This window comes from uncultured Ramlibacter sp. (genome assembly GCF_936925435.1).
GTDB lineage: Bacteria > Pseudomonadota > Gammaproteobacteria > Burkholderiales > Burkholderiaceae_C > Ramlibacter.
This window is the reverse complement of record NZ_CAKZHQ010000004.1, coordinates 1-110,946: the sequence shown is the minus strand read 5'-3', so window position 1 is coordinate 110,946 and position 110,946 is coordinate 1. Positions and strand designations below refer to the sequence as shown.

The following is a 110,946-nucleotide window of genomic DNA, read 5'->3' as shown; positions in this document are numbered from 1 at the left end:
CATATCTGGGGCACGGGCGGCATGAGCCACCAGTTGCAGGGCCCGCGCGCCGGCCTGATCAACAAGGAATTCGACAACGGCTTCCTGGACCGCATGATCGCCGACCCCGAAGGCCAGGCCGCCGTGCCGCACATCGACTATGTGCGCGAGGCCGGCAGCGAAGGCATCGAGCTGGTGATGTGGCTGATCGCGCGCGGCGCCATGAGCGACCTGGCCGGCGGCCCAGCCCCCAAGGTCAAGCACCGCTTCTACCATGTGCCCGCGTCGAACACCGCTGTGGGTCACCTGATTCTGGAAAATAGCTAAGCAACTTTGCGGGACAGACCAAGAGCCGCAGCGCGGCGGGCTTGCTCTGTCCCCAACTGACTGGAAGGAAATGAAATGATCAAAGTAGCCCTCGCCGGCGCCGGCGCCTTCGGCATCAAGCACCTGGACGGCATCAAGCTGATCGACGGCGTGGAAGTCGTCTCGCTCATCAGCCGCGACATCGACAAGACCAAAGAGGTCGCCGCCAAATACGGCATCGGCCACGTCACCACGGATCTGGCCGACAGCCTGGCCCTGAAGGAAGTGGACGCCGTCATCCTGTGCACGCCCACGCAGATGCATGCCGCCCAGGCCATCGCGTGCATGCAGGCCGGCAAGCACGTGCAAGTCGAGATCCCGCTGGCCGACAGCCTCAAGGATGCGCAGGCCGTCGTCGAGCTGCAGAAGAAGACCGGCCTGGTCGCCATGTGCGGCCACACCCGCCGCTTCAACCCCAGCCACCAGTACGTCCACAAGGAAATCCAGGCTGGCAAGTTCAACATCCAGCAGATGGATGTGCAGACGTATTTCTTCCGCCGCACCAACATGAACGCGCTGGGCCAGGCGCGCAGCTGGACCGACCACCTGCTGTGGCACCATGCGGCTCATACGGTGGATCTGTTCGCCTACCAGTGCGGCAGCCCCATCGTCAAAGCCAACGCCGTGCAAGGCCCCATCCATCCCACGCTGGGCATCGCCATGGACATGAGCATCCAGCTCAAGGCCGCCAATGGCGCGATCTGCACGCTGTCGCTGTCGTTCAACAACGACGGCCCGCTGGGCACCTTCTTTCGCTACATCGGCGACAGCGGGACCTACCTGGCCCGCTACGACGACCTGTTCAACGGCAAGGACGAGAAAATCGACGTGTCCAAGGTGGACGTCTCGATGAACGGCATCGAGCTGCAGGACCGCGAGTTCTTCGCCGCGATCCGCGAAGGCCGCGAGCCCAATTCCAGTGTCGCCAAGGTCCTGCCCTGCTACCAGGTGCTGCATGACCTGGAGCAGCAGCTGGCCTGAGCTTGCTGCGTTTTCAATAGCGGCCCGAGCCCATTTCACGGGGGCTACGGGCCTTTTTCACTAGATTCCCATGCGCGATGCACCGGACCTGAAGCAGCGCCTGGCCCGTTTGCGCCGCCGGCTGCTGGCGACGCTGCGGCGGCCCATGTTCCGCGCCGGCATGCGCGACTGCCTGCCATTGGCCATCGGCATCGCTGCCTGGGGCATGGTGGCCGGCGTGGCCATGGGCAAGAGCGGCATGGGCGTGCCGCTGGCCGTGCTGATGTCCTTCCTGGTGTCGGCCGGTTCCTCGCAGATCGCGGCGCTGCCCCTGATCGCCGGTGATGCGCCGATGTGGGTGGTCTGGGCCACGGTGGCCTGCGTGAACCTGCGCTTCCTGGTCTTCAGCTACCAGTACCGCCCGTACTTCGGCCATCTGCCGCGCCGCAATCGCGTCATACTCAGCTATTTCATGGGTGACACGCTGTTCGCCATCTTCCTGCGCCGCTTTCCGCAGGAGCGGCGAGAGCCCGGCCAGGTGGACTATTTCTGGGGCGCCACCGTGGTCAACTGGGGGGCCTGGCAGGCCTCGGTGGTCACCGGCATCGTCGCCGGCCACGCCATCCCCACCGAGTGGGGCGTCGGCTTCGCCGGCACCATGGCGCTGCTGGCACTGGCCTGCAGCCAGCTGCGCAGCCGCTCGACCTGGATCGCCGCGCTGGTGGCCGGCTGCGCTGCCGTGGCCGCCTATGCGCTGCCGCTGCGCCTGAACATCGTTGTCGCCATCGCAGCCGCGGTGGCGGTGGGTGCCCTCGCGCAACGGGCGCGCCCTGTGGAGGCTGCATGAGCCAGTGGGAGGTCTTCTTCACCATCCTGGGCATGGCCGTTGTCACCCTGCTGTGCCGCGCATTCTTCCTGTTGCCCGAACGCGAGCTGCCGATGCCGCGTTGGCTGCGCGACGGCCTGCGCTACGCCCCGGTTGCCGCGCTGACGGCGGTGGTCGCGCCCGAGATCGTGATGACCCAGGGCCACCTGGTCCAGACCTGGCAGGACGCGCGCCTGTTCGGCGCGGCGGCGGGCCTGGGCTTTTACGTCTGGCGCCAGAGCCTGTTGGGCACCATCGTGTGCGGCACGGCGGTGATGCTGGTGCTGCGTTTTGCTCTGGGCTGGTGAGGCAGCCTGGCTTAAGCTCGTACCCATGAAACAACGAACCATAGGCCCCTTCACCGTCAGCGCCATCGGCCTGGGCTGCATGAACCTCAGCCACGCCTACGGAACGCCGCCGCCGCCCGAGCAGGCCGGCCGCGTGCTGCTGGCCGCGCTGGACGCCGGCGTCACGCTGTTCGACACGGCTGCGCTCTATGGCTTTGGCGCCAACGAGTCCATCCTGGGCCGCGTGCTCAAGCCGCACCGCAACAAGTTCACCCTGGCCAGCAAGGGCGGCATGGCGGGCGTGCAGTTCGACGGCGGCGTCAAGCGCGTCATCGACGGCCGGCCCGAGGCCATCCGCCGCAATTGCGAGGACAGCCTCCAGCGCCTGCAGACCGACGTGATCGATCTGTACTACCTGCACCGCTGGGACAAGAAGGTGCCCGTCGAGGACAGCGTCGGTGCGATGAGCGACCTGGTGCGCGCCGGCAAGGTGCGGGCCCTCGGCCTGTCGGAAGTTTCTGCAGCCACCATCCGCAAGGCCCAGGCCGTCCATCCCATCAGCGCGGTGCAGACCGAGTACTCGCTGTGGACGCGCAACCCCGAGATCGCCGTGCTGGACGCCTGTCGCGAGATCGGTGCGGCCTTCGTGCCTTTCAGCCCTGTGGCCCGCGGCTTCTTGTGCGATGCCGTGCATGACGTTTCGGCCTTCGACGCCAAGGACATCCGCCGCAGCATGCCGCGCTTCACGCCGGAGAATTACGCGGCCAACCTCAAGCTGCTGCCGGCCTACAAGGCGCTGGCCCAGGAGGCCGGCTGCACGCCGGCCCAGCTGGCCCTGGCCTGGCTGCTGCACAAGGCGCCGCACATCGTTCCCATCCCAGGCACCACCAGCGTGGCCCACCTGGAGGAGGACCTGGGCGCGCAGGCGGTGCAGCTGGCGCCGGACCTGCTGGCCCGGCTGGAGGCCCTGGTCAACCAGGACTCGGTCAGCGGCCACCGCTACAGCGCGCAAAGCCGCACCGAGGTGGACACCGAGGAGTTCACGGCCTAGAACCATGCGCAGCCATCTTGTGGCCATCCTGCTGGCCTTCTGCGCGGTTGCGGCCGCCCAGCAGCCGCCCCGGGTCGAGCCCGAGATCGTGCGCCTGCCGCTGGTGATCGAGGGCAAGACCACCGAGGTCGTGGCCCACATCTACAAGCCGGCTGGCGCCGGTCCCTTTCCCCTGGTGATCCATTCGCATGGCCGGGCCGGCACGGCCGTGGACCGCGCCAAACTGGAGTACCCGGTGCCGGTGGGCCATGGCAATTACTGGCTGCGCAAGGGCGTGGCTGTGGTCGCTCCGGTGCGCCCCGGCTACGGCGCCACCGGCGGCGCCGACGTGGAAAACTCCGGCGTGCGCTGGCGCGAAGCCGAGTGCTACACCGACCCCGACTTCACCAGCGTCGCCGTCCACGCCCGCCGCACCGTGGTCGCCACCTACCACTGGGCGCTGCAGCAGCCCTGGGTGCGCAAGGACCGCATCCTGGTGCAGGGACAGTCGGTGGGCGGCCTGACCACGGTGGGCGTGGCCGCGCTGAACCTGCCCGGCGTGGTGGGCACGGTCAATTTCGCCGGCGGCTCCGGCGGCTATCCCGAGGTTTCGCCAGGCAAGAGTTGCAAGCCCGAGCGCCTGACGCTGACCTACCGTGAGTTCGGCCGCCTGGCCAAGGCGCCCAGCCTCTGGCTGTACGCGCAGAACGACAACTACTGGGGGCCGGACATGCCCAAGGCCTGGCACCAGGCCTACGCCGAGGGTGGCAGCGACACCCGTGCAGTCTTCACTGGCCCGGTGCCCGAGCACGACGGCCACCAGCTGCTGCTGCACGGCGGCCGCATGTGGTCGATGCCGCTGGACGAGTTCGTGAAGAAGGTCGGCCTGACGGCGCGCTAAAAGCCCGGCCTCAGTCGGTCGCCGCGTCCAACGCCGCCCGCGCGCGCGAACGCTCGCCGTGCAGAACATAGAGTCCGGCGCCCAGCAGCAGGGCAATGCCGCACCAGGCCAGCAGGTTGGGCACGTCGCCCCACACCGCATAGCCCAGCACCAGGGCGAACAGCAGGCCGGCATAGCGGAAGGGCGCGATCACGCTCATCTCGCCCTCGCGCATGGCGATGATCAGCAGGTAGTAGCCGGCGCTGAGGAAGACGCTGGCCGTGGCCAGCAGGCCCAGTTGCTGCCACTGCATGGGCTTCCATCCCTGCAGCAGGCTCCAGGCCCCGGTCAGCAGGGTGACGGACAGTGCGGTGCTCAAGGTGATGAGAATGGATGGCACTCTGCGGTCGATCACCCGGGTCAGCAGGTCGCGGGTCGCATGCAGCACGGTGCCGCCCAGGCACAGCAGGCCGTAGGCATTGAAGGCCGCGCCTGTGGGCTGGACAACCAGCAGCACGCCGCAAAAACCAGTGACGATGGCCAGCCAGCGCGCTGCACCCACCCGCTCGCCGAAGGCCAGCACTGCGAACAGCGTGATGAACAGCGGCGTTGCCATGTTGATGGCGGTGGCGTTGCCCAGTGGCAGATGGAACAGTGAGCTGAGATAGGTGACGGTGGCAAAAGCGTCGAAGGCCGCGCGCAGCAGCACCGGGCGCTGCAGCAGGCCGCGCATGTGGCGGGTGGCACCCATCGCATGGGCCACGGCCAGCAGCAAGGCGGTGGCGCACACCCCGCGCAGGAAGATCAGCTGGGCGGGTGGCAGCGACTGGCTGACGTACTTGACCAGACTGTCGTTGGCCACGAAGCTGGCCATGCCCAGGGCCATGGCGGCGATGCCGCGGCGGTTGGCGGCGGCGCCGGAAAGCGGAGAACTCATGTGTCTGCGATTGTGCGTGCTTGCGCGCCCCTGCGCGCCCATGGGGTCATGCACGCATCAGTTGAAGGTTTTGCGCACACGCTGCCGCTCGCCAGCCGCGCGACCTGCGCCGCGTGCGGCTTTGGCCTTCGCCTTGGCCTTGGACCGGGCCTGGGGTTTGGGCGGCTCCCAGCCCGGCTCGATCCAGCGGCGGATGCGCTCGGCATCGGCTGAGCGGGCGCCGGCGTCGCCCGCATCGAGCAGCACCAAGGCCAGGTCACGGCCGGCAATGCGGGTGCGCAGCACCATGCAGTGGCCGGCCTCGATGATGTAGCCGGTCTTTTGCAGGCTGATGTCCCAGCCGCCGTTGCGCACCAGCCGGTTGGAGTTGTTGTACAGCAGGTCCCTGGGCTCGGCCTGCAGGCGGTGCTGCGCGCTGGTGGAGTACTCGCGCAGCAGTTCGTGACGCGAGGCCGCCACGGCCAGCACACTGAGGTCGCGCGCGCTGGAGCGGTTGCCGCGCGACAGGCCGGTGGGGTCCACATAGCTGGTGTTGGTCATGCCCAGCTGCGTCGCTTTCGCGTTCATCGCCGCCACGAAGGCCACCATGCCCTGCGGCCAGGTGCGCCCCAGGGCATGGGCCGCGCGGTTCTCGCTGGACATCAGGGCCAGCTGCAGCGCCTGGCCGCGGGTCAGCACGGTGCCGACCCTCAGGCGCGAGCGGCTGTGCAGTTCGTTGTCGACGTCGTCCTCGGTGATGGCCAGCGTGGCGTCCAGTGGCAAGCCCGACTCCGCGATCACCAGGCCGGTCATGAGCTTGGTGATGGAGGCCATGGGCAGCACCGCTTCCTGGTTCTTGGCGAACAGGACCTGGCGCGTGCGGGCGTCGATGACCATGGCCGCGCTGGAAGCCAGGCGCAGCGGGTCGACGGTCTTGTGCAGGCCGGCTGCATGGCCTGCGGAGCGGCGCGGCAGCACCTTGTCCTGCACAGGCTCGGTGTCTCCGGTCTCCACTTCCTCGAGCGCACTGGAGGGGGAAGGCAAGGAGGCAGAGGGTGTGAGTGCGACCGCGTCCACGCGCGCCGTCGCGCCCAAGGGTTGCAGCGACGGCAAGGCGGGCGTGACGGGACCGGCCGCGACCGGTGGCTGGGTAGGCGGCCCGTCCATCGCGGGCAGGCGCCAGAGCGTCACACCCGTGACGGCGGCAAGGAGGAGGGCAAGTGCGGCAGTTCTTGTTCGCATTGGAGGTCGCGCTGGCATGCTCAATATCGCCCAGGGCGCGGGCCGGTCTTGACGGCCAAGCGAGGTGATTGCTGTAGTCGCAGTCCGATGGGCAGGCAAAAAAAAGCGCCCCGGCCTGGAGACCGGGGCGCTGTGGCTCGGCAGGCTGTTACAGCGTGTCGATGAAGCTGCGCAGCTTGTCGCTGCGGCTGGGGTGCTTGAGTTTGCGCAGGGCCTTGGCCTCGATCTGGCGGATGCGCTCGCGCGTCACGTCGAACTGCTTGCCCACTTCTTCGAGCGTGTGGTCCGTGCTCATCTCGATACCGAAGCGCATGCGCAGCACCTTGGCTTCACGCGGCGTCAGCGAGTCCAGGATGTCCTTGACCACGTCGCGCAGGCCGGCCTGCATGGCGGCCTCGATGGGCGCCGTGTTGGTGCTGTCCTCGATGAAGTCGCCCAGATGGGAATCGTCGTCGTCACCGATGGGCGTTTCCATGGAGATCGGCTCCTTGGCGATCTTCATGATCTTGCGGATCTTGTCTTCCGGGATCTCCATCTTGGCCGCCAGGATGCTGGCGTCAGGCTCGAAGCCGAACTCCTGCAGGTGCTGGCGCGAGATGCGGTTCATCTTGTTGATGGTCTCGATCATGTGCACCGGGATGCGGATGGTGCGCGCCTGGTCGGCGATCGAGCGCGTGATGGCCTGGCGGATCCACCACGTCGCGTAGGTCGAGAACTTGTAGCCACGGCGGTATTCGAACTTGTCCACCGCCTTCATCAGGCCGATGTTGCCTTCCTGGATCAGGTCGAGGAACTGCAGGCCGCGGTTGGTGTACTTCTTGGCAATGGAGATCACCAGGCGCAGGTTGGCCTCGATCATCTCCTTCTTGGCGTCGCGCGAGGACGACTCGCCCTCGTTCATGCGCTTGTTGATGCCCTTGAGCTCGGCCAGCGGCACCACGACGCGCGACTGCAGGTCGGTCAGCTTTTGCTGCAGTTCCTGGATCGGCGGGATGTTGCGGGCGATGACGACCGACCAGGGCTTGCCGGCGGCGGCCTGTTTCTCGACCCACTTGAGGTTCAGCAGGTTGGGCGGGAAGTCCTTGACGAAGGTTTCCTGCGGCATGCCGCACTTGTCGACGATGATGCGGCGCAGCTCGCGCTCCTTCTTGCGCACGTCGTCGACCTGGCCGCGCACCATGTCGCACAGCTTCTCGATGGTCTTGGCGGTGAAGCGGATGGTCATCAGCTCTTCCGACAGGGAGGTCTGAGCCTTCACGTAGGCCGGCGTGCCGTAGCCTTCCTTGTCGTAGATCTTGTGGACCTTCTCGAACAGGCCGGCCATGCGGTCGAAGCGATCCAGCGCATCGCGCTTGAGTTCCTCGAGCTTCTTGGTCAGGGCCTTGGAGCCGCCGTTGCCGTCGTCGTCGTCGTCGGCGTCGAACTCGTCGAAGTCTTCCTCGGCCACGTAGTCGTCGGCCTCGTTGGGATTGGAGAAGCCGTCCACCACGGTGGAGATGACGATCTTGCCTTCACGGATCTCGGCGCCCAGGCGCAGGATTTCGGCGATGGTGGCAGGCGAGGCCGAGATGGCCTCCATCATGGCCATCAGGCCGCCCTCGATGCGCTTGGCGATCTCGATTTCGCCTTCGCGGGTGAGCAGTTCCACCGTGCCCATTTCACGCATGTACATGCGCACAGGGTCGGTGGTGCGGCCGAACTCGCTGTCCACGGTGGACAGGGCGGCTTCGGCTTCTTCTTCCGCTTCTTCCACCGTCGACGCCGTCGGCGTGGTGTTGTTCAGCAGCAGCATCTCGGCGTCGGGCGTCTGCTCGTACACCGCCACGCCCAGGTCGTTGAGCATGGTGACCACGACTTCCATGGTCTCGGCGTCGACCAGCTTGTCGGGCAGGTGGTCGGAGATTTCGCCTTGCGTCAGGTAGCCGCGGGTCTTGCCCAGCGTGATCAGGGTCTTCAGGCGCTGGCGGCGCTTGGCCATGTCCTCTTCGGACAACACGGTCTCGTCCAGGCCGAACTCTTTCATCAAGGCCCGTTCCTTGGCCTTGCTGATCTTCATGCGCAGTGGCTTGACCTTCTCGGTCGTGGCCTCGACCACAGGCTCGCCGGCCAGGTCGTCCTCGATGTCCGACATGTCCATGTCCTCGCCTGGGCCCTTGCCTTCGGCGCTCTTGGGCTTGCGGCCGCGCTTGGCGCCGGTCTTGGCGGGCGTGGCGGTGCCGTCAGCGGAGGCAGCCTTGGGCGGGCGGCCGGGCTTTTTCTTGACGACTTCGGTGGCAGCAGGTGCGGCGGCCTTGACGGGGCTCTTGGCCTCTTCCTTGGCGACGGCTTTCTCGGCGGGCTTGGCGGCAGGGGACTTCGATGCGGGCACTGGCTTGGCTTTCGTTGCTGGCGTGGCAGCGGCTTTGGCCATGGGCTTGGCGGAGGTCTTGACGACCTTGAGCGGGGCCTTGGCCGGCTTGGCTGCCGGTTTGATCACTTTTTTGGCGACAGGTTTCGCGGTGGGCTTCGAAAGCTTCGCGGACTTATGAACGGGCATGGATACCTCGGGTCATCAGAAACGGCAGAAACACAAAAAGCGCCACAACTACCCGGCGCTGGGAAGGGGGAGGCTGGACTGGGAACCTCGGAAAGAGGAACTCAGCCTGTCACCAGGGGGCGAGATGGATGGGCGAACATTTGGAGTGCAGTCCTTGCGGGGAGATGGCGGGTCGGGAGCTGTGTCCGCGGTTGGCCTGGTCCGGAGGTGCTGCTGTCGCTCTCGCGCTGGCAAGCCTTACATTATACCGGCAGGTCCGGATTTCAAGCTTTGGGCGTTGTTTTTTGCCCGTCCAGCAGCTGCTTGAGGCGCTCGTAGGCGGCCGGATCGCTGGCCGCCCGCGCCGCCAGTTCGCGCATCTCCTCGTCGCGGCTGCGGTCGCGCTCGCGCTGAAGGATCTGCTGCAGCTCGGCTGGATCGGCCTCGATGGCCGCCGGCATGCGGCCCACCAGGCCGATGGCATAGGCGCCGTGCTCGTGGCTGCTCAGGGCCTCGCGCAGGGCCGGCCAGGCCTGGGGGCCGTGGTCCAGCACCTGGCCGTCCAGCCAGGCGAACAGCGGCCCGTGCGGCGGGGCCAGTTCGCACAGCAGATGGTGATCGTCATGGCTGAGGTTGATCCAGGTGCCGTCGTCGGCCAGCACGATCTGCAGGGCCCGGTCCGCCCGGCCCGGCGGCAAGGTGCGCCCGCGCGGCCGCGGCGGCGGCGCCGGCCGGCGTGCTTCGTGGCGGCGGGCGGGCCGCGGCGCCTCCGGGCCGGCACCGGCCTTGTCGCCCCACAGGCCGGCCAGCTCACGCGTGTCCAACTGCACCTTGTCGGCGATCTCGCCCAACAGCTGGCGCTTGAGCGCGCCTTCAGGCAGCAGGGACCACAGCGGCCGGGCATTGGCCGCAATGTGGGCCCGGCCCTCGGCCGTCGTGAGGTCGCAGCCTGCGCCCGCCGCCTCGAGCAGGAAGCGCGACAGCGGCGTGGCCTCGCCCACGTATCTGGCGAAGGCGTCCTTGCCGAACTCGCGGATGTAGCTGTCGGGGTCGTGCTCGGCCGGCAGGAACAGGAACTTCACCGAGCGCACGTCGGTGGCATAGGGCAGCGCGCCGTCCAGTGCCTTGCGGGCGGCGCGTCGGCCGGCGGCGTCGCCGTCGAAGCTGAAGACCACGCTGTCGGTGAAACGGAACAGTTTTTGCACATGCTCGGTGGTGCAGGCCGTGCCCAGCGTGGCCACCGCGTTGGGAAAGCCCAGCTGGGCCAGGGCCACCACGTCCATGTAGCCCTCGGTCACCAGCACATAGCCCTGCTCGCGCAGGGCCTGGCGCGCCTCGAACAGGCCGTAGAGCTCGCGCCCCTTGCTGAACACCGGCGTTTCCGGCGAGTTCAGGTATTTGGGTTTCTCGTCGCCCAGCACCCGGCCGCCAAAGCCTATGCACTCGCCCTTGACGTTGCGGATCGGGAACATGACGCGATCGCGGAAGCGGTCGTAGCGCTTGTCATCCTCCTCGTTGACGATGACCAGGCCGCTCTCGGCCAGCAGCGGGTCGTCATATTCGGGGAAGACGCTGGCCAGGCTGCGCCAGCCTTCGGGTGCATAGCCCAGGCCGAACTGCTTTGCGACTTCGCCGGACAGGCCGCGGCCCTTGAGGTAGTCGACCGCCCTGGGCGAGATCTTGAGCTGCTTGCGGTAGGCCTCGCCGGCTTTTTCCAGCACGTCGCTGAGCGTGGCCTGCTTCTGGCGTTGCTGGGCGGCGCGCTCGCGCTCCTGCGGCGAGACGTCCTCTTCCGGCACCTGCATGCCGTATTGGCCCGCCAGGTCCTTGACCGCCTCCATGAAGCTCATGCCCGCATGTTCCTGCAGGAACTTGATGGCGTCGCCGCTCTTGCCGCAGCCAAAGCAGTGGAAGAACTGCTTGCTCGGGCTGACGGTGAAGGAAGGCGACTTCTCGCTGTGGAAGGGGCACAGGCCGCTGAAATTGGCCCCGGTCTTCTTCAGCTGCACGTAGCGCCCGACGATCTCCACCACGTCGGCGCGCGCGATCAGTTCCTGGATGAAGCTCTGGGGGATGGCCATGGACCCGGTATTCTGACCGAGGCCGCCGGCGCCGCCGGGGCGTCAGGTCTTCATCGCCAGCCCGAGCCGCTCGATCAGCAGCTTTTCCTTGACGTATTGCTCGGTGATGAACCTGGCGTAGTCTGCCGAGTTCATGTAGATCACCGACTGGTCGTACTTCTCGAAGGTGGCCAGCACGGCCGGGTCCTCGATGGCTTTCTTGAAGGCGTCGTGCAGCTTTTGCGTGACGGCCGGCTCCATGCCTCGGGGCCCGCCGATGCCGAAGGGCGAATCGGAGATGGTGTCGAAGCCCAGCTCGTTGAGGGTGGGCACGGCGGGCCATTTCTTGGTGCGCTTGGAGCCGTAGGTCGCCAGCAGCCTGGCCGTGCCCGCATCGACCTGCGACGCCCAGCCGGTGGAATCGCTCTGCGACATGACGTGGCCGCCCAGCACGGCCTGCATGCCGTCGGCAAAGCCCTTGAAGGGCACGTGCTGCAGCTTGATGCCGGCTTTGAAGGCGAATTCCTCCACCGCCAGGTGGGGCGTTGTGCCCTGGCCGGGCGAGGCGTAGGTGAACTGGCCCGGGTTGGCCTTGGCGTAGTCGACGAGGTCTTTGAGCGACTTGATCGGCGAATCGGCCTTGACCACCAGGCCGAAGGTGTAGCCGGTCAGGCAGGCCACGTAGCTGAAGTCCTTGAGCGGGTCGAACTGCATCTTCTGCATGTGCGGCAGCCGCGCCACGCCGATGGTCAGCTGCGACAGGGTGTAGCCGTCGGGTTTGGCCGTGACCAGCTCGTTGGGACCCAGCATGCCGCTGGCGCCGGCCTTGTTGTCCACCACCATCTGGCCGCCCAGGGTCTTGCCCGCGCTCTCGCCCAGGGCGCGCATCACCGCGTCGGTGGCGCCGCCCGCCGGCCAGGGGCAGATCAGGCGGATCGGCCGGGCCGGAAAGGCCTGGGCGAAACCGGGCAGGGCCAGGGCCGCGCCGGAAGCGGCGAGCGACCGCAGGACGGCACGGCGGTTCGGTGCAGGACGACGCATGCTGATGCTCCAGGAGTGGTGCGCCAGCCTAGGGCCGCGCGCGCCGGCTTGCATCGGGAAAAGCCTGAGGCGCATTTCTGCACAGCGGGTCGCCCCCGCGCCGGGCGCACCGGCGGCATACTGGCCCGCATGCATGTCCTCAGCCCCGCCATGGCCCATGTGGCCAGCCATCCCGGCGCCTTCGCCCTGCGCGTGCTGCGCGGCTTCGGCCGCAACCAGGGCCTGCTGCTGGCCGGGGCAGTGGCCTACTACGCCCTGCTGTCAGTGGTGCCAATGCTGATCCTGACGGTGATCGCCCTGTCGCACTGGGTCGATGCTGACGAGTTGTTGCGGGCCCTGGGCCGCTCCCTGGAGTGGCTGACCCCGGGCCAGTCCAGTGCCATCGTCGACGAACTGGCCAACTTCCTGACCCACCGCGACGTCATCGGCTGGGTGCTGCTGGGCACCATGCTGTTCTTCAGCTCGCTGGCCTTCACCGTGCTGGAAAAAGCCATGTCGGTGATCTTCCTGCACCGCTTCGCCGTCAAGCGCCGCCACTTCCTGGTGTCGGCCCTGCTGCCCTACATGTACATCCTGTGCCTGGGCTTCGGCCTGCTGGTGGTGACCCTGGTGTCGGGCGGCCTGCGCGCCATGGGCGAGGAGAGCATCAGTGTGCTGGGCCGCGAGTGGTCGCTGCTGGGCGTGTCCGGTCTGCTGCTGTACCTGCTGGGCCTGGCTGGCGAGATCTTCCTGCTGACCTCGGTCTACATGGTGATGCCGGTGGGCATCCTTTCCTGGCGCCACGCCCTGATCGGCGGCGCGACGGCGGCCCTGCTGTGGGAGCTGACCCGTCATGTGCTGGTCTGGTACTTCAGCACCCTGTCCCAGGTCACCGTGGTCTATGGCTCGCTGACCACCGCCATCGTCGTGCTGCTGAGTCTGGAGATCGCGGCGACCCTGTTGCTGTTGGGCGCCCAGGTGATCTCGGAGTACGAGCGCATCGGCCAGCCCGGTGCCGCCGTGCCGCCAGCGCCGCTGGCGACCGAGGAGGCCTGAGCGCTCAGTGCGCGAGGATCTTGGAGAGGAAGTCGCGGCCGCGCTCGGTCTGCGGCGCGCTGAAGAACTGCGCCGGCGGGCTGTCCTCCATCACCTGGCCCTCGTCCATGAAGACCACGCGGTCGGCGACGGCGCGGGCAAAGCCCATCTCGTGCGTCACCACCAGCAAGGTCATGCCCTGGCCCGCCAGTTCGACGATCACGTCCAGCACCTCCTGGATCATTTCAGGGTCCAGCGCCGAGGTCGGCTCGTCGAACAGCATGATCTTCGGCTGCAGGCACAGCGCACGGGCGATGGCCACGCGTTGCTGCTGGCCGCCCGACAGCTGCAGCGGGTACTTGTGGGCCTGGCCGGCGATGCGCACCCGCTCCAGCTGCGCCATCGCGCGCTCCACCGCTTCCTTCCTGGGCAGGCCGGTGACCCAGGTCGGCGCCAGGGTCAGGTTCTCCAGCACGCTCAGATGGGGAAAGAGGTTGAACTGCTGGAACACCATGCCGACCTCGCGCCGCACCGCCTCGATGGCCTTGACGTCGTCGCCCAGCAGGGTGCCGGCCACCGTCAGCGCGCCCTCCTGGTAGTCCTCCAGCGCGTTGACGCAACGGATCAGCGTGGACTTGCCCGAACCCGAGGGGCCGCAGATGACGATGCGCTCGCCCGGCTGCACCGCCAGATCGATGTCGCGCAGCACATGGAAGCTGTCGGCGTACCACTTGTTGAGCTTGTCGAAGTGGATGATGGGTTCGCTCATTCGGTCGTCCTTGGGCGTTCAGCGAGCCTGGCTGCGCGCCAGGCGTTTCTCGATGCGCAGGCTGTAGCGCGACATGGCGTAGCAGCAGGCGAAGTAGATCGCCGCGATGAAGATGTAGGCTTCGATCTTGAAGGGTCGCCAGTTCGGATCCGACCCCAGGGCCAGCGACAGCGAACCGGTCAGCTCGTAGAGCGAGACGATGGTCACCAGCGAGGTGTCCTTGAACAGCGAGATGAAGTTGTTGACGATGCTGGGCACGACCGTGGCCAGGGCCTGCGGCAGGATGATCTTGCGCTGGGCCTGCCAGTAGCCCAGGCCGATGCTGGCGGCCGCCTCGGCCTGGCCGCGGCCCACGGTCTGCAGGCCGCCACGCACGATCTCGGCCATGTAGGCGGCGGCGAACAGCGTCAGGCCCACGACCACGCGCACCAGCACGTCGGGCGACTTGCCCACCGGCATGAACAGCGGGAACATGAAGGAGGCCATGAACAGCACCGAGATCAGGGGCACGCCGCGCACCAGCTCGATGTAGACGATGCACAGGGACCGGATGGCCGGCATGTCCGAGCGCCGCCCCAGGGCCACCAGCACGGCGATCGGAAAGGCCAGGGCCAGGGATATCACGCTGAGCATCACCGTCAGCGGCAAGCCGCCCCACTGGTCGGTGGGCACCTGGCGCAGGCCGCCGACGCCGCCGCCCATCAGCACGAAGAAGGCCGCCAGGCCGGCGGCCCAGACCAGCACCAGCCAGGGCTTCCACAGGCGCGGGCTGCAGCTGGCCAGCACCGGCGCCAGCAGGGCGAAGGTGGCCAGCATGGGCCGCCACTGCTCGATCTGCGGATAGCGTCCCAGCAGGATGAAGCGGGCCTTTTCCTGGATCACGCCCCAGCAGGCGCCCAGGCCGCGGGCCGCCTGGCATTTGTCGGCGTCGGACACGAAGACGGCTTGCAGCACGCCCCAGCGCAGGCCCCTGGCCGCCAGCCACAGGACCAGCGCCAGCAGCGCCAGCGTGGCCAGGGTGTTGGGGAGGCTGGAGAACAGGTTGCGCCGCAGCCAGGCCGGGACGCCTGCGCTCCTGACGGGCGCCGGCCGCGGCGGAATGTGCGGATCATTGGATGTCATCGCCTCAGCGCTCCTTGATGGCGGCGCGCCGGTTGAACCAGTTCATCCCGGCCGAGGTCGACAGCGACATCGTCAGGTAGACCAGCATGATGATGGCGATGCACTCCACGGCGCGGCCCGACTGGTTGAGCGAGGTGTTGGCGATGGAGACCACGTCGGGATAGCCCACGGCCACCGCCAGCGAGGAGTTCTTGGTGAGGTTGAGGTACTGGTTGGTCAGCGGCGGGATGATCAGGCGCAGAGCCTGGGGCAACACCACCAGGCGCATCGTGCGGCCGCGCGGCAGGCCGATGGAGGCGGCGGCCTCGTGCTGGCCGCGCGGCACGGAGGCGATGCCGGCGCGCACCACCTCGGCGATGAAGGCCGCGGTGTAGAGCACCAGGCCCAGCAGCACCGCCATGTACTCGGGGCTGAGCGCGCTGCCGCCCTCGACCTGCAGTTCGCCGGCTTCCGGGAAGTGGAACTGCGCCGGCGCGCCGCCCGCCAGCCAGCCGCCCCAGCTCAAACCCAGGACCAGGAGCACGGCCGCGGCGGCCACCGGCCAGGGCTTGCCGCTGCGTTCGAAGGCGGCGCGCGCCACGCGCGCATAGGCGAAGGCAGCAATGCAGCCGGCCGCCAGCCCGCCCAGCGCCCACCAGTGGCCGCTCTCCCAGACCAGCGCCGGAAAGGAGATGCCGTTCTTGCTCAGGAACAGCGCATGGCCGGCGCGCCAGGCCTCGTCGGGCGGGGGCAGGTATTCGGTGAACAGCAGGTACCACATCAGCAACTGCAGCAGCACCGGGATGTTGCGGAACAACTCGACGTAGCCATAGCAGATGCCGCGCACCAGGGCATTGCGCGAGAAGCGGCCGATGCCCAGCAAGGTGCCCAGCAGGGTGGCCAGGAGGCAGCCGATGACGGCGACGCGCAGCGTGTTGACCACGCCGACCAGGAAGGCGCGCCAGTAGGGGTTGACCGAGTCGTAGGGGACCCAGCCCTCGCCGATGTCAAAGCCCGCCGGCTGCAGCAGGAAGTCGAAGCCGCTCTGGATGCCGCGCAGCCGCATATTGGCCAGGGTGCTGGACACCAGCAGCCAGCCGAGGAAGCCAATGACGGCCACCGCCAGCAGCTGGTAGGCCAGGGCGCGCACCCGGCGGCTGCGCCACGAGAACCGCCCCCGCCGCGCCGCTGGGGCACGGCGTGCCGCGACCGGCCCGGGCATCAGCGAACCGGCGGTGCGTAGATCAGGCCGCCCTTGGACCAGAGGTTGTTGCTGCCGCGCGGCAGGGCCAGCGGGCTCTTGGGACCGACGTTGCGCTCGAAGATTTCACCGTAGTTGCCGGTGGTCTTGATGGCGCGCACCAGCCAGTCCTTGTCCAGGCCCAGCAGCTTGCCCGTGTCCTCGGTCGTGCCCAGCAGGCGTCCGACCACCGGGTCCTTGCTGTCCTTGGCCATGGCATCGACGTTGGCCTGGGTGACGCCATATTCCTCGGCCTCGATCAGGCCGTACACCACCCACTTGGCGATGGCGAAGAACTCGTCGTCGCCGCGGCGCACGGCCGGGCCCAGCGGCTCCTTGGAGATCAGCTCGGGCAGGATGGTGTGTTCGGCCGGGTTCTTGGCTTCCTTGTTGCGGATCGAGGCCAGGCCCGAGGCGTCGGTGGTGTAGGCCTGGCAGCGGCCGGAGAAGTAGGCGGCGTTGGTGGCCTCCAGCTTCTCGAACACCACGGGCTTGATGCCCAGGTTGTTGGCCTTGGAGTAATCGGTCAGGTTCTTCTCGGTGGTGGTGCCGGACTGCACGCAGACCGTCGCGCCCTTGAGCTGCTTGGCGCTCTTGATCTTGTTCTTCACCGGCACCATGAAGCCCTGGCCGTCGTAGTAGGTGACGCCGGTGAAGTTCAGACCCAGGGAGGCGTCGCGCGTCAGCGTCCAGGTGGTGTTGCGCGAGAGGATGTCGACCTCGCCCGACTGCAGGGCGGCGAAGCGCTGCTGCGCCACCAGCGGCACCCACTTGACCTTGGTCGCGTCGCCCAGCAGGCTGGCGGCGATGGCCTTGCAGAAGTCCACGTCCAGGCCCGACCAGTTGCCGGCGCTGTCGGCCTGCGAGAAGCCAGCCAGCCCGGTGTTGACGCCGCAGACCAGCTGGCCGCGCGCCTTGATGGCATCGATGGTCTTGCCGGCATGGGCCGGCGCGGCGGCCAGGGCCAGTGCGCCCAGGGTGGTGGCGGCAGCCAGCGCGCGCAAGTCAAGCAGTTTCTTCATTGCAGCTCCAAAGGTGATGGGGTGGTCTCGTCGCAAAAGCGCGGGCCATGGTCGCACAGGAACACTGGCAAGAAAAGTGCCAACTTCCCTGAGCCGCAGGACTCAGTCACCCAGCACGATGCCTTCACGCCGCGGGTCGGCGCCGCTGAACAAGCCGCCCGGAACAGCGGCGATGCCTTGCAGGCCGCTGGTCAAAGGCACTTCCTGCACGCTGTGCCCGTTCGCGCGCAGGCCTTGCAATGTGGCGGTGGGAAATCGCTTGTCTTCCAGCAGCAGCGGGCCTTCCATCTGGCCGAAATTGGGCAGGTCGATCGCGCGCTGCATGTCCAGGCCCCACTGCAGGTTGCCGACCAGGGCCTTGGCCGCGTAGTGGATGATCATCGCGCCGCCGGGGCTGCCCAGGCTCATGAGCAAGCGTCCCGAACCGCGCTCGAAGACCAGGGTGGGCGCCATCGAGGAGCGTGGCCGCTTGCCCGGCTCGACGCGGTTGGCCACCGGCTTGCCGTCCGCGGCCTCAGGCACGAAGCTGAAGTCGCTCAGCTCGTTGTTCAGCAGGAAGCCGCCGGCAAGGCCTTTGCCGCGGTTGACCATCTGGCGCGCGCCGAAGGCGTCCTCGATGGTGCTGGTCATGGCCAGAGCGTGGCCCCGCGCATCCACCACCGAGATGTGGGAGGTGCCTTGTTCGGGCTGCTCAGGCATGGGCGCATAGGCCAGGGCTGTGCCACCGGGCCGGCCTGCGGGCATCTGCGGCGCGCGCTGCGGGCCGACCAATGAAGCCCGCTGTGCCAGGTAGTCCGGGCTCAGCAGGCCGGCCCATCCACCGGCAGGGGGCTGGACGAAAGCCGGGTCCGCCACGTACTGGGCGCGGTCGGCATAGGCCAGGCGCGAGGCCTCGGCATACAGATGCAGCCAGGGCGCACCGGGCAGGCCGTCCTGCAAAGGCAGGGAGGAGGCTGGCGTGCGCGCCAGCACACCCAGGATCTGGCCGATCGCGATGGTGGCCGAGCCCGGCGGTGGCATGCCGCAGATGCGCAGGGCCTGGGCCGCGGGCTGCCAGTCGAAGCACAGCGGCTCGCGCTGCAAGGCCCGGTAGCTCGCCAGGTCGGCCAGGCTGAGGTGCCCGGGGTTGCTGGAATGGCCACGCACCTTGGCGACGATGGCCTGGGCCACCTCGCCTTCGTGCAAGGCTTGCGAGCCTTCGGTGGCGATGCGGCGCAGAACGGCCGCCAGCTCGGGATTCTTCAGCACATGGCCGACCGGCCAGGGCTTGCCTTGGGCGTCGTAGAAATAGGCCGCGGCCACCGGGTCTTGCGCCAGCTGCTGTTCGGCCCGCAGCAGGCCGTGCAGGCGCGGGCTGACCGGAAAACCGGCTTCAGCCAGCGCGATGGCGGGCGCGAACAGCCGGGCCCAGGGCAGCCTGCCGTGCGCGCGCTGCGCCATCTCCAGCATGCGCACCGCGCCCGGCGTGCCGACGGCGCGGCCGCCGGCGATGGCGGCGCGAAAAGCCAGGGGTTTGCCATCGGCGTCCAGGAAGAGCCGGCTGTCGGCGGCGGCGGGCGCGGTCTCGCGGCCGTCGTAGGCCTGGGTGGTCTTGCCGTCGAAGTGCAGCAGGAAGGCGCCGCCGCCCAGGCCGCTGGACTGCGGCTCGACCAGGGCCAGCACCATCTGCACGGCCACGGCGGCGTCGATGGCGGAGCCGCCCTCTTGCAGCATCGTCCAGCCGGCCTGGGTGGCCAGCGGATTGGCGGCGGCGACGGCGGAGTGTCTGGTCGCCCAGCCCGGTTTGGCGGTCCAGCCGGTGGCTGCTTCAGGCTGGCGCGGGACGCTGGGGGCCGCGCAGCCGCCCAGCACGGCTGCCAGCAGCACAAAAAACAGTGTTTTCATGCTTTAGCCCCCGCCGATTGGGCGTCGATTGCTACGGATTCGATAGCAATTGGCTCAGCGCGGCGCCAGACGGATCGCGCCGTCCAGGCGGATCACCTCGCCATTGAGCATGTCGTTCTCGAAGATGTGCTTGGCCAGCTTGGCGTAGTCTTCGGGCGTGCCCAGGCGCGAGGGGAAGGGCACGCTGGCGGCCAGCGAGTCCTGCACCTCTTTGGGCATGCCGAACATCATCGGCGTGCCGAAGATGCCGGGGGCGATGGTCATGTTGCGGATGCCGTTGCGCGCCAGGTCGCGGGCGATCGGCAGGGTCATGCCGACCACGCCTCCCTTGGAGGCGCTGTAGGCGGCCTGGCCGATCTGGCCGTCATAGGCTGCGACCGAGGCGGTGGAGATCATCACGCCGCGCTCGCCCGTGGCTTCCGGCTCGTTCTTGGCCATCGCTTCTGCCGCCAGGCGGATCATGTTGAAGCTGCCGATCAGGTTGACCGTGATGGTCTTGGCGAACACGCCGAAGCTGTGGGCGCCGTTCTTGCCCACGGTCTTTTCGGCCGGCGCGATGCCGGCGCAGTTGACCAGGCCCATCAGCTTGCCCAGGGACACGGCCTTGGCGACCACGGCCTGGCCGTCGGCTTCCTGGCTGACGTCGCATTGGACGAAGGCGCCGCCGATCTCCTTGGCGATGGCTTGGCCCTTGTCGGCCTGCATGTCGGCGATGACCACGGTGCCGCCGTTGGCCGCCAGCATGCGCGCCGTGCCTTCACCCAGGCCCGAAGCGCCGCCGGTGACGATGAAAACCTTGCCCTTGATGTCCATGAATCTGCTCCTGCTGAGGGGATGACGTTGACGTAAACGTCAAATTATCGGGCACCGCAAGCCGTGCGGGAAAATGGCGGTACATGATCCATCGCAAATTCCGCGCCCTGGCCGCCTGCGCCCTGGCGCTGCTGCTGGCGGCCTGCGCTTCCACGCCCCCGCCGCCCGCCGATCCTCCCCCCGTCCCGCCAGCGCCGGTCGCCAAGCGAGCGCCCAGGATTGGCCTGGCCCTGGGCGGTGGCGCGGCGCGCGGCTTCGCCCATGTGGGCGTGATCCAGGTGCTGGAAGAGGCCGGCCTGCGGCCCGACCTGGTGGCCGGCACCTCGGCCGGCAGCCTGGTGGCGGCCCTGTATGCGGCAGGGCGCAACGGCCAGCAACTGCAGCAGGTGGCCGAGGCCATGGACGAGGCGGCTTTCACCGACTGGACATTGCCCATCTTCAGCCGCGGCATGCTGCGCGGCGAAGCCCTGGCCCGCTACGTCAACGCCCAGGTCGGCAACAAGCTGATCGAGAACATGGCCATGCCGCTGGGCATCCTGGCGACCAACCTGGCCACCGGCGAGGGCGTGCTGTTCCAGCGCGGCGACACCGGCACGGCGGTGCGTGCATCGAGTGCGGTGCCGGCAGTGTTCTTTCCGGTGAAGATCGGCGCGGCGGAGTACGTGGACGGCGGCCTGGTGGCGCCGGTGCCGGTGCGCTATGCCCTGCAGATGGGGGCCGAACTGGTGATCGCGGTGGACATCTCCAGCGCGCCCGAAGGCAATGCCTCGGGCGACCAGTTGCAGATCCTGCTGCAGACCTTTGCCATCATGGGCAAGCGCATCAATGCCCATGAGCTCCCGGCCGCCGACGTGGTGGTGCGCCCGGCCCTGGTGGGCGTGGGCAGCGCCGATTTCAGCGCCCGCCGCCGCGCCATCGAGGCCGGCCGCGCCGCCATGCTCAGGCAACTGCCCCAGCTGCGCGCGGCGATCGAGGCGAAGACCAAATAAAAAAAGCCCCAATCTTGCGATTGGGGCGAGCGTCGCTGCGCTCCCTCGCCCGAGGGGCGCCCATAAAAAAACCCCAGCCTTGCAGCTGGGGTTGAAGGGATCCTGAACCTTGGAGGTGTCGAAGGACCCGAGGAGACAACCTGAAGAACTCCCGTTCTCACGAGAGCTCTGGGTAGAGGCGCCGGAACTCCGGGAGTTCCGGCGCGTGATTCAGCGCTTGGCCTTGGTGGTGGTCTTGGCGGCGTTCACGGCCGTGCTTGCGACGGCGTTGAAGTTGGCTTCGGCCACGTCAGAGGCCTGCTTGACGGCCTTCTGCACGGATTCCAGGGCGTTGTTGCCGGCGGCGACAGCGCTCTTGAACACGGCGACGGCGGTTTCGGAACCGGCGGGGGCGTTCTTGGCGGCGTTATCGACCACGGCCAGGAACTTCTTCTGGGTTTCGGCAGCTTGCGCTTCGAAAGCACGGCCGAATTCGGCGCCGGTGCCCGAGGCGATGTCGTACAGGTGGCGGCTGTAGGCGGCGGTCTTCTCGGCCAGGGGCTGGAAGAGGCCGGCTTGCAGGGCCAGCAGTTCCTGGGCGTCCTTGACGCTCAGCACGGATTGGGTGGTGCCGGCGGCTTCGGACAGGGCGGCCTTGGAAGCGGTCATGTTCAGCTCGACGAGCTTCTCAACGCCTTCGAAAGCCTTGCTGGTCAGGCCAAACAGGGTTTCAACGGCGGCTTTTTGCGAGGCCAGGATTTGTTCAGCGGTCAACATATTCATCTCCAGTTCAAAGTTTGGGACAGGACGCTTGTTGGCTGCGCTCAACCGGCCGGGGCCTTCTCATGTTGCGGTGCAGCATGGTTCAAAGTATAGGGGCGGGTGCGCCGATTGCAAAGGGGTGTTTTGTTGCAATGCAGCATTCTAGAAGCGGGCACCTAAAAAGTCCGCTCAACAGCCACGTCACAGAGCGAAACAAATGCAGGTTTTCTATGCCACCCAGTTCGTCCTGCCCTTGCCGGCCGGGCACCGCTTTCCCATGGCCAAGTACCAGTTGCTGCGCGACCGGCTGGCCGCCGAGCAGCCCGGCGTCCGGCTGCTGCAGGCCGAGGCTGCCAGTGACGGCGAACTGGCCCTGGCCCACACGCCGGCTTACATCCAGGGCATCAGTGACGGCTCGGTGGACCCGGCCATCTTGCGCGAGATCGGCTTCCCCTGGAGCCAGGCCATGGCCGACAGGGCCCGTCGCTCGGTCGGCGCCACCATCACCGCCTGCCGCGCGGCGCTGGCCGAGGGCATCGCCGCCAACATCGCCGGCGGCACCCACCATGCCTACGCCCACAAGGGCGGCGGCTTTTGCGTCTTCAACGACGCCGCCGTGGCGGCGCGGCTGCTGCAGGCCGAGTGGGCGCGCCGCCATGCCAGGCCGCTGCAGGTGGCAGTGATCGACCTCGATGTGCACCAGGGCAACGGCACGGCCAGCATCTTCGCCTCCGACCCCAGCGTCTTCACCCTCTCGCTGCATGGGCAGAAGAACTTCCCCTTTCGCAAGGAGGCCAGTGACCTGGACGTGGGCCTGCCCGATGGCTGCGGCGACGCGGACTATCTGCACGCGCTGGAACATGCGCTGGACGAACTCGAGGGCCGTTTTGCGCCCGGGCTGGTGATCTACCTGGCCGGCTCCGACCCGCACGAGGGCGACCGCCTGGGCCGGCTCAAGCTCACATGGGACGGGCTGGAGGCGCGCGACCGCCGCGTCTTCAACTGGGCCTGGCAACGCCGCATCCCGCTGGCGTTTGCGATGGCCGGTGGCTACGGCAGGCGCATCGAGGACACGGTGCAGGCCCAGGTCAACACCTTTGGCGTGGCAATGGAGTACCACCGCCGCCACGCGGCGGTGCTGGCGGCCAGCGCCTGAGGGCCCGTGCCCTTCATGCCTGCTTGAAGGGCTGGCCAATGGCAGCGGGCATGCGCGCACCGCGGCCCAGGCCAGCCAGCACCAGCAGAGCCGCCAGATACGGCGTCATCTGGATGACGTAGGAGGACACCGGCAGGCTGAAGGCCTGGGCGCGCAGCGACAAGGCCTCGGCCGCGCCGAACAACAGGCAGGCCAGCAGCGCGCCGCCGGGCATCCAGCGCCCGACGATGATGGCCGCCAGCGCCAGATAGCCGCGTCCGCCCGTCATGCCGTCGGTGAAGGTGCCGACCTGCTGCAGCGACAGCACGGCGCCGGCCAGGCCGGCCAGGGCGCCGCCGGCCAGCAGGGCGCAGGTGCGCACGCGGTCGGGGCTGGCGCCGGCGGCAAACGCCGCCATCGGGTTCTCGCCCACCGCGCGCAGGGTCAGGCCGGCGCGGCTGCGCAGCAGGAAGAACCCGACCGGCAGCACCAGCGCAAAGGCCAGGTAGGTCAGGGGCGGCTGGCGAAACAGCAGCGGTCCCAGCACCGGCAGGGAGGCCAGGCCGGGCAGGGACCAGGCTTCGAGCAGGGGCACGCGAATCACCGGCGCGCCGCCGCCGCCGCTGGCCATGGCGCGCAGCAGGAAGCTGGTCAGGCCCAGGGCCAGGATGTTGGAGGCCAGGCCGGTCACCATGTGCTCGGTCTGGAAGCGCACCGTGGCGATCGCGACCACCAGTGCCAGCAGCATGCCGCCCAGGGCGCTGGCCAGCAGTCCGGCGCCGGCGTTCGCCGCGAAATGGGTGGCGACCACGCCGAAGAAGGCGCCGACCAGCATCTGGCCTTCCAGGCCGACCGCGAATGTGCCGCTGCGCTCGCACAGGATGCCGCCCAGCGCGGCCAGCAGCAACGGTGTGGCGATGCGCAGGCTGGCCGCGAGGAAGTCGAGCAGGATGGGCAGGTCCATGGCGTTCAGACCTTGTCGCCGCCGGAGCGGCCGATGGCACACAGGACGAAGAGCATGGTCAGACCTTGCACCACCAGCACCAGGGAGGAGGGCACGCCGACCTGGCGCTGCATGGCCAGTGCGCCGGTTTCCAGGAAACCGAAGAACAGTGCCGAGGGCAGCACATACAGGGGGTTGAGCGCACCCATCAGCGCGATGGCCACCGCGTTGAAACCAAAGCCCGCCGAGAAGCCCTCGATCAGCCGGTAGTGCACGCCCAGGCACTCGATGGCGCCGGCCAGTCCGGCCAGGGCGCCGGCGCTGCACATCAGGCTGAACATCGAACGGCCGGGCGACATGCCTGCGTAGCGCGCCGCCGGCAGGCTGGCGCCGACCACGCGCCAGCGAAAGCCCAGCGTCGTGCGCCACAGCAGGAAGTTTGCGCCCAGCGCGGCGGCCACGGCCAGCGCGATGCCCCAGTGCAGGTCCGTGCCCGGCACCAGCTTGGGCAGCCAGGCCGTGGCTTCGAACAGCGGCGACTGCGGAAAGCCAGCGCCTTCCTCGCCCATGCGGCCGTGCAGCAGTTCCGCCACCAGCAGCAGGGCGACGAAGTTCAGCAGCAGCGTGACCAGCACCTCGTGCACGCCGCGGAACACGCGGATCGAAGCCGCCACCCCGGCCCAGGCTGCGCCGCCGGCCGCGCCCGCCAGCAGGCACAGCGGCAGCAGCAGCCAGGCCGGCCAGCCGCCCGCCCCCAGGGCGAGCGCCGACGCGGCGGCGCCGCCGATGGCCAGCTGGCCTTCGGCGCCGATGTTGATGACCTTGCCGCGAAAGCACAGGGCGATGCCCACGGCGCACAGCAGGTAGGGCGTGGTCTTGTTCAGGCCGACCACCACCCGGTCCCAGGAGCCGACCGCGCCCATCACCAGGTGGTAGTAGGCGTTGAATGGGTTCTTGCCGGCCAGAAGGATCAGCAAGGCGGTGATGGCGAAGGCCAGGCCGACCGAGGCCGCAGCCCGCCACAGCGGGCCGGCGCGGCGGGCGGTCGCCAGCGGGTCCAGCGCCGCGCCGGCGGCGGGAAGTTCGCGGGCCTGCGTGGTCAAGCGGCCTCCTGCTGCGCCATGGCGCCGGCCATGGCCAGACCGATGCGTTCCAGGTCAGCGTCGGTGCGGTCCGTCAGCAGCACGATGCGGCCGTCCGAGAGCACGCCCATGCGGTCGCCGATGGCCAGCACCTCTTCCAGTTCCGAAGAGATGTAGAGAATGGCCGCCCCCTCATCGCGCAGCTTGAGCAGGCTGTCGATGACGAAGCGCGTGGCGCCGGGGTCCAGGCCCCAGGTGGGCTGGAAGGCGATCACCACGTCCGGCCCGCGCCCAAGTTCGCGCGCCAGCGCCACCTTCTGCTGGTTGCCGCCCGACAGGGTGCGGGCCGGCGCATCCGGCGAGGCGGCGCGCACGTCGAAATCTTGCATGCGTTGCAGCGCCATGCGCCGGGCCGCCGCGCGGTCGATGCGCCCGCCACTGGAGTAAGGCGCTCGGGCGATGTCGCGCAGCAGCAGGTTGTCCTCGATGGACATGCCCTGGACCAGGCTGGTCCCGGCGCGGTCGGCCGGGATGTAGGCGATGCCGGCGGCCAGCCGCTGCGCCGCCCGACCTTGCGTGATGTCCACGCCATCGAGCAGGATGCGGCCGCCCGAAGGCGCGCCCAGCCCGGCCAGGGTGTCGGCCAGCTCGCCCTGGCCGTTGCCGTCGATGCCGGCCAGTGCCAGCACCTCACCGGCGCGCAACTCGAAGCTGGCGTCCTTGAGCCGCAGTGCACCGCCGGCGTCGCGCGCCGCCAGCGATTGCACCTGCAGGCGCACCTTGCCGGCCGCGGCGTTGCCGCGCACCTGGGGCGCCGCTGTCTCGCGCCCGACCATCATGCGGGCCAGCGACTCGCGCGTGGCGCCGGCCGCCGGTGCCGTGCCGGCCACCTGGCCGTCGCGCAGCACGACCACCTCGTCGGCCACGGCCAGCACCTCGCCCAGCTTGTGGGTGATGAAGACCACCGAATGGCCATCGGCGCGGAAGCGCCGCAGGAACTCCAGCAGACGTTCAATCTCCGGCGGCGACAGGATGGAGGTGGGCTCGTCCAGGATCAGCAGGTGGGCGCCGCGCAGGATGGCCTTGAGGATCTCGACCCGCTGCTTCTCGCCCAGCGCTAGCTGCTCGACCCGCGCCTCGGGATCGATTTCCAGCCCGTAGCGCGCCGCCGCATCGCGCACCTTGCGGGCCATCGCCGCGTGGTCCAGCCAGCGGCTGCCGCCCTCGCTCCAACCGAGCATGAGGTTCTCGCTGACCGTCATCGCATCGACCAGGGTCAGGTGCTGGTGGATCATGGCGATGCCGGCCTGCAGCGCCGCCCGCGGGCTGCCGGTGTCGAGTTCCCGGCCGTTGTAGACGATGCCGCCCTCGTCGGGGCGGACCATGCCGAACAGCACCTTCATCAGCGTGCTCTTGCCCGAACCGTTCTCGCCGAGCAGGCCGACGATCTGGCCGGGCTGCACCGTCAGATCGACGCGGCGGTTGGCCCGCACGCTGCCGTAGGACTTCGAGATGCCGCGCATCTCGAGCAGAGCCGGCATCAGAGGCCTCCGCGCGCGTCTTCCCTGGCAACGCTGAGCTTGAGCTGGCCGCTGGCGAACTTCTTCTTCAGGCCCTCGATCTCGGCGACGACTTCCTTGGGCACCACCGGCGAATAGCCCTTGTCGGCTGCGTACAGCAGGTCGGCGCCGGGGCCGCCCTTGGCCTCGTAGCCGTAGGTGATGAGCTCGGGCTTGAGTGTCGCCGCGCGCACCTCGCCGGCGGCTGCGACATACATGTCGTCCCACTTCTCGATGATGGAGGCCAGCACGTTCTGCGGCGCGGCCTCGGCATGGCCGAAGGAGCGGCCGCTGGTGAAGACATTCTTTTCCTTGGCGGCCTGGACGATGCCGTTGTGGCCGGCATTGAGCTTGCCGAAGACGAAGTCGGCGCCGCCGGAGATCAGGGCCAGCGCAGCCTCCTTGGCCATGGCCGCGTCCTCCATGTCCTTGATGTAGATCACCCGCACTTCGGCCGTGGGCTTGACGCTCTTGACGCCCTGGCGGAAACCACCGACCTGCTGGACCACGTTGGGCAGGCCTTCCAGGCCGTTGACCGAACCGATCTTGCCGCTCTTGGACATGCGCGCGGCCAGCACGCCCATCAGGTAGCCGACCTGGGCGTTGTCGTAGTCGATCGCGGTGACGTTCTTGCCGGCGCCGGCGCCGCCGGAGCCGACGATGAAGCTGGTCTTCTCGAACTCGGGGCCGACGCGCTGCGCCGCCGACAGGAAGCGGCCCGAATGGCCGATCACCGGGTTGAAGCCGCGGCGCGCGTAGTCCTTCATGGTCTCGATGTGGTCGGCCGGCGCGACGTTCTCGGAGTACATGGTTTCCGTGCCCTTGGCCTTCATCTTGGTGATGGCGCTGTAGCCGGCGGCGTTCCAGCTCTGGTCGTTGATGGATCCGGGCAGCAGCATGGCGACCTTGCCCTGGGCCAGCACGGCCGGTGCGGCGAAGACGGCGGCCGCGGCGAGCGCGAGCGAGGTGGCAATGCGGCTGAAGCGGGGCAGGGCGGTGGGGGTGGACATGTCAGACTCCTGTGAAGTTGGGTGGCTTTCGCAAGAAGCAGGCCATCAACCAGGGCTTGCCGCAGGTCTGCGCGCGTGCATCGCGTGGACCGCAGGTCGATTGGGGCGCCGCGCCGCTCGGCGCTTTTTTTTGCTGCACTCCGTTGCCGTATTGGCAACGCGCTCGGAAGCGTGCGCGCAGCGCGGCGGACGCACTGAGATGGTCACTTGCGTCCCGTCTTTGGGTCGCCCGCCAACTGCTCGGCGATGAACTCGGCGAACTGCGCCGCCGCCACCGGCAGCACCCGGCCGCGCAAGGCCAGCAGCACCAGGCGGGCCGGCGGAAGATTGCGTTCCTCGATGGGCACGGCCACCATGCCGGCGTCGGCGCCGATCTCGATCTGGAAGCTGACGCCGCCGGCTTCGCGCGCGAAGCCGCGCATCATCTCGAAGGAGTTGGACACCAGGCCTGCATCGGGCCGGACCGACGACTTCTCCAGCAGGTCGTCCAGCACGCTGCGGCCCGAGAGGCTGCCGTCGGGCAGGGCGACCGGGTATTGCAGGCAGTCTTTCAGGCGCACGCTGGGGCGGCGTGCCAGCGGGTGGCCCGGCGCGACGATCGCACAGGTGCGCTGCCGCGCCTGCGCCAGCACCCGCAGGCCGTGTGCTGCGGGCGGGTTGAAGACCAGGGCCAGGTCGACCTCGAAGTCGATCACCGACTGCACGGCCTTGTCGCGGTCCAGCACCTTGACGTCGAAGGTCACGGACGGGAAGCGGGCCTGGAAATCGACGACGGCGCGCGGCAGGAAGACCGGCGCCAGCGCCTGGCTGCCGGCCATGCTCACCTGGCCGCGGCGCAGGCCCCGCAGCGCCTCGATCTCCGAGCGCACGTGCTCCAGGTCGGCGGCGCGCCGGCGCGCATAGCCGACGAAGAGTTCGCCCGCCGCCGTCAGCCGCACGCCCCGTGGCAGGCGCTCGAAGATCGGCGTGCCCAACTCGCGCTCCAGGTCCTGCACGCGGCGGTTGACCGCCGACGCGGCGACCTGCAGTTGTTCGGCGGCGCCGCGCATGGAGCCGCAGCGGGCAACTGCATCGACATAGTCGAGGAATCTGTGGTGTTGCATGCCCGTGCCGGATGCAAGACCGATGCCGGATCGGCAGCGCAGTGCAGGCAAACCAGGGGCAAGCTGGAGCGATCACTGGCACGCCGCTTGCGTCGGCTGCGCCATCCACCGCTATCTCTCACTGCAAAGGCCTCCTGACCATGTACAGCGTCGACGTCGTTCGCATTCCCTGCCATGGCCCCGGTGACACGGCCGGCCTGGCGGACCTGATCGCCTCGGGCCGGATCGCCGCGGCCGACATCGTGGCGGTGATGGGCAAGACCGAGGGCAATGGCTGCGTCAATGACTACACCCGTGAGTACGCCACCGCGGCGCTGGCCGCCATGTTGGGCCGCCACCTGGATCTCGAGCCGGCCGATGTCGGACGCCGCATCGCCTTCGTGATGTCCGGCGGCACCGAGGGCGTGCTGTCGCCGCACATCACGGTGTTCACACGGCGCCGCTCGGCGCAGGGCGCGCCGGCCGGCCAGAAACGCCTGTCCATCGGCATCGCCTTCACGCGCGACTTCCTGCCCGAGGAGATGGGCCGGCGCGCGCAGATCGAGGAGACCGCCGCGGCCGTGCGCCAGGCCATGGCCGACGGCGGCATTGCCGCGGCCGGTGACGTGCATTTCGTCCAGGTCAAGTGCCCGTTGCTGACGCAGGCCAAGATCGAGGCGGCCCGTGCGCGCGGCCAGGAACCGGCGACGGCCGACACCTACGAGTCCATGGGCTATTCACGCGGCGCCTCGGCGTTGGGGGTGGCGCTGGCGCTGGGCGAGATCGGCGAGGCATTGCCGGGCGACGCTGCCGTGCTGCGCGACTGGGGCCTGTCCTCCGCTGTCGCATCGACGTCCGCCGGCATCGAGATCGAGCACAACGTGGTCATCGTGATGGGCATGAGCGCCCAGGCCGGCAGCCCGCTGGTGATCGCCCATGATGTGATGGCCGACGCCATCGACGCGGCCGCGGTGCGCCGGGCCATGGCGGTGCTGGGCATCACCGACGCCGACGCGGCCAGCCGCATCGTCAACGTCTTTGCCAAGGCCGAGGCCAGTCCCGACGGCAAGGTGCGCGGCATGCGCCACACCATGCTGGGCGACTCCGACATCAACGCCACCCGCCATGCCCGCGCCGCGGCCGGTGCGGTGATCGCCTCGGTGGCCGGCCACGGCATGGTCTATGTCTCGGGCGGTGCCGAGCACCAGGGGCCGGCCGGCGGCGGGCCGGTGGCGGTGATCGCCCGCTGCTAGGGCTGGCGCCGGCGCTGGCAGAATCTGGCGCAATGAGCGAGACAAGCAAACCCCAGCCCGAGCCGCGCAGCGCCTACCGGGCCTTTCGCACCATCGCCACGCGCTGGATGGACAACGACGCCTACGGCCACGTCAACAACGTCGTTTACTACAGCTGGTTCGACACCGTGGTCAATGCCCACCTGATCGAGCAGGGCGTGCTGGACATCCACCACGGCCAGACCATCGGCCTGGTGATCGAGACCCAGTGCAACTACTTCGCCCCGGTGCAGTTCCCGCAGACCATCGAGGCCGGTCTGCGCGTGGCCCGCATCGGCTCGTCCAGCGTGCGCTACGAGGTCGGCATCTTCGTCCAGGGTGAGCCCATGACGGCGGCCAAGGGCCACTTCATCCACGTCTATGTCGACAAGGCCAGCCGCCGGCCGACGGCGCTGCCAAGCAATTTGAAAACCGTTCTGGAAGCCCTGCAATGACCCAGCCGCAAGTGAGCACCGTGGTGGCCGATCCCGCCAGCGTCGACGCCGCCATCGAGAGCCGCTTCTCGGCGCGGGCCTTCCTGCCCACGCCTGTGCAACGCAGCACCATCGAGGACATTCTGCGGGTGGCCAGCCGCGCCGCCTCGGGCACCAACACCCAGCCCTGGAGGGTTTATGTGTTGCAGGGCGCCAGCCGCGACAGCCTGGTCGACAAGGTCTGCAGCGCGCATGAGGCGATCTACGCCGACCCGTCGCAGGCCGTGCAGTACCGCGAGGAATACGACTACTACCCGAGCCAGTGGGTCTCGCCCTACATCGACCGCCGGCGCGAGAACGGTTGGGGCTTGTACGGCCTGCTGGGCATCACCAAGGGCGACAAGGACAAGATGCACGCCCAGCACGGGCGCAACTACCGCTTCTTCGACGCGCCTGTGGGTCTGATGTTCACGCTGGACCGCGTCATGGGCCGCGGCTCGCTGGTGGACTACGGCATGTTCCTGCAAAGCATCATGGTGGCGGCAAGGGCGCGCGGCCTGCACACCTGCCCGCAGGCGGCCTGGAACGGCTTTGCCAAGATCATCCTGCCGCATATCGGCGCCGGGCCGGACGAGATGCTGGTCTGCGGCATGGCGCTGGGCCACGCCGACACAAAAGAAAAGGTGAACAGCTTCCACACGCCGCGCGAGGCGGTGGAGCAGTTCACCCACTGGCTGGAGTGAGCAGCGGCGCCTGCGCGCCGCGCTCCTGCCTTAGCCCTTGGAAGCGGCCTTGGTGGCCTTGATGTCGGCCTTGGCGCTGGTGTGGGCGGCCTTGGCGTCCTTCTTGCACACGTCCTTGGCGTTGCCGCTCTGGTCGTCGCACTTTTCCTTGGCCAGCTCGTAAGCGGCGTCGGCCTTGGCCAGCTTGGCCTTTTCATCGTGCTTGGGGCTGGGCTGGTACTGGGCTTCCAGGTCGGCCTTGGCGACGTCATAGGCGCCCTTGGTTTCCACCTTGCAGATGTCCTTGGCGTTGTCCTTGAGCGGCTCGCAGCGCTCCTTGGCGGCCTTGTAGTCGGCCGAGATCTTGTCCTTTTGCGCCTTGTGTTCTTCCTTGGTCATGGCGCCGGCGGCGCCGGCAAAGCCCAGGCAGGTGGCGAGGGTGAGGCTGATGAGGGTGCGGTTCATGGTGTGGTCCTTGTGGCGTTGGGGTTCAGTACTTTTCGAACATGACATCGGGGTTGCGGCCTTCCCAGGTCTTGACCTGCTTTTCCGCCTCGTCCTTGGCGATGCCGTGGCGCTCCTGGATGCGGCCCAGCAGCTGGTCGCGCTTGCCGGCGATGACGTCGAGGTCGTCGTCGGTCAGCTTGCCCCACTGCTCCTTGACCTTGCCCTTGACCTGTTTCCAATTGCCTTCAATACGGTCCTGGTTCATCTTCGCTCTCCTTGGGTTGTGTCGCGCAAGCCTCTGTGGCCCGCTGCATCCGCAACCTTATGGCGACACCCTGGCTGGACCGGTAGGACCGGCAGGACCACCTTCGTAGGCACTTGCCTACAGCTGAGGCGGCTAGGAGCGAAGCCGTATCATCAAAGCCTTCCACAACAATAACGATGCCGAGACATGGCCATTGCCGGTATTCCGCTTGATTTCCTGCTGTTCGCGCTGACCCTGCTCGGGGTCGCGCTGTTCCACAACCAGACCCTGTATGTCGCCTTGACCGGCGTGGTGGTGATCGCCGGCTACAAGCTCGCCTTGGGCGATTTCGCCGGCACGCCGGGCTGGACCGGCTTGGCCGGCCTGCTGGGCCATGAATGGGTGACGCTGGCCAACCTGCTGGGCCTGCTGCTGGGCTTCGCCTTGCTGGCCGACCACTTCGAGCAAAGCGGCCTGCCGGCGCTGCTGCCGCGCTTCCTGCCGGACGACTGGAAGGGCGGCCTGTGTCTGCTGCTGCTGGTCTTCGCCATCTCCAGCTTCCTGGACAACATCGCCGCCGCCATGATCGGCGGCTCCATGGCGGCCGTGCTCTACAAGCGCAAGGTCCACATCGGCTTCCTGGCTGGCATCGTTGCCGCCAGCAATGCCGGCGGCTCGGGCAGCGTGGTGGGCGACACCACCACCACCATGATGTGGATCGCCGGCGTGCCGGCCCTGCAGGTGGTCGATGCCTACGTCGCGGCGGTGGTGGCGACCCTGATCTTCGGCGTGATCGCGGCGCGCCAGCAGCATGCCTTGCAGCCCATCATGAAAGACGCGCCCGCCGGTGCGCGCTTCGAGGGCCCGCGCCTGGCCATCGTGGTCATCATCCTGGCCTGCGCCATCGGTTCCAACGTCTTTTTCAACCTCACCGACGCCTCGGTGCTGACACGCGTCCCGGTCATCGGCATCGCCGTCTGGCTGGCCATCCTGGCGACCGCGCCCTGGCGCCGTCCGGCCTGGAGCCTGCTGCCCGGCGCGCTGCGCGGCAGCATCTTCCTGCTGGCCCTGGTGATGTGCGCGGCCATGATGCCGGTGCAAAGCCTGCCGGCGGCCTCCTGGCAGACCGCCTTCGGCCTGGGCTTTGTCAGCGCGGTCTTCGACAACATCCCGCTGACCGCGCTGGCCTTGCGCCAGGGCGGCTACGACTGGGGCTTCCTGGCCTATGCCGTGGGCTTCGGCGGATCCATGCTGTGGTTCGGCTCCTCGGCCGGCGTGGCCCTGTCCAATATGTACCCCGAGGCCCGCTCGGTGGGGGCCTGGGTCAAGGGCGGCTGGCACGTCGCCCTGGCCTACGTGATCGGTTTCTTCGTCCTGCTGGCCGTTCTGGGCTGGCACCCCGACCGCCCGCAAGCCACTGCGGGCGCTACAGATTCGATAGCTATCCAAGCCCATTTCGCCGGGGCTACAACCTGAAAGTACGACCATGACCAAGCCCAGCATCCTGGTGTCGCGCGCCATCTTCCCGGAAATCATCAGCAAGCTCGAACAGCACTTCAGAGTCGAGCACAACCAGGACGACGCGACCTGGACCAAGCAGCAGCTGGCCGAGAAGCTCAAGGGCAAGGTCGGCGCCTTCACCACCGGCGGCGAGCGCATCGACGCCGAGACCCTGGCGGGCAACGCCAGCCTGAGGATCTGCGCCAACATGGCCGTGGGCTACAACAACTTCGACCTCGACGCCATGACCAGCGCCGGTGTGCTGGGCACGAACGCGCCCGACGTGCTGACCGAGACCACGGCCGACTTCGGCTTCGCCCTGCTGATGGCCACGGCCCGCCGCGTCACCGAGAGCGAGCATTACCTGCGCGCCGGCAAGTGGAACAAGTGGAGCTACGACATGTTCGCCGGCTCCGACGTGCACGGCAGCACCCTGGGCATCCTGGGCATGGGCCGCATCGGCCAGGGCATCGCCAGGCGCGGCGCCCATGGCTTTGGCATGAACGTGATCTACCACAACCGTTCGCGCCTGAGCCCCGAGCTGGAAGCGGCCTGCAAGGCCAGCTACGTCAGCAAGGAAGAACTGCTCAAGACCGCCGACCACCTGGTCCTGGTCCTGCCCTACACGCCCGCATCCCACCACACCATCGGAGCGGCCGAACTGGCGCTGATGAAGCCCACGGCCAACCTGATCAACCTGGCACGCGGCGGCATCGTCGACGACGGCGCCTTGGCTGCAGCCTTGCGCGACAAGCAGATCGCTGCCGCCGGCCTGGACGTGTTCGAGGGCGAGCCCAAGGTCCATCCCGATCTGCTGACCGTGCCCAACGTGGTGCTGACGCCCCACATCGCCAGCGCCACCGTGCCCACCCGCAAGGCCATGGCCAACCTGGCCGTCGGTAACCTGATCGGCTTCCTCATCCACGGCAAGCCGTTGACGCCGCTCAACCCCGAAGTGCTGGCCAAGAAGTAAGGACGTGTCTTGACCGAACTGTGGGTCCTGATCGCGCTGGCCCTGACCATCCTGCTGGCCGTCATCGTGCTGCTGGTGCGCAAGCCGGCAGCGCAGGACAACGGCCGCACCGAACTGCTGGCCGCCAATGAGCGGCTGGAGCGCGAGCTGCGGCGCGAGATCAGCGAATCCTCGCGCGGCGCCCGCCAGGAGCTGACGCACAGCCTGGCGACCTTCCAGGAAGCCCTGGTCAAGCAGGGCGCGCAAGCCACGCGCACGCAGAACACCCAGATCGACGCCTTCGGCCAGCAACTGGCCCTGCTGCAGAAGTCGCTGTCGGACACCTTGAACACCCAGTTGCAAGGCCTGTCCGAAGGCAATGCGCGCCGCCTGGGCGAGGTGCGGGCCACGCTGGAGGCGCAGCTGGCCATGCTGCAGCAAAGCAATGCCGCCAAGCTCGACGAGATGCGCAAGACGGTGGACGAAAAGCTGCAGACCACGCTGGAGACGCGCCTGGGCGAGAGCTTCAAGCAGGTGGCCGACCGCCTCGAGCAGGTCCACAAGGGCCTGGGCGAAATGCAGAGCCTGGCCCAGGGTGTGAGCGGCCTGCAGCGCGTGCTGACCAATGTGAAGACCCGCGGCATGTTCGGCGAGGTGCAGCTCGAGGCCTTGCTCGAGCAGGTGCTGACCACCGAGCAGTACGCCAAGCAGGTCGAGACCCGGCCGCGCAGCAACCAGCGGGTGGACTTCGCCATCCGCTTTCCCGGCCGCAACGAGGGCGAGCCGGTCTGGCTGCCGGTGGACGCCAAGTTCCCGCGCGACGACTACGAGCGCCTGCTCGATGCCCAGGACCGGGCCGACCCTGCGGCCGCCGACATCGCCGCGCGCGCCCTGGAGGCGCGCATCCGCACCGAGGCCAAGTCGATCGCCGAGAGCTACCTGTGCCCGCCGCAGACCACCGACTTCGCCATCCTGTTCCTGCCGATCGAAAGCCTGTATGCCGAGGTGCTGCGCCGGCCCGGCCTGATGGACAGCCTGCAGCGCGATTACCGCGTGACCCTGGCCGGGCCGACGACGCTGCTGGCCATGCTCAACAGCCTGCACATGGGCTTTCGCACCCTGGCGCTGGAGCGCCAGGCCTCCGAGGTCTGGAAGGTGCTGGGCGCGGTCAAGACCGAGTTCGAGCGCTACGGCAACTGGGTCGAGAAGATCCGCGAGCAGGTGCGCAAGGCCTCCGACACGCTGGACACAGCCCACACCCGCACCAACCAGATGCGCCGCGCGCTCAAGGTGGTCGAGGCCCTGCCCGAAGGCCAGGCCCAGGCCCTGTTGCCGCCGGCCGGCGACGACAAGAGCGACGACGGCGAGGCCTGAGACCTGGCCATGGGCACCGAACTGGCCAGGTTGATCGCAGGCCACATCTTTTTGCACGCCTGCATGGCTGGCACGCGCATGGCCGCGCCGCTGCTGGCGCTGCGCGAAGGCCATAGCGAGGCCTCGGTCGGCGTGCTGCTGGCCCTGTTTGCCCTGACCCAGGTCTTCCTGGCCCTGCCGGCGGGGCGCTACGCCGACCGCCACGGCCTCAAGCGTCCGGTGGGCTTTGCGGTGGTGGCTGCGACCACGGGCGCTGGGCTGGCGGTGGCCTTCCCGGTGTTCCCCGTGCTGTGCCTGGCGGCACTGCTGACCGGCGGCGCCACCGGCACGGCCTCGATCGCCTTGCAGCGCCATGTCGGGCGCGCCGCCACGACGCCGACCGAGCTCAAGAAGGTGTTCTCCTGGCTGGCCATCGGCCCGGCGGTCTCCAACTTTCTCGGCCCCTTCAGCGCAGGTCTGGTGATCGACCACGGGGGCTTTCGCCTGGCCTTCCTGCTGATGGCGGTGCTGCCTCTGCTGTCCTGGTTCTGGGTCCGGCCGACCAGTGAGTTGCCGCCGGTGATCCGGCCCGAAGGCGACAAGCCGGGCACGACCTGGGACATGGTGCGCGAGCCGGGCTTTCGCCGCCTGCTGCTGGTCAACTGGTTGCTCTCGTCCTGCTGGGACGTCCACACCTTCGTCGTGCCGGTGCTGGGCCATGAACTGGGCCTGTCGGCCTCGGTGATCGGCAGCTTGTTGGGCGCCTTTGCGGTGGCGGCAGCAGCGGTGCGGGTGGTGCTGCCCGTCCTGGCCGCGCGGCTGCAGGAGTGGGCGGTGGTCGCCGGTGCGATGGCGGCGACGGCCGTGCTGTTCGCACTCTATCCGCTGCTGCACACGCCGCTGGCCATGGGCGCCTGCTCGGTGGCGCTGGGCCTGGCCCTGGGCTCGGTCCAGCCCATGATCATGAGCATGCTGCACCAGATGACGCCCGAGCACCGCCACGGCGAGGCCGTGGCCCTGCGGATCATGGCCATCAACGCTTCCAGCGTCGCCATGCCCATGCTGTTCGGCCTGGCCGGCACCTTCATCGGCATTGCCGGCGTGTTCTGGGTGGTCGGCGCGCTGGTGGGCGGCGGCACCCGGCTGGCGTTCCAGCTGCGCGGTCCCGGTGAGGCCGCTCAGAGCCGGTAAAAACCCTTGACCAGTTCCCAGGCTGTCTCGGCGTCGTCGGCGTACTTGAACAGGCCCAGGTCGGCCTCGGAGATCACGCCTTCCTCGACCAGCACCTCGAAGTTGATCAGGCGCTTCCAGTAGTCGCTGCCGAACAGCACGATGGGCACCTGCTTGGACTTGCGGGTCTGCACCAGGGTGATCACCTCGAACAGCTCGTCGAGCGTGCCAAAGCCCCCGGGGAAGGCGACCAGGGCCTTGGCGCGCATCATGAAATGCATCTTGCGCAGCGCGAAGTAGTGGAACTTGAAGCTCAGCGCCGGCGTGACGTAGGGGTTGGCGGCTTCCTCCATGGGCAGGGCGATCGCCAGGCCCACGCTGATGCCGTCCGCTTCATATGCGCCGCGATTGGCCGCCTGCATGATGCCGGGGCCGCCGCCGGTGCAGATGAACAGCTGGTCGGTCGGGTCCTTGCCCTTGCTGTACTCGGCCACCAGGCGGCCGAAGGCGCGGGCCTTCTCGTAGTAGTGCGAGTTGCGCGCAAGGGCGCGGGCCCGGGCGATGGCTTGCGCATCGCCGCCGGCCTCGGCTTGCGCCACCAGGGCCGTGGCCTCTTCCTCGCTGCGAAAGCGCGCGCTGCCGAAGACGACGATGGTGTTCTCGATGCCGAGGGCCTGCTGCTCCAGGTCGGGCTTGAGCATTTCCAGCTGGAAGCGGATGCCGCGGGTTTCGCGGCGCAGCAGGAACTCGGGGTCGGCAAAGGCCAGCCGGCTGGCGTCGGGACCCATCTGCATGGCCGGGTCGGCATGGCTTTGCAGGGTGGCCCAGGCGTCGGACAGGCGCTTGTCGTGAATGTTGCGGGTGGAAGACATAAGCGCTATTTTGCGGCAACAAATCACACTTTCTCCGTTATCCTTCGGCCAAACAAATTCAGGGGACCGAGGGTGGAGCAGCCAGTCTTCTACGTGGCGTTGGAGGGGCGCACGGTGGGGCCGTACGACCGCCGCACCATCGTTGGCATGCGGATCAAAAAGACGCTGACCAGCGAGCATGTGCTCATCGACACCGGTGGCTTGCAGCTGACCGTGGCCGACCTGATCGGCCGGCGGCCGCGCAACAACGACTTCCATCCCAACCGCACCGGCGGCTTCTCCATCGTCCAGGCGACCTATCCCGGCAGCGTGCTGGAGGTGCAAGGCAAGGGCTTCGACATCCCGGCCTTCCGCGACGAGGTCGAGGTGCGGGTGCAGGCCGACGTGCTGCGCATCGCCGGGCGCTACCCCACCGGCCTGTTCGGCTGGCGCGAAGGCCGCATCAAGCTGCCGCTGCAGGACATCATCCACACCCGCCAGCGCGGTTCGCGCGTCGACCTGTGGTTGCGCACCGGCCAGGCGCAGATGCAGCGATTGGCGCTGGAGATGTTCACCCACGATACGGCGGCCGCGCTGGTGCAGTGGCTGCCCCTGGCCACGCCCTGGCCGGAGCCGACCGCCGAACTGGTGCCCGTGCATGCACCGCATGTTCCGGTGGCGGCGCCAGCCGCCCAGGTGCTGTGGGTCTCGCTGGCCAGCGTGGTGCTGGTGGTCGGCGTGGTGCTGACGGTGTTGATGATCCGCCGGGTCTATTAGAGCGCCAGTGCCAGTGCCAGGGGGATGAAGACCACGGCCAGCGCGTTGCCCAGCAGGATCATGGCCGCGACCTTCTCTGGCTCCTGCCGGTAGCGCTCGGCCAGCATGAACTGCATCACCGCCGGCGGCAGGGCGCCAAACAGCAGCAGCTGGCCGCGCGCCGCGCCTTCCAGGCCCAGGGCCCAGGCCAGCGGCAGGGCCAGCGCCAGTCCCACCAGCGGCCGGGCAAACGCCCCCAACAGGCCGCGTGGCACGTCCTCGCGGCGCAGCGCCGTCAGCCGCACACCCAGGGCGAACAGCATCAGCGGCAGCATGGCCTCGCCCATGATCTTCATGCCCGTGAAAAGCATGTCGGGCGGCCGCAGGCCGCTGGCGGCGCTGGCAAAGCCCAGCGCGGTGGCGACCATCAGGGGGCTGAGCAAGAGGTCGCGGGTGCGGGCATGGGCGCTGGTGATGCGCGCGCCCAGCGAGAAGTGCAGCAGATTGCTGACCGAGAACAGAGCCACCGCGGCGCCGAAGTAGTCCGGCCCGAAGGCCAGCAAGGCCAGCGGCAGGCCCATGTTGCCGCAGTTGTTGAACATCACCACCGGCACCAGGGTGCGCGGCTGGGTGCCGGTCAGCCGGGCCAAGGCCCAGCCCGCGGCGCCGCAGCCCAGGATCAACAGGGCGCCGCCGGCCAGCAGCACGCTGTGATCCTGCAGCCTGAACTCCTTGGCCGCCAGCGCGGTGTAGACCAGCACCGGCGACAGCACGTCCAGCACGATGCGGTTGAAGGTGGCCAGGTCGGGCCGGCTGCGCCGGCCGTAGAAGAAGCCCACGGCGACGATGAAGAACACAGGCACGATGACCTGGGCGATGCGGGCAATCAGGTCCATCACGGCATCCTGGTGCGCAGCCAGCGCAGCAGCAGGGGCTGGGTGGCGGCGAGGTTCTTGTAGGCCAGCACGGCATCGCTCATGGAGGCCAGGCTGTCGTGCAGGCGTTGCGCCTTGTACGGCGTGTCCACGGCATGCACAAGAGGTTCAAGCATCACGCGGATGGTGAAGACCGCCTGGCGCGTGCCGCGGCCCACCGGAAAGAAGGTCTGGCGCTCGGCGCGCAAAAAGCATTGGTCCGCAAAGGCCTGCGGGTCTTGCGTGGCGGGCCAGGGCGCGCGCGGGTGGCGATGGGGATGCTGGTCGTGGCGCGGCGAGGGGCTGATGGTCCAGACATGGCGTTCCCAGCAGTCGCCCGCCGTCACCAGCTGCACCAGTTGCTTCGATGCCGCCAGCAACGCAGCGTTGTCGGCCACCGGCGCGTGCAAAGCCATGAAGTCCAGGCCCAGCTTTTCTTCCGGCGCCCAGGACGAAGGCACGCAGACGCACAGCCAGGGAAGGGCACCGGTGGCGCCGTCGAGGACGGCAAAGTCCTGCTCGAACGCCAGCTCCAGCGGCAATTCGGAATCGAACGTGCCGCTAGCCCCCGTCAATTGGGCGTGTTGCGCTATGGATTCAATAGCGGGAGCAGGGTCGAAGCCGGCCAGGCAATGGCGCGAACGGCCCGCCTGCAGCACCAGCTGTTTCTCCTGCCAGAGCGCGCTGGCCGGCGCCAGCGACGTCAGCTGCGGCGTGCCGGGCGCCAGCCGGGTCAGGCCGGGCTGCATGCGGAAGGGAACGGCGATGTGCGAGAAATCGAAGTCCACGCTGCACCCAAGAAAAAGGCTCCTTGCGGAGCCTGCGGGAACGAAGCTACCAGCGGCGGCTTGCGCGGCTGGTCAGACGCGCTTCCTGTATTCGCCCGTGCGGGTGTCGATTTCCACCTTGTCGCCTTGGGCCACGAACAGCGGCACCGGCACTTCGAAGCCAGTGGCGATCTTGGCGGGCTTGAGCACCTTGCCCGAGGTGTCGCCCTTGACGGCCGGCTCGGTCCAGGTGATCTCGCGCTCGACGCTGGTGGGCAGTTCGACCGAGATGGCCTTGCCGTCGTAGAACACCACTTCGACAGCCATGCCGTCTTCCAGGTAGTTCAGGGCGTCGCCCATGTTCTCGGCCTCGACCTCGTACTGGTTGAAGTCGGTGTCCATGCACACGTACATCGGGTCGGCGAAGTACGAGTAGGTGCAGTCCTTCTTGTCCAGGATGATCTGGTCCATCTTGTCGTCGGCCTTGAAGACCACTTCGGTGTTGAAGTTGGCGATCAGGCTCTTGAGCTTCATGCGCACGGTGGCGGAGTTGCGGCCGCCCCGGCTGTATTCGGTCTTGAGGACGACCATCGGGTCCTTGCCGTGCATGATCACGTTGCCGGCGCGGATTTCTTGAGCGATTTTCATGGCGGTTTAGCGAAAGTTGGCCGCTGGCGTTGGGCGGGATGCAGGTGCCGCGGCGGGCGCGAGGCTTCCCGGAACGGGAGGCTGCGCAAAGCCGCTTATTTTAGCGCTTTTCCGCCAGGAAACCCCGCAGCTGGGCAGCCAGGTCCGGCTGGGCCATCAGACTTGCGCGCGCCGCCTCTGTGCAGGCGCTCCAGGATGCGGCCTGCGGCGCTGGCAGTGCTGCTGCAGCGCCACCGTTCCACACCGCATGAAATTCGCGCAGCGAGGCCGGCGCCTGCAGCCAGTCGAGGAAGGCCTGCAGCTTGGCCAGGTGGGCGCCGTCGTGCTGTGGATAGATGTTCCAGACAAAGGGCTTGCCCGCCCACAGCGCACGCACCAGCGAGTCTTCACCACGCACGAAGTTCAGGTCGCAGGCCCACAGCAGGCGGTCGTAATCGGTCTGTGCGAGCAGGGGGAGGTATGAAATTGATAGCGACCCAGGTCCATTGGACGGGGGATAGGGGCCAATTCCCCTCTCAAGCAGGGCCTGGACGGCGGTCTGGGCCCGGCCGGCCGTGACCAGCAGGCGGCTGGGCTGCGGCCCCTGGTCCAGTTGCTCCAGCAGCGCAGGCAGGGCCGCGGGCTCGTAGCAAAAGAGCGAGACCAGCCGCTCGCCGGCCCAGGGGATGCCGTTGCCCTGCAGCCAGGCCTGGCGGTCGAAAGCGGCGATGGCTTGCAGCAGGTCCGGCTCGCGCAGCAGGCCGCCCGTGCGTTCAGTGAAGCCGGGATAGAAGAAGTGTTTGGTCAGGCCGGCACCCGGGCCGCTGAGCACAGGGGAGGGCAGGCCATGGCTGCGCTCGGCAAAGCGCTCGGCCGTCAGGTACTCCAGGTTGATCCAGGCCGGCGCGCGGCCTGCGCGCGCGGCCTGCGCCATGGCGGCGACAAAGCTGTCATCGAGTTCGCAGCCAAAGGCCTCGACCACCACCTGGCCCGGCACGGCCCGGGCTGGCGCGGTCCAGGGCAGGACCTCGACGCCGGCCTGGCCGCCGGGCGCCATCCAGGCCAGGGCCGAAGCATCGTCCACCCACAGCCGTGCCTGCTCGCCGCGTTGTGCGAGCTGCGATGCCAGGCGCCAGCACACGCCGATGTCGCCGTGGTTGTCGATGACCTTGCAGAAGATGTCCCACATCATGCTGATGCTCATGGTGCCGGGATAATAGTGCCGATGTCCGAGCATTCCGAGCAATTGCTGGCCGAGGTCGCGGCGCTTCCCGCCCTGCCCGGTGTCTACCGTTATTTCGATGCCGAGGGCGGCGTGCTCTACGTGGGCAAGGCGCGCAACCTGAAAAAGCGCGTGGCCAGCTACTTCCAGAAGAACCACGGCGGCACGCGCATCGGCCACATGATCAGCAAGATCGTGCGCATGGAGACCACCGTGGTGCGCTCCGAGGCCGAGGCCTTGCTGCTCGAGAACAATCTGATCAAGGCGCTCAGTCCCCGCTACAACATCCTGTTTCGCGACGACAAGAGCTACCCCTACCTGAAGCTGGTGTCGCATGCCTTCCCGCGCATGGCCTATTACCGCGGCGCTGTCGACCGCAAGCACAGCTACTTCGGGCCTTATCCGAGCGCCTGGGCGGTCAAGGAGTCGATCCAGCTCCTGCAGAAGGTGTTTCGCCTGCGCACCTGCGAGGACACGGTGTTCGCCAACCGCACCCGGCCCTGCCTGCTCTACCAGATCAAGCGCTGCTCGGGCCCCTGCGTCAACCTGGTGGCGCCCGAGGACTACAAGCACGACGTCGCCAATGCCGAGGCCTTTCTGCGCGGCGACACCCAGACCGTGCTGCGCACGCTGGAGGCGCGCATGCTGCAGCATTCGGACAAGCTGGAGTTCGAGCAGGCGGCCGAACTGCGCAACCAGATGGCGGCGCTGTCGACGGTGCTGCACCAGCAGTCGGTGGAGACCACCGGCTCGGACAAGGACGTGGACATCCTGGTGGCGGTGGTGCAGGGCGGCAGGGCCTGCGTCAACCTGGCCATGGTGCGCGGCGGCCGCCACCTGGGCGACCGCGCCTACTTCCCGACCCACATCGAGGACGCCAGCGTGGTGCAGGACTTCGACAAGATGGCCGATGCGGACACCGACGTGGCGCCGGCGCAGCCGGTCGAGACCCAGGTGCTGGAAGCTTTCATCGCCCAGCACTACCTGCAGGTGCCGGTGCCGCCGGCGCTGATCACAAGCCAGGCGGTGGGCCGCGAACTGATCGAGGCCCTGTCCGAGCAGACCGGCGTGCGCATCAACGCCGTTCACAACCCGCGCGAGCAGCGCCGCCTGTGGCTGGAGATGGCGCAGAAGAACGCGTCCCTCCAACTGGCCCGCCTGCTGGCCGAAGAGGGCTCGCAGCAGGCCCGCACCCGGGCCCTGGCCGATGCGCTGCAGCTCGATCCCGACAACCTGGACGCGCTGCGCATCGAGTGCTTCGACATCTCGCACACGGCGGGCGAGGCGACCCAGGCCTCCTGCGTGGTGTTTCACCACCACAAGATGCAAAACAGCGAGTACCGCCGCTTCAACATCGAGGGCATCACGCCCGGCGACGACTACGCCGCCATGCGCCAGGTGCTGCTGCGCCGCTACGCCAAGCTGGCCGAGGCCGGCCGCGATCCGCCCGACGCGTCGCCGCCAGGCGAAGCGTCTCCTGATGCTGCCGTGCCGCCCGAAGCGTCTGCTGAGACTGCTTCGCCGACCGAAGGTGCCAAGGAGGCCCGGTCCACGCTGCGCCTGCCCGACCTGGTGCTGGTAGACGGCGGCAAGGGCCAGGTCAGCATGGCGCGCGAGGTGTTCGCCGAGCTGGGGCTGGACCTGGCGGTGATCGTCGGCGTGGAGAAGGGCGAGGGCCGCAAGGTCGGCCTGGAGGAACTGGTCTTTGCCGATGGCCGCGAGAAGATCTGGCTGGGCAAGGATTCGGCCGCCCTGATGCTGGTGGCGCAGATCCGCGACGAGGCGCACCGCTTCGCCATCACCGGCATGCGGGCGCGCCGCGCCAAGGTGCGGGTGGGCGGGAGCAAGCTCGAGGAGATTCCGGGCATAGGCGCCAAGAAGCGGGCCCGCCTGCTGCAGCGCTTCGGCGGCATCCGCGGCGTGGCGGCCGCCGGGGTCGACGACATCGCCACGGTGGAAGGGATTTCACGCGAGCTGGCCGAAGAGATTTACCGCGCCCTGCGCTGAGCACGCCGTTGGGGCGGGGCGCCGCATGCCAGAATCGGCCATGTTCTTCACCATCCCCACCATCCTGACCTGGACGCGCATCGTCGCCATCCCGCTGATCGTCGGGGTGTTCTACCTGGGGATGGAAGCCTCGCTGCAGAACCTGATCGCCACCGTGATGTTCGTGGTGTTCGCCCTGACCGACTGGCTGGACGGCTACCTGGCGCGCAAGCTGAACCAGACCTCGTCGTTCGGCGCCTTCCTCGATCCGGTGGCCGACAAGTTCCTGGACTTCCCCTCGCTGCTGTAGCTGGTCCATCTGCAGCGCGCCGACGTCTTCGTGGGGCTGATCATCATCGGCCGCGAGATCGCGATCTCCGCGCTGCGCGAATGGATGGCGCAGATCGGCGCCGCCAAGAGCGTGGCCGTCCACATGCTGGGCAAGCTCAAGACCACGGCGCAGATGGTGGCCATCCCCTTCCTGCTGTACGACGGCGTGCTGTTCGGCCTGGTCGACACCGGCGTCTGGGGTACCTGGCTGATCTGGATCTCCGCCATCCTGACGGTGTGGTCCATGGTCTATTACCTGCGCAAGGCGCTCCCAGAAATCCGCAAACGAGTGAAATAGCCCACCCCCGAAACGGCCTGCGGCCGTCTCCCCCTCAAGGGGGCGCCACCAGCGGCCCGGCAAAGCCGGATCCGCGGTGGCCCTGGAAAAATCCATGACTTCCACCCATTCACGATCGGCTGCGCTGGTGGCTTCCATGCCCATCGTCTTCGTGCTGATCTGGAGCACCGGCTTCATCGTCGCGCGCTACGGCATGCCGCATGCGCCGCCGCTCAAATTCCTGGCCCTGCGCTACCTGCTGTCGGTCGCCTGCTTCGCCGTCTGGGCCTGGCTGGCGCGGGCGGCCTGGCCTGTGGGGCGCGCGCAATACAAGCACCTGGCTGTCACCGGCATCCTGATGAACGCGGGCTACCTGGGCGGCGTCTGGGCGGCCGTCAAGCTGGGCATGGGCGCCGGCCTGGTGGCTTTGCTGGTCGGACTGCAGCCTGTGCTCACCGCTGTGTGGATCGCTTCGCGCGGCGGCAGCGTGAGCGCGCGCCAGTGGGGCGGGCTGGCGCTGGGCCTGGCCGGCCTGGCCCTGGTGGTCTGGCAAAAGCTCGGCCTGGGCGAGATCGATCCCTTGAACCTGCTGCTGGCGGCTGGCGCCTTGCTCAGCATCACGGCCGGCACGCTCTACCAGAAGCGCTTTGTCGCGCCCTGCGACGTGCGCACTGCCAATCTCGTGCAAATGGCCGCTGCCTTCGTGGTCACCGCACCGCTGGCCTTGTTCGAGGCTGAGTCCATGCACTGGGTGATCGAAGGTGGCCTGAACCGTGAGCTGATTGGATCCATGGCCTGGTCGGTGCTGGCGCTGACGCTGGGCGGCAGCTCGCTGCTTTACCTGTTGATCCAGCGCGGCGCGGCCACCGCCGTCACCAGTCTGCTGTACCTGGTGCCGCCCTGCACGGCGCTGATGGCCTGGCTGCTGTTCGGTGAACCCATCACCGTGCTGACCATCGCCGGCATGGCGCTGACGGCCGTGGGCGTCAGCCTGGTCGTGCGCGCCCCTGCAGTTGCAAAGGCCTAGCGCGTCACGCGCTTCCAGGGTTCGCCACGGAAGCGCTCGGCCAGGAAGTCCACCAGCAGGCGCACCCGCTTGGGCGTGCGGGCCTGTTGCGGCGCCAGCCAGTGCACATCGGCGTCCGGCATCGCATAGGCGGGCAGCACCCGCACCAGCTGGCCCGAGGCCAGTTGGGGTGCGATGTCCCACAGGCTGCGCAGCATGATGCCGCGGCCGGCCAGGCACCAGTCACGCACCAGTTCACCGGAGTTGCCCGACAGCGGCCCTTGCACGCGCACGCGGGTTTCCGTCTTGTCGCGTTCCTTTTGCAGCCGCCAGGTGTCGAAGCGCTGGTCGCTCTCATGCACCACCAGGCAGTCGTGTTCGGCCAGGGCAGCGGGCGTGGCCGGCGTGCCGCGCGCGCGCAGGTAGGCCGGCGCGGCCGCCAGCACACGCTGGTTGCGCGCCAGCCGCCGGCCCACCCATTCCGAGGCGCGCTGGCCGCGCACCGACCACAGCCAGACCGCGCCGTCGAAGCCATCGACGGCCAGGTCGGGCAACTGCTCGGTCAGCTGCACCTGCACCTGGATCAGCGGATGGCGGGTCTGGAAGTCGGCCAGGGCCGGGCCCAGCCAGAGCCGGCCGAAGCCGAAGGTGGCGGCCAGGCGGATCAGGCCCGAGGGCTCGCTGCGCCGCTCCTGCAGGTCGCTCTCCAGCGCGGCGAACTCCTGCAGCAGGCGGGTGGCGCGCTCGCACAGGGCCTCGCCCTCGGCCGTGGCGACAACGCGGCGGGTGGTGCGCTGGAACAGCTTGAAGCCCAGCCTGGCCTCCAGGGCGGCCAGCCGCTTGGTGACCACGGAGGGGACGACGCCGGCGGCGGCGGCGGTGGCGGCCAGGCTGCCGTGGGCGCGCACGGCCAGCAGCAGTTCCAGGTCATTGCGTTCGAGCAGGGATTTCAATTCATTCCTGATTGGAAACAATCGATTGCCGCATTATTGCTTGCGGCATCTTGCGCCGCAATGCCAGAATCGGCTGATGCTGCTGGATGGCTTCGAGACCCTGGACTTTGTGCGTGACGGCGTGCGGCTGCGCGGCCGCCGCGCCGGGCAGGGCGCGCCGCTGCTGCTGCTGCACGGCCATCCGCAGACCCATGCCATGTGGCACAGGGTGGCGCCGGCCCTGGCCCAGCGGTTCACCGTCGTCTTGATGGACCTGCGAGGCTATGGCGACTCCCAGCGCCCCGCGCCGGGCGAGGGCAGTGCCGCCTACGCCAAGCGCGAGATGGCGGCCGACGCGCTGGCATTGATGCAGGCCCAGGGCTTTGACCGCTTCCAGGTGCTGGCCCACGACCGCGGCGCGCGCGTCGCCCACCGGCTGGCGGCCGACCACGGCGATGCCGTGCAGCGCATGCTGTTGCTGGACATCGCGCCCACGCTGGCCATGTACGAACAGACCTCGCTGGCTTTTGCCACGGCGTACTGGCACTGGTTCTTTCTGGTCCAGCCGCCGCCCCTGCCCGAGGCGCTGATCGACGCCGACCCGGTGCGCTACCTGCGCAGCGTGATGGGCAAGCGCCACGCCGGCCTGGCGGCCTTCGACCCGCAGGCGCTGGCCGAGTACGAGCGCTGCGCCCGCCTGCCCGGCACGGCCACCGGCGTCTGCGGTGACTACCGCGCCAGCGCCGGCATCGACCTGGCGCACGACCGCGCCGATGTTCAGGCCGGCCGCAAGCTGGCCATGCCGCTGCGCGTGCTGTGGGGCGAGCACGGTGCGGTGGGAAGCAATTTCGACGTGCTGGCGCTGTGGCGCGAGCGCGCCAGCGAAGTCAGCGGCCGCAGCCTGCCTTGCGGCCATTACATCGCGGAGGAGGCCCCGGCCCTTCTGCTGGACGAATCCCTCAACTTCTTCGGAGACACACCATGAGCAAGAAACGCATCGCAGTCATCGCCGGCGACGGCATCGGCAAGGAGACCATGCCCGAGGGCGTGCGGGTGATGGAGGCCGCGGCCACCAAATTCGGCATCGACCTGCAGTTCGACCACTTCGACTTCTCCAGCTGGGACTACTTCGAGAAGCACGGCCAGATGATGCCGGACAACTGGAAGGACCTGGTGGGTGGCCACGACGCCATCTATTTCGGCGCCGTCGGCTGGCCCGAGAAGATCGCCGACCACACCTCGCTGTGGGGTTCGCTGCTGCTGTTTCGCCGCGAGTTCGACCAGTACGTGAACCTGCGGCCCGCGCGCCTGATGCCCGGCATCATCTGTCCGGTGGTGCGCAAGGACGGCAGCCCGCGCCAGCCCGGCGAGATCGACATGTACATCGTGCGCGAGAACACCGAGGGCGAGTACTCGGCCGTCGGCGGCCGCATGTATCCCGGGACCGAGCGCGAGATCGTGATGCAGGAAAGCATCTTCTCGCGCATCGGCACCGACCGCGTGCTCAAGTTCGCGTTCGAGCTGGCCAAGTCACGGCCCAAGAAGCACCTGACCAGCGCCACCAAGTCCAACGGCATCGCCATCACCATGCCCTACTGGGACGAGCGCGTGGCCGAGATGGCCAAGAACTATGGCGACGTGCGCCTGGACAAGTTCCACATCGACATCCTCACGGCCCACTTCGTGCAGCGCCCCGAGTTCTTCGACGTGGTGGTGTGCAGCAACCTGTTCGGCGACATCCTGAGCGACCTGGGACCGGCCTGCACCGGCACCATCGGCATCGCACCCAGCGCCAACCTCAACCCCGATCGCAAGTTTCCCTCGCTGTTCGAGCCGGTGCACGGTTCGGCGCCCGACATCGCCGGCAAAGGCATCGCCAACCCGATCGGCCAGATCTGGTGCGGTGCAATGATGCTGGAGTTCCTGGGCCACAAGGACGCGCACGATGCGGTGCTCGCAGCCATCGAGAAAGTGCTGCATCCCCAAAGCGGTGCGCCTCGCACGGCTGACATCGGCGGCACGGCGGGCACCTCGGACCTCGGCCGTGCGATCGCTTTGGCGCTGTAACGTTTTGCTTGCCGAGGGGCTCGTGAAAATTGCGCAGTGCCGCACAAAACGCCCCGCAGCCCGCATGGAACCTCGTCAAATCCGACTAGAATCCGCCTCCGCGCTGTTGTAAAGCTGCATGTCGTATTGACACGGTCCATTGCCGTGGCTTTAATCGACTCCAGTGGCGATCAGCCGCGAAAAAGTCTCCCGCTTCCTGCCAGCAGCCGCCCTAGCGGCGTCGCAGGGACCGGGAGACAAAAATTTTTTTGAAGAGACATTCCTGATCAACTCTATCTCTCTACGAGGGGCCCCTTGTGAACAAAACCGAACTGATTGAGCACATCGCAAAACATGCCGACATCTCCAAGGCTGCCGCCACGCGTGCGCTGGAGTCGATGATCGGCGCCGTCAAGACGACGCTGAAAAAAGGCGGCTCGGTTTCGCTGGTAGGTTTCGGCACTTTCGCAGTCGGCAAACGCGCTGCCCGCGCCGGCCGCAACCCCCGTACCGGCGCTGCGATTAAAATCAAGGCCGCCAAGGTGCCGAAGTTCCGTCCGGGCAAGGCGCTCAAGGATGCGCTCAACTGAGGACAGACTCTTGGGTGCTTAGCTCAGCTGGTAGAGCAGCGCCCTTACACGGCGTAGGTCGGCGGTTCGATCCCGTCAGCACCCACCACAGACAAAGGCGAACAAGGGTTCGCCTTTGTGCTTTTGGACAGCAGGTTTTTTTCTAGAGAGATGCGCAATGTTCGAGTTTGTCCGCAAGCACACCAAGATCATGATGGGCCTGATGTTCCTGCTCATCATCCCTTCCTTCGTGTTGTTCGGCCTGGAAGGCTACAACCGCTTCAATGAGAAGGGTGAGACCGTCGCCAAGGTCGATGGGCGCGAGATTCACCAGGGTGAATGGGACGCCGCCCACAAGGCTGAGGTCGACAAGCTGCGCCAGTCTATGCCCACGCTCGACGCCAAGCTGCTCGACTCGCCCGAGGCGCGCTACGCCACGCTGGAGCGGCTGGTGCGCGACAGGGTCGTGGCCGCCGCCGCCGCGCATTCCAAGCTGGCCACCAGCGACCAGCGCCTGGCCGAGGAACTGCAGCGCAACGAGGTGATCGCCTCGCTGCGTGGCCCCGACGGCAAGCTGGACATGGCGCGCTACCGCCAACTGGTGAGCGCGCAGGGCATGACGCCCGAGATGTTCGAGAACTCGGTGCGTGCCGACCTGGCGACGCGCCAGGTGCTGGCGGGCCTGGGGGCAACCGGCATCGCCACGCCGGCGCAGGCCCGCCTGTCGCTCGACGCCTATTTCGAGAAGCGCGAGATCCAGGTGGCGCGCTTCAACGCAGTGGACTACGCGGCCAAGATCACGCCCAGCGACGCCGAGCTGGATGCGTTCTACAAGGCCAATCCGCAGCTGTTCCAGGCGCCCGAGCAGGCCAGGATCGACTACCTGGTGCTGGATGTGGACAGCGTCAAGAAGGGCATCACGCTCAATGAGCAGGACCTCAAGACCTACTACGAGCAGAACGTGGCCCGCATGGCCGGCCAGGAAGAGCGGCGTGCCAGCCACATCCTGATCGCCTCGCCCCAAAGCGCGCCGGCCGCCGAGCGCGCCAAGGCCAAGGCCAGGGCCGAGGAGCTGGCGGCCGTGGTGCAAAAAGCCCCCGACAGCTTCGCCGACGTGGCCAAGAAAAATTCGCAGGACCCGGGCTCGGCACCCGGCGGCGGCGACCTGGACTTCTTCGCGCGCGGCGCCATGACCAAGGCCTTCGAGGATGCCGCCTTTGGCCTGAAGAAGGGTGAGGTCAGCGGCGTCGTCGAATCGGAGTTCGGCTACCACGTCATCAAGCTGACCGACATCAAGGCGCCCAAGCAGCGCAGCTTCGAGGAACTCAAGCCCGAGATGGAGGCCGATCTGAAGAAGCAGCAGGCCCAGCGCAAGTTCGCCGAGTCGGCCGACGCCTTCAGCAACGCCGTGTACGAGGCCGCCGACGGCCTCAAGTCTGTGGCCGAGCGCTTCAAGCTGGAAGTGCGCACCGCCACCGTCACGCGCACGCCGGCCCAGGGCGTCACCGGCGTGCTGGCCAACCCCAAGTTCCTGGCGTCCGTCTTCACGCCCGACAGCGTGGAGAAAAAGCGCAACACCGAGGCGGTGGAAGTTTCGGCTGGCCAGCTGGTTTCGGCCCGCATCGCCCAGTACACGCCGGCGCGCACCCTGCCGCTGGAAGAGGTGAAGGCGCAGGTGCGCTTGCGTGTGATCGCCGCGCGCGGCGCCGAGCAGGCCAGGAAAGAGGGCATGGACAAGCTCGCCGCCTTCCAGGCCAAGCCCGCGGCAGCCGAACTGCCGGCCGCCATCCTTGTCTCGCGCGACGATTCGCAAAAGCAGCCGGCCCAGGTGGTGGAAGCCGCATTGCGCGCCGACCCTGCGGCATTGCCGGCGCTGGTGGGCGTGGACCTGGGCGCCCAGGGCTATGCGGTGGTCAAGGTCCTCAAGGCCGTGCAGCGCGAAGCGCCGGCCGCGGACGTCGCCGTGCGGGAACGCCAGCAGTACAGCCAGTGGTGGACCGCGGGCGAGAGCCTGGCCTACTACAACCTGCTCAAGGACCGCTACAAGACGCAGATCAAGGTCGCCAAGCCCGCGCCCAAGACCGGCGACGAGGTCGTCCAGTAAACGCGTTGCGAGCGGGTATAATCTCGCCTCTACGGTGGCTGTAGCTCAGTTGGTAGAGTCCAGGATTGTGATTCCTGTTGTCGTGGGTTCGAGCCCCATCAGCCACCCCACCCCTCTTCTAAGTGCTTGTTTTTCCTGGAAACCCAGATAGTTCAAGGGTTTTCAGCTCTCGGTTGCTACACAGGTTGCTACGCAAACCTGAGGAGCAATAGACGATGAAACAAGCGCTTCCCCTGCACATCCATCGACGCGGCAAACGCGGCACCCTGTACCTGCGCCGGCGCATCCCTGCCGATGTCGCCTCAACCTACCCCGCGAACAAAAAAGAGCACTGGGTCAGCCTGGAAACCACTGACCTGAAGCTGGCGATGCCACGTCTCCATGCCGAACAGCACCGGCTGGACCAGGAGTTCGAAAGACGGCGAGCCCTCCTGCTGGCTCGCAGCGCGGAGCGTCTGCCGTCCCAGCGTACCTTCAAGACCTTGAGCGATGACCAGATCGCTGCGATTGGCCAGCAGTGGGTGCATCAGACGCTGTCGAGCGACGCCATGGAGCGTGAACACGGGCTGAGCGACGACTACTACGACCACCTAGCCGTCGAGCTTGTCGAGAATCGACGAGTCTTTGGCGACTGGCTGGCCAGAGGGCGCTCAGAACCGATGATCGAGCCCATGCGCGAATACCTGCAGATCATTCGCCTGGACGCCGAACTGTCGCCAGAGCAGGAGCGAAAGGTGGCTCACACCATGCTGAAGGCGATGGTCGCAGCTTTAGACCTTCGGATCGCCCGCCACCGGGGCGAAGTTGTCGAGACCAAAGACAAGGCGCCGGCGCCTCCTAAGCATCCCGCAGCGATGACAGGGGCAGACGGGCCCACATGGGAGGCCGTCTACCAGGCGTGGAATACACGGGCGGACAACCGGCCGCTGTCGACGCAAAAGCACTTCAAGTCCCACTGGACCATGCTCAAAACGTATGCAACGGCGCACGAGATGGCGGGGCCCAGCCGCCTCACGCCCAAGGGCATGAGTGATTGGGTCAACCATATGGCCGAAAGCGTTTCGGTCGTCACCGTCAACACCAGGTTGGCCAACGTGAAGACGATCTTCAAGAACGCTCTTGGGCGGCACGTCGTCGCAGAGAATCCCGCGCGCGACACCCTTCCTTTGGCCGTCGTGAAGCGTGACCAGGGGAAGAAGGCGCACTTCCCGTTCACTCAGGGTGAAGTCGAGAAAATCTTCGACTCGCCGATCTTCCGGCACCTGGAGCTGCCACGGGGTCGGACTGGGGAGTCGGCCTACTGGATGCCTCTGATCTTGAGCTACACGGGGGCCAGGGCTGAGGAGATCGCCGGCATGGCCGCCTCCGAGGTCGTCCACGACCCTGAGCACGGCTGGTTCCTGCTGGTTACAGACATCCCGGACGACAATACCGCGGCCCTCTATGACGACGACGGGAAGCGCAGCAAGCGAGGGCTAAAGACCCTCGTGTCGCGCCGGCGCGTGCCGGTCGCGCAAGAGCTGGTCGACCTCGGCCTGCTGCGGTACGTGCAACACCTCAAGGACCGCGGAGAAGCTCAGCTGTTTCCGGAGTTGACGCCTGGCAACGACGGCAAGTGGTCGACGGCCTTCGGCAAGTACTTCGGACGTTACCTGCGCAAGCAGGGCGTCACCGACCGCACGAAGGTGATGAACAGCTTCAGGCACCGCATGAAAGACCTGCTGGAAAGGGCCAGGGCGGACAGCAAGTACCTGAAGCGGATTCTTGGCCATGCCACTGGCGACGGCTCCATCACTGACGGCTATGGCGAGGATGACCTTCCCTTCGGCGAGATTGCGGCCGAATTCGCCAAGGTGAAGTTTCCAAAGGTCTCCGTCCAGCCTTGGCAGCCTTTGAAAAAGGCGTCGGGCTCCATGGCATCGTAGGCTGCGCGCCTCCCTCATCCCTCACCGCGGGTAGAGGACGGAACCCTCATCCGAAGGATGCCGCGACTGTGGCACCGACTTGCCCACCGCGGCGTGCGTTCGTCGCAAGCGACGCCCGCCACCGTGGACAAGTCTCGGGGCCCATCACGGGCATTTCGATAGGCCAAGGCCGGGGCCGCACTGGCATCCTGGCCCCGCCCTCCTGACGCTGTCAGGATTTCCTCCCGTAGGCCACCGTGGCCCGCTCGCCTTCCCGGCGGACGAGCAGGCAACCTGGACCTGGCCTCGGTCGGATCGCAATTGGCTCCCTATACCAGCCATTGCAACAACCCTGGAGTGGCTAGTGCCTACCCCTTTCCGCGCCCCTGTCGGGCCAGAGAAATCGACACACACCCCTGCAATCGCTGATTGCGGCCCCAACATCCAAAAAAGGCCAAGCGCCGAAGGCTTTTCGCTGACCACACGGCCGATCGGACCGGTCCACAAACGTGGGCACAGCCCCGAAATCGCCAAGAACGGCGCGGAAAAGTTGACCAAGAACAACCGCAGCCGCTTCATCAAGGTCCGCGTCTCGACCGACGAGCACTGGGAGCTGCAACGCCGGGCTGACAGCCATGGCCAGACGCTGTCCGACTACGTTCGTCACTCAGTCACAGCTGTCCACGAACGTCTGGACGTGGTCGCTGCCCTGGAAGATCTGCGCAAGCAAGTGCATGGAGCTGCCGACCCGGCGGCCTCCGCCACCAACGCGCCTCAGACCGCATCAACGGAGGTGCTGCTTATCCTTCGGGAGCTAGCCGCGTCCAGGGACCCGCAGATCCTGGCCAGAGTGCGGGCGAGGCTGGCCGCGCCTGACCTCTATGCCAGGCTGAAGGGAGGCCTCGCATGAAGACGCACGACGCCTTCCTGCGCCACCTGTCGGGCCTGCGTGATCGGGCCCTCGCCTGGTTCTCGCTCTCCATCGCCCTCACCGCCGCTACATGGAGCATTGCCTGGGACCGCGGCTTGCACCGTCCTGCGGTCGACGGATGGGTGCTGCTCGCCGCAGCATGGGCCGGGAGGACTGCGGATCGCACGGCACTTACGCTGCTTTCTCTGTGTGTCGCCGTCGGCATGCTCGGGGCAACTCTGATCTCAAGTTGGCTGTTTCGCCGCTGGCTCAGGCGCGCCCAGGTTGCGCCCATGCAGCTCCGTGGCTCACGGTGGGAGCAGGACCAGTGATGCTCAATCCGTGGAAGCGCCCCCCTTTGAAGGCCGGCGCAGGGGGCCCAGCGAGCCGTTCCTCCTCTGCACCGGTGACACTGGGTGGAAGGCCCTGGCCCATCGAACTCGAGACCCTGCACTTGCTCACCGCCGGATCGACTGGAGCCGGCAAGTCAACGCTGATCGAAGAAGTCCTGGACGGCGTCTTCAAAAGAGGTGAGCGCGCCATTGTTTGCGACCCCAACGGCGCGTACTTCAGCAAGTTCGGCACCGATGAGGACCGGCTTCTCAACCCGCTCGACGCCCGGTCTGAGCGCTGGTCTCTGTTCAACGAGCTTCGGTCGGATTTCGACGCCGACCGGCTAGCGTGCTCGGTCGTGCCGGCTGGGCATGGGGAGTCCGCACCCTGGCATCACTATGCGCAGGTTCTGCTGGCCGAGGTGCTCAGAGCACTCGTGCGTGCGGGGGAGACCAGTACAGATCGACTGCTGTACTGGTCAACTTGCGCGCCCGCTCGCGACCTGGAGGCCCTGCTCGTCGGGACGCCGGCTTCCGGACTGTTTGACGAGGGCGCGGACAAGGCCCTGGCCTCTACCCGCTTTCTGCTAACGGCGCACCTGGCTCCGCAGCGCTACTTGAGGCCTGGGGAATTCGGCCTGCGGGAGTGGCTGGAGAACGGCTCCGGAAGCCTCTTTCTGACGTGGCGGGCGGACATGCAAAGGGCGCTTGCGCCCTTGCTCGCCTGCTGGGTGGACATTGTCACCAACGCTGTCTTGACCTTGCCGCCAGATCCGAATCGGCGGATTTGGCTGGTATTGGACGAACTGGCCGCACTCGGCAAGCTCGATGGGCTGGAAGCGGCCTTGACCCTAGGCCGCAAGCACGGGCTGGCAATCATCGCCGGGGTCCAGAGCACCTCGCAGCTGGACCGGCTGTATGGGCGTGACAGTGCGACCGTCCTGCGTTCGTGCTTCCGCAATCTAGCTGTACTCGCAATCGCGAAAGGCGATCCCACCACTGCAGACGAACTTTCGCGGGCACTGGGCGAACGCGAGATCCTGCGCCGCGAGCGCAGCAGCAGCCTCGGGTCGTCTGGTCTGGGAGAGTCCGAGTCGTTGCGCCAAGTGCAGGAACGCCTTGTCCTGCCCAGCGAAATCGCCGGTCTGCGGAACTTGGAGGGCTACCTGGCGTTGGCCGGTGATGCGCCCGTAGCCCGATTCCGGCTGGCTCCCCAGGTTCGAGCGCAACGCCGCCCCCCTTTCATCCCGGAGGATGCATGCTGACCCTGGACAAAGTGACGTCCGCTGAGTCTGCGGCGACCTACTACGAAGGGGCAGATGACTACTACTCCGAGGACGGCCGCGCGCCCAGCAGCTGGTGGGGCGAAGGCGCGGTCGCGTTGGGCCTGGTAGGTTCAGTGCGCCCGGATGAATTTCGGCGCGTTCTGGAGGGCCGGCTGCCCGATGGGAGCACGCTTCACCATGGCGGTGAAGGCCCGCGCACGGCCGGGATCGACCTGACGTTCAGCGCTCCTAAGTCCCTGAGCCTGCAAGCAATGGTCGGAGGTGATCATCGGCTCTTGCAGGCTCACAGGGATGCAGTGACCGCCACCCTGAAGCACGTTGAATCGACCATCGCCGCCTATCGTGTCACGTTGGGCGGTGAGACCGTCTTGGTGCGCAGTGGCAACCTCGTAGTCGCTCGTTTTGACCACGAGCTGAGTCGCGATAAGGACCCGCAGCTCCACACCCACTGCGTGCTGGTGAACGCGACCCAACGGCAGGACGGTCAATGGCGCGCCCTGAGCGCGAACGACCTCTACGCGCAGCAAAAGCTCCTGGGGGTCCACTACCGCGCCGAGCTGGCGGCTGCCGTGCAGGCCCTGGGGTATGCCGTCCGCCGCACCCATGAGGACGGCCGGTTCGAGCTGGCTCACATCAATGATGCCCAGGTCTCTGCCTTCAGCACGCGGCGCCAGGCGATCGACGCCGCGTTGGCCGCCCGCGGCCGTAACCGCCAAAACGCGTCGGCACGGGAGCGGGAGATCGCCAGCCTGAACACCCGGCGCAGCAAAGACAAGCAAGTGGACCGGGCAGCCCTCGCACAGGCCTGGCAGTCAAAGGCAGCTGAATTCAGCATAGATTGGACCGCCATCCCTCCCAGCACTCTGGCGGTTGGTCAGCGCGAAACCTCAGCCAACGAAGCAGTCCACTTTGCCGTCGCGCACCTGACCGAGCGCAATGCGGTGGTCTCACGAACAACCCTGGTCCAGGTTGCCCTCGCGCATGGGACTGGATTGGCACTTTTCAGCGACATCGAGGGCGCAATCAACACCGCAATCGCCAAGGAAAGCCTGATTTCCTCACCAGATGGTCGGCTCCTCACGACAGCCCAGGCTCAGACGACGGAACGCGAAATGCTCGCCGTAGAACAACGTGGGCGAGGCCTCCTACCGCAGCCTATTCAGCAATCGCCAACCGCAAGAACACGCCTGGCCACGCAGAACCTGAGCCAAGGGCAGCGTTCCGCAGCAGAGTTGATCCTGAGTACGAAGCACCGCGTCGTAGGAGTCCAGGGCCTGGCCGGCACCGGCAAGACGACCATGCTGCGGCAGGTCAAGGCCAATTTGGGTAGCTTCAAAGCCCTGGGGCTTGCCCCGTCAGCGGCAGCCGCCCGGGAGCTGGAGGCGACCGGAATACCCTCCATGACCACGGCTGCGTTCCTGGCCCGCAACGCCCAAGGGCTGACCGCGAACACCCTGGTCGTCCTGGACGAGGCTGGGATGGTGAGTGCGCGAGACATGCACCTCGTGCTCCAGGCTGTGGAGAAGGCCGGAGCTCGGGCAGTCCTGGTCGGAGACACCAGGCAGCTAAAAGCAGTCGAGGCCGGTGCACCGTTCTCCCAGCTTCAGAGGGCCGGCATGGAGACCGCCCGCATGGCCGAAATTCAGCGCCAAGCCGAGGGCCCCCTGCGAGAGGCTGTTCTGGATGCCGCTGAGGGCAGGATCGCGGCGTCCGTCGCCAAGCTGAAATCGAGCATTGCCGAGGTCCCACACGCGACCGAGCGCTACGAACGGATCGCCCGGCACTACGCCTCCTTGCCCCCTGGCGAGCGGATGGAAACGCTGATGGTGGCGGGAACCAACGTGGCCCGAACACGCATCAACGAGCTCGTTCGGCACCGCCTGGCCCTCGCGGGCACGGGGTTGGTCGTTACCGCGCTGGAGCGGCGAGATCTGACGCGCGCCCAGGCTCAAAGCTCCCTGAGCTATTCACCAGGTGACCTCGTTCAGGCCGAACGGCACTACCAGAGCATCGGATTAATGCGCGGAGACCTAGCCCGGGTTGTCGCCGCGGAACCTGGCTGCGTGACGCTGGAGCGAGCGGACGGCGTGAAAGTCTATTGGCGACCGACGACCATGTCCAACGTCACCGCGTACGTTGAGGTGGAGCGGGAACTCGCTGTTGGCGACCTGGTGCGATTCACGAAGAACGACTACAGCCAGGGGATCGTCAACGGTCAGCGAGGCCAGGTGGAGTCGGTGGGATTCGAAACGCGCGAAATCCATGTCCGGACGGACGGAGGCGTCCTGGTGACGCTGGATGCCGCGGAGCCACTCCAGATCGACCATGGCTATTGCACGACCGTGCACGCGGCTCAAGGCCAGACGTGCCAGCGAGTGCTGGTGGATGCAGATGTCTCTTCTGCGATGGCCAACCAGGCCCTGTACTACGTCGCGATCAGCCGAGCCAGAAGCGAAGCGGTGCTGTACACGGATGATCGAGAGCTGCTGCCGGAAGCAATGTCCCGGCTCGACACCAAGCATGCCGCTTTGGACATCGACTTACGCACTCCGCGCGAACACGCCTTGTCCATCTAGCCTGGTCAAAAGAAGAGGCTCTGTCACTAATCTGTGTTGGTTGCCTTGGCGCGAATCGGCCACCGGCCAATGGCAGTGCGGGCGTTCGCCAGTTTCTCAGGCCGCGTGGGAGGCAGGTAAGCTCTATGACGGCACAATCGGGGCCCGCCATCGTGCTCATCACTAGACGTCAATGGGGGCGCTTCGCCCCTTACCACTGAGGACCAAGCCTTAATATGGAAATAATGCTGGAACACTTCGTACAACTCGCGCTGTCAGCCTTCGTGCCGCTGGTCCTTGTGGCCACGTTCATCTTCATCATCCGGACCAACCGCAAGCAGATGGCGGCCATGCAGGCCCAGAGCTTCGCCGCGTACAAGCAGGCGCATCCGGGCAGGGTGTCCCACGACGGTCACGTTCGCTGTAAGGAATGCGGGGGCGGCAACATCGGAATCGAGCGGGTGATGAACCGCACCTTCATGCGCCGGCACTTCTGTCGAACCGACGGCACCACGCTTTACTACTCCAAGGAGCAGACCTGATTGAACGCCGACCTGAAAGCAATCTCCGCCTGAAGGCTGGCGTCTCGCGCCATTGTGATTCCCCGAGCCTCGACCGACCTGGTCGGGGCTTTTTATTGGCTAGGCGTTGATGGCCGCACATCGCGGCCGTCACAGGTCTCGATGGAAAATCTCGGTTGCGAGGCCTTGGAATCAACACAGTCTGGTGACAGAGCCAAAGAAAAAGGGGCGCGACGCGTCGGCCCTTGTCGTGCTCAGAACCCTTCTTAGCGGGTAGCGCTGTCGAGGATTCCGCGATGGAGACCTTCGACCTCCTCCGAAGCACGCCGGCGAAGCGCATTCTTCGGGAGACAGCTAACTCAGCCGTAGAATGGAAAAAGCCCACCTTTCGGTGGGCCTTTTCTAACTATCGCGTACGTCCCTAGGGGGAGGCTTTCGCCCACGATCCTAGTGGCCAGTGCGTCGATTATACGAATATTGGGGCATGGCTGCAATTCCACCTGACCAGGCGATCAAAAACGCCCTTTCCGCGCCTAGAGTAGGCACCTACGAGGCCGCTACGGCGGCGATGCCCAATCTGCCCGGCGCCCTGGCCTTGTACGCCTGGAACGCTCAAATTTCAGCCGCGTTCATGGCCCCACTCCACCTATGCGAGGTGGTTCTCCGGAACGCAGTTAACGACGCCCTGACGGCAGTCTACGGCCCGCTCTGGCCTTGGGATCCGACTTTCGAGCTCAGCCTACCCAATCCGCAAGGTCCTCACTTCAACGCTCGCAGGGAGCTAGTTCGAGCCCGGACCAACCAGCCAACCTCAGGCAAAGTCATCGCTGAATTGAAGTTCAAGTTCTGGCAAACGATGTTCACGGGACGATTCGATACCCGGATCTGGAATCCTCATCTCAGAGCTGTTTTGCCGTTCTTGGATCAGCTGCTGTCGGTGCAACAACTACGCAAAGCGATCTTCAACGACCTGGAGCAGCTGAGGACTCTGCGCAACCGCATCGCCCATCACGAGCCAATTTTTGCCCGGTCTCTCGCCAGCGACTTTCAGCAGATTCAGACGCTGATCGGATTTCGCTGCCCCGATACCGCTGCATGGATGGTTCAACACCAACAGGCCCAGGCCTTGATCGGCGCCAAGCCTCCCTGATTGAAAATGCCTGCCGATACCGCTTTGTACCTTGCCTGTTGGGGGGCGTTCTTGTCGACGTTGCTTGGGCTAGTAAAGCTTGGGGAGGTCTGGCGCGATCGCTTTCGGCTGGACGTTAGCTACAACCTGACCGGCAGCGACGTCTTCGGCAGTGACATCCTCTTGAGAAATCTCACCAGCCGACCCGTGATCCTGACGTATTGGGAGTTGATGTACGGGGCCAGGGGCTGGCGCAAGCGAAACTACGAATCGATCGCAATCCCAGGTCACGATGCAGACGATACCCGTATTGACCCGCATTCAACGCTGAAGCTCAGCTTCGTTGGGGACCAGAATTTCGAGTGGGGCCACAAGGCGCTGCGGGGCCGCGCCATCTACATTCGACTCCACGTCGCCGGCCGCCGGTCTTTCGTGCGGAGAGTGTATCCAGAGCTTGCGCCCTGGCTGCGCCAAAGGCTATAGCTCCGTCTGCGCGTCGATTCACGGAGGCGACACCAACACCCGGACCTTGTCGATTAAGACCCTGTTAAATCAACGACTTAGAAGGCGTCCGGGGTACAAGCGCTTCGGGGAAGTGGACCCCCGAGGTGGCACCTCAGAGGCGAGGCGCGATTATGGGTGCAAGAGAGTCAACGTCGCAAGCGTCATCATTCCCCGGTCAAAGCTGCATGTCGCGCCAGTTGTTGGCGATGTCTTCTTCGATAGGCAAGGCGACGCGCGGAGCTTGGCGGGTGTTGGATAGCGCAATCAAACGCCTAACGCCTGCGGCCGGCCGGCGGCTTGCAGGCCGCCGCCCCGATCTTGTCCTTGAAGTCCGAGTTGTCGTGCAGGTCGCAGCCTTGAAAATAGCCTAGTCCCAAGGTGGCGCTCGTCTGATCCGTGTAGTAGCTCTGATCGACGGTGTGGAAATGCGGGAAGTCGCCAAATGCAGATCTGAAATCCGCATAGTTGGCCATCCGAACGCGTAGTAGTTCGGTTGTGCTTGTCTGTCCATCGTTAGGCAGGGTGTAGCACGATCCATCCTGGCTGACGCCACCTTTTGCCTGAGGCATGTTGCCGACCGTCATGAGCGGCAGGATGGAGTCCGGCAAGCCAAGCTTCAAGTAGACGATTGTGCTGACACTGCCATCCGGATGTGTGGCAGTCCCCGTCATAACGGACTGCTTCAGCCGCCATGGCGTCCACTGGAATTTCGTCGCTTGATCAGCTTCACCGACTGTCAGATTTACACCGTAGGCCACCAACCCCTTTTTGAGCTTCCGGTACGCGGCAAACCCATAGTAGCGATCCATTTCAGCGTCGACGATGATGATGTTCTTCACCTTGCGACGAATAAGGGCGAAGGCAGCCAGGTTTTCAACGTGCCCACCGTCGGAGAGTTCAAGGTATTCGTTTGTCCCGGTTGGACTCGGCACCTCAAATGGCTGGGCCAGGAACGGTGCGAGTGCCGCACCCGAAATCGCCACGGCTTTGACCACGGGCACAGGTTTCCCAGTGTTGGCTCTCCAATAACCCCTGGACTGGTTGCCTGTAACCAGCGGAGTGAACTCGAAAACGCCGTGGTGCAGACGATGCTCGGGGTCGGGCTTGTGAATCGCCGTGTTCACGATCCAGTAGGGAACTTGTTTGACAAGCGTCGCATTGGCGAGTTGGTCGATGGTGCGTTCCGCGGGATTTCTGCCAAAGCTCCTTCTGAGGCTCGCCTCGTACATCTCGATTGATGCCCGTGACGGGTGCCATGAGAAAGCGGCGTCCAGATATTCAAAGTTGGTGACGAAGTTGCCGGTGCCGATTAACTCGCACACGCTTCGGCGGAATTTGTCGTCCGACAGAATCGATTCACCCAGTGGTTTTCCAAGGTTCTTCATCTGCTCCTCAACCAACCAGAGAGCGGCGTACGAGCCGCCAGAAGCAGACGAGATGACCTTGATGTGTTGGAGGGCGCCTTGGTCATAAAGCGCTTTCATGACACCCATCGAATAGAGTGCGGATCGTAGGCCGCCGCCGGAAAGGGCAATGCCCCAGTCGTCGCCGCCGAGGATCTTCTCTTCTCCGTGCTTCAGTTCCGTTGAAAGCTCGTAGTGTTTGATCGGAGCCCGACTGGCACACCCGGTGAAGGTTGCGATTAGCGCCAGTGCCATCAACGTGGACGTAAGGACTTTACCCAGCATGTTCCCCCCTGTCTTGATGGAGCGCAATTAGGCAATGGAGAGTCCAGCTCGTCAAGATCGAGCCTGGAAATCCGGAACGTTGTTCTTTGATGGATAGTGCAGCGGCGGGCACACCCTCCGCCATCTCAGTGATGTACGTCACTGGATTCAAGTGCCTTTAGTCCAATTTGAAATCTGGTTCCCGGAGCTAAATTTTCACCTCTCCCAACGACGTCCTTTCGAGGACTTATAGTCCGGGTCTCTCATGGCCGCGAGGTAAGTCTTGATCCCCCGGAAAGACGAAACTCCTGCTACGTCAATGACTTAGCAGGAGTCTGGGTGTTGGTGGCGCTTCGTCGCAGGTATTGCACGACCGGGACGCCGGCCATGCTATCCGTGTCGGTCGATACCGTACATGTCGAGGGCCTGCTTTTGGGTTTCGGGCACCAAGGTTCGAGCTGCGAGCCGCACTGCGTAGTCAGGATCGCACTTGTCCCAGAGCCTAATTGCGTCCACAAGGCCAAGTTCCCTGTCGATTAGGTACCACTCATCCCAGCCGGTCCCGTAGTAGAGCCCGTCACTGCCGATCCCGAGCGCCCTGAGCTGACTTGACAGGGGGTCAACATCTGCCCTTGCCTCGAACTCGTTCTGCCCGCGTCCCTTCACAACGAGGGTCGCAAGCAGCCGTCCGTCAGCGTTTTGGATCTCGTAAAACTGACGCACCTGGAAGTAGGGCAGTGCCAGCTCGACGTCAGTCACCTTCAGTTTCCTCATGCTGCTGCTCCACTGAGGAGCACGCCTTGCTGAAGCGCGGCGGCCTCATCTGGTGTCAGGCGCCTCCAGGCATCCAAAGGGGTTTCATACCCCGGGGGCAGAAGCGCCGCGTCACACATCGCGATCGCGAGCAGGATGCGCTGCCCGGTGCTGAGGACCCCGGCAAGGTTCGGGTTCCTCTGGTACGAGCGAATGATTTGAGAGAGTTCAGGTGCCGTCACGATTGCTCCGTTGAAGGTTAGATGGATGGCCCCGGGGAGGGGCCGCCTAGGTTGAACACCTAGGTCCTCTGTCTAGCCAGCACGAGCGTGAGGTTCTTTTCGGTATACCGTGGCGTGGAGATTCTTGAGCACATCCTTTGTGGCGAGGGCCTCACAGCGGCCACAAAAAAAGGACCCTAAGGCCCTTTGCGATCTGATTGGCAAACTACTTGCAAACCGCAGCTAATGTGCGTGCACCCGTAGTGCCGGGCACAATCGGCTTCCATTGCTGCTCGGCAGGCATGGAGGACGATGTGCCGTTGCCCATCTGGCCTCTATACAAGACCATGTGCAACATTCTTCTTCGCTCACCGGAACAGTCGTACTCCACCTGGGCTTTCATAGAGCGGAAAGCATCACCGCCTGCTTCTAATGGCTTGCTCATGTCACTCATTTCCCAGAGTCTGGCAATGCCTTTGATCTGCTTTACGCTGCTCGGATCGTAATAGTCACTGCCGCCTTCGTCTTGCCCCACCCTTGTCCAGCCAGCGTGGGCTCCGCAACATATTGCAGCAACAAGCACCCCGCCAAAAATTCGTTTGAATCGCAATTGCCTTCCTCCAAAAAATGAGTCGCTTTTAGCTCGATGAGTACACTTCTCTCAGGCAACCGCAGCCGGAGTCGCTTGCCGCAACGCCCGGATCGCCTGGAGCGTACGCGTCCCGCAATAGAGCATGTATCCACCCGCCGCTCCGAACAAAGGCCCAAAAAGACTGACCTCGAAGACTAGCGAACCGAAACCGCCGAGGAAGAAAAGCGCGCCGAGGAAGGTGTTGGCCACCCAACCCTCATGCCCCTCAACTTGAGTACTCAGGTTTCGATACGCCCGGGCATTGAACAGGCCGCGTCGGTTATCGCCGGCTACCTCCACCTGGTCTCCCGCATGAATCATGGCCGGTTGCGTTGCCTTCAAACGAACTTGACGGGCACCGAGCCTAAACATAGCAATGTGCGTCGTGGTGACTTGCCCGTCGTTGCCTCCACCTTGCACCGAAACGCTGGACTGCAGTGCCGTGACCACTCCAGACAGGATCTCCATCTTCACTCCTCGAATTTTTATTTTCTGTTGTTGCCGGCCCATGCCGAAGGGTCTGGTGTCGGCTATTGGCTCGGTCGTCGGCGACTATACCGGAGTTGATCCGCAGTCACTTTGCGGCATCCAAATCACGAGTTGAGGGAGCTCTGTGAGAGAGGCAGTTTCATCTGGCAGCGCGCTCTTTCTTGAAGGAGACCCCATGGGGCGATTAGGCGCGCCAGACAGGGCAGCGCGCCCTGCCTCTGCCAGCTAAACGGCTCGAGCTGCTACACTGGTCGTCACACGGCTGTGTGTAGCAACCCGCCGTAAACCCGCATAAACACTGGGGCGGGGTAAGTGGCAGTGGACCCCCATCAGCCACCCCATCAACACCAAGTAAAAAGCCGGCAGTTCACACTGCCGGCTTTTTTATTGGCTGTGGCTTCTGGCGCTTCTGGCTCAGTTGACCATCACCAGCTTGCCCATCACGCCGCGCGAACCCATGTGGGCATAGGCGGCCTTCAGATCGGCCATGGGCATGGTGCGGTCGATCACCGGCTTGACCTTGCCTTGGGCATACCACTGGGCCAGCTCGCCCATCATGGCGGCGTTGGCCTTGGGTTCGCGCCGGGAGAAGTCGCCCCAGAACACGCCGACGATGGAGGCGCCCTTGAGCAGGGCCAGGTTCAGCGGCAGGGCCGGGATGGGGCCGGAGGCAAAGCCCACCACCAGGTAGCGGCCGCGCCAGGCGATGGAGCGGAAGGCCGGCTCGGCAAAGTCGCCGCCCACCGGGTCGTAAATGACGTCGGGGCCCTTGCCGCCGGTGGCCGCCTTGATGGCCTCGCGCAGGTCCTGCGTGCTGTAGTTGATGGTCGCGTCGGCGCCGATGGACTTGCACAGCGCGCATTTGGCGTCGGTGGAGGCCGCGGCGATGACCTTCGCCCCCATGGCCTTGGCGATCTGGATGGCGGCGGTGCCGACCCCGCCGGCCGCGCCCAGCACAAGCACGGTCTCGCCGGCCTTGAGCTGGGCCCGGTCCACCAGCGCGTGGTGCGAGGTGGCGTAGATCATGATGAAGGCGGCGGCGTCCACGTGCCCAAAGCCAGCCGGCAGCGGCATGCACAGGGCCGCCGGCGCGATGGTGTGGCTGCCGAAGCCGCCGGTGCCCGACAGGCAGGCCACGTTCTGGCCGACCTGCAGGTGGGTCACGCCTTCGCCCACGGCCGCCACCACGCCGGCGTACTCGGAGCCGGGCACGAAGGGCAGGGCGGGCTTCATCTGGTACTTGTTCTGCACGATCAGCAGGTCGGGAAAATTCAGGCTGGCGGCCTTGATCTCGACCAGCACTTCACCCGCCTTGGGCTGGGGCGTGGGCAGCTCCTTCCACTGCAGCGCGTCGACGCCGGTGGGGTTCTCGCAGAGCCAGGCATGCATGGAATTCTCCAGTGGGGACAAGCGCGCAATGATAGGCGCGGCAGGTGCGGGGCCCGTGTCCCAGCGGTGACCGCGCGCCCTACAATCGGACGCTTGTCCCCCGCCCCCATGAAAATCCTCATCTCCAACGACGATGGCTACCGCGCGCCCGGCCTGGCTGCGCTGCACGAAGCGCTCAAGGACCTGGCCGGCGTCGAGGTCGAAGTGGTCGCGCCGGAACACAACAACAGCGCCAAGTCCAACGCCCTCACGCTGCATTCACCGCTGTACGTGCAGGAGGGTGGCAACGGCTTTCGCTACGTCAACGGCACGCCGGCGGACTGCGTGCACGTGGCGTTGACCGGCCTGCTTGGCTACCGGCCCGACCTGGTGGTCAGCGGCATCAACAACGGCGCCAACATGGGCGACGACACCATCTATTCGGGTACCGTGGGCGCGGCGATGGAGGGCTATCTGTTCGGCATCCCGGCGATCGCCTTTTCGCAGACCGAGAAGGGCTGGTCGCACATCGATGCCGCAGCCCGCAAGGCGCGCGATCTGGTGCAGCATGTGATCGCGCAGCAGCTTGTGGGCGGCCCGCCCTTTCTGTTGAACGTGAACATCCCCAACCGCGCCTATGGCGAGCTGGGCGCGTTCGAGGTCTGCCGGCTGGGCCGGCGCCACGCGGCCGAGAAGGTGATCGCGCAGACCGATCCGCGCGGCGAGACCATGTACTGGATCGGCAGTGCCGGCGCGGCCAAGGACGGCGCCGACGGCACGGACTTCCACGCCACCGCGCAGGGCCGCGTCTCGGTCACGCCGCTGCAGGTGGACCTGACCGACCACGACGGCCTGCAGGCCTGGCGCCAGATCGCCGGGCGCCTGGCGCCAGCGGAGCGCGGATGACGCGCCGCCCGGCCTTTCCGGTCCGGCTCGACCTGCGCTCGGGCGCCCCGGTTGCTCCTAAAAACATAGCTAACCGGGTCCAGGGGACGGGGGCTGGCGGCCCATCGGACCAGAAAATCAGCGTGCAGGGCGGGCACGGCATGGATTCAGCTGCGGTGCGGGCCCGCATGGTGCAAAAGCTCGCGGCGCAAGGTGTTTCCGATCCGCGCGTGCTGTCCGCCATGGGCACGGTGCCGCGGCATCGCTTTGTCGACAGCGCCCTGGTCAACCAGGCCTACGAGGACACCAGCCTGCCGATTGGCCTGGGCCAGACCATCTCCAAGCCCAATGTGGTGGCGCGCATGGTCGAACTGCTGCTGGGGGGCCGTGTCGACGACCAGGGCCGTCTGGGCCGCGTGCTGGAGATCGGCACCGGCTGCGGCTACCAGGCCGCTGTTCTGGCATGCGTGGCCACCGAGGTCTACAGCATCGAGCGGCTGCGCGGCCTGCACGACAAGGCGCGCGACAACCTGCGGTCGCTGCGGCTGGCCAACCTGCACCTGCTGTTTGGCGACGGCATGGCCGGCTATGCCAAGGGCGCGCCTTACGCCGGCATCATCGCGGCAGCCGGCGGCGATGCCGTGCCACAGGCATGGATCGAACAGCTCGCCGTGGGCGGGCGCATCATCGCGCCCACGGTCATGCCCGATGGGGCCCAGGCCCTGGTGGTGCTGGAGAAAACAGCCCGGGAGATGAAACAAAGTGTGCTCGAGCCCGTGCACTTTGTCCCCCTAAAATCAGGCATCGCTTGAAGGAACACAGATGCTCGAGTTGTTGAGTCAGGGACGGAAATGGGCAATTGTGGCGGTGGCGGCAGTGCTGCTGGCGGGTTGCGCTTCCAGTTCGCGCCATCCCGCACCGGTCGAAGACCGCAACGCAGGCACGCGTGCGCAGCCGGCGGTGGTCGCCGACGCGAAGCCGCTGGCGGGCGCCGAGAACGCCGGCAAGGCGGGTTACTACACCGTGCGCCCCGGCGACACCCTGATCCGCATCGCGCTGGAGAACGGGCAGAACTGGCGCGACATCGTGCGCTGGAACAACATCGACAATCCGAACGTGATCGAGGTGGGCCAGGTGCTGCGGGTGATCGCCCCGGCCGGCACGCCGGCCACCGACATCGCCGTGGTGCGCCCGGTGGCGCCGGCCTCGGCAACGCCCGGGACCGTGCCGCCGGCCCAGGCCGCCAGTGCGCCGCGCCCGCCAGCCTCTGCGGCCGCGCCGGCCGCCACGCCGCAGGGGGCCACGCCATCGGCCGCCGCGGACGACGAGCCGGCCTGGAGCTGGCCAGTGGCCAGCGGTGCCGTGCTCACCGGCTTCGACGAGACCAAGAACAAGGGCCTGGACATCGCCGGTAAGGCAGGCGATGCGGTGATGGCCTCGGCCGACGGCCGTGTGGTCTATGCCGGTGCCGGCCTGCGCGGCTACGGCAATCTGATCATCCTCAAGCACAACAACACCTACCTCACGGCCTATGCCCACAACCAGCAGTTGCTGGTCAAGGAAGACCAGACGGTGAAGAAGGGCCAGAAGATCGCCGAGATGGGGTCCAGCGACGCCGACCGGGTCAAGCTGCACTTCGAGATCCGGCGGCAGGGCAAGCCTGTCGACCCGGCCAAGTACTTACCGGCGAGGTAGCGACATGGCCAGGCGCAACGGACACGACAAGTCGGCGGTTCGAAGCGCGAAGGAGGGTGCGGATGCCCGCCCTGAGGCCGAGATGCCCGACGAGGGAAGCGCCGCGCCGCGCGAGGTCCAGGCCGACGTGGCCGGTGAGTCCAGCGACACGCTGACGCTCTACCTGCGCGACGTGCGGCGCACCACGCTGTTCACCCCCGAGCAGGAATTCGAGGCCGCCACCCTCGCGCGCGCCGGCGACTTTGCGGCGCGCCAGTCCATGATCGAGCACAACCTGCGCCTGGTGGTGAGCATCGCCAAAGGCTACCTGGGGCGCGGCGTGCCGCTGTCGGACCTGATCGAAGAGGGCAACCTGGGCCTGATGCACGCCATCGACAAGTTCGAGCCCGAGCGGGGCTTTCGCTTTTCCACCTACGCCACCTGGTGGATCCGCCAGTCGGTCGAGCGCGCCGTGATGAACCAGGGCCGGGTGATTCGCCTGCCGGTGCACGTGGTGCGCGAGTTGCAGCAGGTGCTGCGCGCCCGCCGCACGCTGGAGAACGACCCGGCCTTCGCCGCCGCCCGCAACGGCTTCGAGGGCGAGGGCGTGCGGGTCGAAGACGTTGCCGCGCTGCTGGGTCGCGATGTGCAGCATGTGGCCGACCTGTTGGCCATGGCCGAGACGCCGCGCTCGCTGGACGCCGCCCTGGACCGCAGCGACGATGAACATACGCTGGGCGACTCCATGGCCGACGAGGACGCGGCCGATCCCACCGGCGTGACGCAGAACCACGAGGTCGAGCGCCTGCTGGCCAACTGGATCGACGCCCTGTCGCAGCGCGAGAAGGAAGTGCTGGAAGGGCGCTTTGGCCTGCACGACCGCGAGCCCGAAACCCTGGAGGTGCTCAGCGAGCGCCTGGGTCTGACACGCGAGCGGGTGCGCCAGATCCAGAACGAGGCCCTGGTCAAACTCAAACGCCATATGACGCGCAACGGCGTCTCGCGGGACGCCCTTTTCTGATTCCGCCTTGAGGTCGGCTCACGATGGGCACTGGTAAAGTGCTCATCATGAGCTGGCCTGTACTTGTTTTTGACATCGAATCCATCCCCGACGTTGCGGGCCTGCGGGCCTTGCGCGGTGCCTCCGCCGACGACAGCGATGCGCAGGTCTATGGCGCCTGGCTGCAGGAGCGCAAGGACAAGGGCCAGAGCGACTTCACGCCGCTGCACCTGCAGCGCATCCTGGTCATCAGCTGCGTCTTTCGCAATGCCGAAGGCATCAAGATCCACTCCTTCGTCGACCGCGACAACGCCAGCGAGGGCAAGGTCATCCAGACCTTCTTCAACACGCTGGAAAAGCATGTGCCCCAGCTGGTGAGCTGGAACGGCGGTGGCTTCGACCTGCCGGTGCTGCACTACCGCGGCCTGCGCCATGGCGTGGTGGCCGACAAGTACTGGGACCTGGGCGACGACGATCGCGAGTTCAAGTGGAACAACTACATCAGCCGCTACCACCTGCGGCACCTGGACCTGATGGACCTGCTGGCCATGTACCAGCCCAAGAACAACGCGCCGCTGGACGCCATGGCCAAGCTCTGCGGCTTCCCCGGCAAGCTGGGCATGGACGGTTCCCAGGTCTACCCGGCCTTCCTGGAAGGCAAGCTGGAGGACATCCGCCGCTACTGCGAGACCGACGTGATGAACACTTACCTGGTGTACTGCCGGTTCCAGAAGATGCGTGGCGGCCTGACCGAGACCGAGTACGAGCAGGAGATCGCCCTGGTCAAAAGCACGCTGGGCAATCTGGCGCCGGCCGAGGCGCATTGGCAGGAATACCTGGCGGCCTGGGGCTGAAGGGCTTTCAGTCCTTGGGGTCCAGCATCTCATCGTAGCCGCGGCCCCGGAACTCCAGCAAATCGAGGCCGTGGCCCCAGGGGTCGGCCAGGCTGGCCATGCGGCCCCAGCGCCGGTCCTGAATGGGCCGCTCCAAGAGGGCTCCCATGGCCATCAGGCGGGCTGCGGCGGCGTCGATGCCCGTCACCACGAAGTCCAGGTGCACCGGCGTCCAGTGCCGGCCGTAGTCGCGCCGCTGGGGCTGGGCCTGGCCCAGCGGGGCGCTGCCCTCGGGGTTGGCCAGCAGGTCGATGGCGCTGGTGGCGCCCAGCAGCTCGGCCCAATCGCTGTCCAGCCGCCGGCCCAGGCGCAGGCCCAGGCCCTGGGTGTAGAAGCGGATGGCGCGCTCCAGGTCGCTGACGTCGATGCAGACGCGGATTTCCAGGGGATGGCTGTCCATGGCTTGCCTCCAGTGCTGCGCAATGGTCAGTATGGCTCCTGAGACAATCGGAAGATGACAGCAGAGATTCAAACTGAAACTGAGAACAAGCCGCCCCTGCCCGAGGGCTGGCTGCATGTGGACGCGCTCGACATGGACGCCCAGGGCGTGGCCCGCCGGCCCGACGGCAAGGTGGTCTTCGTCGAGGGCGCGCTGCCGGGCGAGCTGGTGTCGGCCAAGGTCCTTCGCAAGAAGAACAACTGGGAGCAGGGTGTCCTGACCGAGCTGCACAGCGAGTCGTCGCAGCGTGTCACGCCGCGCTGCCCGCATTTCGGCCTGCATGACGGCGCCTGTGGCGGCTGCAAGATGCAGCACCTGCACGTCAGCGGCCAGGTGGCGGTCAAGCAGCGGGTGCTGGAGGACAACCTCTGGCACCTGAGCAAGGTCAAGGCCGACATGGTGCTGCGGCCGATCGAGGGGCCGTCCTGGGGCTACCGCTGGCGAGCGCGCTTCAGCGTGCGACACGTCCACAAGAAGGGCACGGTGCTGGTGGGCTTCCATGAGCGCAAGAGCCGCTACGTGGCCGACATGCGCGAGTGCCATGTGGTCCCGCCGCACGTCAATGCCCTGCTGCTGCCACTGCGCGCGCTGATCGGCTCCATGGACGCCATCGAGACCTGCCCGCAGATCGAGCTGGCCTGCGGCGACGCCGTCACCGCCCTGGTGCTGCGCCACCTGGAGCCCTTGAGCGAGGGCGACCTGGCCAGGCTGCGCGCCTTCGCGGCCGAACACGCCAGCGTGCAATGGTGGCTGCAGGCCAAGGGCCCGGACACCATCCGGCTGCTGGACGAGGGCGGACCGCAGCTGGCCTATGGCCTGCCGGAATTCGGCATCACCATGCCCTTCAAGCCCACCGACTTCACCCAGGTCAATCCGCACATCAACCGCGTGCTGGTGAACAAGGCGCTGAGCCTGCTGGACGTGCAAAAGGACGAGCGGGTGATCGACTGGTTCTGCGGCCTGGGCAACTTCACCTTGCCGTTGGCCACCCGTGCCGCCAGCGTGCTGGGCATCGAGGGCAGCGAGGCCCTGGTCGCCCGCTCACGCCAGAACTACAAGCTGAATCAGGCCGTGGCCCCCGGTAATACTGCATTAGCTGCTACTGAATTTGTAGCGCGCAACCTGTTCGAGATGACTCCGCAGCTGCTGATGGCCGACGGCGTGGCCGACAAATGGCTGGTCGACCCGCCGCGCGAAGGCGCCTTCGCCCTGGCCAAGGCCATGGCCGACCTGCACTCGGACAGCGAACTGCGTGGCGCCTGGACGCCGCCGCGGCGCATCGTCTATGTCAGCTGCAACCCCGCCACCCTGGCCCGCGACGCCGGCCTGCTGGTCAACCAGGCCGGCTACCGCTGCAGCGCCGCCGGGGTGGTCAACATGTTCCCCCACACGGCCCACGTGGAGAGCATCGCGGTGTTTGATCTGGAAACGTAAACCTCAAAAGGACAAGGGCCCCGACGGGGCCCTTGTTTTGTCCGGAACGTAGTGGTTACGTAGCGGTTTAGTCTCGCTCGCCGCCCACGATCCCCAGCAGCGCCAGCAGGCTCTGGAACACGTTGAAGGCGTCCAGGTACAAGGCCAGGGTGGCGCTGATGTAGTTGGTCTCTCCGCCGTCCAGGATCTGCTTGAGGTCGTACAGCATGTAGGCGCTGAAGACGCCGATGGCCATCACGCTGATCACCAGCATGCCGGTGCTCGAGCCGACGAAGACGTTGATGATGCCGCCGATCATGATGGCCAGGGCTCCGACAAACAGCCACTTGCCCATGCCCGAGATGTCGCGCTTGATCACGCTGGCCAGGCTGGCCATCACGAAGAACACGCCTGCCGTGCCGCCGAAGGCCGTCATCACCAGGCTGGGGCCGTTCTTGAAGCCCAGCACCATGGCGATCAGGCGCGACAGCATCAGGCCCATGAAGAAGGTGAAGGCCAGCAGCACCGGCACGCCGGCGGCCGAGTTCTTGGTCTTCTCGATGGCGAACATGAAGCCGAAGGCGCCGGCCAAGAAGACAATCAGGCCGACCCCGCCGGACAGGCTTTGGGTGATGCCGGTGGCCACGCCCAGCCAGGCGCCCAGCACCGTGGGCAGCAGGCTCAGGGCCAGCAGCCAGTAGGTGTTGCGCAGCACCTTGTTGCGCTGTTCGGCCGGGACGGCATAGCCGTCGTAGCCGGCGGTCTGTACTTGCTCGTTCATGGTGGGCTCCTTTGCCGTGTGGCAGTTAGATGGGCGCATTCTAGGAGGGTTCAATGCCCGTGGGTCAAAACAGCCCGCCATCCGGTCGGGGTAAGCCAGCCGTTATGCTTGGCGCTTCCTTCTCCAGCCACCGGATTGACCCCATGAAAACCAAGCCTTCCCTGGAACTTGCCGACCTCAAGGCCATCGCCGGCGCCGCCGAAGCCGAGGCTCTGAAGAACAACTGGGCGGTGAGCATCGCCATCGTCGACGATGGCGGCCACCTGCTGTGGCTGCAGCGCCTGGACGGCGCGGCGCCGATCTCGGCCCATATTGCGCCGGCCAAGGCCAACACGGCGGCTCTGGGCCGCCGCGAGAGCAAGGTCTACGAGGACATGGTCAATGGCGGCAGGGTGTCCTTCCTGTCCGCGCCCGACCTCAAGGGGCTGCTCGAAGGCGGTGTGCCGATCCTGAAGGACGGCCAGTGCCTGGGCGCCGTGGGCGTGAGCGGCGTGAAGTCCACGGAGGATGCGCAGATTGCGCGCGCCGGGATCGCCGCCATCGGCCTGTAAAGAAAAATCCGGGGAAAAAAAGCCTGGCTAACCGGGGCAGGGCCCCGCTGGCTGGCCAAAAAGCGACCTTGGAGGGTCTGAACCTCCGGATCGCCCCACGATGAAATTATTTGGTCAGGATCAGCTTGCCCAGCTTGGTGGCTTGCAGGCGGTAGACCGATCCGTTGTGGTGGATGTCGACGCTGCGACTGCCCTGGAGCAGCTCCGTGCTGGGCACAGGGCGCGCCGGCGCGCCACTGAGGCCCGCCTGGGCCGGCTGCGTTGCGGCCAGCGTGGCCGCCGAGGGAGACATGTTGGGCATGGCGAGGACTCCTTCTTGCATCAATTGGTCTTGGGCTCGGTGATGAAACCGATCTTGCGCAGGCCGGCCTGCTGGGCCTGCGCCATGGCCTGGGCGACGCGCTCGTAGCGCACGTCCTTGTCGCCGCGGATGTGCAGCTCCGGTTGCGGGTTCTTGGCCGCTTCCGTCTGCAGCATGCCCGGCAGGGTCTTGTCGTCGACCTTGTTCTCGTTCCACCAGTAGTCGCCCTTGGCGTCGACCGACAGGCGCACCGTCTCGGGCTTGGCCTCCTGCGGCTGGTTGGTGGCGCGGGGCAGGTCGATGTTGACCGCGTGCTTCATGACAGGGATGGTGATGATGAAGATGATCAGCAGCACCAGCATGACGTCGACCAGCGGCGTCATGTTGATCTCGTTCATGACGTCGTCGGTCTCGTCCTGGGTTCCGAAGGCCATCTCAGGCGCCCTTCTTCATGGAGACGACCTTGCCGGCAGCGCCGCCGGTCGACACGCGGGCACCGGTGACGAAGTACGAGTGCAGGTCGTGGCCGAAGCGGTTGAGCTTGCCCAGGATGGACTTGTTGCCGCGCACCAGGGCGTTGTAGCCCAGCACCGCAGGGATGGCGACGGCCAGGCCCAGCGCGGTCATGATCAGCGCCTCGCCGATCGGGCCGGCGACCTTGTCGATGGTCGCCTGGCCGGCCATGCTGATGGCGATCAGGGCGTGGTAGATGCCCCAGACCGTGCCGAACAGGCCGACGAAGGGTGCGGTGGAGCCCACCGAGGCCAGCACGGCCAGGCCCGATTGCAGCCGCGCGGTGGATTCGTCGATCGAGTTGCGCAGCGAGCGGGTCAGCCAGTCGCTCACGTCCAGAGAGTCGTGCAGCTGCGGCTGGGCGTGGCGGTGGGCCGTGGCCTCGCGGCCTTCGGCGGCCAGCGAGCGGAAGGGATTGCCGGGATCGTTGCCCAGCTTGGCCATGCCGTCGGCGAAATCGGCGCTGTGCCAGAAGCTCTCGGTCTGGCGGGCCTGGGAGGCGAAGCGGCGCAGGTCCAGTGCCTTGACGATGATCACCATCCAGGACGCGAGCGACATGAGCAGCAGGAGGCTGGCCACACCCTTGGTGACGATGTCACCCTGGGTCCACAGGTTCATGAGGCCGAAATGGGATTCCATAAAAACACTTACTCCAGGACAAAATTGATCGGGACGTTGAACCACATGGTCTCGGCCACACCGGCGCGCTTGCCGGGCACATAGCGCCATTTCAGGACGGTGCTCATGGCAGCCTGGTCCAGGCGCTCGAAGCCGCTGGACTGGCGGATCTCGGCTTTTTGCGCCGCGCCATCCGTGCCAATGAGCACCCGCACGATGACCTTGCCCTGCTCGCCCAGGCGCTTGCTGATGGCCGGGTAGGAGGGCTTGGGGTTTTGCAGGTAGTCAGCGTCGCTGGACGGCAGTTCCACCTTGGCGGGCGCCGGCGGGGCCGGCGGTGCGGGCGGTGCGGGCGCGGGGGACGGGGCAGCGATGGGCGGTGCCGGCGGCTGCGGCTCCAGCACGCCGGTGGGCGCATTGGGCGCCGGCGTCGGATCCTTGATGGCCAGCGGCTGCGGCGCGCGCTTGATGACGGGCTGCTTGGGGGCGGGCGGCGGCGGGGGCGGCGGCTCGACCTTGGGCGCGGGCGGGGCAATGATCTGGGCCAGGATTTCGGCCGGCACCACGATCTCGACCGCGCGCTGGATCAGGCCGGTCTGCAGCGCCCACAAGGCCGCCACGTGGAAGGCCACCACGCCGCCGGCGATGACCACATTGCGGTTCATGCGCGGCGCTGCGGGGGCCGCCGGGGCGGCGGGCGGGAAGGCCGGCAAGGGCGCCGTGCCGCCGACCGCGACGCGGCCTCTTTGTGTCGAAGCGCTGCTCATTGGAAATTCATTCACGCAAAACCCACCAGGCCGATGCCAACACAAGCATCACGCTGACGCCAAGGGTGTAGAGGACTTCCATGCTGCGCTCTCCTGGATTCGGGTGGCGAGCTGGATGGCGGCGACCGGATGGGTCGCGCTGCACTGGGCCACCACGTCGCGGGCGCAGCTTTCGCATTGACCGCATTGGGTGGCCACACCGAGTTCAAACTGGATGTCGTCGAAATTCATGCCCGCACGCGCATGGCGAGCGATTTCTCGGTCGGAAACACGGCGGCAGACGCAGACGATCATGGTTTGAACAGGCTTGGCTGGCGATGGAACAAAGTGGAGTGATTATAAATACGAATCGCTCGCATTTGCAATATCCATGACGCCGAAATATTGAAACGCGCCAAGGCGCCGGCTCAGGCGCGCAGCAGCAGATCCGGCGTGGCCTGGTCCAGGGTGGCGCAGCCGCACAGGGCCATGGCGATTTCCAGCTCGTCCAGCAACAGCCGCAGCACATGGGCCACGCCCACGGCGCCGGCATTGGCCAGGCCGTAGACACAAGGCCGGCCCACCAGCACGGCCTGGGCGCCCAGGGCGATGGCCTTGAGCACGTCGGTGCCGCGACGGATGCCGCCGTCGACCAGGATGGGACAGGCGCCGGCCACGGCCTGGACGATGGCGGGCAGTGCGCTGGCGGTCGCCGGCGTGGTGTCCAGGGTGCGGCCGCCGTGGTTGGAGACCACCAGGCCCGCCACCTGCAGGCTGGCGGCCTGGCGGGCGTCCTCGGGATGGAGCACGCCCTTGAGCAGCAGCGGCAGGCGGGTCTGCGCCTGCAGCCAGGCGATGTCGTCCCAGGTTGGCGCGGCTGTCAGCAGGGCGTCGAACATCGCGCTTTGCCCGGGCGCCAGTGTGGGGCGCGGCGCCGGCCCCAGCCCCTGCAGGTTGACGGCCGAGATGCCGGCCGGCAGGCGAAAGCTGGCCCGGCGTTCGCGGTCGCGCGCGCCGCTGGCCGGCGCATCTACGGTCAGCACCAAGGCTTCGTAGCCGGCCTGTTCGGCGCGGGCGATGAGCTCGCGCACGAAGCCGCGGTCGTGCTGCATGTACAGCTGGAACCACAGCGGCCCGCGCTGGGGCATGCCCAGGGCAGCCTGGGCCACCGCTTCCAGCGGCGTGCTGGCCTGGCAGCTCAGCACGATGCCCGCGCCCTGGGACGCGGCGGCGTAGGCCATGGCCAGTTCGCCGTCGGGATGGGCCATGCGCTGGAAAGCCACGGGCGCCAGCAGCACCGGGTGGCTGAGCGTGCGGCCCAGCAGCTCGGTGCGCGTGTGGCCGCCCGCCAGGGAGCGCAGCACCCGCGGCAGCAAGCCGATGGCATCCCAGGCGCAGCGGTTGGCGCGCAGCGTGATCTCGTCCGCAGCGCCGCCGCTGTAGTAGGCCCAGGCGTTGTCATCGAGCACACCGCGCGCCTGCGTCTCGTGGTCCGCCAGGCTGACGACGCCGGGAGGGACGGCTGCAACGGAAGGAATGTCTGCCATCAGGACAGATCCCCCGGCCGCGGCGCCGGCTTGTCGCCATCGACCATGGCGCGCACCAGGTTCTCGTCGTGGCGCCCGCTGGTGAAGGCCACGCCGGCCAGATGCAGGCCGATGAGGGCCAGCAGCAGCCAGCCGAGGAAGGCATGGAGCTGGTCCAGCCAGGCCTCGCCCCAGAACATGTCAAAGCGCGTGTAAAGCCAGCCGGTCAGGCCCAGCGCGGCAACGCAGGCCAGCAGGGCCAGGACCATCCAGGCGCCCAGGGGGTTGTGGCCGATGTAGCGCGGCTCGCGCCGCTCCAGCACTCTGGCGGCATACGAAGCAGTTGCTGTGGGGCCGCGCAGGAACTGGGCGAAGCGGGCGTAGCGGCTGCCTGCAAAGCCCCAGGCCAGGCGCAATGCCACAACGGCCGCCGCCGCATAGCCGGCGGCCTCATGCCAATGCAGCCAGCCCAGCGTGGTCAGCCAGGCGGCGGCCACGCTGGCCACAAGCAGCCAGTGCAGGCAGCGCACGGCTGCGTCCCAGACCCGGATGCGCGGCGCTTGGGAATCCATGCGGCCTGCCCGGCGCCTACTGCTTGACTTCGCCGACCTTCTCGAAGGTCTTGGGATTGAAGTAGACCTCGGCGCGCTCGTTCTTCTCGTTGAAGCCGTAGGCCTCATAGCAGCCGTTGTCGGTCTTGACCTGGCGCACCTTCTTCCAGCCGTCGGCCAGCAGCTTGCGCTGCAGTTCCATCTGCGGCTTCCATTCGGCCTTGGGCACGTCGCACTTGAATTCGCCGTGGGCCAGTGCGCTGCCGGCGGCAGACATGGCCAGCAGGGCCGGCAGGAGCAGGGTGGTGATTTTCATGGCGTTGCCTTGGTCGGGGCTGCGAGCGGGCCGCGTCAGACGTCGGCCCACTGGCGCAGCAGGTTGTGGTACGTGCCGGTCAGGCCGACGACGCTGGGATCGGTCTCGCCCACGGTGCTGCGCAGCTGGCGCAGGTGGGCATCCATGTCGAACAGCAGGCGGCGCTGCTCGTCGCTGCGCACCATGCTCTGGATCCAGAAAAAAGCGGCGGTGCGCGCACCGCGCGTCACCGGCTCGACCCGGTGCACGCTGGTGCCCGGATAGATGACCATGTCGCCGGCCGGCAGCTTGACGCGCTGCGGTCCGGACACGTCTTCAATGACCAGTTCGCCGCCGTCGTAGTCCTGCGGGTCGGCCAGGAACAGCGTGCAGGAGATGTCGGTGCGCACACGGCCGGCGCCATTGCGCAGGTAGCGCACGGCGCTGTCCACGTGGCTGTCGAAGCGCTCGCCGCCGCCGTAACGGTTGAACAGGGGTGGCGAGATCTGCTTGGGCAGGGTGGCGCAGAAGAACAGCGCATGCCGCTCCAGCCCCTGCAGCACCAGTTGCTGCAGTTGCACCGCGGCCTCGCAGCTTTCCGGCAGCTGCTGGTTGTGCTTGGCCAGCGCTGCCTGCTCGCCGGCTGTCACCCGGCCATCGCCCCAGGGGGCAGCGGCCAGCGCCACGCGCGCCTGTGCGATTTCGGCGGGGGACAGGACGGCGCGGACGTGCAGCAGCATTCTCAGTAACGATAACCCACCGTGGCCAGCACCGTGCGGCCCATGCCTGGCGTGGCGAAAGCCGGGTAGAGCTGGTCACCGAAGGTCTTGTTGGCGACGTTGCCCACGTTCATCTGCACGTAGAGGTCGGGCGTGAACTTGTATTCGGCCATCAGGTCGACCACGCCGTAGCCGGGCGCACGGGCCGTGCGCTGGGCGGCGCCGGTCGTGCCCTGCAGGGCGAAGTTCTCGCTGGCGCCGCGCAAGCCGCCGGCCAGGCGCAGCTTGGGGTTGGCCTGGTAGCTCAGCCAGGTGGCGCCGCTGTGGCGCGGCGTCAGGCCCACGCGCTGGCCGACGCTGGCCTGGGCGTTGGCGGCGCTGCCTGCAGCGTCGATCGTGGCGTCCTTCATGTAAGCATAGGACAGGTAGACCTCCCAGGCGGCATTGAGCCGGCCCACGATGTCGAATTCCAGGCCGGTCGAATGGCGCTTGCCCGACAGGGTGTAGGCGGAGCCGGCGAAGTCGGCGTCGGTGGTGCGCTCGTTGTACTTCTCGGTGCGGAACAGGGCGGCACGGGTCGACAGGCGGCCTTCCAGCAGGTCGAACTTGACGCCGACTTCGGTGTTGCGGCTCTTCTCGGCCGGCGTGTTGGCGTTCTGCGGGGTCGTGTACTGGTAGGTGTCGGCCGAGGTGTTGAACGAGGTGCCGTACGAGAAGTAGTAGGTGCTGGCCGTGTCCGGCTGGAACAGCACGCCGGTGCGGTAGCTCCACAGCGAGTCGTACGACAGCTCGCTCGACGGCGTGGTCGCCACGGCGCCGCCCGGAGCGTAGGTGATCTGGCCTGTGGTGGCCTTGAACTTGTCCCAGCGCAGGCCGCCCAGCAGTTTCCAGTTGGGCGCGACCTGCACCAGGTCCTGGGCGTAGGCGCCGAGGGTACGGCCCGAGTAGTTGCTGGTCTCGCGGTAGCGCGGCACGTTGCCGGTGCCGGTCAGAGCCGCGCCGTCGTCGGGCGTGCCCAGGGTGGTGTTGGGACGCGTGCCCAGCACGTTGGCCGAGTTGTTCTGGTAGCGGGTGGCCTCCTCGTGGGCCGCGTCAATGCCGGCGAGCACTTCATGGCGCAGGCCGAACCAGCCGAACCTGTTGCTGTAGTCGCTTTGCAGATAGGTCGTGTCGTAGTTGTCCTTGCGCGGCGTCAGCGCGCCGCGGGTCATGATGGTGGCGTCGCCCAGGTTGGCGGGCGTGGTCGGCGCTCCGTTGGTGGTGCCGAAGCGGGCCACCGAGCTCCACTGCGCGCGGTCGAAGGTGCCGGTGCGCAACTGGCTACGAAGTTCGCCACCAGCGTCGAAGCGGTGCGTGTGCTGCAGCGTGCCGTAGGTGGCGTCGCCGTCCACGTAGTCCGAGGATGTGCCGTAGAAATTGCGCGGATCGGTCTTGGCGACGTTGCCGGCCAGGTAGCCGACCGCGTTGCGTGGCGTGTTGTTGGTGTTGATGTGGAACAGGCCGGCGTTGAACTCGTCGCGTGTGCCCACGCCCCAGCTGTAGGTCGGCGCAATGCCGTTCTTCTCGATCTTGGCGCCGCCGCCGTCGGCCTTGGTGACCATGGCGTTGATGCGCAGGGCGGCTTCCTCGCCGGTGCGGATGTTGAAGTCGCCGGTGGCGCGCACGTAGCCCTGCGTACCGACCGTGCCCACCACGTCGCTCTGGTCGGCCAGCATCGGCTTCTTGGTGACCTGGTTGATGATGCCGCCAGTCGAGCCGCGGCCAAACAGCATGGAGGCCGAGCCGCGCATCACTTCGATGCGTTCGAGGTTGAAGGTGTCGCGATCGTACTGCGACGGGTCGCGCATGCCGTCGATCAGCAGGTCGCCGGTGGTCGCCACCGGAAAGCCGCGGATGCGGATGTCCTGGTCGGTGCCGTTCTCGGTGGCCGCGAAGGTGATGCCGGCGGTGTAGTGCAGGGCTTCCTTGAGCGTGTCGAGCTTGACGTCGTCGATCAGCTTCTCGGTCATCACCGTGATCGAGCTGGGGATGTCGCGCAGGTCCTGTGTGCCCTTGCCGATGTTGGTCTTCTTGGTCTGCATGGCGTCCTTGCCCTGCGCGGCCTCGGCCTTTTCCTTGACGACCACCGGGGCCAGGGCCTTCTCGGCGGGGGCTGCGCTCTGGGCCCAACTGCTGACGGAGGCCGCCAGCATCAGGGCGCCCAGGGGGAACAGGGCGGCGTCGGAGGCCGGGGCGGCCAGGGAGGGGGTGCGCGCGGTCTTGCGCGAGTTGCGTTTGGAGAGGTTGGCCATTTGGACTCCAGACCGCCGGCAGCGGCTGTATTGATGTTGTGTGGTGAGACGCGAGGCTTGCTGAGCGCCCGGCGGAGCGGATCCTGGCTTGCCCGAAATCGTCACAATTGTAAAAGCAATGCGAATCACTCTTATTCATGAGAATCGAATTCCACGCCGCCCCGCCATAGCCGGTGGTGCAAATGCAACAGAATGCTGCGATTAGAATGAGAATAATTCTTATCCCGGAGACGCCATGCCTGCCACGCCGCACAGCCCGCCCATCGCCTCGCTCGCCCAGGCGCCGCTGGGCCAGCTCTATGCGGTACGTGAGGTCAGCGCCGACCCGCAGGTGCCCGAACGGGCCCGCCAGCTGGAAGAGATCGGCTTCTTCCCCGGCGAGCAGGTGATGGTGATGACGCGCGGCTTTCCCGGCGGTGACCCCCTGGTGGTGCGCATCGGCATGTCCACCTTTGCCTTGCGCGGCGCCGAAGCCGCCTGCATCCAGATCGAGCCGCTCTCCGCCGGCGCCACAGCATGAACGAAGCTGTTGTCCATCTCCATCCCACCGGCCGCCTGGCGGCCCTGGTGGGCAATCCCAACGCCGGCAAGACCGCGCTGTTCAACCGCCTGACCGGCAGCAACCAGAAGGTCGCCAACTACGCCGGCGTGACCATCGAGCGGAAGGAAGGCCGGCTGCAGCTGGCTTCGGGCAAGACCGTGCGCGTGCTCGACCTGCCGGGTACCTACAGCCTGCACCCGCGCTCGCCCGACGAGCGCATCACCTGCGACGTGCTGGCCGGCCAGGCCCAGGGCGAGAAGCGCCCCGACCTGGTGGTCTGCGTGGTCGATGCCACCAACCTGCGGCGCGGTCTGCGGCTGGTGCTCGGCGTCCAGCGCATGGGCCTGCCCTGCGTGGTGGCGCTGAACATGGCTGACCTGGCCGCCAGCCGCGGCATCCGCCTGGACCCCGCCGCGCTGGCGCGCGAACTGGGCGTGCCGGTGGTCAGCACCGTGGCCGTGCAGGGCGAGGGCGATGCCGGCCTGCGCGATCTGCTGGACAAGCCCGAACACTGGCAGCGCCCGGATACCGGGGCGGCGCTGCCACTGCCGGCCGACGACATTCCCGACCACGAGGCGGTGCGTGGCATGCTGCGCCGCCTGGGCCTGGACGAGGTCACGCCGCATCTGGCCAGCGACCGCATCGACCGCGTCGTGCTGCACCCGGTCATCGGGCCCGTCCTGCTGGCGGTGCTGCTGTTCTTCATCTTCCAGGCGGTGTTCGCCTGGGCCGAGGCGCCGATGGGATGGATCGAGGAGGCCACCGCCTGGCTGGGCGAGACCGTGGGCGCCTGGGTGCCTGAAGGCCATCTCAAGAGTTTCATCACCGACGGGCTGATCGCCGGTCTGGGCGGAGTGATCGTCTTCCTGCCACAGATCCTGATCCTGTTCTTCTTCATCCTGGTGCTGGAAGAGTCTGGCTACCTGCCGCGCGCCGCCTTCCTGCTGGACCGCATCATGGGCGGGGTGGGTCTGTCGGGCCGCTCCTTCATTCCGCTGCTGTCGAGCTTTGCCTGCGCCATCCCCGGCATCATGGCCACCCGCACCATCGCCAACCCGCGCGACCGCCTGGTGACCATCATGATCGCGCCGATGATGACCTGCTCGGCCCGCCTGCCGGTCTATGCCTTGCTGATCGGCGCCTTCATCCCGCACCGCGAGGTCGGTCCCGGCCTGGAACTGCAGGGGCTGGTGTTGTTCGCTCTGTACCTTGCCGGCATCGTCGGCTCGCTAGCCGTGGCCTGGGTGCTCAAGCGCTTCACCGGCAAGGGCCAGGTACGGGCGCTGATGATGGAACTGCCCACCTACCACTGGCCGCGCCTGCGCAACGTGGGCCTGGGCCTGTGGCAGCGCACCATGATCTTCCTCAAGCGCGTGGGCGGAATCATCCTGACGCTGACCATCGTGCTGTGGTTCCTGGCGACCTTCCCCGGCGCGCCCGAGGGCGCGACCCAGCCGGCCATCGAATACAGCTTTGCCGGCATGCTGGGCAAGGCCCTGGCCGTGCTGCTGGGTCCGATCGGTTTCAACTGGCAGATCTGCATCGCCCTGGTGCCCGGCATGGCGGCGCGCGAGGTGGCAGTGGGCGCGCTGGGCACGGTCTACGCGCTGTCGGCCGTCGGCGATGACACGGCCCAGGCCCTGACGCCGCTGATCGCGCAAAGCTGGAGCCTGGCCACCGCCTTGTCGCTGCTGGCCTGGTTTGTCTTCGCGCCGCAGTGCCTGGCCACGCTGGCCACGGTCAAGCGCGAGATGGGCGGCTGGAAGTGGCCGCTGGTGATGGCTGGCTACCTGTTCGCCCTGGCCTACATCGCATCCTTCATCACCTACCGCGTGGCAGTCGCCCTGGGCTGGGGCTGAGCGCGCCGGCCCGAGCGATCCCCTAATTGCCGCCAGGAAACGCGGCGCTGCGCCCGCTGCTGGCTGTCGCCGTGCTGTGCCGGACCACTGGCGCGTCATGCACCGTTGTCGACATGCCGCACATAGCTTGGATGGTGCCCAGCTATGGTGCAAAATAACCACTTATGGTGCGCTGATAATCGGGAACGTGGCTTCATGGACACGATTCACGGTGGCGGCCAGTGGCGAGGACAGGCTATTTCGGCCGCAACGCCCCACACAGGTGCATTGAGGACGAGCGAACCGCCGCATGACGACAGCCATCACCAGCCAGGCCTTTGCCGTATCCGAACCCGTGGGGCCTCCAGTCTGGCTGCGCTTTCTCACGCCTCTGCTAGGACTCACTCTGCTCATCGGGGCTCTTGGCGTGGTCGGCTATCGCCACCTCAGCGAGGGCGTCCGGCGTGACAACGATCGCACGCTGGCCGTGATTGCCGAACAAAAGCGCCAGCAGATCGAGGGTGTCCTGGCCGATGCCCGGATGGATGCGCAACTGAATTTCGCCAGCCACTCGCAAATCGAAGACCTGTTCGGACGCTGGATCGCCGGCGGTCGCCGCGACGGCACCATGCAGGAATGGATGCGCCGACGTCTGGTCGAAGTTGCCGGGATTCGAGGCTGGGGCGGCGTACGCATGTTCGATGCCGGTGCAAAGCTGGCGCTGGCGGTCGGCCAGGGCAGTCTCGCGAACGAGCAGGAGCGAATCCTCGACATCATTCGACGCCCGCGAATCGAACTCGTTGACCTGCACCTTGATGCGGCCGGCAAGGCGCACTACGGCATCCTGTCACCCATCGGCGGGGCCGGAGAAACGCCGCATGGCGTCGCCTACATCAGCTGGCCTGCGGACAACACCCTTTACCCGCAAGTCAAGTCCTGGCCGGTGCCGACGCAGACGGCTGAAACCTATCTGGTACGCCGCGAGGGCGCGGACGTGCGCTTCGTGACGTCGCTGCGCCACTTCGAACGTGCAGATCTGGGTTTCGTGCAGCCCATGAGCCGTCAGGACATGGCGGCCGCCCGAGCGGCCCGCGGCGAGTACGGAATCATCTCAGGAGGGCGTGACTACCGGAATGTTCCGGTGCTGGCCTACGCCGTCCCGGTTGCCGGCACGCCCTGGCTGATGCTCGCCGAGATCGATGAAGCCGAGGCCTACGCGGCCATCCGGGCCATCGGCTGGGAGGCCGGCGTGCTGGTCGGTCTGGGGCTGCTGCTGGTGTATTCCGGCGGTTTCCTGTTCTGGCGCCGCGCCCGCCAAGGGGATGAGTTGGCCAGCCGGCGCCGCTACGAGGTCGAACTGCGTGGCGCCTACGACGCCGCCGAGGCCGCCAACGCGGCGAAGAGCGAGTTTCTGGCCCACATGAGCCATGAAATCCGTACGCCGATGAATGCCGTGCTCGGATTGGCGCAGGTGCTCCAACGCGAGTCCCTGGCTGACAACCAGCGCGATATGGTGGCGCGCATCCGCGGCGCCGGCCAATCCCTTCTGAACATCCTCAACGACGTGCTCGATCTGTCCAAAGTGGAGGCCGGCCAGCTGCGCATCGAGCCGCGTCCTTTCGAACTGTCCAGTCTGCTCGCCGACATCGACAGCCTGATGGGGCAAGCAGCCAACGCCAAGGGCCTGACACTGCGTATCGCCTTGCCCGACATCGGGGCGGACTTGCTGCTCGGAGACGGTCTGCGCCTCGAACAGGTGCTGCTGAACCTGATCGGCAACGCGATCAAGTTCGCCGACCGAGGCGAAGTCAGCTTGATCACCTCCTGCAGCGAGCGCAACGAAGCGGGCCTGCGCTTGCGTTTCGAGGTGCGCGACAACGGCATCGGCATCGCGCCTGAGGCCCTGGAACGGCTTTTCGAGCCATTTGCCCAGGCCGATGCAGGGATCAGCCGCCGTTACGGCGGCACGGGACTCGGGCTGTCGATCTGCAAACGCCTGGTCGAGTTGATGGGGGGGCAGATTGGCGCCACGAGCGAGCCGGGCCTGGGGAGCTGTTTCTGGTTTGAGCTGCCCATGTTGCTGGCCCAGGCACAGGCCGCTGCGGCACCGTCCGGAAAACCGGTGCGGCCGCTGGGTCCCTGTCTGGTCGGAGCGCACCTGCTGGTGGTGGACGACAGCGCGATGAACCGCGACCTGGTCGATCGGGCGCTTCGCCAGGAGGGCGCTCGCGTCAGTCTCGCCGCCGATGGCCAGCAGGCCGTGCAGATTCTGTCGAATCGATCGGATGCATTCGACGGCGTTCTGATGGATGTGCAGATGCCGGTGATGGACGGACTCACGGCGATCCGCGTGATCCGCGACAAGCTTGGCATGGTCGACCTGCCCATCATCGCGTTCACGGCCGGGGTCGGGGCCAGGCAGCAGGCGGCGGCCCGCGAGGCCGGTGCCAACGACGTGCTGCCCAAGCCGATGGATCTTGACGAGATGGCGGAACTGCTCTCGCGCTGGATTCTGCCCCGGGTGCCAGCGGTGGCTCAGGGGCAGGGGCAGGAACCAGGCAAGGATTTCCCCGACATCCCGGGTATCGACCGCGAGCGCGCGGCGCAGCGCCTGGGGAACGATCGCGACATCTTCTTTTCGCTGCTCGACTTCTTCATCAGGGACAACACCGACGCGGTCAAGCATGTCCGGGCGGAACTGGCGGCGGGTGACCGCGAGGCCGCCGGGCGCCGCATGCATACGCTGGCCAGCAACGCCGGTTTTCTGTGTGCGCTCGATCTGATGGACGTGGCGCGCCAAGCCGAAGCGGCCATCGACCTGGGCGAGCTCGAGCTCGAGCCCATGCTCGATGCGATCGCCGCGCAAGTATCAGCGCTGGTCGAAGCCTGCCAGCCTTGGCGCCAGCCTGCCTAGCTAGAGAATGCCACCCCAATGAAAAAGCCCGGCCTGGCCGGGCTTTTTTCTGCGCGCTGAAGGCTCAGCGTTCGGCGAAGGCCCGTTCGATCACGAAGTGGCCGGCGTGCTGCATGTTGCCTTCGTTAAAGCCGCCTGCTTCGAGCTGCTGCTTGAGGTCCTTGAGCATGGCGGGGCTGCCGCAGATCATGAAGCGGTCGTTCTCCACCGACGCCGCCGGCAGGCCCAGGTCGCTGTACAGCTTGCCCGACGCCATCAGCTCGGTGATGCGGCCTTCGTTCCTGAACTTCTCGCGCGTGACGGTGGGGTAGTACAGCAGCTGGTTCTTCACCAGCTCGCCCAGGTACTCGTGCTCATGCAGCTCGTGCTCGAACAGCTGGCGGTAGGCCAGTTCGGCCGTGGTGCGGCAGCCGTGGACGATGACGACCTTGGCGAAGCGCTCATAGGTCTCCGGGTCCTTGATCAGCGACAGGAAGGGCGCCAGGCCGGTGCCGGTGGCCAGCAGCCACAGCGTGCCGCCGGGCAGCAGGTTCTGCAGCAGCAGGGTGCCGGTGGGCTTGCGGCCCACGATCAGCTCGTCGCCCGGCTGCAGGTGCTGCAGGCGCGAGGTCAGCGGGCCGTCGGGCACCTTGATGCTGAAGAACTCCAGCATCTCCTCGTGGTTGGCGCTGGCGATGCTGTAGGCGCGCAGCAGTGGTTTGCCGTTGACCGGCAGGCCGATCATGGTGAACTGGCCGTTGACAAAGCGGAAGGCCGTGTCGCGGGTGGTGGTGAAGGAAAACAGCTGATCGGTCCAGTGGTGGACGGTCAGGACTTTTTCGGTCTGGAATGCGCTCATGGGCTGGATTTTCGCAAAAGACTTATGCACTTTCCTGTCGTAGGCTCTCCGGCCCGGTTATGAAGCCCGGCGCGGTCCGTAGGATAAGGCCAGGACCACGGCCAGGGCGGCGGCCGTCAGTACACCCAGCCAGAGCACCCAACCCTGGGTCGGGCCCTGGACGGCCAGGCTGGCCAGCAGCGACACCAGCAGGCCCGCGCTGCCGCCGGCGCGCAGCCAGCGGCGCGCGGCGCCGGGCGTGCGGCCACGGCCGAAGGCGTCCTCGTGGTGGCGGTCCATGGCCAGGGCCAGGGCGGCAAAGCCGCAGGCAGCGGCAAGCCAGGCGAACAGAACCAGGGCGGCGTGGCTCATTGGCCAGCTCCCGCTTGCGCGAACTGGCCCGATGGGTCGGGCCGGCGTTTGCGGCTGTCCTTGCGGGCCAGCCACCAGCAGCAGGCCGCCAGCGCCAGGCCCAGCGCCAGGCAGACTAGGTCGAAGCCGGCCACGCGCCACAGGCCGGCCGGGATGCTCACGCCCAGATGGGTGGCGGTGGTCGCTGCGTTGAGCAGCGGGATGGCGGCAAAGGCGACAGCGCCCAGGCCCAGTTGCACGCGCCACATGCTGCGCCGGGGCCAGGCCAGGCCGGCCAGCGCCGCCACCGCCCAGACCGCGAAGAACAGGTCGATCTCGGCTTGCGCCCGCTCGGCCAGGCCAAAGGGCAGCAGGCGGTTGGCCCAGAAGAAGGCGGCCATGGCCAGCGGCAGGCCGGCGATGGCGGCTACGTTCAGGCCGTCGACCAGGCGCGAGGCCCAGCCGACGCGGCCGCCGTGGGCCAGGGCCTTGCTGTACTTGTTGCGCTCTTTGACGCCCCACAGCAGCAGGCCGGTGGCGACCATCACGCAGCCGGCCAGCCCGGACAGGAAGAACAGGGCGCGCAGCAGCGGGTCGCCGAAGCGGCCCAGGTGCAGGCCGTACAGCACGCTGCGCGTGGCGACGGCGGCGCCGCGGTCCTCGCCGACCTCGCTGAGCAGCTTGCCGGTGGCGCCGTCGAACACCATCGCCGGCTGCGAGGACGACATGTCCTGCGCTTCGCGGCGCGACAGGGTGATGGTGGCGGCCGCGTCATTGGCGTTGTTGACGGTGATGCGGCCGATCGGCGCGCCGTTCCAGCGCGCCGTGGCCTGCTCCACCAGCGGGCCGATCGCCACCAGCGGCGCGGCGATGCCCGAAGGCTTGGGGTCGCGCGGCCCGCTGGCCGGAAAGACCTCGGCGATGAAGGCCTGCTGGTCCTTGTAGGTGGCTTGCGGCGCCCAGGGCATGTACATCGCCATCAGGGTGATCAGGCCGGTGTACGTGATCATCAGGTGGTAGGGCAGGGCCAGCACCGCGACAGCGTTGTGCGCGTCCAGCCAGCTGCGCTGACCCTTCTTCGGCCGGAAGGTGAAGAAGTCCAGGAAGATGCGCTTGTGGGTGACGATGCCCGAGACTATGGCCACCAGCATGAACATCGCGCAAAAGCCGATGATCCAACGCGCCCAGATCGCCGGCATGTAATGCAGGTCGAAGTGCAGGCGGTAGAAGAACTCGCCGCCGCGCGTCTCGCGCGAGGCCGCCATGGGCTTGCCCGTCGCCGGGTCCAGCACCGTATTGTCGAAGCGGGCGCGGCGCAGCACGCCCGGCTCGGGCGGCGCCTCCTTCTGGCCCTTGGCCACCGGCGGGCGCATCCAGCTGGCGCGCACGCCGGGCTCGCGCTCGGTCGGCAGAGTGATGAACCAGCGCTGGCTGCGCGGGGCGCGCTCCTGCAGCGCAGCCACTGCGCGTTCGGCGGTCCCCACCTGCGGCGGCGCCTGCAGGCTGGACTGGTGCAACTCGGGCTTCATCCAGAAGGTGATCTCGTCCTTGAAGTACGAAGCCGTGCCGGCGGCAAAGACCATGAACAGCACCCAGCCCACCAGCAGGCCGCTGTAGGTGTGCAGCCAGGACATGGACTGGCGGAAACCTTCTTTCATGACGCGCCTCCCGCGTAGTAATGCAGCAGCAGCACGGCGCCCAGCAGGGCCGTGGGCGCCAGGATGCCGGCCCAGGCGCGCAGGGCCGTGCGCGCGGCGAACACCCACATCACGGCGCCCGTGTAGATCACGAAGGACGCCAGCATGCCGGTCAGCGTGGCCTCGACCCGGCTGGTCGGCAGGTACAGGGCCATCACCGTGGCGGCCAGCCCCGACAGCGCATAGCCGCCGGCGATGGCGGCCAGCGCGCGCGAGGCGATGCCCAGCCGGTAGCGCAGGCCCTCGCTGCCGCGTGGAAGCCAGCTGTGGCGGGTGGAGGAGGCCACAGGCGCGGCGCGCGCGCGCGCCGCTGCAGGGCTTGAGCTTGGAGAGGGTTGGGCTGTCATCGTCTTGCTGCTTCGATGGAAATGCCTGGGCACGTCAGTAGCGGACCTTCATGGCCAGCACCGCGCGCCGCGGCTCGCCGTAGAAATTCTGGCGGGTCACGCCAGAGACTTTTTCGTAGTAGGTCTCGTCGAACAGGTTGTCCACGCCCAAGCTGAGATTGACCTTGTCGTTGGCCTGCCAGGCCACCTGCACGTTGGCCAGGGTGTAGTTGCCCGAGACCAGGCGCAGCGCGCCGCTTTGCGCGTAGAACTCGCTGCGCCAGCTCAGGCCGCCGCCCACGCTCCAGCCGCGCAGTGCGTCGCGGAAGGCGTAGCGGGTCGACAGGTTCACCATGTGGCGCGGCGTGACCGGGCTGAAGACCTGGCCCTGCTGGGCGACCGGCGCCTTGATGTACTCGGTGTCGGTGTAGGCATAGCCGGCCAGCAGGTCCCAGCCCGGCGCAACCTGGCCGCTGGCCTCGAGCTCGAAGCCCTGGCTGCGCACCTCGCCGCCGGCGATGGAGGCGGTGCTGACCACCGGGTCCACAACGGCGCGGTTGACGTCGTCGATGCGGAACACCGCGGCGGTGGTCTGCAGGCGCTTGTTGAGGAACTCGCCCTTGAGGCCGAACTCCAGCTGCTTGCCGGTGCGCGGCGGCAGCAGGGCCCCGGCACGGTCCATCTGGGTCTGGATGACGAAGGTCTCGGCATAGCTCGCGTAGGCGGTGAGCTGGGCGTTCAGGTCGTACAGCGCCGCCACCGAAGGCATGAACTGCCGGCCCGGCTCGGAGCGCGCCGTGACCACGCCGTCGCTGGTGCGCTCGGTCGCGACCTTGGCCCAGGACAGCCTGCCGCCCGCCAGCAGCTTCAGGCTGTCGGCGAGGCTGAACTGGCCCTGGCCATACAGCGCGTTTTCCTTGCGCTGGGTCTGCGCGGTGAAGCCCGGCAGGACGAGGTTGGGATAGGCGTAGCCGTAGTTGGGCCTGTAGATGTTGAAGGTCGAGGTCGGCCCATAGGCGAAGTTGCCATCTCCCGAGGTGCGTTCGTTGCTGTTGGCGCCCAGCAGCAGCTTGTGCTGGCGCCCGGCCAGTTGCCAGGGCGTGCTCAGGTAGACGTCGTAGCTGCGGTCGTCCAGGCGACCTTGCAGGTCCACCGTCTCGAAGCGGTAGTCGCCATTGGGGGCGACGGCGCTGTTGGAGCGGCCCGAACGGTAGAAGTTGTCGCGCTGCACATCACGCACCGCGAACTTGACCAGGGCGCCTCCGCCCAGCCGATGCTCGATCTCGGCGAAGGCGTCGCGTGTGTCCATGTCCTGGCGGTTGGCCGCCACGCCGGCGAAGGTGCTGCGCGGCACGTCCAGCAACTGGCCGTTCGCATAGGCCGGCAGGCCCTGGTCGGTGGTGGAGTCCACCCGCTGCGCGGTGTAGCCGGCGGACAAGGTGGTCGAGGGCGCGATGTCCAGTTCGAGCGTGCCGTAGGCGGCCCGCTTCTTCGTGTGCAGCACGTCGACATAGCTGTCCCGGTCGTCCGCCACCGCCACCAAGCGCCCGCGCAGCGTGCCCGCGGCGTTGAGCGGGCCGGTCAGGTCCACGTCCGCGCGCAGCTGGCCGAACGAGCCGGCCGACACGTTGGCGCCGATGGACTGCAGGCCCAGCGCGCGCTTGCGCACCAGGTTGATGGTGCCGCCTGGCTCGCCGGCGCCCTGCAGCAGGCCGCTGGGGCCGCGCAGGACCTCGATGCGGTCGTAGATCGCCGTGTCCAGCGCGGTGGCGTAGTTCGGGCCCTGCACGATGGGCATGCCGTCGAGCATGAACGAGCCGATCTCGAAGCCACGCGACCGGATGGTGTTGTAGTTGCCGGCGCCGTCGAAGCGCTCCACCACCACGCCGGTGGCGGACTTGAGCGCGTCCTCCACCTTGGTGAAGTTGCGGTCGTCCAGCTGCTGGCGGGTGATCACGGTGATCGACTGCGGTGTCTCGCGCACCGAAGCGCCGATCTTGCCGGCTTCAAGCTCGCGCACGATGTACGTGCCCTCGCTGCTTTTGCCCGTGTCGGTGACCTTGACCTCAGGCAGGGTCTGGGCCAGCGCGGAGCCGGCCAGCAGCGTGAGCGCCGCCAGGGCCAGCGGGTTTAGCTTGTTGTGTGTGGTGTTCTTCATTGGTCCCAACTCCGTCCTGTTTTTTTTGTTCTGTGCCAGCGGCTTATTTGTTGGGCGGCGCGGGCGGGTTGGCCGGCAGGGCGGCCAGGCCGTCGGCCTGTTCCAGCGTCAGCGAGGTGACGTAGCTGCCGCGGTCCCACTTCTCGCCGGCGCGCTCACCACCGGTGGCGTCGGTGTGCGACAGCTCCAGCACGTAGGTGCCGCGCCAGGGCAGGCTGACGCTCATCTTGCCGGCCTCGTCGGTGTGGTGCTCCTGGGCCCAGCCGGAGGCGGTGACAACCATCACCTTGGCCTTGGCCAAGGCCTTGCCCTTGTAGAAGGCCTGGACCTCCAGCTTGCCGGCGGCGGCGGGGCCGGTGGGCACCAGGTCCAGCGTCAGCACCGGCTCCTGCTTGGCGATCTCCGTGACCAGGCGGGCGGCCGGTTGGTAGATGCTGCGCGTGGTCTTGTCGCCCTGCTTGCGCTCGGAGACGGGGTAGCTCGCTTCCTCGGCGATCAGGGTCTCGCCGCGCGCGGCGCGGCCCGACAGCGCAAAGCCATTGGGCGTCTTGGTCAGGGTCAGCGGCTCGGCGGCCTTGCCGGCAACCAGCTTCTGGCCAGTGGGCTTGACGAACTTGTCCAGCAGGCCGGGCGTGGCCTCGCGCAGGTTGTCGCCGTACTCGCCGAAGTACAGCTTGGCGCCCTGGGCGTCCTGCTCCAGCCAGACCTGGTGGGCCTGGGCGGTGGCGAAACTGAAGGTGGCGCAGAGTGCGGCGATGGCGCGCAGGGCGGTGAACTTGGTGCGTTGCATGGAAAACTCCTTGTAAGATTGCTATGGATTTGGTAGCTGCTCGGGTCCGGTGGACGGGGGCTGTCGCCGGATTTGTTTGGGAAAATGGCTCAGCGGCGGGGTTTCCACCAGAACCAGGCCATCACGGCCACCGGCACGCCCAGGCCGACCCAGGACCAGATGTCGCCGGCCCCGCCGTCGGACACCAGGGCCGTGAGCAGGCCGCTGGCCGTCAGCAGGCCCAATGCGATGGGCCAAGCCCACAGGCGGCGAAATTGCGGGCTCATTGGGTCACTCCCGGCAAGGCCACGTCCGCTTCCCGGGCCAGTGTCTGGGGCTGTTTGCGCTTGAACCACAGGTACAGGCCACTGCCCAGCACGACGATGGTGGCGATGTCCAGCAGGGCCCAGAGGATCTGCATGGGCATGCCGCCGTAGTCGCCGAAGTGCAGCGGCTGCGACACCAGCAGCGCCGTCAGGTACCAGGGCAGGGCCGGCGCAGCCGTGACCTTGGCGGTCTTGGCGTCGACCAGCACCGGCTGCAGCAGGCGCGCTGTCAATGGCGTCTCGCCCTTGAGGAAGAAGGTGTGGTGGTGCGGGCTGGAAAAGGACGTGCCCGGAAAGGCGATGAAGGACAGCTTGTTGCCCGGCGCGTGGGCCATCGCCGCGTCCATGGACTGCTGCACCGAGGCGCGCTGCGTCACCGGCACCGTCGGCTGGCCCTTGTAGGGAGCGAGCAGCGCAGTGAGCTGGTCGTACTGCCAGTATTTGATCAGCAGGTCGGCCCAGGTGTTGATCATGCCGGTGGCGCCGACCACGAAGAACCAGGTCAGGGTGACCACGCCCAGCAGGTTGTGCAGGTCCAGCCACTTGACGCGGCGCGAACGCTGCTTGCGCACCTCGCCGAAATCGAGCTTGCGCATGAAGGGCGCGTACAGCACCACGCCCGAGACGATGGCAATGAGCAGCAACAGGCCCATCAAGCCCAGGAACAGCTTGCCAGGCAGGCCGGCGAACAGGTCCACGTGCAGCTTGAACATCACCCACATGAAGCCCTCGTCGAAGCGCGGCTGGGCCAGCACGGCGCCGGTGCGCGCGTCCAGTGCCACCGACTTGAAGTCGTCGGTGGGCTCGGGCGTGGGCGTGAGGGTGACGAACCAGATGTTGGCGTCGTCCTCGTCCTGCGAGGCGAACTGCACGACGCGGTCCGGGTGCTTTGCCTTGGCCACGTCCAGGATCTTGTCCAGGCTCACGTGCGGCGTGCCTTTGGCCATCTCCGGCGCTTCGACCTCGGTGCCCAGCAGGTGGCCGATCTCGTGGTGGAAGATCAGCGGCAGGCCGGTCAGGCACAGCAGCAGCATGAAGATGGTGCAGACCAGGCTGCTCCACTTGTGCAGCCAGGACCAGGTCTTGATGGAACGGGCAGTCAGCATGGTCATTGCTCCTTGCTTGTGGTCCAGTCTCAGAAGTCGACGGTGGCGCTGACGGTGAAGGTGCGCGGCGCGCCCACCACCAGGTAGCCGTTGCCGGGGTAGCCGCCGCTGGAGGCCCAGTAGTTGCGGTCGGCCAGGTTGTCCACGCGGCCGCGCAGCGTCAGCAGCTTGCCGTTGACATCGGTCAGGTAGCGCACGCCGGCATCGACGCGGGTCCAGCTGCCCACTTCCAGTGTGTTGGCGGCATTGGCGTAGCGCGAGCCGGTGTAGTTCAGGCGGCCGTCCACGGCCAGGCCCTTGGCGCCGGGGATGTCCCACTCGGCGCCCACGGTGGCTTGCAGGCGCGGCACGCCGATCACGCGCTTGCCGTCGGTGGTGGCCGAGCCGGTGGACTGCTGCGTGGCGTCCAGCCATGTGGCGCCGCCCAGCAGGCGCAGGCCGCGCGTGGGTTCGCCGAAGAAGTTCAGCTCCAGGCCGTCATGCCGGTCCTCGCCGCCGTCGGTGAACAGGCTGCTGGCGGTGAGCATTGAGCGCGGCTTGGTGGTGGAGAACAAGGCCAGGCCGCCACCGAAACGGCCGCCGTCGTACTTGGCGCCGATTTCCTTCTGCTTGGAGACGTAGGGCGCCAGCGATTCGCCGCGGTTGCTGGCCGCCAGCGGGGCGACGTCGCCCTTGGACAGGCCTTCGATGTAGTTGGCGTAGAGCGAGACTTCCTTGCTGGCCTTCCAGACGGCGCCGACCACCGGGCTGGTGCGGCTCTTGTCGTAGTCGTTGGTCACCGCCGAAGTGCCATAGGCGTAGTCCGTGACCTGCATGCTCTGGTGGCGCGCGCCCAGCGTGAGCAGCAAGCTGTCATTGACCAGGGCCAGGGTGTCGCCGATGGCGAAGCTGGTGAGCTTGGTGCGGCCCGTCAGGTTGGGCGCGGCCAGGTTGCCGCCGCGGAAGGCGCCGGCGGTAAAGCCCGGCAGGGGCGCGTAGACCGGGTTGTACAGGTTGGTGGCCTGGCGGTTGTTGAAGTCCCAGGCGTAGGCGTTCTTCTTCTCGAAATCGAAGCTGGAGGCCGAGACCACCCACTCGTGGCCCACCGAGCCGGTGCGCAGCTTGCCGCGCAGGCCGATCTCGCCCGTGCCCACGCTGTCTTCGCGGGTGTTGTCAAAGCGCGAGGTGGTGCCGGCACCGCTGCTGTCGACCAGGTCGAAGTTGGCCAGCGAGTTGGCTTCGTCGCTGCGGCGCCAGCCGTAGGCGGCCCAGCCGGTGACGCTGGAGTTGATGTCCCATTCGCCGCGCAGCGTGCCGAAGACGTCGCGCTCGTTGGAGTAGGACCAGGGCTGGGCGAAATTGCTGCTGGCGTCGGGCGGCGCCGGCACGAAGCTGACGCCGGCGCCCGGAGTGACGTTGGTGCGGGTGCGCTGGAGCTGGTTGTCCTGCCAGCCGATGTCGCCCGACAGGCGCACATCGCGGCTGCGCCAGTCCAGGCCGACCGAGGCCACGGCGGTGCGGGCCTTCTCGTCGTCCACGCCGGTGCCGTCGTCGTGGTAGCCGGCGTTGACGCGGATGCCGGTGGCGCCGTCCGGGCCGAAGCGGCGCGAAATATCGGCTGCCACGCTGCCCTGGCCGCCGCTGCCCGCGCCGACGCTCACGCGCGACAGCGGCTCGTTGCCGGCGCGTTTGGGCACCAGGTTGATGGTGCCGCCAATGCCGCCGCCGCCGGGCGTGGCGCCGGTCAGGAAGGCCGAGGCGCCGCGCAGCACTTCCACGCGCTCGAACAGCTCGGTGGCGATGTACTGGCGCGGCAGCAGGCTGTACAGGCCGTTGTAGGCCACGTCATCGGAGCTGAGGATGAAGCCGCGGATGAAATACGACTCCTGGAAGTTGCCAAAGCCGCGTGCCACACGCACCGACGGGTCATTGAGCAGCACGTCGCCGACGCTACGCGCCTGGCGGTCCTGGATGAAGTCGCTGGTGTAGCTGGTGATGGAGAACGGCGTGTCCATGTTGTCGCGCGTGCCCAGGATGCCGGCGCGGCCGCCGCGCGCGACCTGGCCGCCGGCATACGGCGCCGACAAGCCCTGGGCCGAGGCGTCGGCGCTGGCGTTCACCGTCACCGTCGACAGCGTCTTGCCATCGTTGGTGCCGGCTGCCTGGGCCGCGGTCTGGGCCTGGGTGGCTGGGAGGCTGAAAGCCAGTGCGGCGGCGATCGCCACGGGGGTGAGCTTGGTCATGGGTTTCTCAGGGTCAAAAGATCAGGGGGTCAGAAGGCGTAGCGCATGCTGGCCACGACGGTGCGCCGCGGGCCATAGAAGCAGTCGCCGCGCGCCAGGCAGGTGGTGATCTGCACCTTGTCGGCCAGGTTGTTGACGTTCAGGGCCAGGCGCATGGGGCCGCTGTCCCAGGCCGCCATTGCGTCCAGCAAGGTGGCCGAGGGCGTGCGCAACGCATCCAGGCCGTCCCAGCTGTCGCCGATATAGCGCACGCCGCCGCCCAGGGTCAGGCCGGCGCCGCCGTCCAGCGCCAGGCGGCGCATCAGCCAGGCCGAGGCATTGTTGGTGGGCACGCTGGCCAGGCGCTTGCCCAGGTCGGCGCTGTTGCTCTTGGAGACGCGGGCGTCGGTGTACGAATAGGCGCCCGTGCCGCTCCAGCCGGCGCCCAGGTCGTACTTGATCTCGATCTCGCCGCCCTTGGAGTGGACCTCGCCGATCTGCAGGCTGTTGAGCGGGTTGGTGGGGTCGGTGGTCTTGCGGTTGGCGTCGCGCATGTCGTACACCGCGGCCATCAGCGTGACGCGGCTGCCCACGGGCTCCCACTTCACGCCAGCTTCCCATTGCTTGCCGCGCTGCGGCTCGAAGGGTGTGCCGTAGAAGTTGACGCCGCCCAGCGGCAGGAAGGATTCGGCGTAGCTCAGGTAGGGCGCCCAGCCGTTGTCGGCCAGGTAGACCAGGCCGGCGCGCTTGGTGGTGGCCGAGTCGTTGACCGCTGCGGCCGGACGGCCGGCAGTGTCGGTGTCTGCGCTGTCGTGGCGCAGGCCCAGCAGGCCGATCCAGCGGCCAAACTTGATCTGGTCCTGGGCATAGAAGCCCAGCTGGCGCTGCACCACGGTGGGCTGGGGCGTGAACACCGTCGGCGCCGTGAAGTTGCCATAGACAGGCGCATACACGTCGATCGAGGGCGCCAGGCCGCGGAACAGGCTCTGGGTCTGCTCGTTGCGCTGGCCGTCCAGGCCCAGCAGCACGGTGTGCTCGAAGTCACCGGCCTTGAAGTGGCCCTCGGCCTGGTTGTCCAGCAGGCTCAGCTTGCTGCCATTGAGCTGCACGCCCTGGTCGCGCAACACGGTACGCTGGTCGGCGTTGAACACAGGCCGTGCCGGCCGGCCAGCGGCAGGCACCGCGGTGAAGCTGGTGTACATGGTGCGGTAGTCGACGTCCGCGTCCGAATGGCGGAAGTTCTGCCGCACCGTCCAGGTCTTGTCGACCTTGTGCGAGAACTGCCAGCCGAACGAGGCCTGCTCCGAGTTGAAGCGGTCCCATCCCGGCTCGCTGATGAAGGTGTTGGTCGGGATCTGGCCGTAGCGCGCCGGCTGCAGCGTGCCCTGCCAGGGGAAGAAGCCGATCATTGAGCCGCTCTTGTCCTTCTGGTACAGGGCCTGCAGGGTCAGCGAGGTGTCGGCCGTGGGCTGCCAGGTCAGCGAGGGCGCCAGCACCACACGGTCGTCCTGCACATGGTCGACCTGGGTGCCGCTGTCGCGGCCCACCGCCACCAGGCGGTAGAGCCACTTGCCTTCGGCGTCCAGCGGGCCGGTCAGGTCGGCGGCGATCTGCTTGCGGCTGTAGTTGCCAACCTGCACCTGGATCTCGCGCTGCGCCTCGGTTTGCGGCCGCTTGGTCACCATGTTGATCACACCGCCCACGCTGCCCTGGCCGTACAGGACGGAGGCGGGGCCGCGCAGCAGTTCCACCCGCTCGAGCGTGTAGACCTCGGGCTTGGTGGTGTTGTAGACGCCATAGGCGCGCTGCAGGCCGTCCAGGTATTGCACGGGGTCGGTGCCGCGGAACTTGAAGCCGTCGCCACGGCTGTCGAAGAAGCTGGTCGCCACGCCGGCGCTGTAGGCCGTGGTGTCGCGCAGGGTCTGCACGCCCTGGGCCTCCATCTGCTCCTTGGTCACGACCGAGATGGCCTGCGGCGTCTCGATCAGCGGTGTGTCGGTCTTGGTCGCGGTGGCCGAGCGCTTGGCGGTGAAACCGTGGACCGGGCCTGTGGCCGTCTCGCTGCCTGATGTCACCGTGACGGTGGGCAGGGTTTGCGCCCAGCAGGTCTGCATGGCGGCCAGCGCGAGCGGCGCCAGTGCCAGGCTCGCTATCGTTTTGCGAGCAATCCGCGCTTGTTGGACGGGGGCTGCAGGCCGATTTTTCTTTTCGATGGAAGGAGGACGCATGGTGCAGGCAAGTCAGGGTTGCTGGCTGGCTGCACCCGCAGGGGTGTGGCTCGCGAAGACGGCGATTGTAACAAGGGATGAGAATCATTCTCAACTCGGGGCGTAAAAAAGCCGGCGCAGGGCCGGCTTTTTGAGTGACGGGCGCGACAGGCGGCTTATTGGAGCTCGCCCATCTGGCTTTGCAGGTAGTTAGGCAGGCCGAGCTTGGCGATCAGGTCGATCTGGGTCTCCAGGAAGTCGATGTGTTCTTCCGTGTCCTCCAGGATGCCCTGCAGCAGGTCGCGCGAAACGTAGTCACGCACAGTCTCGCAGTGGGCGATGCCGTCCTTGATCGTGGCTTGCGCGCCGCGCTCGCTGCTCAGGTCGCAGGCCAGCAATTCCGGCACGTCCTCGCCGACCTGCAGCTTGGCCAGGTCCTGCAGGTTGGGCAGGCCGTCGAGCATGAAGATGCGGTCCATCAGCTGGTCGGCGTGCTTCATCTCGCCGATGGATTCGGCGTATTCCTTCTTGGCCAGCTTGTCCAGGCCCCAGTGCTTGAGCATGCGGTAGTGCAGGAAGTACTGGTTGATCGCGGTCAGCTCGTTCTTCAGCTGGGCCTGCAGGTGTTCGATGACTTTGGCGTCGCCTTGCATGGGACTGTTCCTGTTGTTGTTGATCGGGGGATTGTCCGGGAAAACCCCGTGCGCAGGGCCAAGACCACACGCAGCCGGTGTGGCTGCGTGTGATGTTGATTGCGGTTCGCGTTCAGGCCGCGACGGCTTGCGGCGCGGGGGTGCGGATCAGGTGGTCGAAGGCACCGAGCGCCGCCTTGGCCCCATCGCCGGCGGCGATGATGATCTGCTTGAACGGCACCGTCGTCGCGTCGCCGGCAGCGAACACGCCGGGCACCGAGGTCTGACCGCGCGCGTCGACGATGATCTCGCCGTGCTTGGACAGCTCCACCGTGCCCTTGAGCCAGTCCGTGTTGGGCACCAGGCCGATCTGCACGAACACGCCTTCCAGGTCGACCTTGTGGGTCTCGCCGGACGTGCGGTCCTTCCAGGCCAGGCCGTTGACCTTCTGGTCGCCGGTGATCTCGGTGGTCTGCGCGTTGGTCAGCACGGTCACGTTGGTCAGGCTGCGCAGCTTGCGCTGCAGCACCTCGTCGGCGCGCAGCTTGGTGTCGAACTCCACCAGCGTGACGTGGGCCACCAGGCCGGCCAGGTCGATCGCCGCTTCCACGCCGGAGTTGCCGCCGCCGATGACCGCCACGCGCTTGCCCTTGAACAGCGGGCCGTCGCAGTGCGGGCAATAGGCCACGCCCTTGTTCTTGAACTCCTGCTCGCCCGGCACATTGATGTTGCGCCAGCGCGCGCCGGTGGTGATGATCACCGAGCGGGCCTTGAGCGAGGCGCCGTTTTCCAGCTGGATCTCGATCAGCTCGCCGGGAACCAGGGCCTTGGCGCGCTGCAGGTTCATGATGTCCACGTCGTAGGTGCGCACGTGCTCTTCCAGAGCCAGGGCGAACTTCGGCCCCTCGGTCTCCTTGATCGAGATGAAGTTCTCGATGCCCAGGGTGTCGAGCACCTGGCCGCCGAAACGCTCGGAGGCCACGCCGGTGCGGATGCCCTTGCGCGCCGCGTACACAGCGGCCGCCGCGCCGGCCGGGCCGCCGCCGACCACCAGCACGTCGAAGGGCGCCTTGGCGGCGATTTTCTTGGCCTCTTTTTCCACGCCCGAGGTGTCGACCTTGGCCAGGATCTCCTCCAGGCTCATGCGGCCGTTGCCGAACATGGTGCCGTTGAGAAAGACCGTGGGCACGCCCATGATCTCTCGCTCCTTGATCTCGTCCTGGAAGATGCCGCCTTCGACCATGGTGGTCTTGATGCGCGGGTTCTGGATGGCCATCAGGTTCAGCGCCTGCACCACGTCCGGGCAGTTGTGGCAGGTCAGCGAAACATAGACCTCGAACTCGAAGTCGCCGTCGAGCGAGCGGATCTGCTCGAGCAGCGCTTCTTCCACCTTGGGCGGGTAGCCGCCGACCTGCAGCAGCGCCAGCACCAGGGAAGTGAATTCATGGCCCATGGGCAGGCCGGCAAAGCGCGGGCCATGGCTTTCGCCCGGGCGGTTGACCGAGAAGGAGGGCGTGCGGTGCGGGCCGCCGCGCGTCTCGCTGACCTTCATCAGCGGCGAGGCGTCGGCGATGTCCTGCAGCAGGGCGCGCATGTCGGCCGAGTCGGAGCTGTCATCCAGCGACGCAACGATTTCCACCGGCTGCGAGATGCGCTGCAGGTAGGCGCTGAGCTGGGCTTTGAGGTTGGTGTCGAGCATGGTGAACTCCTTGGATGCGTATTTCGGAAACAAAAAGGGCCCGGTGCGAAGCCGCGCCGGGCCCTTGGCGCGATTGGTGTGCGCTTAGATCTTGCCGACCAGGTCCAGCGACGGAGCGATGGTCTTGGCGCCTTCGTTCCACTTGGCGGGGCAGACTTCGCCGGGGTGGGCGGCGGTGTACTGGGCAGCCTTGAGCTTGCGCAGGGTTTCCTTGACGTCACGGGCGATCTCGTTGGAGTGCACCTCGGCCGTCTTGATCGTGCCTTGCGGGTTGATGATGAAGGTGCCGCGCAGCGCCAGGCCTTCTTCGGGGATGTGCACGCCGAAGGCATTGGTCAGCGTGTGGGTCGGGTCGCCCACCAGCGGGAACTTGGCCTTGCCGACGGCCGGCGAGGTTTCGTGCCAGACCTTGTGCGAGAAGTGCGTGTCGGTGGTGACGATGTAGACCTCGGCGCCCATCTTCTGGAACTCGGGGTAGTTGTCGGCAGCGTCTTCGACTTCGGTCGGGCAGTTGAAGGTGAAGGCGGCCGGCATGAAGATCAGCACGGACCACTTGCCCTTGAGCGTCTCGTCGCTCACCGTGACGAACTTGCCGTTGTGGAAGGCTTCGGTCTTGAACGGCTGGACTTGGGTGTTGATCAGGGACATCAGGGTTTCCTCGATTGAAGTTGATTGAAAGTTTGTCGGGACAGGGATAGCGTAACGGCGGCAGACCGATTAAGCCAATGAATAGACCTAATGCAGTCTATTTGTAAAGGCTATCGCTCCTCAGTACTCCAGCCGCTCGGGCCGGATCTCCTGCAAGATGGTGGTGGCGATCTCCTCGATCGACTTGGTGGTGGTGCTGAGCCAGCGAATGCCGGCACGGCGCATCATGGACTCGGCCTCGGCCACCTCCATCCGGCAATTCTCCAGCGCGGCATAGCGCGAGTTGGGCCGCCGCTCGTTGCGGATCTCGGCCAGCCGCTCGGGCTGGATGCTCAGGCCGAAGGTCTTCTTGCGATGCGCCACCAGGGCCGGCGGCAGTTGCTGGCGCTCGAAGTCTTCCGGGATCAACGGGTAGTTGGCTGCCTTGAGCCCGTACTGCATCGCCAGATACAGCGATGTCGGGGTCTTGCCGCTGCGGCTGACGCCCACCAGGATGATGTCGGCACCCTCCAGATCGCGGTGGCTCTGGCCGTCGTCATGGGCCAGGCTGAAATTGATGGCCTCGATGCGGTCGTTGTATTCCTTGCTCTTGCTGATGTCGGCAAAGCGGCCCACGCGGTGGTTGGACTTCATGCCCAGCTCGATCTCCAGCGGCCGCACGAAGGTGCCGAACATGTCCAGCAGCATGCCCTTGCAGCCTTCCTCGATGACCTCCAGGATCTCGGTGTTGACCAGGGTGGTGAAGACAATGGGCTTGCGGCCCTCGATCTCGGCAGTGTGGTTGACCTGGCGCACCACCTGGTGGGCCTTGTCCACGCTGTCGATGAAGGGCAGGCGCACGTGGCGCGGCTTGAATTCGAACTGGGCCAGGATGGCGTTGCCGAAGGTTTCGGCCGTGATGCCAGTGCCGTCGGAGATAAAGAACACGGTGCGTGTGGGCATGGGCGGACCTGTCATTGTTTCAGTTTGCTGCAAGCCCGCGCGGGAAGCGCGCCGCCTACAATGGCCGCAATTATCGATTCCCTTCGCATGCAACGCCCCGGCCCACAAGCACAACACCAAAGCCAGGCGGCAAGCCATGCGACGCCGCTCCTGTCCAGGAGCGCAGATCCGGTTTCAACTTCTGGAGCTTTCCCATGTCTGCACTTTTCAACGCGACCGCCTTGGTCGTACCGTTTGAAAACCTGAGAATGAGCGATGTCGAGGCGGTCGGCGGCAAGAACGCCAGCCTCGGCGAGATGATTTCGCAGCTGCCCCAGGGTGTGCGCGTGCCCACGGGCTTTGCCACCACCGCCCACGGTTTCCGCCAGTTCCTCGCCCACGCCGGCTTGACCGAGCGGATCAACGCCCGCCTGACCACGCTGGACACCGACGATGTGCGGGCCCTGGCCGCTGCCGGCGCCGAGATCCGCGGTTGGGTCGAGGCCCAGCCCTTTCCGGCCGATTTGGAGCAGGCCATCCGCGAGGCTTTTGCCACGCTGAGCGCGGGCAATGCCGCCGCCAGCTTCGCCGTGCGTTCTTCCGCCACGGCCGAAGACCTGCCCGACGCCTCGTTTGCCGGGCAGCAGGAAACCTTCCTCAACGTGGTGGGTATCGAGGACGTGTTGCACAAGATGAAGGAGGTCTTCGCCTCCCTCTACAACGACCGCGCCATCAGCTACCGCGTGCACAAGGGCTTTGCCCACGCCGACGTCGCCCTGTCAGCCGGCGTGCAGCGCATGGTGCGCTCCGACCTGGGCGCCGCCGGCGTCATGTTCACCATCGACACCGAATCGGGCTTCGACCAAGTGGTGTTCATCACCTCCAGCTACGGCCTGGGCGAGACGGTGGTGCAGGGCGCCGTGAACCCGGACGAGTTCTATGTTCACAAGCCCATGCTGGCCGCCGGCAAGCGCGCCGTCATCCGCCGCAACCTGGGCTCCAAGCTGCTGCAGATGGTGTTTGCCACGCCGGAAGAGAAGAAGGCTGCCGGCAAGCTGGTCAAGACCATTGATGTGCCGCTGGAGCAGCGCAACCGCTATTCGCTCACAGATACCGAGGTCGAGCAGCTGGCTGCCTACGCCCTGGTGATCGAGAAGCACTACGGCCGCGCCATGGACATCGAGTGGGGTAAGGACGGTCAGGACGGCCAGATTTACATCCTGCAGGCCCGTCCCGAGACGGTCAAGAGCCAGCAAAAGGGCAAGGCCGAACTGCGCTACAAGCTCAAGGGCCGCGGCAACGTGCTGGCCGAGGGCAGGGCCATCGGCCAGAAGGTGGGCACGGGGCCGGTGCGCCTGGTGCACAGCATCGCCGAGATGGACAAGGTGCAGGCCGGCGACATCCTGGTGACCGACATGACCGACCCTAATTGGGAGCCGGTGATGAAGCGCGCCAGCGCCATCGTCACCAACCGCGGCGGGCGCACCTGCCACGCCGCCATCATCGCGCGCGAACTGGGCATCCCGGCAGTGGTTGGCTGCGGCGACGCCACCGATCTGCTCAAGGACGGCACCCTGGTGACGGTTAGCTGCGCCGAGGGCGACACGGGCTTCATCTACGACGGCCTGCTGGAGACCGAGGTCAGCGAGGTGGTGCGCGGCGACATGCCCGAGATCAAGGTCAAGATGACCATGAACGTGGGCAACCCGCAACTGGCCTTCGACTTCTGCCAGCTGCCCAACCACGGCGTGGGCCTGGCACGGCTGGAATTCATCATCAACAACAACATCGGTGTCCATCCCAAGGCCATCCTGGACTACCCGAGCGTGGACGCCGACCTGAAAAAGGCGGTGGAATCGGTGGCCCGCGGCCATGCCTCGCCGCGCGCCTTCTACGTCGACAAGGTGGCCGAGGGTGTGGCCACCATCGCCGCCGCCTTCTGGCCCAAGCCGGTGATCGTGCGTCTGTCGGACTTCAAGTCCAACGAGTACCGCAAGCTGATCGGCGGCTCGCGCTACGAGCCGGAGGAAGAAAACCCGATGCTGGGCTTTCGCGGCGCGGCGCGCTACGTCAGCGCCGAGTTCCGCGAGGCTTTCGCCATGGAGTGCGAGGCGCTGCTGCGCGTGCGCCAGGACATGGGACTGACCAACGTGGAGGTGATGGTGCCCTTCGTGCGCACCCTGGGCCAGGCGGCCAAGGTCACCGAGCTGCTGGCCGAGCAGGGCCTCAAGCGCGGCCAGGACGGCCTGCGCATCGTCATGATGTGCGAGGTGCCGAGCAACGCCATCCTGGCCGACGAGTTCCTGGAATTCTTCGACGGTTTCTCGATCGGCTCGAACGACCTGACCCAGCTGACGCTGGGCCTGGACCGCGATTCCGGCCTGGAACTGCTGGCGGCTGACTTCGACGAGCGCGACCCGGCCGTCAAGGCCATGCTGTCGCGTGCCATCCAGGCCTGCCTCAAGCAGAACAAGTACGTGGGCATCTGCGGCCAGGGCCCCAGCGACCACCCGGACTTCGCCCAGTGGCTGGCCGACGAGGGCATCACCTCGATGTCACTCAACCCGGACAGCGTGATCGCCACCTGGAAGCAGCTGGCTGGCCAGTAGGCGCGCGGACTCTAGCAAATACCTAGGGCCTGCGCCGGCCCTGGGTGCGATGATCGCCTCCCATGGCTGATTCGCAGGCTCAGGAACGACACGATCCCCGCGTCCTCGCACTCAAGGCAAGCCTGCTTGCCGTCTGGGTGCTGGTGACCTTCGTGGCGTGCTTTTTCGCCCGCGACCTCGACTTCATGGTTGGCCAGTGGCCCTTCGGTTATTGGGTGGCGGCGCAGGGCGCCGTGCTGGCCTTCATCGCCATCGTCGCGGTCTACGCCTGGGCCATGGCCCGCCTGGAGCCCGAACCTCCGGCGGCGCCCAAGGGTGCGACCGATGCCTGAGGCAGCGCCCTACGCTGCCTACAAGCGGCGCCTGCACCGCGCACTTGCATGCTTTGTCGCGGGCTTCCTGGCCTTTCTGCTGCTCATGGCCTGGGCCGAGCAGCAGGGCTTGTCGCGCTTCTGGCTGGGGCCGATCTTCCTGTTTTCCACCGTGATGATGTACGCGGCCATCGGCATCTACGGCCGCACCACCGACCCGGAGGAGTACTACGTTGCGGGCCGCCGCATCCCGCCCATGTACAACGGGATGGCGACCGCCGCCGACTGGATGAGCGCGGCCTCCTTCATCAGCCTGGCAGGCGGCCTGTACCTGCAGGGCTTCGGCGGCACCGAGACCCAGGCCGGCGGCCTGGCCTATGTGCTGGGCTGGACGGGAGGCTTTTGCCTTGTGGCGCTGCTGATCGCACCGCATCTGCGCAAGCTCAATATCTATACCGTGCCGGACTACTTCGGCCTGCGCTTCGGCGGGCGCTGGCCGCGGGTGATCGCCGCCATCGCAGCCGCACTGTGCTCCTTCACCTATGTGGTGGCGCAGATCTACGGCATCGGGCTGATCGCGTCGCGGCTGACCGGGGTGCAGTTCGAGATCGGCATCCTGCTGGGACTGGGCGGCGTCCTGCTGTGCTCTTTCCTGGGCGGCATGAAAGCGATCACCTGGACCCAGGTGGCCCAGTACATCATCTTGCTGCTGGCCTTCCTGATCCCGGTGTCCTGGTTGGCGTACAAGCAACTGGGCAACCCCCTGGCCCCGCTGGTCTACGGCAAGCAGATCCAGAAGATCACCGAGCTGGAAAAAAAGCTGCTCACTGACCCGCGCGAGATCGAAGTACGGGCCGTGTTTGCCCGGCGCGCCAGCGAGTACCAGGCCCGGCTGCAGGACATCGAAGGCGCCTTGCAGCGCGAACGCTCGGCGGCCCAGGAGCGCGTGCGCAAGCTCAAGGCCCAGGGCGCGGATTCGGCCTTGATCGTGCAGGCCAACCGCGAACTGGCGGCGCTGCCCCGGAACGTTGCCGGCGCGCGCGAGCTGTGGACACGTGCCGTGCTGGAGAGCCAGGAGCGCTCCGGTCCGCTGGGCGGCTTGCCGCCGCATGCGCGGCCCTTTGCCGGCGACCCGGACGGCACACTGGCCGAGCGCGCCGCCTTCAGCAACTCGCGGCTGAACTTCCTGGCGCTGATGTTCTGTTTGATGCTGGGGACAGCCGGCCTGCCGCACCTGCTGACGCGTTACTACACCACGCCCACGGTGAGGGAGGCGCGCTCCTCGGTGGCCTGGTCGATCTTCTTCATCGCCCTGGTCTACATCAGCGTACCGGCGCTGGCCGTGCTGGTGAAGTTCGAGGTCATGAACAACCTGGTGGGCAGCAGCTTCGACGCGCTGCCAGCCTGGATCGGCCAGTGGGCCAAGGTCGACGCTTCGCTGATCTCGGTGGCCGACGTCAATGGCGACCGCATCCTGCAATGGGGCGAAATCCGTCTGGGCGCCGACATGATCATGCTGGCCACCCCTGAACTGGGCGGCTTGCCTTACGTGGTGTCGGGCCTGGTGGCTGCCGGTGGGCTGGCGGCGGCGCTGTCCACGGCCGACGGCCTGCTCCTGACCATCAGCAATGCCGTGGTGCGCGATGTCTATTGCCACGAGATCAATCGGGATGTGACCCCGGAACAACGGGTGATTCTGTCGAAATTCACGCTGCTGGCTGTTGCGCTGGTGGCGGCGGCCGTGGCCTCGCTCAAGCCGGCGGAAATCCTGCCACTGGTGTCGGCTTCGTTCTCGCTGGCGGCCTCGGCCTTTGTGCCGGTGATGGTGCTGGGCATCTTCTGGCCGGGCACCACGCGCTCTGGGGCGGTGGCCGGCATGCTGTGCGGCCTGGGCATCACTGTTTACTACATGGCGGTCAACGCTCCTTCGGTGCGCGCGCTGGCCGGGCTCGCCCCCGTCCACCAACTGTGGTTTGGCATCCAGCCGATTTCCGCTGGCGTGTTTGGGGTGCCTGTTGGATTGGTGGTGGCCGTGGCCGTGAGCTTGCTGACGCAGCTGGCGCCCCGGCGCCAGGCAAGCGGCAAGCGCTGAAACCCCTGGGGTGCACTGGGGATTTCCGGCAGATTTGCCGTATGGATAAACCCCAATTCAAATGGTGGGGCGCACATGTCAATCTCAACGCACAAGAAGAGGGGTAGGAAAGCGGCACACAAGCCTGAAAGGCTCAAATGATTGTGATCAAGACGGAAGATGGCCAGCGCGTCATGAAGGACAGGTCGGTCGCGCTGACGCCTAGACAACGTTCGGCGCTGATCCTGGTGGACGGAAAGAGGACATTGCAGCAATTGGTGGCAGATACGGCGGCCGCCGGTTGCACCAGGGAGGACCTGGACAAGCTGTTTGAGCTGGGCCTGATCGCCGATGGGGCGCCCCGGGCAGCCGCCACGCAGGCCGCCGTGGTCGCCGAGGCGGCGCGCCAGCACAGTGGCCGCTCCCCCAAGGAACGTTACGCCGAAGCCTATCCCCTTGCCACACAGATCACGGCAGCCCTGGGCCTGCGGGGTTTTCGCCTCAACCTGGCAGTGGAAGGCGCGGGCAACTACGAGGAGCTTCTTCAGGTGGCGCCCAAGATTCTGGAAGCCGTCGGCTCCGAGAAATATGCCCCCCTGAAGCGCGCCCTGAACGATTGACGGCCTCGGCCCGGCGATCCGGGCTATAATCATGGGCTTTCCCTTGCCGTACCGCTACCGACGCAGCGGGCGGCTGCATCCCGCCACGGCACCGCCGCGGCTTATCCACAAGGAGAATCCATGCGTCATTACGAAATCATCTTGCTGATCCATCCGGACCAGAGCGAACAGGTTCCTGCCATGCTGGAACGCTACAAGGGCATGATCACCGCCGGCGGTGGCAAAGTGCACCGCGTGGAAGACTGGGGCCGCCGCCAGCTGGCCTATCAGATCAACAAGCTGGGCAAGGCCCACTACCTGTGCGTGAACATCGAAGCCGACCAGGCCGTGATGGCTGAACTCGAGCACGCCTTCCGCTTCAACGACGCCGTGCTGCGCCACCTCACCGTGGTCAAGAAGAAGGCCGACACCGGCCCGTCGTCGATGATGAAGACCGTCGAGCGCGAAGAAGCGCGCAAGGCCCAGCAGGCAGAGTACCAGTCGTAAGGCGGTAGCCGCCGGGAGTGAACCAGGTCGTCCTGACCGCCTGTATCGCCGAGGCCAGCGCCTTGCGGTACACGCCAGCCGGATTGCCCGCCCTGGACCTCAGGCTCGAACACGAGTCCGAGGTGACCGAGGCGGGGCACAAGCGGCAGGTGAAAGTGGCAGTGAAGGCGGTGGCCTTTGGCGCGTTGGCCGAGTCTCTCGGCAAGCAGGCCATCGGCAGCCCCTGGCGGTTCACAGGTTTCCTGGCGACGCCCCGCAACGGCAAGTACCCCGTGCTCCACGTTCAACAGTTTCAGCAAGATTAATTCTCAAGAGGTCCCAACATGGCCACGTTCAAGAAATTCAACAAGGACAAGCGTCCGAAGCGCAACACCCAGTCGCTGCTGTTCAAGCGCAAGCGCTTCTGCCGCTTCACCGTCGCCGGCGTCGAAGAAATCGACTACAAGGATGTAGACACCCTGCGTGACTTCATCGCCGAAAACGGCAAGATCATCCCGGCTCGCCTGACCGGCACCCGCGCGATCTACCAGCGCCAGCTCAACACCGCCATCAAGCGCGCGCGCTTCCTGGCCCTGGTCCCGTACAGCGACCAGCACCGCATCTAAGGAGCGAAGAACATGCAAGTCATTCTTCTGGACAAGGTCATCAACGTTGGCGCTCTCGGTGAGATCGTCAAGGTCAAAGACGGCTATGCCCGCAACTTCCTGATCCCGCAAAAGCTCGCCCGCCGCGCCACCGAAGCCAACAAGGCCGAGTTCGAAGCCAAGCGCGCCGAACTCGAAAAGGCTGCGGCCGCCAAGCTGGTCGAAATGCAAGCCCAGGGCGAAAAGCTGGCTGGCACCACCGTCAAGCTGACCCAGAAGGCCGGCGTGGACGGTCGTCTGTTCGGCTCGGTCACCAACTCTGACATCGCCGAAGAGCTGGGCAAGCAGGGCTACAAGGTCGCCAAGGCCCAGGTCCGCATGCCCAATGGCCCGATCAAGGTCGTTGGCGACAGCCCGGTTAGCGTGCAACTGCACACCGACGTGGTCGTCGACATCAACGTCACGGTGTACGGCGAAACGGCCTGATCCGCTACGCTCCAACACGAAGCAAGGCTGCTGCGCAGCCTTGCACTTGTGGAAGCCGCCTTCGGGCGGCTTTTTCTTTCTGGGCGTGCGCCGGAGTCACTGTCCAATAGCCGTCCATCAGGAGGAGATGGCGGCGCCTCGTGTGTGCCGGCGCTGTGCTCAGTGGTGGCAGCTTCGCTCTGTCCTGATCCACAGGTTCCCGGCCTCTGCCCACTGGGAAATCACCTCTTATCCACAGCCTTATCCCGTGACGGCTCCGCTGGCCCGGCGTAGCATTCCCCGGTCCTCCCTGAAAGCACTATGTCCGCTGTCTTTTCCACCATCGACGACGATTTTTCCCGCGACCACCAGATCGCCCAGTTACGCGTGCCGCCGCACTCCGTCGAGGCGGAGTCCAGCGTGCTCGGTGGCCTGTTGCTGGACAACGGTGCCTGGGACCGGGTCGGTGATCTGCTGACGGACGGTGACTTTTACCGCTATGAGCACAAGCTGATCTATGGCTCCATCGGCGGCCTGATCAACGGGTCCAAGCCGGCCGACGTGATCACCGTTTTCGAGCAACTGCAGGGCCTGGGCAAGGCTGACGAGATCGGTGGCCTGGCCTACCTGAACTCGCTGGCCCAGTACGTGCCCAGCGCGGCCAACATCCGGCGCTACGCCGAGATCGTGCGCGAGCGCTCCATCTTGCGCAAGCTGGTCTCCGCCGCCGACGAGATCGCCACCGCCGCCTTCAACACACAGGGCAAGGCGGTCGACAAGATCCTGGACGAGGCCGAACAGAAGATCTTCAACATCGGCGAGGAAGGCTCGCGGATGAAGCAGGGCTTCCAGGGCATGGATTCCCTGGTGGTGGAACTGCTGGACCGGGTCCAGGAGATGGCCGACAACCCGAACGACATCACGGGCGTGCCCACGGGTTTTTACGACCTGGACCGCATGACCTCGGGCTTCCAGGCCGGTGACATGATCGTGCTGGCGGCGCGGCCCTCCATGGGCAAGACCGCGCTGGCCATCAACATCGCCGAACACGTGGCGCTGAACGAGGAGCTGCCGGTCGCGGTGTTCTCCATGGAAATGGGCGCCTCCCAGCTGGCGGTGCGTATCGTCGGCTCGATCGGCCGCATCGACCAGAGCCACCTGCGCACCGGCAAGCTGACGGACGACGAATGGCCGCGCCTGACCGAGGCGATCGAGAAGCTGCGCAACGTCTCGCTGCACATCGACGAGACGCCCGGCCTCACCGTGAGCGAGCTGCGCGCCAACTCGCGCCGGCTGGCGCGCCAGTGCGGCGGCAAGCTGGGCCTGATCGTGGTCGACTACCTGCAGTTGATGAGCGTTTCCGGAGGCATGGCCGATGAGAACCGCGCCACCGCCGTTGGCGAGATCTCGCGCGGTCTGAAGATGCTGGCCAAGGAGCTTGGCTGCCCGGTGATCGCGCTGTCGCAGCTGTCGCGCGGCGTCGAGGCGCGCACAGACAAGCGCCCCATGATGAGCGACCTGCGCGAGTCGGGCGCGATCGAGCAGGACGCCGACGTCATCATGTTCATCTACCGCGACGACTATTACAACAAGGACTCCAAGGAGCCGGGCGTCGCCGAGGTCATCATCAGCAAGCAGCGTAACGGCCCCACCGGGACCGTCAAGTTGGCCTTCCTGAAGCCGATCACGAAGTTCGAGAGCCTCGCGGGCGGCGGAGGCGGGTCGGACTTCTAGCAGCGCAGTGCAAATACCGTCTAACAGGACGGGGAGGCGTTCCTCGTCCTGTTAGACGGTATTGGACTTTGAACGCCCTGGGTCCCCGCCTGCGCGGGGATGACGACTACAGCACCTCGCTGGCGAAGTCTGCCAGCCGCGAGCGCTCGCCGCGGGCCAGGGTGATGTGGCCGCTGTGCGGCCAGCCCTTGAACTTGTCGACGGCGAAGGTCAGGCCCGAGGAGCCTTCGGTCAGGTAGGGCGTGTCGATCTGCGCCAGATTGCCCATGCAGATGATCTTGGTGCCAGGGCCGGCCCGGGTGATCAGGGTCTTCATCTGCTTGGGCGTGAGGTTCTGCGCCTCGTCGATGATGACGTACTTGTTCAGGAAGGTGCGGCCGCGCATGAAGTTCATGCTTTTGATCTTGATGCGGCTGCGGATCAGCTCATTGGTGGCCGCGCGGC

General features: G+C 66.9%; 108 protein-coding genes, 2 tRNA genes and 1 pseudogene (1 of these 111 only partly in view). 53 read left to right on the top strand and 58 right to left on the bottom strand.

The window, feature by feature from the left end:
* The 6 genes from Q0632_RS04130 to Q0632_RS04105 form a co-directional block, all read left to right on the top strand.
* Positions 1-306, top strand: partial view of a class III extradiol dioxygenase subunit beta gene (locus Q0632_RS04130; RefSeq protein ID WP_298924644.1) — the final stretch only. 549 nt of this gene lie to the left of the window's left edge; the window shows 306 of its 855 coding nt (coding positions 550-855); the start codon falls outside the window, past its left edge; its stop codon occupies positions 304-306.
* Between the two features lie 75 nt (positions 307-381).
* Complete coding sequence (locus Q0632_RS04125; protein ID WP_298924642.1) at positions 382-1,326, top strand: Gfo/Idh/MocA family oxidoreductase; 945 nt, start codon at positions 382-384, stop codon at positions 1,324-1,326.
* A gap of 70 nt (positions 1,327-1,396) precedes the next feature.
* Entirely contained in the window at positions 1,397-2,152 is a 756-nt protein-coding gene (locus Q0632_RS04120) for an AzlC family ABC transporter permease (protein ID WP_298924640.1), read from the top strand.
* Positions 2,149-2,478: an AzlD domain-containing protein gene (locus tag Q0632_RS04115; RefSeq protein ID WP_298924638.1), complete on the top strand. Its 330-nt coding sequence runs from the start codon at positions 2,149-2,151 to the stop codon at positions 2,476-2,478. Before Q0632_RS04120 ends, Q0632_RS04115 begins: the two co-directional genes overlap by 4 nt.
* Before the next feature lie 25 nt (positions 2,479-2,503).
* Positions 2,504-3,508 carry an aldo/keto reductase gene (locus Q0632_RS04110; protein ID WP_298924636.1) on the top strand — a complete coding sequence of 335 codons (1,005 nt, stop codon included), beginning with the start codon at positions 2,504-2,506 and terminating at the stop codon, positions 3,506-3,508.
* Positions 3,509-3,512: 4 nt separating this feature from the next.
* A complete protein-coding gene (locus Q0632_RS04105; RefSeq protein ID WP_298924634.1) occupies positions 3,513-4,388 on the top strand; it encodes a dipeptidyl aminopeptidase in 876 nt (291 codons plus the stop codon).
* Positions 4,389-4,398: 10 nt separating this feature from the next.
* On the opposite strand, the gene Q0632_RS04100 is transcribed toward Q0632_RS04105, so the two are convergent.
* The 5 genes from Q0632_RS04100 to Q0632_RS04080 all read right to left on the bottom strand — a co-directional run bounded on the left by Q0632_RS04100 (position 4,399) and on the right by Q0632_RS04080 (position 12,141).
* The gene (locus Q0632_RS04100) at positions 4,399-5,304 is read right to left on the bottom strand and encodes a DMT family transporter (RefSeq protein WP_298924632.1); all 906 of its coding nucleotides are present in this window, start codon (positions 5,302-5,304) and stop codon (positions 4,399-4,401) included.
* Positions 5,305-5,361: 57 nt separating this feature from the next.
* The gene (locus Q0632_RS04095) at positions 5,362-6,327 is read right to left on the bottom strand and encodes a serine hydrolase (protein ID WP_298924630.1); all 966 of its coding nucleotides are present in this window, start codon (positions 6,325-6,327) and stop codon (positions 5,362-5,364) included.
* Positions 6,328-6,673: 346 nt separating this feature from the next.
* Positions 6,674-9,061, bottom strand: coding sequence for an RNA polymerase sigma factor RpoD (gene rpoD, locus Q0632_RS04090; RefSeq protein WP_298924628.1), 2,388 nt, complete (start codon positions 9,059-9,061; stop codon positions 6,674-6,676).
* Between the two features lie 263 nt (positions 9,062-9,324).
* Positions 9,325-11,121, bottom strand: coding sequence for a DNA primase (gene dnaG, locus Q0632_RS04085; protein ID WP_298924626.1), 1,797 nt, complete (start codon positions 11,119-11,121; stop codon positions 9,325-9,327).
* Positions 11,122-11,163: 42 nt separating this feature from the next.
* Positions 11,164-12,141, bottom strand: a complete 978-nt coding sequence (locus tag Q0632_RS04080; RefSeq protein ID WP_298924624.1) for a tripartite tricarboxylate transporter substrate binding protein — start codon at positions 12,139-12,141, stop codon at positions 11,164-11,166.
* A gap of 129 nt (positions 12,142-12,270) precedes the next feature.
* On the opposite strand from Q0632_RS04080, the gene Q0632_RS04075 reads away from it, so the two are divergent.
* Positions 12,271-13,176 carry a YihY/virulence factor BrkB family protein gene (locus Q0632_RS04075; RefSeq protein WP_298924622.1) on the top strand — a complete coding sequence of 302 codons (906 nt, stop codon included), beginning with the start codon at positions 12,271-12,273 and terminating at the stop codon, positions 13,174-13,176.
* A gap of 4 nt (positions 13,177-13,180) precedes the next feature.
* On the opposite strand, the gene Q0632_RS04070 is transcribed toward Q0632_RS04075, so the two are convergent.
* The 6 genes from Q0632_RS04070 to Q0632_RS04045 form a co-directional block, all read right to left on the bottom strand.
* Positions 13,181-13,924: an amino acid ABC transporter ATP-binding protein gene (locus Q0632_RS04070; RefSeq protein WP_298924620.1), complete on the bottom strand. Its 744-nt coding sequence runs from the start codon at positions 13,922-13,924 to the stop codon at positions 13,181-13,183.
* Positions 13,925-13,942: 18 nt separating this feature from the next.
* Entirely contained in the window at positions 13,943-15,046 is a 1,104-nt protein-coding gene (locus tag Q0632_RS04065) for an amino acid ABC transporter permease (protein ID WP_298924619.1), read from the bottom strand.
* Positions 15,047-15,050: 4 nt separating this feature from the next.
* Complete coding sequence (locus tag Q0632_RS04060) at positions 15,051-16,247, bottom strand: ABC transporter permease subunit (RefSeq protein WP_298924617.1); 1,197 nt, start codon at positions 16,245-16,247, stop codon at positions 15,051-15,053.
* Complete coding sequence (locus tag Q0632_RS04055) at positions 16,247-17,287, bottom strand: amino acid ABC transporter substrate-binding protein (RefSeq protein WP_298924614.1); 1,041 nt, start codon at positions 17,285-17,287, stop codon at positions 16,247-16,249. Before Q0632_RS04055 ends, Q0632_RS04060 begins: the two co-directional genes overlap by 1 nt.
* A 102-nt stretch (positions 17,288-17,389) precedes the next feature.
* On the bottom strand, positions 17,390-19,171 hold the full coding sequence (locus Q0632_RS04050) for a gamma-glutamyltransferase family protein (RefSeq protein WP_298924612.1): 1,782 nt from the start codon (positions 19,169-19,171) through the stop codon (positions 17,390-17,392).
* A 54-nt stretch (positions 19,172-19,225) separates the two neighbouring features.
* Positions 19,226-19,984 carry a 3-hydroxyacyl-CoA dehydrogenase gene (locus tag Q0632_RS04045; protein WP_298924610.1) on the bottom strand — a complete coding sequence of 253 codons (759 nt, stop codon included), beginning with the start codon at positions 19,982-19,984 and terminating at the stop codon, positions 19,226-19,228.
* Between the two features lie 83 nt (positions 19,985-20,067).
* Here Q0632_RS04045 and Q0632_RS04040 point away from each other — a divergent pair, with 83 nt between their 5' ends.
* Positions 20,068-20,973, top strand: a complete 906-nt coding sequence (locus Q0632_RS04040) for a patatin-like phospholipase family protein (protein WP_298924608.1) — start codon at positions 20,068-20,070, stop codon at positions 20,971-20,973.
* A gap of 210 nt (positions 20,974-21,183) precedes the next feature.
* On the opposite strand, the gene phaP is transcribed toward Q0632_RS04040, so the two are convergent.
* Entirely contained in the window at positions 21,184-21,729 is a 546-nt protein-coding gene (gene phaP / locus Q0632_RS04035) for a phasin family protein (protein ID WP_298924607.1), read from the bottom strand.
* Between the two features lie 202 nt (positions 21,730-21,931).
* On the opposite strand from phaP, the gene Q0632_RS04030 reads away from it, so the two are divergent.
* The gene (locus Q0632_RS04030; protein WP_298924604.1) at positions 21,932-22,870 is read left to right on the top strand and encodes a histone deacetylase; all 939 of its coding nucleotides are present in this window, start codon (positions 21,932-21,934) and stop codon (positions 22,868-22,870) included.
* A 13-nt stretch (positions 22,871-22,883) separates the two neighbouring features.
* Here the strand turns inward: Q0632_RS04030 and Q0632_RS04025 are convergent, their stop codons facing one another.
* The 5 genes from Q0632_RS04025 to Q0632_RS04005 all read right to left on the bottom strand — a co-directional run bounded on the left by Q0632_RS04025 (position 22,884) and on the right by Q0632_RS04005 (position 28,546).
* Positions 22,884-23,813, bottom strand: a complete 930-nt coding sequence (locus tag Q0632_RS04025) for an ABC transporter permease (protein ID WP_298924602.1) — start codon at positions 23,811-23,813, stop codon at positions 22,884-22,886.
* Positions 23,814-23,818: 5 nt separating this feature from the next.
* Positions 23,819-24,895, bottom strand: a complete 1,077-nt coding sequence (locus Q0632_RS04020) for an ABC transporter permease (protein WP_298924600.1) — start codon at positions 24,893-24,895, stop codon at positions 23,819-23,821.
* Complete coding sequence (locus Q0632_RS04015; RefSeq protein ID WP_298924598.1) at positions 24,892-26,415, bottom strand: ABC transporter ATP-binding protein; 1,524 nt, start codon at positions 26,413-26,415, stop codon at positions 24,892-24,894. The genes Q0632_RS04020 and Q0632_RS04015 overlap by 4 nt, the downstream gene beginning before the upstream one ends.
* Entirely contained in the window at positions 26,415-27,443 is a 1,029-nt protein-coding gene (locus tag Q0632_RS04010) for a BMP family protein (protein WP_298924595.1), read from the bottom strand. The genes Q0632_RS04015 and Q0632_RS04010 overlap by 1 nt, the downstream gene beginning before the upstream one ends.
* Before the next feature lie 203 nt (positions 27,444-27,646).
* Positions 27,647-28,546 carry a LysR substrate-binding domain-containing protein gene (locus tag Q0632_RS04005; RefSeq protein ID WP_298924593.1) on the bottom strand — a complete coding sequence of 300 codons (900 nt, stop codon included), beginning with the start codon at positions 28,544-28,546 and terminating at the stop codon, positions 27,647-27,649.
* 140 nt (positions 28,547-28,686) lie between these two features.
* Between Q0632_RS04005 and Q0632_RS04000 the strand changes: the two genes are divergently transcribed.
* The 3 genes from Q0632_RS04000 to Q0632_RS03990 are packed head-to-tail and all read left to right on the top strand — an operon-like array spanning position 28,687 to position 30,973.
* Positions 28,687-29,778 carry a ring-opening amidohydrolase gene (locus Q0632_RS04000; protein WP_298924591.1) on the top strand — a complete coding sequence of 364 codons (1,092 nt, stop codon included), beginning with the start codon at positions 28,687-28,689 and terminating at the stop codon, positions 29,776-29,778.
* 32 nt (positions 29,779-29,810) lie between these two features.
* A complete protein-coding gene (locus Q0632_RS03995) occupies positions 29,811-30,251 on the top strand; it encodes a thioesterase family protein (RefSeq protein ID WP_298924589.1) in 441 nt (146 codons plus the stop codon).
* The gene (locus Q0632_RS03990; RefSeq protein ID WP_298924586.1) at positions 30,248-30,973 is read left to right on the top strand and encodes a nitroreductase; all 726 of its coding nucleotides are present in this window, start codon (positions 30,248-30,250) and stop codon (positions 30,971-30,973) included. The genes Q0632_RS03995 and Q0632_RS03990 overlap by 4 nt, the downstream gene beginning before the upstream one ends.
* 30 nt (positions 30,974-31,003) lie before the next feature.
* Here the strand turns inward: Q0632_RS03990 and Q0632_RS03985 are convergent, their stop codons facing one another.
* Together Q0632_RS03985 and Q0632_RS03980 are read right to left on the bottom strand one after the other, a co-directional pair.
* Positions 31,004-31,417, bottom strand: a complete 414-nt coding sequence (locus tag Q0632_RS03985) for a hypothetical protein (RefSeq protein ID WP_298924584.1) — start codon at positions 31,415-31,417, stop codon at positions 31,004-31,006.
* A 25-nt stretch (positions 31,418-31,442) separates the two neighbouring features.
* Complete coding sequence (locus tag Q0632_RS03980) at positions 31,443-31,664, bottom strand: CsbD family protein (RefSeq protein ID WP_298924582.1); 222 nt, start codon at positions 31,662-31,664, stop codon at positions 31,443-31,445.
* Between the two features lie 186 nt (positions 31,665-31,850).
* Between Q0632_RS03980 and Q0632_RS03975 the strand changes: the two genes are divergently transcribed.
* From Q0632_RS03975 to Q0632_RS03960, 4 genes are read left to right on the top strand one after another with little or no spacing between them, the layout of a single operon-like run.
* Entirely contained in the window at positions 31,851-33,119 is a 1,269-nt protein-coding gene (locus Q0632_RS03975) for a citrate transporter (protein ID WP_298924580.1), read from the top strand.
* A gap of 10 nt (positions 33,120-33,129) precedes the next feature.
* The gene (locus Q0632_RS03970; RefSeq protein ID WP_298924578.1) at positions 33,130-34,116 is read left to right on the top strand and encodes a D-glycerate dehydrogenase; all 987 of its coding nucleotides are present in this window, start codon (positions 33,130-33,132) and stop codon (positions 34,114-34,116) included.
* A 9-nt stretch (positions 34,117-34,125) separates the two neighbouring features.
* Positions 34,126-35,469: a DNA recombination protein RmuC gene (locus Q0632_RS03965; protein ID WP_298924576.1), complete on the top strand. Its 1,344-nt coding sequence runs from the start codon at positions 34,126-34,128 to the stop codon at positions 35,467-35,469.
* Between the two features lie 9 nt (positions 35,470-35,478).
* Positions 35,479-36,639 (top strand): MFS transporter, encoded by a 1,161-nt coding sequence (locus Q0632_RS03960; protein WP_298924574.1) that lies wholly within the window; start codon positions 35,479-35,481, stop codon positions 36,637-36,639.
* Here the strand turns inward: Q0632_RS03960 and Q0632_RS03955 are convergent.
* Positions 36,627-37,490 (bottom strand): TIGR00730 family Rossman fold protein, encoded by an 864-nt coding sequence (locus tag Q0632_RS03955; RefSeq protein ID WP_298924572.1) that lies wholly within the window; start codon positions 37,488-37,490, stop codon positions 36,627-36,629. The genes Q0632_RS03960 and Q0632_RS03955 overlap by 13 nt on opposite strands.
* Positions 37,491-37,637: 147 nt before the next feature.
* Between Q0632_RS03955 and Q0632_RS03950 the strand changes: the two genes are divergently transcribed.
* Complete coding sequence (locus tag Q0632_RS03950) at positions 37,638-38,246, top strand: hypothetical protein (RefSeq protein ID WP_298924570.1); 609 nt, start codon at positions 37,638-37,640, stop codon at positions 38,244-38,246.
* Here Q0632_RS03950 and Q0632_RS03945 read toward each other — a convergent pair.
* The 4 genes from Q0632_RS03945 to earP all read right to left on the bottom strand — a co-directional run bounded on the left by Q0632_RS03945 (position 38,243) and on the right by earP (position 41,737).
* Positions 38,243-39,121: an AEC family transporter gene (locus Q0632_RS03945; protein WP_298924568.1), complete on the bottom strand. Its 879-nt coding sequence runs from the start codon at positions 39,119-39,121 to the stop codon at positions 38,243-38,245. The genes Q0632_RS03950 and Q0632_RS03945 overlap by 4 nt on opposite strands.
* Positions 39,121-39,927, bottom strand: a complete 807-nt coding sequence (locus tag Q0632_RS03940) for a heme-dependent oxidative N-demethylase subunit alpha family protein (RefSeq protein ID WP_298924566.1) — start codon at positions 39,925-39,927, stop codon at positions 39,121-39,123. Before Q0632_RS03940 ends, Q0632_RS03945 begins: the two co-directional genes overlap by 1 nt.
* Positions 39,928-39,999: 72 nt before the next feature.
* Positions 40,000-40,554, bottom strand: a complete 555-nt coding sequence (efp, locus tag Q0632_RS03935) for an elongation factor P (protein WP_298924564.1) — start codon at positions 40,552-40,554, stop codon at positions 40,000-40,002.
* A gap of 100 nt (positions 40,555-40,654) precedes the next feature.
* Positions 40,655-41,737 carry an elongation factor P maturation arginine rhamnosyltransferase EarP gene (gene earP / locus Q0632_RS03930; protein WP_298924561.1) on the bottom strand — a complete coding sequence of 361 codons (1,083 nt, stop codon included), beginning with the start codon at positions 41,735-41,737 and terminating at the stop codon, positions 40,655-40,657.
* Between the two features lie 21 nt (positions 41,738-41,758).
* Between earP and uvrC the strand changes: the two genes are divergently transcribed.
* The 3 genes and pseudogenes from uvrC to Q0632_RS03915 all read left to right on the top strand — a co-directional run bounded on the left by uvrC (position 41,759) and on the right by Q0632_RS03915 (position 45,375).
* A complete protein-coding gene (uvrC, locus tag Q0632_RS03925; RefSeq protein WP_298924559.1) occupies positions 41,759-43,762 on the top strand; it encodes an excinuclease ABC subunit UvrC in 2,004 nt (667 codons plus the stop codon).
* Positions 43,763-43,802: 40 nt separating this feature from the next.
* Positions 43,803-44,369 (top strand): annotated as a pseudogene (gene pgsA / locus Q0632_RS03920) (CDP-diacylglycerol--glycerol-3-phosphate 3-phosphatidyltransferase).
* Between the two features lie 94 nt (positions 44,370-44,463).
* Positions 44,464-45,375 carry a DMT family transporter gene (locus Q0632_RS03915; RefSeq protein WP_298924557.1) on the top strand — a complete coding sequence of 304 codons (912 nt, stop codon included), beginning with the start codon at positions 44,464-44,466 and terminating at the stop codon, positions 45,373-45,375.
* Here the strand turns inward: Q0632_RS03915 and Q0632_RS03910 are convergent.
* Entirely contained in the window at positions 45,372-46,307 is a 936-nt protein-coding gene (locus Q0632_RS03910; RefSeq protein WP_298924555.1) for a LysR family transcriptional regulator, read from the bottom strand. The two genes, Q0632_RS03915 and Q0632_RS03910, sit on opposite strands and share 4 nt — an antisense overlap.
* A gap of 76 nt (positions 46,308-46,383) precedes the next feature.
* Between Q0632_RS03910 and Q0632_RS03905 the strand changes: the two genes are divergently transcribed.
* The 14 genes from Q0632_RS03905 to Q0632_RS03840 all read left to right on the top strand — a co-directional run bounded on the left by Q0632_RS03905 (position 46,384) and on the right by Q0632_RS03840 (position 60,125).
* Positions 46,384-47,271, top strand: coding sequence for an alpha/beta hydrolase (locus tag Q0632_RS03905; protein WP_298924553.1), 888 nt, complete (start codon positions 46,384-46,386; stop codon positions 47,269-47,271).
* On the top strand, positions 47,268-48,353 hold the full coding sequence (locus tag Q0632_RS03900) for a tartrate dehydrogenase (protein WP_298924551.1): 1,086 nt from the start codon (positions 47,268-47,270) through the stop codon (positions 48,351-48,353). The genes Q0632_RS03905 and Q0632_RS03900 overlap by 4 nt, the downstream gene beginning before the upstream one ends.
* Before the next feature lie 296 nt (positions 48,354-48,649).
* Positions 48,650-48,922 carry an HU family DNA-binding protein gene (locus tag Q0632_RS03895; RefSeq protein WP_141512898.1) on the top strand — a complete coding sequence of 91 codons (273 nt, stop codon included), beginning with the start codon at positions 48,650-48,652 and terminating at the stop codon, positions 48,920-48,922.
* 12 nt (positions 48,923-48,934) lie between these two features.
* Positions 48,935-49,010, top strand: a tRNA-Val gene (locus Q0632_RS03890).
* 69 nt (positions 49,011-49,079) lie between these two features.
* A complete protein-coding gene (locus tag Q0632_RS03885; RefSeq protein WP_298924545.1) occupies positions 49,080-51,005 on the top strand; it encodes a SurA N-terminal domain-containing protein in 1,926 nt (641 codons plus the stop codon).
* A gap of 34 nt (positions 51,006-51,039) precedes the next feature.
* Positions 51,040-51,115, top strand: a tRNA-His gene (locus Q0632_RS03880).
* 105 nt (positions 51,116-51,220) lie between these two features.
* On the top strand, positions 51,221-52,930 hold the full coding sequence (locus Q0632_RS03875) for a site-specific integrase (protein ID WP_298924543.1): 1,710 nt from the start codon (positions 51,221-51,223) through the stop codon (positions 52,928-52,930).
* A gap of 529 nt (positions 52,931-53,459) precedes the next feature.
* Positions 53,460-53,819 carry a hypothetical protein gene (locus tag Q0632_RS03870; RefSeq protein ID WP_298924541.1) on the top strand — a complete coding sequence of 120 codons (360 nt, stop codon included), beginning with the start codon at positions 53,460-53,462 and terminating at the stop codon, positions 53,817-53,819.
* Positions 53,816-54,151, top strand: coding sequence for a hypothetical protein (locus Q0632_RS03865; RefSeq protein ID WP_298924539.1), 336 nt, complete (start codon positions 53,816-53,818; stop codon positions 54,149-54,151). The genes Q0632_RS03870 and Q0632_RS03865 overlap by 4 nt, the downstream gene beginning before the upstream one ends.
* Complete coding sequence (locus tag Q0632_RS03860; RefSeq protein ID WP_298924537.1) at positions 54,151-55,416, top strand: type IV secretion system DNA-binding domain-containing protein; 1,266 nt, start codon at positions 54,151-54,153, stop codon at positions 55,414-55,416. The genes Q0632_RS03865 and Q0632_RS03860 overlap by 1 nt, the downstream gene beginning before the upstream one ends.
* Positions 55,410-58,013: a MobF family relaxase gene (mobF, locus tag Q0632_RS03855; RefSeq protein ID WP_298924536.1), complete on the top strand. Its 2,604-nt coding sequence runs from the start codon at positions 55,410-55,412 to the stop codon at positions 58,011-58,013. Before Q0632_RS03860 ends, mobF begins: the two co-directional genes overlap by 7 nt.
* 224 nt (positions 58,014-58,237) lie before the next feature.
* The gene (locus Q0632_RS03850; protein WP_298924534.1) at positions 58,238-58,534 is read left to right on the top strand and encodes a hypothetical protein; all 297 of its coding nucleotides are present in this window, start codon (positions 58,238-58,240) and stop codon (positions 58,532-58,534) included.
* A 463-nt stretch (positions 58,535-58,997) separates the two neighbouring features.
* On the top strand, positions 58,998-59,663 hold the full coding sequence (locus tag Q0632_RS03845) for a hypothetical protein (RefSeq protein ID WP_298924532.1): 666 nt from the start codon (positions 58,998-59,000) through the stop codon (positions 59,661-59,663).
* Positions 59,664-60,125 carry a hypothetical protein gene (locus tag Q0632_RS03840; protein ID WP_298924529.1) on the top strand — a complete coding sequence of 154 codons (462 nt, stop codon included), beginning with the start codon at positions 59,664-59,666 and terminating at the stop codon, positions 60,123-60,125.
* Between the two features lie 293 nt (positions 60,126-60,418).
* On the opposite strand, the gene Q0632_RS03835 is transcribed toward Q0632_RS03840, so the two are convergent.
* From Q0632_RS03835 to Q0632_RS03810, 6 genes are all read right to left on the bottom strand, one after another.
* Positions 60,419-61,834 (bottom strand): patatin-like phospholipase family protein, encoded by a 1,416-nt coding sequence (locus Q0632_RS03835; protein ID WP_298924527.1) that lies wholly within the window; start codon positions 61,832-61,834, stop codon positions 60,419-60,421.
* 369 nt (positions 61,835-62,203) lie between these two features.
* A complete protein-coding gene (locus Q0632_RS03830; protein WP_298924526.1) occupies positions 62,204-62,587 on the bottom strand; it encodes a hypothetical protein in 384 nt (127 codons plus the stop codon).
* A complete protein-coding gene (locus Q0632_RS03825; protein WP_298924524.1) occupies positions 62,584-62,808 on the bottom strand; it encodes a hypothetical protein in 225 nt (74 codons plus the stop codon). Before Q0632_RS03825 ends, Q0632_RS03830 begins: the two co-directional genes overlap by 4 nt.
* 205 nt (positions 62,809-63,013) lie before the next feature.
* On the bottom strand, positions 63,014-63,397 hold the full coding sequence (locus Q0632_RS03820) for a surface-adhesin E family protein (RefSeq protein ID WP_298924522.1): 384 nt from the start codon (positions 63,395-63,397) through the stop codon (positions 63,014-63,016).
* Positions 63,398-63,448: 51 nt separating this feature from the next.
* Positions 63,449-63,886, bottom strand: coding sequence for a hypothetical protein (locus Q0632_RS03815; RefSeq protein WP_298924520.1), 438 nt, complete (start codon positions 63,884-63,886; stop codon positions 63,449-63,451).
* A gap of 435 nt (positions 63,887-64,321) precedes the next feature.
* Complete coding sequence (locus Q0632_RS03810) at positions 64,322-65,296, bottom strand: NADPH:quinone oxidoreductase family protein (protein WP_298924518.1); 975 nt, start codon at positions 65,294-65,296, stop codon at positions 64,322-64,324.
* Between the two features lie 108 nt (positions 65,297-65,404).
* On the opposite strand from Q0632_RS03810, the gene surE reads away from it, so the two are divergent.
* The 5 genes from surE (at position 65,405) to Q0632_RS03785 (ending at position 69,688) form a co-directional block, all read left to right on the top strand.
* Positions 65,405-66,181, top strand: coding sequence for a 5'/3'-nucleotidase SurE (gene surE, locus Q0632_RS03805; protein ID WP_298925265.1), 777 nt, complete (start codon positions 65,405-65,407; stop codon positions 66,179-66,181).
* Positions 66,178-66,972 carry a protein-L-isoaspartate(D-aspartate) O-methyltransferase gene (locus tag Q0632_RS03800; protein ID WP_298924516.1) on the top strand — a complete coding sequence of 265 codons (795 nt, stop codon included), beginning with the start codon at positions 66,178-66,180 and terminating at the stop codon, positions 66,970-66,972. Before surE ends, Q0632_RS03800 begins: the two co-directional genes overlap by 4 nt.
* Before the next feature lie 10 nt (positions 66,973-66,982).
* Positions 66,983-67,855, top strand: coding sequence for a peptidoglycan DD-metalloendopeptidase family protein (locus tag Q0632_RS03795; protein ID WP_298924514.1), 873 nt, complete (start codon positions 66,983-66,985; stop codon positions 67,853-67,855).
* An 82-nt stretch (positions 67,856-67,937) separates the two neighbouring features.
* Positions 67,938-68,855, top strand: a complete 918-nt coding sequence (rpoS, locus tag Q0632_RS03790) for an RNA polymerase sigma factor RpoS (RefSeq protein ID WP_298924513.1) — start codon at positions 67,938-67,940, stop codon at positions 68,853-68,855.
* Between the two features lie 47 nt (positions 68,856-68,902).
* Complete coding sequence (locus Q0632_RS03785; RefSeq protein ID WP_298924511.1) at positions 68,903-69,688, top strand: 3'-5' exonuclease; 786 nt, start codon at positions 68,903-68,905, stop codon at positions 69,686-69,688.
* 7 nt (positions 69,689-69,695) lie between these two features.
* On the opposite strand, the gene Q0632_RS03780 is transcribed toward Q0632_RS03785, so the two are convergent.
* Positions 69,696-70,127 carry a VOC family protein gene (locus Q0632_RS03780; RefSeq protein ID WP_298924509.1) on the bottom strand — a complete coding sequence of 144 codons (432 nt, stop codon included), beginning with the start codon at positions 70,125-70,127 and terminating at the stop codon, positions 69,696-69,698.
* 54 nt (positions 70,128-70,181) lie between these two features.
* Between Q0632_RS03780 and rlmD the strand changes: the two genes are divergently transcribed.
* Complete coding sequence (gene rlmD, locus Q0632_RS03775; RefSeq protein WP_298924507.1) at positions 70,182-71,600, top strand: 23S rRNA (uracil(1939)-C(5))-methyltransferase RlmD; 1,419 nt, start codon at positions 70,182-70,184, stop codon at positions 71,598-71,600.
* Between the two features lie 67 nt (positions 71,601-71,667).
* On the opposite strand, the gene Q0632_RS03770 is transcribed toward rlmD, so the two are convergent.
* The gene (locus Q0632_RS03770) at positions 71,668-72,360 is read right to left on the bottom strand and encodes a Bax inhibitor-1/YccA family protein (protein WP_298924505.1); all 693 of its coding nucleotides are present in this window, start codon (positions 72,358-72,360) and stop codon (positions 71,668-71,670) included.
* A 143-nt stretch (positions 72,361-72,503) separates the two neighbouring features.
* Between Q0632_RS03770 and Q0632_RS03765 the strand changes: the two genes are divergently transcribed.
* Positions 72,504-72,911: a heme-binding protein gene (locus Q0632_RS03765; RefSeq protein WP_298924503.1), complete on the top strand. Its 408-nt coding sequence runs from the start codon at positions 72,504-72,506 to the stop codon at positions 72,909-72,911.
* A 106-nt stretch (positions 72,912-73,017) separates the two neighbouring features.
* On the opposite strand, the gene hemP is transcribed toward Q0632_RS03765, so the two are convergent.
* The 10 genes from hemP to Q0632_RS03715 all read right to left on the bottom strand — a co-directional run bounded on the left by hemP (position 73,018) and on the right by Q0632_RS03715 (position 80,471).
* Positions 73,018-73,203, bottom strand: coding sequence for a hemin uptake protein HemP (hemP, locus tag Q0632_RS03760; RefSeq protein WP_298925262.1), 186 nt, complete (start codon positions 73,201-73,203; stop codon positions 73,018-73,020).
* A 29-nt stretch (positions 73,204-73,232) separates the two neighbouring features.
* Positions 73,233-73,646, bottom strand: a complete 414-nt coding sequence (locus tag Q0632_RS03755; RefSeq protein ID WP_298924501.1) for a biopolymer transporter ExbD — start codon at positions 73,644-73,646, stop codon at positions 73,233-73,235.
* 1 nt (position 73,647) lies between these two features.
* Positions 73,648-74,364: a MotA/TolQ/ExbB proton channel family protein gene (locus tag Q0632_RS03750; protein WP_298924499.1), complete on the bottom strand. Its 717-nt coding sequence runs from the start codon at positions 74,362-74,364 to the stop codon at positions 73,648-73,650.
* Positions 74,365-74,372: 8 nt separating this feature from the next.
* Complete coding sequence (locus tag Q0632_RS03745) at positions 74,373-75,008, bottom strand: energy transducer TonB (protein ID WP_298925259.1); 636 nt, start codon at positions 75,006-75,008, stop codon at positions 74,373-74,375.
* A 150-nt stretch (positions 75,009-75,158) separates the two neighbouring features.
* Entirely contained in the window at positions 75,159-75,404 is a 246-nt protein-coding gene (locus tag Q0632_RS03740; RefSeq protein WP_298924497.1) for a (2Fe-2S)-binding protein, read from the bottom strand.
* Positions 75,405-75,517: 113 nt separating this feature from the next.
* A complete protein-coding gene (locus Q0632_RS03735; RefSeq protein ID WP_298924496.1) occupies positions 75,518-76,636 on the bottom strand; it encodes an alpha-hydroxy acid oxidase in 1,119 nt (372 codons plus the stop codon).
* Complete coding sequence (locus Q0632_RS03730) at positions 76,636-77,187, bottom strand: cytochrome b/b6 domain-containing protein (protein ID WP_298924495.1); 552 nt, start codon at positions 77,185-77,187, stop codon at positions 76,636-76,638. The genes Q0632_RS03735 and Q0632_RS03730 overlap by 1 nt, the downstream gene beginning before the upstream one ends.
* Before the next feature lie 16 nt (positions 77,188-77,203).
* Entirely contained in the window at positions 77,204-77,482 is a 279-nt protein-coding gene (locus Q0632_RS03725) for a PepSY domain-containing protein (protein WP_298924494.1), read from the bottom strand.
* 35 nt (positions 77,483-77,517) lie between these two features.
* A complete protein-coding gene (locus Q0632_RS03720) occupies positions 77,518-78,201 on the bottom strand; it encodes a Fe2+-dependent dioxygenase (protein WP_298924493.1) in 684 nt (227 codons plus the stop codon).
* A 2-nt stretch (positions 78,202-78,203) separates the two neighbouring features.
* Positions 78,204-80,471, bottom strand: coding sequence for a TonB-dependent siderophore receptor (locus Q0632_RS03715; RefSeq protein ID WP_298924492.1), 2,268 nt, complete (start codon positions 80,469-80,471; stop codon positions 78,204-78,206).
* 235 nt (positions 80,472-80,706) lie between these two features.
* Here Q0632_RS03715 and Q0632_RS03710 point away from each other — a divergent pair, with 235 nt between their 5' ends.
* The 3 genes from Q0632_RS03710 to Q0632_RS03700 all read left to right on the top strand — a co-directional run bounded on the left by Q0632_RS03710 (position 80,707) and on the right by Q0632_RS03700 (position 85,764).
* Positions 80,707-80,991, top strand: coding sequence for a FeoA family protein (locus Q0632_RS03710; RefSeq protein ID WP_298924491.1), 285 nt, complete (start codon positions 80,707-80,709; stop codon positions 80,989-80,991).
* Positions 80,988-82,871 carry a ferrous iron transporter B gene (locus tag Q0632_RS03705; RefSeq protein ID WP_298924490.1) on the top strand — a complete coding sequence of 628 codons (1,884 nt, stop codon included), beginning with the start codon at positions 80,988-80,990 and terminating at the stop codon, positions 82,869-82,871. Before Q0632_RS03710 ends, Q0632_RS03705 begins: the two co-directional genes overlap by 4 nt.
* A 289-nt stretch (positions 82,872-83,160) precedes the next feature.
* The gene (locus tag Q0632_RS03700; protein WP_298924488.1) at positions 83,161-85,764 is read left to right on the top strand and encodes an ATP-binding protein; all 2,604 of its coding nucleotides are present in this window, start codon (positions 83,161-83,163) and stop codon (positions 85,762-85,764) included.
* Positions 85,765-85,828: 64 nt separating this feature from the next.
* Here Q0632_RS03700 and Q0632_RS03695 read toward each other — a convergent pair whose 3' ends face one another.
* The 14 genes from Q0632_RS03695 to Q0632_RS03630 all read right to left on the bottom strand — a co-directional run bounded on the left by Q0632_RS03695 (position 85,829) and on the right by Q0632_RS03630 (position 101,643).
* Positions 85,829-86,602 carry a ferredoxin--NADP reductase gene (locus Q0632_RS03695; RefSeq protein WP_298924485.1) on the bottom strand — a complete coding sequence of 258 codons (774 nt, stop codon included), beginning with the start codon at positions 86,600-86,602 and terminating at the stop codon, positions 85,829-85,831.
* 57 nt (positions 86,603-86,659) lie between these two features.
* Positions 86,660-86,953: a DUF3325 family protein gene (locus tag Q0632_RS03690; RefSeq protein ID WP_298924483.1), complete on the bottom strand. Its 294-nt coding sequence runs from the start codon at positions 86,951-86,953 to the stop codon at positions 86,660-86,662.
* Positions 86,950-88,590, bottom strand: coding sequence for a PepSY domain-containing protein (locus tag Q0632_RS03685; protein ID WP_298924481.1), 1,641 nt, complete (start codon positions 88,588-88,590; stop codon positions 86,950-86,952). The genes Q0632_RS03690 and Q0632_RS03685 overlap by 4 nt, the downstream gene beginning before the upstream one ends.
* Positions 88,587-88,916 carry a DUF3649 domain-containing protein gene (locus Q0632_RS03680; protein ID WP_298925254.1) on the bottom strand — a complete coding sequence of 110 codons (330 nt, stop codon included), beginning with the start codon at positions 88,914-88,916 and terminating at the stop codon, positions 88,587-88,589. Before Q0632_RS03680 ends, Q0632_RS03685 begins: the two co-directional genes overlap by 4 nt.
* Before the next feature lie 94 nt (positions 88,917-89,010).
* Complete coding sequence (locus Q0632_RS03675; RefSeq protein ID WP_298924479.1) at positions 89,011-91,113, bottom strand: TonB-dependent siderophore receptor; 2,103 nt, start codon at positions 91,111-91,113, stop codon at positions 89,011-89,013.
* Between the two features lie 43 nt (positions 91,114-91,156).
* Entirely contained in the window at positions 91,157-91,903 is a 747-nt protein-coding gene (locus Q0632_RS03670) for a DUF4198 domain-containing protein (RefSeq protein WP_298924478.1), read from the bottom strand.
* A gap of 89 nt (positions 91,904-91,992) precedes the next feature.
* On the bottom strand, positions 91,993-92,169 hold the full coding sequence (locus Q0632_RS03665; RefSeq protein ID WP_298924476.1) for a hypothetical protein: 177 nt from the start codon (positions 92,167-92,169) through the stop codon (positions 91,993-91,995).
* A complete protein-coding gene (locus Q0632_RS03660; RefSeq protein WP_298925252.1) occupies positions 92,166-93,311 on the bottom strand; it encodes a PepSY domain-containing protein in 1,146 nt (381 codons plus the stop codon). The genes Q0632_RS03665 and Q0632_RS03660 overlap by 4 nt, the downstream gene beginning before the upstream one ends.
* Positions 93,312-93,343: 32 nt before the next feature.
* A complete protein-coding gene (locus tag Q0632_RS03655) occupies positions 93,344-95,536 on the bottom strand; it encodes a TonB-dependent receptor (protein ID WP_298924474.1) in 2,193 nt (730 codons plus the stop codon).
* A gap of 29 nt (positions 95,537-95,565) precedes the next feature.
* Positions 95,566-97,629, bottom strand: coding sequence for a TonB-dependent siderophore receptor (locus Q0632_RS03650; RefSeq protein WP_298924472.1), 2,064 nt, complete (start codon positions 97,627-97,629; stop codon positions 95,566-95,568).
* A 269-nt stretch (positions 97,630-97,898) separates the two neighbouring features.
* Positions 97,899-98,375 carry a bacterioferritin gene (gene bfr / locus Q0632_RS03645; RefSeq protein ID WP_298924470.1) on the bottom strand — a complete coding sequence of 159 codons (477 nt, stop codon included), beginning with the start codon at positions 98,373-98,375 and terminating at the stop codon, positions 97,899-97,901.
* A 112-nt stretch (positions 98,376-98,487) separates the two neighbouring features.
* Entirely contained in the window at positions 98,488-100,053 is a 1,566-nt protein-coding gene (gene ahpF / locus Q0632_RS03640) for an alkyl hydroperoxide reductase subunit F (RefSeq protein WP_298924468.1), read from the bottom strand.
* 84 nt (positions 100,054-100,137) lie between these two features.
* Complete coding sequence (ahpC, locus tag Q0632_RS03635; protein ID WP_298924466.1) at positions 100,138-100,701, bottom strand: alkyl hydroperoxide reductase subunit C; 564 nt, start codon at positions 100,699-100,701, stop codon at positions 100,138-100,140.
* Between the two features lie 120 nt (positions 100,702-100,821).
* Complete coding sequence (locus tag Q0632_RS03630; RefSeq protein ID WP_298924464.1) at positions 100,822-101,643, bottom strand: pyruvate, water dikinase regulatory protein; 822 nt, start codon at positions 101,641-101,643, stop codon at positions 100,822-100,824.
* Between the two features lie 194 nt (positions 101,644-101,837).
* Here Q0632_RS03630 and ppsA point away from each other — a divergent pair, with 194 nt between their 5' ends.
* The 9 genes from ppsA to dnaB all read left to right on the top strand — a co-directional run bounded on the left by ppsA (position 101,838) and on the right by dnaB (position 110,502).
* Positions 101,838-104,231, top strand: a complete 2,394-nt coding sequence (gene ppsA, locus Q0632_RS03625; RefSeq protein ID WP_298924461.1) for a phosphoenolpyruvate synthase — start codon at positions 101,838-101,840, stop codon at positions 104,229-104,231.
* Positions 104,232-104,293: 62 nt separating this feature from the next.
* Complete coding sequence (locus tag Q0632_RS03620; protein ID WP_298924459.1) at positions 104,294-104,563, top strand: DUF4212 domain-containing protein; 270 nt, start codon at positions 104,294-104,296, stop codon at positions 104,561-104,563.
* On the top strand, positions 104,556-106,634 hold the full coding sequence (locus Q0632_RS03615; protein ID WP_298924457.1) for a VC_2705 family sodium/solute symporter: 2,079 nt from the start codon (positions 104,556-104,558) through the stop codon (positions 106,632-106,634). Before Q0632_RS03620 ends, Q0632_RS03615 begins: the two co-directional genes overlap by 8 nt.
* A gap of 137 nt (positions 106,635-106,771) precedes the next feature.
* Complete coding sequence (locus Q0632_RS03610) at positions 106,772-107,233, top strand: hypothetical protein (RefSeq protein WP_298924455.1); 462 nt, start codon at positions 106,772-106,774, stop codon at positions 107,231-107,233.
* Between the two features lie 120 nt (positions 107,234-107,353).
* Positions 107,354-107,719 (top strand): 30S ribosomal protein S6, encoded by a 366-nt coding sequence (rpsF, locus tag Q0632_RS03605; RefSeq protein WP_298924453.1) that lies wholly within the window; start codon positions 107,354-107,356, stop codon positions 107,717-107,719.
* A gap of 17 nt (positions 107,720-107,736) precedes the next feature.
* Positions 107,737-108,024 carry a primosomal replication protein N gene (gene priB / locus Q0632_RS03600; protein ID WP_298924451.1) on the top strand — a complete coding sequence of 96 codons (288 nt, stop codon included), beginning with the start codon at positions 107,737-107,739 and terminating at the stop codon, positions 108,022-108,024.
* A gap of 18 nt (positions 108,025-108,042) precedes the next feature.
* Positions 108,043-108,324, top strand: a complete 282-nt coding sequence (rpsR, locus tag Q0632_RS03595; RefSeq protein ID WP_048438842.1) for a 30S ribosomal protein S18 — start codon at positions 108,043-108,045, stop codon at positions 108,322-108,324.
* A 12-nt stretch (positions 108,325-108,336) separates the two neighbouring features.
* The gene (gene rplI, locus Q0632_RS03590) at positions 108,337-108,789 is read left to right on the top strand and encodes a 50S ribosomal protein L9 (protein WP_298924444.1); all 453 of its coding nucleotides are present in this window, start codon (positions 108,337-108,339) and stop codon (positions 108,787-108,789) included.
* A gap of 300 nt (positions 108,790-109,089) precedes the next feature.
* Positions 109,090-110,502, top strand: a complete 1,413-nt coding sequence (dnaB, locus tag Q0632_RS03585; protein ID WP_298924442.1) for a replicative DNA helicase — start codon at positions 109,090-109,092, stop codon at positions 110,500-110,502.
* 106 nt (positions 110,503-110,608) lie between these two features.
* Here the strand turns inward: dnaB and Q0632_RS03580 are convergent.
* On the bottom strand, positions 110,609-110,946 hold a 338-nt coding region (locus Q0632_RS03580), incomplete at its 5' end, for a PhoH family protein (RefSeq protein WP_298924440.1).

What these genes read in the sequence shown, in the direction of transcription:
- Q0632_RS03685 (WP_298924481.1), bottom strand. Translation starts at nt 88,590, where the DNA reads ATGAAAGAAGGTTTCCGCCAGTCCATGTCCTGGCTGCACACCTACAGC.
- Q0632_RS03860 (WP_298924537.1), top strand. Translation starts at nt 54,151, where the DNA reads ATGCTCAATCCGTGGAAGCGCCCCCCTTTGAAGGCCGGCGCAGGGGGC.
- Q0632_RS03745 (WP_298925259.1), bottom strand. Translation starts at nt 75,008, where the DNA reads ATGAACCGCAATGTGGTCATCGCCGGCGGCGTGGTGGCCTTCCACGTG.
- mobF (WP_298924536.1), top strand. Translation starts at nt 55,410, where the DNA reads ATGCTGACCCTGGACAAAGTGACGTCCGCTGAGTCTGCGGCGACCTAC.
- Q0632_RS03690 (WP_298924483.1), bottom strand. Translation starts at nt 86,953, where the DNA reads ATGAGCCACGCCGCCCTGGTTCTGTTCGCCTGGCTTGCCGCTGCCTGC.
- Q0632_RS03990 (WP_298924586.1), top strand. Translation starts at nt 30,248, where the DNA reads ATGACCCAGCCGCAAGTGAGCACCGTGGTGGCCGATCCCGCCAGCGTC.
- Q0632_RS04110 (WP_298924636.1), top strand. Translation starts at nt 2,504, where the DNA reads ATGAAACAACGAACCATAGGCCCCTTCACCGTCAGCGCCATCGGCCTG.
- uvrC (WP_298924559.1), top strand. Translation starts at nt 41,759, where the DNA reads ATGTCCGAGCATTCCGAGCAATTGCTGGCCGAGGTCGCGGCGCTTCCC.
- Q0632_RS03885 (WP_298924545.1), top strand. Translation starts at nt 49,080, where the DNA reads ATGTTCGAGTTTGTCCGCAAGCACACCAAGATCATGATGGGCCTGATG.
- Q0632_RS03970 (WP_298924578.1), top strand. Translation starts at nt 33,130, where the DNA reads ATGACCAAGCCCAGCATCCTGGTGTCGCGCGCCATCTTCCCGGAAATC.
- Q0632_RS03725 (WP_298924494.1), bottom strand. Translation starts at nt 77,482, where the DNA reads ATGAAAATCACCACCCTGCTCCTGCCGGCCCTGCTGGCCATGTCTGCC.
- Q0632_RS03695 (WP_298924485.1), bottom strand. Translation starts at nt 86,602, where the DNA reads ATGAGCGCATTCCAGACCGAAAAAGTCCTGACCGTCCACCACTGGACC.
- Q0632_RS03865 (WP_298924539.1), top strand. Translation starts at nt 53,816, where the DNA reads ATGAAGACGCACGACGCCTTCCTGCGCCACCTGTCGGGCCTGCGTGAT.
- ppsA (WP_298924461.1), top strand. Translation starts at nt 101,838, where the DNA reads ATGTCTGCACTTTTCAACGCGACCGCCTTGGTCGTACCGTTTGAAAAC.
- Q0632_RS03700 (WP_298924488.1), top strand. Translation starts at nt 83,161, where the DNA reads ATGACGACAGCCATCACCAGCCAGGCCTTTGCCGTATCCGAACCCGTG.
- Q0632_RS03850 (WP_298924534.1), top strand. Translation starts at nt 58,238, where the DNA reads ATGCTGGAACACTTCGTACAACTCGCGCTGTCAGCCTTCGTGCCGCTG.
- Q0632_RS03750 (WP_298924499.1), bottom strand. Translation starts at nt 74,364, where the DNA reads ATGGAATCCCATTTCGGCCTCATGAACCTGTGGACCCAGGGTGACATC.
- Q0632_RS04075 (WP_298924622.1), top strand. Translation starts at nt 12,271, where the DNA reads ATGCATGTCCTCAGCCCCGCCATGGCCCATGTGGCCAGCCATCCCGGC.
- surE (WP_298925265.1), top strand. Translation starts at nt 65,405, where the DNA reads ATGAAAATCCTCATCTCCAACGACGATGGCTACCGCGCGCCCGGCCTG.
- Q0632_RS03630 (WP_298924464.1), bottom strand. Translation starts at nt 101,643, where the DNA reads ATGCCCACACGCACCGTGTTCTTTATCTCCGACGGCACTGGCATCACG.
- Q0632_RS03905 (WP_298924553.1), top strand. Translation starts at nt 46,384, where the DNA reads ATGCTGCTGGATGGCTTCGAGACCCTGGACTTTGTGCGTGACGGCGTG.
- dnaB (WP_298924442.1), top strand. Translation starts at nt 109,090, where the DNA reads ATGTCCGCTGTCTTTTCCACCATCGACGACGATTTTTCCCGCGACCAC.
- Q0632_RS03785 (WP_298924511.1), top strand. Translation starts at nt 68,903, where the DNA reads ATGAGCTGGCCTGTACTTGTTTTTGACATCGAATCCATCCCCGACGTT.
- Q0632_RS03755 (WP_298924501.1), bottom strand. Translation starts at nt 73,646, where the DNA reads ATGGCCTTCGGAACCCAGGACGAGACCGACGACGTCATGAACGAGATC.
- Q0632_RS03995 (WP_298924589.1), top strand. Translation starts at nt 29,811, where the DNA reads ATGAGCGAGACAAGCAAACCCCAGCCCGAGCCGCGCAGCGCCTACCGG.
- Q0632_RS03765 (WP_298924503.1), top strand. Translation starts at nt 72,504, where the DNA reads ATGAAAACCAAGCCTTCCCTGGAACTTGCCGACCTCAAGGCCATCGCC.
- Q0632_RS03730 (WP_298924495.1), bottom strand. Translation starts at nt 77,187, where the DNA reads ATGGATTCCCAAGCGCCGCGCATCCGGGTCTGGGACGCAGCCGTGCGC.
- Q0632_RS03835 (WP_298924527.1), bottom strand. Translation starts at nt 61,834, where the DNA reads ATGCTGGGTAAAGTCCTTACGTCCACGTTGATGGCACTGGCGCTAATC.
- Q0632_RS04030 (WP_298924604.1), top strand. Translation starts at nt 21,932, where the DNA reads ATGCAGGTTTTCTATGCCACCCAGTTCGTCCTGCCCTTGCCGGCCGGG.
- hemP (WP_298925262.1), bottom strand. Translation starts at nt 73,203, where the DNA reads ATGTCTCCCTCGGCGGCCACGCTGGCCGCAACGCAGCCGGCCCAGGCG.
- Q0632_RS03740 (WP_298924497.1), bottom strand. Translation starts at nt 75,404, where the DNA reads ATGATCGTCTGCGTCTGCCGCCGTGTTTCCGACCGAGAAATCGCTCGC.
- earP (WP_298924561.1), bottom strand. Translation starts at nt 41,737, where the DNA reads ATGAGCATCAGCATGATGTGGGACATCTTCTGCAAGGTCATCGACAAC.
- Q0632_RS03720 (WP_298924493.1), bottom strand. Translation starts at nt 78,201, where the DNA reads ATGCTGCTGCACGTCCGCGCCGTCCTGTCCCCCGCCGAAATCGCACAG.
- Q0632_RS03815 (WP_298924520.1), bottom strand. Translation starts at nt 63,886, where the DNA reads ATGGAGATCCTGTCTGGAGTGGTCACGGCACTGCAGTCCAGCGTTTCG.
- Q0632_RS04045 (WP_298924610.1), bottom strand. Translation starts at nt 19,984, where the DNA reads ATGGACATCAAGGGCAAGGTTTTCATCGTCACCGGCGGCGCTTCGGGC.
- ahpF (WP_298924468.1), bottom strand. Translation starts at nt 100,053, where the DNA reads ATGCTCGACACCAACCTCAAAGCCCAGCTCAGCGCCTACCTGCAGCGC.
- Q0632_RS03770 (WP_298924505.1), bottom strand. Translation starts at nt 72,360, where the DNA reads ATGAACGAGCAAGTACAGACCGCCGGCTACGACGGCTATGCCGTCCCG.
- Q0632_RS04060 (WP_298924617.1), bottom strand. Translation starts at nt 16,247, where the DNA reads ATGCCCGGGCCGGTCGCGGCACGCCGTGCCCCAGCGGCGCGGCGGGGG.
- Q0632_RS03735 (WP_298924496.1), bottom strand. Translation starts at nt 76,636, where the DNA reads ATGGCAGACATTCCTTCCGTTGCAGCCGTCCCTCCCGGCGTCGTCAGC.
- Q0632_RS03830 (WP_298924526.1), bottom strand. Translation starts at nt 62,587, where the DNA reads ATGAGGAAACTGAAGGTGACTGACGTCGAGCTGGCACTGCCCTACTTC.
- Q0632_RS04000 (WP_298924591.1), top strand. Translation starts at nt 28,687, where the DNA reads ATGTACAGCGTCGACGTCGTTCGCATTCCCTGCCATGGCCCCGGTGAC.
- Q0632_RS03675 (WP_298924479.1), bottom strand. Translation starts at nt 91,113, where the DNA reads ATGAAGAACACCACACACAACAAGCTAAACCCGCTGGCCCTGGCGGCG.
- Q0632_RS04040 (WP_298924608.1), top strand. Translation starts at nt 20,068, where the DNA reads ATGATCCATCGCAAATTCCGCGCCCTGGCCGCCTGCGCCCTGGCGCTG.
- Q0632_RS03705 (WP_298924490.1), top strand. Translation starts at nt 80,988, where the DNA reads ATGAACGAAGCTGTTGTCCATCTCCATCCCACCGGCCGCCTGGCGGCC.
- Q0632_RS04070 (WP_298924620.1), bottom strand. Translation starts at nt 13,924, where the DNA reads ATGAGCGAACCCATCATCCACTTCGACAAGCTCAACAAGTGGTACGCC.
- Q0632_RS04080 (WP_298924624.1), bottom strand. Translation starts at nt 12,141, where the DNA reads ATGCGTCGTCCTGCACCGAACCGCCGTGCCGTCCTGCGGTCGCTCGCC.
- Q0632_RS04050 (WP_298924612.1), bottom strand. Translation starts at nt 19,171, where the DNA reads ATGAAAACACTGTTTTTTGTGCTGCTGGCAGCCGTGCTGGGCGGCTGC.
- Q0632_RS03955 (WP_298924572.1), bottom strand. Translation starts at nt 37,490, where the DNA reads ATGTCTTCCACCCGCAACATTCACGACAAGCGCCTGTCCGACGCCTGG.
- Q0632_RS04010 (WP_298924595.1), bottom strand. Translation starts at nt 27,443, where the DNA reads ATGTCCACCCCCACCGCCCTGCCCCGCTTCAGCCGCATTGCCACCTCG.
- Q0632_RS03710 (WP_298924491.1), top strand. Translation starts at nt 80,707, where the DNA reads ATGCCTGCCACGCCGCACAGCCCGCCCATCGCCTCGCTCGCCCAGGCG.
- Q0632_RS04065 (WP_298924619.1), bottom strand. Translation starts at nt 15,046, where the DNA reads ATGACATCCAATGATCCGCACATTCCGCCGCGGCCGGCGCCCGTCAGG.
- Q0632_RS03950 (WP_298924570.1), top strand. Translation starts at nt 37,638, where the DNA reads ATGCGGATCAAAAAGACGCTGACCAGCGAGCATGTGCTCATCGACACC.
- Q0632_RS03945 (WP_298924568.1), bottom strand. Translation starts at nt 39,121, where the DNA reads ATGGACCTGATTGCCCGCATCGCCCAGGTCATCGTGCCTGTGTTCTTC.
- Q0632_RS03845 (WP_298924532.1), top strand. Translation starts at nt 58,998, where the DNA reads ATGGCTGCAATTCCACCTGACCAGGCGATCAAAAACGCCCTTTCCGCG.
- dnaG (WP_298924626.1), bottom strand. Translation starts at nt 11,121, where the DNA reads ATGGCCATCCCCCAGAGCTTCATCCAGGAACTGATCGCGCGCGCCGAC.
- Q0632_RS03620 (WP_298924459.1), top strand. Translation starts at nt 104,294, where the DNA reads ATGGCTGATTCGCAGGCTCAGGAACGACACGATCCCCGCGTCCTCGCA.
- efp (WP_298924564.1), bottom strand. Translation starts at nt 40,554, where the DNA reads ATGAAAATCGCTCAAGAAATCCGCGCCGGCAACGTGATCATGCACGGC.
- Q0632_RS04100 (WP_298924632.1), bottom strand. Translation starts at nt 5,304, where the DNA reads ATGAGTTCTCCGCTTTCCGGCGCCGCCGCCAACCGCCGCGGCATCGCC.
- phaP (WP_298924607.1), bottom strand. Translation starts at nt 21,729, where the DNA reads ATGTTGACCGCTGAACAAATCCTGGCCTCGCAAAAAGCCGCCGTTGAA.
- Q0632_RS04115 (WP_298924638.1), top strand. Translation starts at nt 2,149, where the DNA reads ATGAGCCAGTGGGAGGTCTTCTTCACCATCCTGGGCATGGCCGTTGTC.
- Q0632_RS03915 (WP_298924557.1), top strand. Translation starts at nt 44,464, where the DNA reads ATGACTTCCACCCATTCACGATCGGCTGCGCTGGTGGCTTCCATGCCC.
- Q0632_RS03985 (WP_298924584.1), bottom strand. Translation starts at nt 31,417, where the DNA reads ATGAACCGCACCCTCATCAGCCTCACCCTCGCCACCTGCCTGGGCTTT.
- Q0632_RS03780 (WP_298924509.1), bottom strand. Translation starts at nt 70,127, where the DNA reads ATGGACAGCCATCCCCTGGAAATCCGCGTCTGCATCGACGTCAGCGAC.
- Q0632_RS03810 (WP_298924518.1), bottom strand. Translation starts at nt 65,296, where the DNA reads ATGCATGCCTGGCTCTGCGAGAACCCCACCGGCGTCGACGCGCTGCAG.
- Q0632_RS04015 (WP_298924598.1), bottom strand. Translation starts at nt 26,415, where the DNA reads ATGCCGGCTCTGCTCGAGATGCGCGGCATCTCGAAGTCCTACGGCAGC.
- Q0632_RS03800 (WP_298924516.1), top strand. Translation starts at nt 66,178, where the DNA reads ATGACGCGCCGCCCGGCCTTTCCGGTCCGGCTCGACCTGCGCTCGGGC.
- Q0632_RS03615 (WP_298924457.1), top strand. Translation starts at nt 104,556, where the DNA reads ATGCCTGAGGCAGCGCCCTACGCTGCCTACAAGCGGCGCCTGCACCGC.
- Q0632_RS04055 (WP_298924614.1), bottom strand. Translation starts at nt 17,287, where the DNA reads ATGAAGAAACTGCTTGACTTGCGCGCGCTGGCTGCCGCCACCACCCTG.
- Q0632_RS03980 (WP_298924582.1), bottom strand. Translation starts at nt 31,664, where the DNA reads ATGAACCAGGACCGTATTGAAGGCAATTGGAAACAGGTCAAGGGCAAG.
- bfr (WP_298924470.1), bottom strand. Translation starts at nt 98,375, where the DNA reads ATGCAAGGCGACGCCAAAGTCATCGAACACCTGCAGGCCCAGCTGAAG.
- rpsR (WP_048438842.1), top strand. Translation starts at nt 108,043, where the DNA reads ATGGCCACGTTCAAGAAATTCAACAAGGACAAGCGTCCGAAGCGCAAC.
- Q0632_RS03975 (WP_298924580.1), top strand. Translation starts at nt 31,851, where the DNA reads ATGGCCATTGCCGGTATTCCGCTTGATTTCCTGCTGTTCGCGCTGACC.
- Q0632_RS04105 (WP_298924634.1), top strand. Translation starts at nt 3,513, where the DNA reads ATGCGCAGCCATCTTGTGGCCATCCTGCTGGCCTTCTGCGCGGTTGCG.
- ahpC (WP_298924466.1), bottom strand. Translation starts at nt 100,701, where the DNA reads ATGTCCCTGATCAACACCCAAGTCCAGCCGTTCAAGACCGAAGCCTTC.
- Q0632_RS03875 (WP_298924543.1), top strand. Translation starts at nt 51,221, where the DNA reads ATGAAACAAGCGCTTCCCCTGCACATCCATCGACGCGGCAAACGCGGC.
- rpoD (WP_298924628.1), bottom strand. Translation starts at nt 9,061, where the DNA reads ATGCCCGTTCATAAGTCCGCGAAGCTTTCGAAGCCCACCGCGAAACCT.
- rplI (WP_298924444.1), top strand. Translation starts at nt 108,337, where the DNA reads ATGCAAGTCATTCTTCTGGACAAGGTCATCAACGTTGGCGCTCTCGGT.
- Q0632_RS03960 (WP_298924574.1), top strand. Translation starts at nt 35,479, where the DNA reads ATGGGCACCGAACTGGCCAGGTTGATCGCAGGCCACATCTTTTTGCAC.
- rlmD (WP_298924507.1), top strand. Translation starts at nt 70,182, where the DNA reads ATGACAGCAGAGATTCAAACTGAAACTGAGAACAAGCCGCCCCTGCCC.
- Q0632_RS03715 (WP_298924492.1), bottom strand. Translation starts at nt 80,471, where the DNA reads ATGGCCAACCTCTCCAAACGCAACTCGCGCAAGACCGCGCGCACCCCC.
- rpsF (WP_298924453.1), top strand. Translation starts at nt 107,354, where the DNA reads ATGCGTCATTACGAAATCATCTTGCTGATCCATCCGGACCAGAGCGAA.
- Q0632_RS03900 (WP_298924551.1), top strand. Translation starts at nt 47,268, where the DNA reads ATGAGCAAGAAACGCATCGCAGTCATCGCCGGCGACGGCATCGGCAAG.
- Q0632_RS04025 (WP_298924602.1), bottom strand. Translation starts at nt 23,813, where the DNA reads ATGGACCTGCCCATCCTGCTCGACTTCCTCGCGGCCAGCCTGCGCATC.
- Q0632_RS03610 (WP_298924455.1), top strand. Translation starts at nt 106,772, where the DNA reads ATGATTGTGATCAAGACGGAAGATGGCCAGCGCGTCATGAAGGACAGG.
- Q0632_RS03795 (WP_298924514.1), top strand. Translation starts at nt 66,983, where the DNA reads ATGCTCGAGTTGTTGAGTCAGGGACGGAAATGGGCAATTGTGGCGGTG.
- rpoS (WP_298924513.1), top strand. Translation starts at nt 67,938, where the DNA reads ATGCCCGACGAGGGAAGCGCCGCGCCGCGCGAGGTCCAGGCCGACGTG.
- Q0632_RS04125 (WP_298924642.1), top strand. Translation starts at nt 382, where the DNA reads ATGATCAAAGTAGCCCTCGCCGGCGCCGGCGCCTTCGGCATCAAGCAC.
- Q0632_RS04120 (WP_298924640.1), top strand. Translation starts at nt 1,397, where the DNA reads ATGCGCGATGCACCGGACCTGAAGCAGCGCCTGGCCCGTTTGCGCCGC.
- Q0632_RS03655 (WP_298924474.1), bottom strand. Translation starts at nt 95,536, where the DNA reads ATGACCAAGCTCACCCCCGTGGCGATCGCCGCCGCACTGGCTTTCAGC.
- Q0632_RS04005 (WP_298924593.1), bottom strand. Translation starts at nt 28,546, where the DNA reads ATGCAACACCACAGATTCCTCGACTATGTCGATGCAGTTGCCCGCTGC.
- Q0632_RS03665 (WP_298924476.1), bottom strand. Translation starts at nt 92,169, where the DNA reads ATGAGCCCGCAATTTCGCCGCCTGTGGGCTTGGCCCATCGCATTGGGC.
- Q0632_RS03670 (WP_298924478.1), bottom strand. Translation starts at nt 91,903, where the DNA reads ATGCAACGCACCAAGTTCACCGCCCTGCGCGCCATCGCCGCACTCTGC.
- Q0632_RS03650 (WP_298924472.1), bottom strand. Translation starts at nt 97,629, where the DNA reads ATGCAGACCTGCTGGGCGCAAACCCTGCCCACCGTCACGGTGACATCA.